General features: G+C 44.7%; 85 protein-coding genes and 4 pseudogenes. 29 read left to right on the top strand and 60 right to left on the bottom strand.

Annotated elements, in window-relative coordinates; genetic code table 11:
- Positions 1 to 229: 229 nt before the first annotated feature.
- The 14 genes and pseudogenes from NBH01_RS17515 to NBH01_RS17455 all read right to left on the bottom strand — a co-directional run bounded on the left by NBH01_RS17515 (position 230) and on the right by NBH01_RS17455 (position 14,853).
- Complete coding sequence (locus NBH01_RS17515; RefSeq protein WP_011107761.1) at positions 230 to 1,516, bottom strand: alginate export family protein; 1,287 nt, start codon at positions 1,514 to 1,516, stop codon at positions 230 to 232.
- Positions 1,517 to 1,523: 7 nt separating this feature from the next.
- On the bottom strand, positions 1,524 to 2,315 hold the full coding sequence (locus NBH01_RS17510) for a cytochrome c biogenesis protein (protein WP_008764877.1): 792 nt from the start codon (positions 2,313 to 2,315) through the stop codon (positions 1,524 to 1,526).
- Positions 2,312 to 3,547 carry a cytochrome c biogenesis ResB family protein gene (locus NBH01_RS17505; protein ID WP_225678881.1) on the bottom strand — a complete coding sequence of 412 codons (1,236 nt, stop codon included), beginning with the start codon at positions 3,545 to 3,547 and terminating at the stop codon, positions 2,312 to 2,314. Before NBH01_RS17505 ends, NBH01_RS17510 begins: the two co-directional genes overlap by 4 nt.
- Positions 3,548 to 3,558: 11 nt before the next feature.
- Entirely contained in the window at positions 3,559 to 5,040 is a 1,482-nt protein-coding gene (nrfA, locus tag NBH01_RS17500; RefSeq protein ID WP_225678882.1) for an ammonia-forming cytochrome c nitrite reductase, read from the bottom strand.
- 43 nt (positions 5,041 to 5,083) lie between these two features.
- Entirely contained in the window at positions 5,084 to 5,680 is a 597-nt protein-coding gene (nrfH, locus tag NBH01_RS17495; RefSeq protein ID WP_008764874.1) for a cytochrome c nitrite reductase small subunit, read from the bottom strand.
- Between the two features lie 157 nt (positions 5,681 to 5,837).
- Positions 5,838 to 6,332: a DUF4625 domain-containing protein gene (locus tag NBH01_RS17490; RefSeq protein WP_008764873.1), complete on the bottom strand. Its 495-nt coding sequence runs from the start codon at positions 6,330 to 6,332 to the stop codon at positions 5,838 to 5,840.
- Positions 6,332 to 8,488: pseudogene (locus NBH01_RS17485) on the bottom strand (TonB-dependent receptor). Before NBH01_RS17485 ends, NBH01_RS17490 begins: the two are co-directional and overlap by 1 nt.
- An 86-nt stretch (positions 8,489 to 8,574) precedes the next feature.
- Positions 8,575 to 8,889 carry a hypothetical protein gene (locus tag NBH01_RS26700; RefSeq protein ID WP_309559782.1) on the bottom strand — a complete coding sequence of 105 codons (315 nt, stop codon included), beginning with the start codon at positions 8,887 to 8,889 and terminating at the stop codon, positions 8,575 to 8,577.
- A gap of 109 nt (positions 8,890 to 8,998) precedes the next feature.
- Entirely contained in the window at positions 8,999 to 9,766 is a 768-nt protein-coding gene (locus tag NBH01_RS17480) for a hypothetical protein (RefSeq protein ID WP_225678884.1), read from the bottom strand.
- 32 nt (positions 9,767 to 9,798) lie between these two features.
- Positions 9,799 to 11,511, bottom strand: coding sequence for a PD-(D/E)XK nuclease domain-containing ATP-binding protein (locus NBH01_RS17475; protein WP_225678885.1), 1,713 nt, complete (start codon positions 11,509 to 11,511; stop codon positions 9,799 to 9,801).
- Between the two features lie 77 nt (positions 11,512 to 11,588).
- Positions 11,589 to 12,206: an HU family DNA-binding protein gene (locus NBH01_RS17470; RefSeq protein WP_022471001.1), complete on the bottom strand. Its 618-nt coding sequence runs from the start codon at positions 12,204 to 12,206 to the stop codon at positions 11,589 to 11,591.
- 335 nt (positions 12,207 to 12,541) lie between these two features.
- Positions 12,542 to 13,240 (bottom strand): SIMPL domain-containing protein, encoded by a 699-nt coding sequence (locus NBH01_RS17465; RefSeq protein ID WP_008764865.1) that lies wholly within the window; start codon positions 13,238 to 13,240, stop codon positions 12,542 to 12,544.
- Positions 13,241 to 13,312: 72 nt separating this feature from the next.
- Positions 13,313 to 13,951: a DUF1062 domain-containing protein gene (locus tag NBH01_RS17460; RefSeq protein ID WP_008764864.1), complete on the bottom strand. Its 639-nt coding sequence runs from the start codon at positions 13,949 to 13,951 to the stop codon at positions 13,313 to 13,315.
- A gap of 62 nt (positions 13,952 to 14,013) precedes the next feature.
- Positions 14,014 to 14,853, bottom strand: coding sequence for an RteC domain-containing protein (locus NBH01_RS17455; protein WP_250700203.1), 840 nt, complete (start codon positions 14,851 to 14,853; stop codon positions 14,014 to 14,016).
- A 395-nt stretch (positions 14,854 to 15,248) separates the two neighbouring features.
- Between NBH01_RS17455 and NBH01_RS17450 the strand changes: the two genes are divergently transcribed.
- A complete protein-coding gene (locus NBH01_RS17450) occupies positions 15,249 to 15,524 on the top strand; it encodes a putative quinol monooxygenase (RefSeq protein ID WP_062695920.1) in 276 nt (91 codons plus the stop codon).
- Positions 15,525 to 15,666: 142 nt separating this feature from the next.
- Here NBH01_RS17450 and NBH01_RS17445 read toward each other — a convergent pair whose 3' ends face one another.
- Together NBH01_RS17445 and NBH01_RS17440 are read right to left on the bottom strand one after the other, a co-directional pair.
- Positions 15,667 to 16,083, bottom strand: coding sequence for a pyridoxamine 5'-phosphate oxidase family protein (locus tag NBH01_RS17445; protein ID WP_011107774.1), 417 nt, complete (start codon positions 16,081 to 16,083; stop codon positions 15,667 to 15,669).
- 90 nt (positions 16,084 to 16,173) lie between these two features.
- Positions 16,174 to 16,992, bottom strand: coding sequence for a DUF6597 domain-containing transcriptional factor (locus tag NBH01_RS17440; protein ID WP_234119314.1), 819 nt, complete (start codon positions 16,990 to 16,992; stop codon positions 16,174 to 16,176).
- A gap of 99 nt (positions 16,993 to 17,091) precedes the next feature.
- Here NBH01_RS17440 and NBH01_RS17435 point away from each other — a divergent pair.
- Positions 17,092 to 17,634, top strand: a pseudogene (locus tag NBH01_RS17435) (3'-5' exonuclease).
- 104 nt (positions 17,635 to 17,738) lie between these two features.
- On the opposite strand, the gene uxuA reads toward NBH01_RS17435, so the two are convergent.
- The 6 genes from uxuA to NBH01_RS17405 form a co-directional block, all read right to left on the bottom strand.
- Complete coding sequence (gene uxuA / locus NBH01_RS17430; RefSeq protein ID WP_055221034.1) at positions 17,739 to 18,908, bottom strand: mannonate dehydratase; 1,170 nt, start codon at positions 18,906 to 18,908, stop codon at positions 17,739 to 17,741.
- 34 nt (positions 18,909 to 18,942) lie between these two features.
- Positions 18,943 to 19,755, bottom strand: a complete 813-nt coding sequence (locus tag NBH01_RS17425; protein ID WP_225678890.1) for an SDR family oxidoreductase — start codon at positions 19,753 to 19,755, stop codon at positions 18,943 to 18,945.
- A 20-nt stretch (positions 19,756 to 19,775) separates the two neighbouring features.
- Positions 19,776 to 20,846 carry a LacI family DNA-binding transcriptional regulator gene (locus NBH01_RS17420; protein WP_008762342.1) on the bottom strand — a complete coding sequence of 357 codons (1,071 nt, stop codon included), beginning with the start codon at positions 20,844 to 20,846 and terminating at the stop codon, positions 19,776 to 19,778.
- A gap of 425 nt (positions 20,847 to 21,271) precedes the next feature.
- Positions 21,272 to 21,559 carry a YtxH domain-containing protein gene (locus NBH01_RS17415; RefSeq protein WP_008762341.1) on the bottom strand — a complete coding sequence of 96 codons (288 nt, stop codon included), beginning with the start codon at positions 21,557 to 21,559 and terminating at the stop codon, positions 21,272 to 21,274.
- A gap of 44 nt (positions 21,560 to 21,603) precedes the next feature.
- On the bottom strand, positions 21,604 to 21,849 hold the full coding sequence (locus tag NBH01_RS17410; protein WP_010538695.1) for a GlsB/YeaQ/YmgE family stress response membrane protein: 246 nt from the start codon (positions 21,847 to 21,849) through the stop codon (positions 21,604 to 21,606).
- A gap of 92 nt (positions 21,850 to 21,941) precedes the next feature.
- Entirely contained in the window at positions 21,942 to 23,075 is a 1,134-nt protein-coding gene (locus NBH01_RS17405; protein WP_225678891.1) for a glycerate kinase, read from the bottom strand.
- 97 nt (positions 23,076 to 23,172) lie between these two features.
- Between NBH01_RS17405 and NBH01_RS17400 the strand changes: the two genes are divergently transcribed.
- Complete coding sequence (locus NBH01_RS17400) at positions 23,173 to 24,381, top strand: MFS transporter (protein WP_225678892.1); 1,209 nt, start codon at positions 23,173 to 23,175, stop codon at positions 24,379 to 24,381.
- An 82-nt stretch (positions 24,382 to 24,463) separates the two neighbouring features.
- On the opposite strand, the gene NBH01_RS17395 is transcribed toward NBH01_RS17400, so the two are convergent.
- Together NBH01_RS17395 and NBH01_RS17390 are read right to left on the bottom strand one after the other, a co-directional pair.
- Positions 24,464 to 25,945: a RagB/SusD family nutrient uptake outer membrane protein gene (locus NBH01_RS17395; protein WP_225678893.1), complete on the bottom strand. Its 1,482-nt coding sequence runs from the start codon at positions 25,943 to 25,945 to the stop codon at positions 24,464 to 24,466.
- A gap of 13 nt (positions 25,946 to 25,958) precedes the next feature.
- Positions 25,959 to 29,087, bottom strand: a complete 3,129-nt coding sequence (locus NBH01_RS17390) for a SusC/RagA family TonB-linked outer membrane protein (RefSeq protein ID WP_008764853.1) — start codon at positions 29,085 to 29,087, stop codon at positions 25,959 to 25,961.
- A gap of 164 nt (positions 29,088 to 29,251) precedes the next feature.
- On the opposite strand from NBH01_RS17390, the gene NBH01_RS17385 reads away from it, so the two are divergent.
- The 6 genes from NBH01_RS17385 to bioD all read left to right on the top strand — a co-directional run bounded on the left by NBH01_RS17385 (position 29,252) and on the right by bioD (position 36,181).
- The gene (locus NBH01_RS17385; RefSeq protein WP_225678894.1) at positions 29,252 to 30,364 is read left to right on the top strand and encodes a DUF4421 domain-containing protein; all 1,113 of its coding nucleotides are present in this window, start codon (positions 29,252 to 29,254) and stop codon (positions 30,362 to 30,364) included.
- 120 nt (positions 30,365 to 30,484) lie between these two features.
- Entirely contained in the window at positions 30,485 to 32,899 is a 2,415-nt protein-coding gene (bioA, locus tag NBH01_RS17380) for an adenosylmethionine--8-amino-7-oxononanoate transaminase (protein ID WP_225678895.1), read from the top strand.
- 31 nt (positions 32,900 to 32,930) lie between these two features.
- A complete protein-coding gene (locus tag NBH01_RS17375) occupies positions 32,931 to 34,085 on the top strand; it encodes an 8-amino-7-oxononanoate synthase (RefSeq protein ID WP_225678896.1) in 1,155 nt (384 codons plus the stop codon).
- Positions 34,082 to 34,741, top strand: a complete 660-nt coding sequence (locus NBH01_RS17370) for a DUF452 family protein (RefSeq protein ID WP_225678897.1) — start codon at positions 34,082 to 34,084, stop codon at positions 34,739 to 34,741. The genes NBH01_RS17375 and NBH01_RS17370 overlap by 4 nt, the downstream gene beginning before the upstream one ends.
- Before the next feature lie 10 nt (positions 34,742 to 34,751).
- Positions 34,752 to 35,537, top strand: a complete 786-nt coding sequence (gene bioC, locus NBH01_RS17365; protein WP_225678898.1) for a malonyl-ACP O-methyltransferase BioC — start codon at positions 34,752 to 34,754, stop codon at positions 35,535 to 35,537.
- Positions 35,534 to 36,181 carry a dethiobiotin synthase gene (gene bioD, locus NBH01_RS17360; protein WP_055221046.1) on the top strand — a complete coding sequence of 216 codons (648 nt, stop codon included), beginning with the start codon at positions 35,534 to 35,536 and terminating at the stop codon, positions 36,179 to 36,181. The genes bioC and bioD overlap by 4 nt, the downstream gene beginning before the upstream one ends.
- Before the next feature lie 24 nt (positions 36,182 to 36,205).
- On the opposite strand, the gene NBH01_RS17355 is transcribed toward bioD, so the two are convergent.
- From NBH01_RS17355 to NBH01_RS17340, 4 genes are all read right to left on the bottom strand, one after another.
- Positions 36,206 to 38,563 carry a hybrid sensor histidine kinase/response regulator gene (locus NBH01_RS17355; RefSeq protein ID WP_225678899.1) on the bottom strand — a complete coding sequence of 786 codons (2,358 nt, stop codon included), beginning with the start codon at positions 38,561 to 38,563 and terminating at the stop codon, positions 36,206 to 36,208.
- A 90-nt stretch (positions 38,564 to 38,653) separates the two neighbouring features.
- Positions 38,654 to 39,178: a biotin/lipoyl-containing protein gene (locus NBH01_RS17350; protein WP_008764845.1), complete on the bottom strand. Its 525-nt coding sequence runs from the start codon at positions 39,176 to 39,178 to the stop codon at positions 38,654 to 38,656.
- 58 nt (positions 39,179 to 39,236) lie between these two features.
- Positions 39,237 to 40,748 (bottom strand): acetyl-CoA carboxylase biotin carboxylase subunit, encoded by a 1,512-nt coding sequence (gene accC / locus NBH01_RS17345; protein ID WP_022470987.1) that lies wholly within the window; start codon positions 40,746 to 40,748, stop codon positions 39,237 to 39,239.
- A gap of 55 nt (positions 40,749 to 40,803) precedes the next feature.
- A complete protein-coding gene (locus tag NBH01_RS17340) occupies positions 40,804 to 42,348 on the bottom strand; it encodes an acyl-CoA carboxylase subunit beta (protein WP_225678900.1) in 1,545 nt (514 codons plus the stop codon).
- A gap of 245 nt (positions 42,349 to 42,593) precedes the next feature.
- Here NBH01_RS17340 and NBH01_RS17335 point away from each other — a divergent pair, with 245 nt between their 5' ends.
- From NBH01_RS17335 to NBH01_RS17320, 4 genes are all read left to right on the top strand, one after another.
- Positions 42,594 to 43,181: a DUF3575 domain-containing protein gene (locus NBH01_RS17335; protein WP_008764843.1), complete on the top strand. Its 588-nt coding sequence runs from the start codon at positions 42,594 to 42,596 to the stop codon at positions 43,179 to 43,181.
- 24 nt (positions 43,182 to 43,205) lie between these two features.
- Positions 43,206 to 44,663 (top strand): DUF3868 domain-containing protein, encoded by a 1,458-nt coding sequence (locus tag NBH01_RS17330; protein WP_072066539.1) that lies wholly within the window; start codon positions 43,206 to 43,208, stop codon positions 44,661 to 44,663.
- A gap of 237 nt (positions 44,664 to 44,900) precedes the next feature.
- Entirely contained in the window at positions 44,901 to 46,400 is a 1,500-nt protein-coding gene (locus NBH01_RS17325) for an L-lactate permease (protein ID WP_195380922.1), read from the top strand.
- A gap of 40 nt (positions 46,401 to 46,440) precedes the next feature.
- The gene (locus tag NBH01_RS17320) at positions 46,441 to 46,959 is read left to right on the top strand and encodes a GNAT family N-acetyltransferase (protein ID WP_225678901.1); all 519 of its coding nucleotides are present in this window, start codon (positions 46,441 to 46,443) and stop codon (positions 46,957 to 46,959) included.
- A gap of 60 nt (positions 46,960 to 47,019) precedes the next feature.
- On the opposite strand, the gene prfH is transcribed toward NBH01_RS17320, so the two are convergent.
- Entirely contained in the window at positions 47,020 to 47,640 is a 621-nt protein-coding gene (prfH, locus tag NBH01_RS17315; protein WP_008764839.1) for a peptide chain release factor H, read from the bottom strand.
- A gap of 4 nt (positions 47,641 to 47,644) precedes the next feature.
- Positions 47,645 to 49,042 (bottom strand): RtcB family protein, encoded by a 1,398-nt coding sequence (locus tag NBH01_RS17310; protein WP_225678902.1) that lies wholly within the window; start codon positions 49,040 to 49,042, stop codon positions 47,645 to 47,647.
- Positions 49,043 to 49,533: 491 nt separating this feature from the next.
- Between NBH01_RS17310 and trxA the strand changes: the two genes are divergently transcribed.
- The gene (gene trxA / locus NBH01_RS17305) at positions 49,534 to 50,028 is read left to right on the top strand and encodes a thioredoxin (RefSeq protein ID WP_008762320.1); all 495 of its coding nucleotides are present in this window, start codon (positions 49,534 to 49,536) and stop codon (positions 50,026 to 50,028) included.
- A gap of 158 nt (positions 50,029 to 50,186) precedes the next feature.
- Here the strand turns inward: trxA and NBH01_RS17300 are convergent, their stop codons facing one another.
- From NBH01_RS17300 to NBH01_RS17285, 4 genes are read right to left on the bottom strand one after another with little or no spacing between them, the layout of a single operon-like run.
- Complete coding sequence (locus NBH01_RS17300; protein WP_008762319.1) at positions 50,187 to 50,906, bottom strand: LytR/AlgR family response regulator transcription factor; 720 nt, start codon at positions 50,904 to 50,906, stop codon at positions 50,187 to 50,189.
- Positions 50,903 to 52,009 carry a sensor histidine kinase gene (locus tag NBH01_RS17295; RefSeq protein ID WP_118337376.1) on the bottom strand — a complete coding sequence of 369 codons (1,107 nt, stop codon included), beginning with the start codon at positions 52,007 to 52,009 and terminating at the stop codon, positions 50,903 to 50,905. Before NBH01_RS17295 ends, NBH01_RS17300 begins: the two co-directional genes overlap by 4 nt.
- Positions 52,009 to 53,085, bottom strand: coding sequence for a sensor histidine kinase (locus NBH01_RS17290; protein ID WP_182426933.1), 1,077 nt, complete (start codon positions 53,083 to 53,085; stop codon positions 52,009 to 52,011). Before NBH01_RS17290 ends, NBH01_RS17295 begins: the two co-directional genes overlap by 1 nt.
- A 57-nt stretch (positions 53,086 to 53,142) precedes the next feature.
- Positions 53,143 to 55,620 (bottom strand): TonB-dependent receptor, encoded by a 2,478-nt coding sequence (locus NBH01_RS17285; protein ID WP_225678903.1) that lies wholly within the window; start codon positions 55,618 to 55,620, stop codon positions 53,143 to 53,145.
- A gap of 874 nt (positions 55,621 to 56,494) precedes the next feature.
- Here NBH01_RS17285 and NBH01_RS17280 point away from each other — a divergent pair.
- Positions 56,495 to 56,938, top strand: a complete 444-nt coding sequence (locus NBH01_RS17280; RefSeq protein ID WP_008764831.1) for a DUF6756 family protein — start codon at positions 56,495 to 56,497, stop codon at positions 56,936 to 56,938.
- 424 nt (positions 56,939 to 57,362) lie between these two features.
- On the opposite strand, the gene NBH01_RS17275 is transcribed toward NBH01_RS17280, so the two are convergent.
- Positions 57,363 to 57,953, bottom strand: a complete 591-nt coding sequence (locus NBH01_RS17275; RefSeq protein WP_196068996.1) for a sugar O-acetyltransferase — start codon at positions 57,951 to 57,953, stop codon at positions 57,363 to 57,365.
- Between the two features lie 138 nt (positions 57,954 to 58,091).
- Between NBH01_RS17275 and NBH01_RS17270 the strand changes: the two genes are divergently transcribed.
- Positions 58,092 to 58,550 carry a GNAT family N-acetyltransferase gene (locus NBH01_RS17270; protein WP_008762311.1) on the top strand — a complete coding sequence of 153 codons (459 nt, stop codon included), beginning with the start codon at positions 58,092 to 58,094 and terminating at the stop codon, positions 58,548 to 58,550.
- Between the two features lie 354 nt (positions 58,551 to 58,904).
- On the opposite strand, the gene NBH01_RS17265 is transcribed toward NBH01_RS17270, so the two are convergent.
- The 4 genes from NBH01_RS17265 to NBH01_RS17250 are packed head-to-tail and all read right to left on the bottom strand — an operon-like array spanning position 58,905 to position 64,666.
- Complete coding sequence (locus NBH01_RS17265; RefSeq protein WP_022470066.1) at positions 58,905 to 61,325, bottom strand: ABC transporter permease; 2,421 nt, start codon at positions 61,323 to 61,325, stop codon at positions 58,905 to 58,907.
- Entirely contained in the window at positions 61,322 to 62,038 is a 717-nt protein-coding gene (locus tag NBH01_RS17260) for an ABC transporter ATP-binding protein (protein WP_008762308.1), read from the bottom strand. The genes NBH01_RS17265 and NBH01_RS17260 overlap by 4 nt, the downstream gene beginning before the upstream one ends.
- 15 nt (positions 62,039 to 62,053) lie before the next feature.
- Positions 62,054 to 63,301 (bottom strand): efflux RND transporter periplasmic adaptor subunit, encoded by a 1,248-nt coding sequence (locus tag NBH01_RS17255; protein ID WP_022470067.1) that lies wholly within the window; start codon positions 63,299 to 63,301, stop codon positions 62,054 to 62,056.
- A gap of 60 nt (positions 63,302 to 63,361) precedes the next feature.
- On the bottom strand, positions 63,362 to 64,666 hold the full coding sequence (locus NBH01_RS17250; RefSeq protein WP_055299374.1) for a TolC family protein: 1,305 nt from the start codon (positions 64,664 to 64,666) through the stop codon (positions 63,362 to 63,364).
- Positions 64,667 to 64,995: 329 nt separating this feature from the next.
- On the opposite strand from NBH01_RS17250, the gene NBH01_RS17245 reads away from it, so the two are divergent.
- The 4 genes from NBH01_RS17245 (at position 64,996) to NBH01_RS17230 (ending at position 69,954) form a co-directional block, all read left to right on the top strand.
- A complete protein-coding gene (locus NBH01_RS17245; protein WP_250700202.1) occupies positions 64,996 to 66,357 on the top strand; it encodes a sigma-54-dependent transcriptional regulator in 1,362 nt (453 codons plus the stop codon).
- Between the two features lie 5 nt (positions 66,358 to 66,362).
- Positions 66,363 to 67,613, top strand: coding sequence for a sensor histidine kinase (locus tag NBH01_RS17240; protein WP_117977797.1), 1,251 nt, complete (start codon positions 66,363 to 66,365; stop codon positions 67,611 to 67,613).
- 86 nt (positions 67,614 to 67,699) lie between these two features.
- The gene (locus NBH01_RS17235; RefSeq protein WP_011107805.1) at positions 67,700 to 68,725 is read left to right on the top strand and encodes an AI-2E family transporter; all 1,026 of its coding nucleotides are present in this window, start codon (positions 67,700 to 67,702) and stop codon (positions 68,723 to 68,725) included.
- Positions 68,726 to 68,781: 56 nt separating this feature from the next.
- Positions 68,782 to 69,954, top strand: coding sequence for a glycosyltransferase (locus tag NBH01_RS17230; RefSeq protein WP_234141038.1), 1,173 nt, complete (start codon positions 68,782 to 68,784; stop codon positions 69,952 to 69,954).
- Between the two features lie 11 nt (positions 69,955 to 69,965).
- Here the strand turns inward: NBH01_RS17230 and rimI are convergent, their stop codons facing one another.
- From rimI to NBH01_RS17210, 4 genes are all read right to left on the bottom strand, one after another.
- Entirely contained in the window at positions 69,966 to 70,418 is a 453-nt protein-coding gene (gene rimI, locus NBH01_RS17225) for a ribosomal protein S18-alanine N-acetyltransferase (RefSeq protein ID WP_225678905.1), read from the bottom strand.
- A gap of 2 nt (positions 70,419 to 70,420) precedes the next feature.
- The gene (locus NBH01_RS17220; protein WP_055221076.1) at positions 70,421 to 71,887 is read right to left on the bottom strand and encodes a RimK family ATP-grasp domain-containing protein; all 1,467 of its coding nucleotides are present in this window, start codon (positions 71,885 to 71,887) and stop codon (positions 70,421 to 70,423) included.
- Positions 71,888 to 72,017: 130 nt separating this feature from the next.
- Entirely contained in the window at positions 72,018 to 73,262 is a 1,245-nt protein-coding gene (locus NBH01_RS17215) for an ABC transporter permease (protein ID WP_234141040.1), read from the bottom strand.
- A gap of 182 nt (positions 73,263 to 73,444) precedes the next feature.
- Positions 73,445 to 74,644 carry a pyridoxal phosphate-dependent aminotransferase gene (locus NBH01_RS17210; protein ID WP_011107809.1) on the bottom strand — a complete coding sequence of 400 codons (1,200 nt, stop codon included), beginning with the start codon at positions 74,642 to 74,644 and terminating at the stop codon, positions 73,445 to 73,447.
- A 180-nt stretch (positions 74,645 to 74,824) separates the two neighbouring features.
- Here NBH01_RS17210 and NBH01_RS17205 point away from each other — a divergent pair, with 180 nt between their 5' ends.
- On the top strand, positions 74,825 to 76,060 hold the full coding sequence (locus NBH01_RS17205) for a fucose isomerase (protein WP_008762299.1): 1,236 nt from the start codon (positions 74,825 to 74,827) through the stop codon (positions 76,058 to 76,060).
- 89 nt (positions 76,061 to 76,149) lie between these two features.
- Here NBH01_RS17205 and NBH01_RS17200 read toward each other — a convergent pair whose 3' ends face one another.
- The 4 genes from NBH01_RS17200 to NBH01_RS17185 all read right to left on the bottom strand — a co-directional run bounded on the left by NBH01_RS17200 (position 76,150) and on the right by NBH01_RS17185 (position 81,012).
- Positions 76,150 to 76,992, bottom strand: coding sequence for a histidinol-phosphatase (locus NBH01_RS17200; RefSeq protein ID WP_074856842.1), 843 nt, complete (start codon positions 76,990 to 76,992; stop codon positions 76,150 to 76,152).
- 71 nt (positions 76,993 to 77,063) lie between these two features.
- On the bottom strand, positions 77,064 to 78,932 hold the full coding sequence (locus NBH01_RS17195) for an ABC-F family ATP-binding cassette domain-containing protein (protein WP_022470075.1): 1,869 nt from the start codon (positions 78,930 to 78,932) through the stop codon (positions 77,064 to 77,066).
- 28 nt (positions 78,933 to 78,960) lie between these two features.
- Positions 78,961 to 79,767, bottom strand: a complete 807-nt coding sequence (locus tag NBH01_RS17190; RefSeq protein ID WP_011107812.1) for a DUF3805 domain-containing protein — start codon at positions 79,765 to 79,767, stop codon at positions 78,961 to 78,963.
- A 51-nt stretch (positions 79,768 to 79,818) separates the two neighbouring features.
- The gene (locus tag NBH01_RS17185) at positions 79,819 to 81,012 is read right to left on the bottom strand and encodes a hypothetical protein (RefSeq protein WP_008762295.1); all 1,194 of its coding nucleotides are present in this window, start codon (positions 81,010 to 81,012) and stop codon (positions 79,819 to 79,821) included.
- A gap of 233 nt (positions 81,013 to 81,245) precedes the next feature.
- Between NBH01_RS17185 and phoB the strand changes: the two genes are divergently transcribed.
- Both phoB and phoR read left to right on the top strand, forming a co-directional pair.
- Positions 81,246 to 81,935: a two-component system response regulator PhoB gene (phoB, locus tag NBH01_RS17180; protein WP_008762294.1), complete on the top strand. Its 690-nt coding sequence runs from the start codon at positions 81,246 to 81,248 to the stop codon at positions 81,933 to 81,935.
- A 9-nt stretch (positions 81,936 to 81,944) separates the two neighbouring features.
- Positions 81,945 to 83,726, top strand: coding sequence for a two-component system sensor histidine kinase PhoR (phoR, locus tag NBH01_RS17175; RefSeq protein ID WP_008762293.1), 1,782 nt, complete (start codon positions 81,945 to 81,947; stop codon positions 83,724 to 83,726).
- Between the two features lie 31 nt (positions 83,727 to 83,757).
- Here the strand turns inward: phoR and NBH01_RS17170 are convergent, their stop codons facing one another.
- A complete protein-coding gene (locus tag NBH01_RS17170; RefSeq protein ID WP_225693960.1) occupies positions 83,758 to 85,329 on the bottom strand; it encodes a PD-(D/E)XK nuclease domain-containing ATP-binding protein in 1,572 nt (523 codons plus the stop codon).
- A gap of 231 nt (positions 85,330 to 85,560) precedes the next feature.
- Here NBH01_RS17170 and NBH01_RS17165 point away from each other — a divergent pair, with 231 nt between their 5' ends.
- The 6 genes from NBH01_RS17165 (at position 85,561) to NBH01_RS17140 (ending at position 89,716) form a co-directional block, all read left to right on the top strand.
- A complete protein-coding gene (locus tag NBH01_RS17165) occupies positions 85,561 to 86,496 on the top strand; it encodes a DUF5106 domain-containing protein (RefSeq protein WP_225678906.1) in 936 nt (311 codons plus the stop codon).
- A 552-nt stretch (positions 86,497 to 87,048) separates the two neighbouring features.
- The gene (locus NBH01_RS17160) at positions 87,049 to 87,369 is read left to right on the top strand and encodes a helix-turn-helix domain-containing protein (RefSeq protein WP_004308054.1); all 321 of its coding nucleotides are present in this window, start codon (positions 87,049 to 87,051) and stop codon (positions 87,367 to 87,369) included.
- 12 nt (positions 87,370 to 87,381) lie between these two features.
- Positions 87,382 to 87,729 (top strand): hypothetical protein, encoded by a 348-nt coding sequence (locus NBH01_RS17155; RefSeq protein WP_004313787.1) that lies wholly within the window; start codon positions 87,382 to 87,384, stop codon positions 87,727 to 87,729.
- A gap of 99 nt (positions 87,730 to 87,828) precedes the next feature.
- Entirely contained in the window at positions 87,829 to 88,581 is a 753-nt protein-coding gene (locus tag NBH01_RS17150) for a DNA cytosine methyltransferase (protein ID WP_004313786.1), read from the top strand.
- Positions 88,469 to 88,894: a hypothetical protein gene (locus tag NBH01_RS17145; protein ID WP_132061476.1), complete on the top strand. Its 426-nt coding sequence runs from the start codon at positions 88,469 to 88,471 to the stop codon at positions 88,892 to 88,894. The genes NBH01_RS17150 and NBH01_RS17145 overlap by 113 nt, the downstream gene beginning before the upstream one ends.
- A gap of 48 nt (positions 88,895 to 88,942) precedes the next feature.
- Positions 88,943 to 89,716, top strand: a complete 774-nt coding sequence (locus NBH01_RS17140) for a phage antirepressor KilAC domain-containing protein (protein WP_004308051.1) — start codon at positions 88,943 to 88,945, stop codon at positions 89,714 to 89,716.
- Between the two features lie 78 nt (positions 89,717 to 89,794).
- On the opposite strand, the gene NBH01_RS17135 is transcribed toward NBH01_RS17140, so the two are convergent.
- From NBH01_RS17135 to NBH01_RS17080, 12 genes and pseudogenes are all read right to left on the bottom strand, one after another.
- A complete protein-coding gene (locus tag NBH01_RS17135; RefSeq protein WP_225678907.1) occupies positions 89,795 to 90,280 on the bottom strand; it encodes a hypothetical protein in 486 nt (161 codons plus the stop codon).
- 11 nt (positions 90,281 to 90,291) lie between these two features.
- Positions 90,292 to 90,756, bottom strand: a complete 465-nt coding sequence (locus NBH01_RS17130) for a TraQ conjugal transfer family protein (RefSeq protein ID WP_004308050.1) — start codon at positions 90,754 to 90,756, stop codon at positions 90,292 to 90,294.
- A 51-nt stretch (positions 90,757 to 90,807) separates the two neighbouring features.
- Complete coding sequence (locus NBH01_RS17125; RefSeq protein ID WP_004308049.1) at positions 90,808 to 91,296, bottom strand: hypothetical protein; 489 nt, start codon at positions 91,294 to 91,296, stop codon at positions 90,808 to 90,810.
- 10 nt (positions 91,297 to 91,306) lie between these two features.
- Complete coding sequence (locus NBH01_RS17120) at positions 91,307 to 91,891, bottom strand: conjugal transfer protein TraO (RefSeq protein WP_250700201.1); 585 nt, start codon at positions 91,889 to 91,891, stop codon at positions 91,307 to 91,309.
- A gap of 2 nt (positions 91,892 to 91,893) precedes the next feature.
- Positions 91,894 to 92,793, bottom strand: a complete 900-nt coding sequence (traN, locus tag NBH01_RS17115) for a conjugative transposon protein TraN (RefSeq protein ID WP_004308047.1) — start codon at positions 92,791 to 92,793, stop codon at positions 91,894 to 91,896.
- Between the two features lie 33 nt (positions 92,794 to 92,826).
- Complete coding sequence (gene traM, locus NBH01_RS17110; protein WP_072067469.1) at positions 92,827 to 93,945, bottom strand: conjugative transposon protein TraM; 1,119 nt, start codon at positions 93,943 to 93,945, stop codon at positions 92,827 to 92,829.
- Positions 93,946 to 94,134, bottom strand: a complete 189-nt coding sequence (locus NBH01_RS17105) for a hypothetical protein (RefSeq protein ID WP_004308045.1) — start codon at positions 94,132 to 94,134, stop codon at positions 93,946 to 93,948.
- Entirely contained in the window at positions 94,134 to 94,394 is a 261-nt protein-coding gene (locus NBH01_RS17100) for a hypothetical protein (protein ID WP_004318726.1), read from the bottom strand. Before NBH01_RS17100 ends, NBH01_RS17105 begins: the two co-directional genes overlap by 1 nt.
- 12 nt (positions 94,395 to 94,406) lie before the next feature.
- A pseudogene (gene traK / locus NBH01_RS17095) lies at positions 94,407 to 95,030 on the bottom strand (conjugative transposon protein TraK).
- A gap of 21 nt (positions 95,031 to 95,051) precedes the next feature.
- Complete coding sequence (traJ, locus tag NBH01_RS17090) at positions 95,052 to 96,071, bottom strand: conjugative transposon protein TraJ (protein WP_004308042.1); 1,020 nt, start codon at positions 96,069 to 96,071, stop codon at positions 95,052 to 95,054.
- A gap of 24 nt (positions 96,072 to 96,095) precedes the next feature.
- Complete coding sequence (locus NBH01_RS17085) at positions 96,096 to 96,728, bottom strand: DUF4141 domain-containing protein (RefSeq protein WP_004318720.1); 633 nt, start codon at positions 96,726 to 96,728, stop codon at positions 96,096 to 96,098.
- A 20-nt stretch (positions 96,729 to 96,748) separates the two neighbouring features.
- Positions 96,749 to 97,195 (bottom strand): annotated as a pseudogene (locus NBH01_RS17080) (TraG/VirB4 family ATPase); the annotation flags it as partial.
- Positions 97,196 to 97,295 lie beyond the last annotated feature (100 nt).

Genomic DNA, 97,295 nt, shown 5'->3' with positions numbered 1-97,295 from the left:
GTCTGATTCAGCCTATAGTCATTTAAGACTAGTGTCAAAGTTAGTTCACTGCAACTCTACTTTTCAAATATACACTTATATTTTGTTGTGATATTTAATACTGCAAATGTAAATGTGTCAAAAGTAACTAAACTCCCCTCATTCCTGAAGGAGGAGAGTTTAGTTACTTTTGACACACCTTCTTATATATTCTATCAACGGTTTAATCTGAATCCTAGCTAGGTTTCAATTACCATTTTGTAAAAAACACTTTCGGGTTGATATTGACAGATACCCATCCCCAGTCTTGCCAACTCTTATGATTTCCGCCTTTCACAGCATCCATCGTCTTCGTTCCAAGCATAAAAGAATAACCGGCAGAGAGTTTCACATCTTTCATTACGGACCAATTGATCTGATAGTCAACTTCCGAACCGAGTGACTTCTTCAAATCTTCTTTAAAATCTACTTCAGTAGCAGTAGCAAAATAATGATAATTGAGTTCCATATCTACCTTGGCAGATGCACGAAAACGAGCCCCAAGACGACCATCTATTAATCCGGGAGCAAATCCTTTGTTGAATGCAGAAGCGTAGAAATAATCCATGCTGCCATAGAATTTATGATGCGTCCCATAAAGAGGGTCAAAAGCCTTAAATTTACTACTACCTTCTTCATTTCCGCTCAAATAATCAAAGCTTACAACCATTCCCCATGTTTTATTGAACGCATAAGCTGCCGTAGCACTTGCCATGAAAGCAGAAACACTCTCGGCATCCTTGTTCTTACCTGTTTGGTAGTAGAAAGCGCCATCCAAGTTCCATCCGCTATTTTTATATGTAAGATAAGTTCCCATCGTTTGCAAGTAGCGGGTATGAGAATCTTGAGTGAGCTGATTCCCTGTCTCTAACCCTAAATTCATAAACAGTAAAGAAGCCCCGAACGGAATCTTATCTGCTTTATAGTGATACCACACAGTCTGCATATTCTTGTAAGGCTGACCAATAGAAGAATTGTAATAAGTACCACCTGCCGTTTTTTCATCATTCTGGTTGAAAGCCAGAATAGCATGTATTTCATTATTCTTATTGGCATATCCCAGTTTCAACGCATCATGATAACGGCCTGCCACATTCCAGTCCAGTCCGCCCAAAATACGTTCATCATCATAAACTAACGTCTGACGACCTAACTGTGCAAAGAAGCCTTTTCCAAAATCCAGCTTTGCCCATGCCTCATTCAAGATAAAGCGACCATTCTTGTCAATCTGCGGATCTTGCCCCCATACTCCGACATGCTGTGCCGACATCTTGATTTCAAGGTCCGAACGCTTGTAGTCCAGTGACAAACGGGCACGGTTATTAATGAATGATGCAGCCTTCTGCCCTTCATTGCGAGGGACTAAAGCACCGTTTCGATACTCCGCACGAGGTCTGATTTGCATAGACATCGAAAATTCATTTTCCTTCTCCGTAGTTTGTGTGTATGCCATGCTTGGCAATAGCATAAGAACGAATGACCAATAAAATGTTTTCATTGATATTTCAATTTAAGTTATAAGTATGTACACTAACTCCTTGTGCCGATGGAAGGTAATTGATTCCATACCAACACATTTGTAATAAGACAAATGATACTAACAGAATGACTAATGCCGGACGACTCTTCAACGGTCTGCCCAGCCTGAAATGGATATATACCAGATAGGAGAACCAAGTAGCTGCCGCCCATGTCTCTTTCGGGTCCCAAGCCCAGTAGTGCCCCCACGCTTCTTTCGCCCAGATAGCTCCCGTCAGCATTCCCAATGTCATAAATGCCAAGCCCACATAAGTCAGGTTATCGCATAAGTCCATCTCTTTCCGTTCAATATCCTTCTTTTTGAACCAAAGCAGATAGACAGCCATGACCACCGCAGCTCCCAACATCGCATAAGCAAACATATACACTATGACATGAGGGGCAAACCACGGACTTTGCAAAGCAGGCATCAGCGTTTTATTGTGAATCTCCGGTTTAAAGATATTGATACAGATAAATACCAGTGAGAGAATGCAACTGAAACTAAGAATCCATTTATATTTCCAACGCACGTACGTTATCAAACCAGCCAATGGAAGGAAGAAAGAATACCACAGACGTGTCTCTCCCATCGTCCGCATCGGAGGACGTTCCAGAGAAATCCACATACCGAGGATAAAACTGAAAAAGATGACCAGCCCCAACAAGGTAAATCCATAGGTCCATACCGGCTTCTTTCCTTTCCAGGCAGCAAACGCGCCCAAGCTCCAGCAAATCAATGCGGCTATCGCAAACCATATAAAATGTTCCCAACTCATTCCTTGTCCTCCTCTTTCCTCTTTTGTGCATTGACAAACAGACAAATTGCTCCGAGCATCATCATGATGATCCCTGCATATACTACAGGCAACCACGGGTCGCGAACCAGCTCAAAGACACTGATATCGCTCCAGCGACCTTTCGACTCATCATAGCTAAGCTGATAAATTTTCCATCCTGCTATCTCCATCGGACGATTTACTTCAATCGTACTTTCCGTTATCGTTCCTTCCTGTGTGTAGACTTTTACTTCCGAAGCAAAACGTTGCGGTTCCCGTTCCGGCATCACCAGACTCGTCAGAGAGTCGAGACGCAATGCCTTATAAGGAAAGAGAAAACTACCACAGCTCACCCAGCCTTCTTTCGTCTGTTGGTTCTTTCGGTTGACGGCCTTCAGATGCACTGCATATGTCGCTCCCATCGAATGGAAATCTGTAAATTTCAGTGTGTCTTCTGTAGCTACGGAGGCAGCCATCGGAATAGACTGCTCGACAAACAAGTCCCAATCCAGCAGACTGCCCTCGGAAACTCCGTCTTCAAGCAGTAAATGCACAGGAGACTTTTCGGGGAGTACTCCCCCCGTTTCATTGTCAATCAGCATCAGTTTCGGAGGATATTCATCAATCGTAAAATCCTTCAGTTCGATAGCCAACGGAAGTTCTATCAATTTTCCTTTATCATCGGTAGCCCTCCATTCCGCGTTTCCCATTCGGGTAGTCATCTTCAAGCGTTGCATATCGGCATTTCCCAAAGTAGCCGTAATCAATGCCACGAACAATCCTACGTGATTGAGAAGAAAGGATAGTCTGCCAATCCTGAATGGAAAGCTGGCACGGAGTATGGTCAATCCCAATGCAGTGACCATCCAAAAGTAAAGCAGGACGAAAGTCCAGGACGAAATCATCTGCGAAAATCCCAGTATATCATTGGAAGCATAACCGGAAGGAGCCTGCCGGATAAGTCCCATGATCACCGTCATGCCGACTACCCATACCAGGGAAGAAACGGCAGCGGAATAATGGCTCAACCATCCAAACAGATACACACGTTTACGAAGAAGGTGCATGACTACCAGCGCTATGATATAAACCACTAACACAATCACATTGACCGGACAGGCAAACAGGCCCCAGTTGATGGCTCCCACTGCCATTTGCAGCAAAATACCTATCACCAATAATCCCGCACCAATCACCAGCCCTTCTTTATAACTCCACGGTTTGCTCCACATATATCCCTATTTTACTTTTGTGCCAGACGTCCGTTTGCCTTTGCCTTCTCCAGCCATGCCGGAACGGTCGTTTTCAGGAATTTCTCCTTAGCAGCTCTTTCAGCATCCATATCAAGACCGATATATTCCTGTGCTTTGGCCTTCGTTGAAATGTCCGGCATCGGAACGTCTTCCGTATACCCATGCTTCGCTAAAACTTTGGATACAGTCAGACGAGCCTGCATAGCACGGTCCAGACCATGAGAAAGAATTCTCTGAATCTCCTGCGGTGCATGGAAAGAACCTCCATGTGATGCCACACCGAAGTCCCAACGCCATTGTGCCTGACGAATCAATGCAAGCACATCTTTCATCTGATCTTCTGTAGCACCCTTATCCCAGGCAAATTTTGCTTCGATATGCGCCTTTGCCAGTTCCTGTTCCAGACGGTTACGGATTTCATTTGCCTTGCGCTGACGCTCGTACACATTGTTACGTAATGTTTCTTCACTCTCACGATGACAAGTCTGACAAGTGCGGTCAATCATTGCCAATGGGCTCTGAATGTGATGGTCACTGAATTTCACTCCCCCTTCGCTCTTATAAGGCATATGACAATCGGCACAAGAAACGCCCCTTTGTCCGTGAATACCCATCTGAGCAATTTCATAGTCGGGATGCTGGGCTTTCAAGATCGGAGTACGGCTTAACTTATGAATGTAATCATAGAAACCTGCCTCATCATAATATGCTTCCATGTCTTCTACAGTGAAACCTTTATCCCACGGGAAAGTCAAATATTTACCGTCACCCTTAAAGTAATATTCTACGTGGCACTGCGCACAGACCAATGAACGCATTTCCTGTGGAGTAGCTTTTGTGATATCTTTTCCCTGACGCTGGAAAGCTTCAATCAATGCCGGACGGCTGATATGAAGATTCATTGTTTCCGGATCGTGGCAGTCGGAACAGCCGATCGGATTCACGATTTCATCACCAAAGGCAGCCCATTTGTTATTATAGAAAGAATCGACTCCCAATGCTTCCATCATGCGGGGAACATCCGGACTCTTACAAGTCCAGCAAGTAGAAGGCTGAGGACCATCGTGCGGACCTGCAGGAGAACCGGTACGAAGTGACGCCGTGATATCCTCGATAGCATGCATATGTCCGCGCGGAGTGGAATAGTCTTTTGAAAATGCATATCCTGCCCACAGAATAACCATTTCCGGACGTTTTTCCAAAGCATCAACAGCGACATTGCCATTAAACTCACTTTCAAAATCAGTCTTTGCCGTTTCCGTCCAAGTCTGATATTCGCGGGGAAAATTATCTTTAAACAGTTCGTTGCGTGCTTCAATACCTTTAATGACAGTTTTGCGGTTATTAAAGATACTGGCGACTTCCGCCCTCCTCTCCATCAACGCAGAAACACATAATCCTAAAACAAAAACAACGACCATTGAACCTCCGAACAACAGCCATCCTTGCCATGATTTTAATTTCTTTTCCATTGTATATCGGTTTTATTATTTTATTACGTAGTTATGCATATGCTTATTCCTTATTATTAACCATCTTCCGAAGCCATTCCGGTACGGGTGATTCGGGAAGAGGGACGATAGCTGCCGGAGTAGCGGACAGCGAATTCTTACCACCATGAGGTACATCCCGATGACAGTCCCAGCAAGCCTTTCCTTCTCCCACCATAGACATCATATAATCTATCTTTCCTGTTTTTACAAACTCCGTATTCAGTTGCGTATGGCAACGGATACAGTTATTCATAATCACCTGCGAACTGGCCTCGTGGGCCTGTATCACCTGTGGCTCGCTTTTGGCGAGAAATGCAGCTACGTGCTTCATACCATCCATTCCTTTGAATGTCCATTTCTTTACAATGTTCTCGTGAGGAACATGGCAATCGTTACAGGTAGCATCCCGTGCATGTGAACTGTGAAACCATGTAGCATAATAAGGAGACATGATGTGACAATTCACACACGCTGCCGGATCATCGCCCAGATACGTATGTGCCCGAAGCATATACATAAATAAAGCTCCTCCGCCTACAATAATACCGCCAATGATAACGGCTACTATCCTTGATCTGTACGAAGGAAAAATTCGGTTTATAAATGGTAACTTCATCATAGTGAAAAAGTATTTTTCACAAAAGTAAAGCTTTGAAAACACAAAAGGTGTAATAACTATTACACCTTTTAAAGAAAATTATACGAACACTGATTAATAAGAGAAAAAAGATACTCCATCCCGCCCCCCGTTTTGCATGGCAGGCAGGCTCTTTCAGTTATTCATCGTGATGATGATCGTCCTCTTCGGCGGTAGTGCTCAGTACAATATTGCGCGCAATGTAGGTTTCGTTTCCTGCGGCATCCGTGCAATAAACCATCAGATGATAATCGCCCGGAGTAGCATTGGCCGGAATTATAATATCGTGATGATGGATGTGCGCCGTTTTCTTTCCGGAGATATCATAAGACCTGTTGAAACTGAAATCGACAGTGGCTTCGTCCGTAGCGGCAGCCCTGCTCTTTCCATGCGAATGGTGGTCGAAATTACTATGTATTTCAATCATATAAGACTTTAACATGACGTCGTCCGACAGATCCATTTCAAAATGTACTCCGTGCTCGTCGCCAATTTTCAGTTCTTGCCCTTCTTCCGGTTCGCTCAGTTCAATCACCGGTTTGGTGGTATCGCTATCCGAATCGTCACAAGAAATAAATGCAAATACAGACATTGCCAGAAGGCTGATGATCGGGAGGTAAAGTTTTGTTTTCATTACAGTAATTTTTTAAATGGAATTTTGATTAATAATTGGAAGTTTCGTCCCGGTTCTGGAATTTCTACTTTCCTGTAAAAACTAAGATGATTGTAATATCTGGTATTGAAGATATTACGGGCGGTCAGGGTTATTTCTATCTCGTTAGTCCTGCCAACCGGAATATTCAGCGAGCCACCCAAATGAAACAGGTTGGCCCCCGGTGTACGGTCCTCATTACGGTCTACACGGTTCTGACGGGCAATAAGTTGCCACTCCGCATAAAGCATACAGTGTTTTCTTTGCCATGTCAACGTATTCCGCATACCGAACGGCGGAGAAAAACTTAACGGAATATGCTCGTCACAGTTGTAGGTGTAAACGTATTCTCCGGAGATACGGTAATTGAAGTGACGCAGAAAGTTAATGTCTATCGTAGCCTCCGTTCCGGCAAACAGTGCTTCGGCTCCCGTGTAGCGGTAAATCTGTCCGGCATGCGGCAGAACCGACCATTCACCCGTGGGACGCAGGAAGATGTAGTTACTGAACCAACTGACAAAAGGAGACACGGAAACGGAAAGTCCGTGATATCGCAGGTTGTAGGAAGCATCCATCTGCCATCCTTGCTCGGATTTCAGAGAAGCATCTCCCTGCTCGTGACGGAAAGTGCCGTGATGTACGCCGTTAGCAGCCAGTTCATTGGCTCCGGAGAGGCGGAAGCTACGTCCGATGTTCACTTTCACCATGTGCTGAACGGAGGGTGTCCATACCAGTCCCAAAGAAAAGGAATAGTCACCGAAATGCTTTCGGACAGCATGACTGTTCCATTTATAGGACTCTACTTGTTCATCATCATATCCTTGCCTCCGAAGGTAATCCGCCAGATAAACGTCCTCATGCGGAGAGATGCCAATATAACCATAATCATATCGCACGCCTCCACTGACAGAGAGAATGTTATTAGGCTTATACGTCGTAAGCCAGAGCAATCCGGTAGTAGAACGATGGTACTCCGGCAACAAGAATGAATAGCCGGAAATGTCGTTCTGCTGATGTTGCCCATCCCACCCCAACGTATGCTCTCATGAAGAAGAGCCAATAAAACGGGCTTTTACCGAAGCACTGTATGTGTTCAGATCGAAAGCCAGTTCTTTGTCCGGGTCCTTCTCCGGCGCAGGCTGGGAGCCGTAATGAGTATGAAAAGCACTCCATTCCTCCCGATGGTTATTCTGAAATCCCAAATCACCGGACAGGATCAGTCTCTCCCAAGCATATTGCTGATGTGTGGTTACTTTCAGATGATTTACCTTACTGTAAGGCAACTCGATATTCCGGCTGTCTCCGTCATCTTCTACGCGCGATGCGTCGGGGACACCGTGTGCGCCCGGAAAGAAGCCCGTCTTCTGATAGACATTACTGATGGAATAGTCTGCTTTATAGCCTTTTCGCTGATATTGGGTGAAAAGGCCGATATTGCGTTCCACTCCTGCCGTATTTTTCAGTTTACGCCCATAGACAGGCATTTTCTGAGTCAGGTAGACAATGGTATCCGTAGGGATGCGGTAATCACCGAAGTGCTGTTCGGAATAACGGATTTGCGCATACCAGGCATTCTTTTTAAGTCCCAGCATCAGCGAACCTGCCAGTGTTTCGTTGACGGATTTACCCAATAGGGTGACATCGCCGAAGAGCATATTCGCAGAAGGTATGGGAGGAGAGGCTATATCAATCACTCCACCCATGGCATCACTGCCGTAAAGCAGTGAGGAAGGACCTTTCAATACATTGACTGCCTCGATATTAAAGGCATCCAGTTCCAGTCCGTGGTCGGCTCCCCATTGCTGGCCTTCCTGCTTGATTCCGTTTTCCAGTACGGCTATCCGGTTGAATCCCATCCCCCGAATCATCGGTTTGGAGAAGCCGGAGCCTATATCCATAGCTTGTACTCCGGGAATGTTCTCCATTGCCTGCATGAAGTTTCCCGTAAAATGTTTGCGCATAAAATCCTGTTCTATCACTTCAACCGTAAGTGCAGACTTCTTGGCTTGACGCTGTTGGTATGACTCGGTCACAACAACATCAGGTAAAAGCATACTCTTGATTGAATCGGACTTCTGTGCGTGGACGGATAAGGTTACAAACACCCCTATTACGCCCGAAATAATTCCGATACGCATCAATTACAATCTTTTATATAATGTGTAAAATGAATGTGGGGACAAGTTACAATGAACCTGTCTTCCTAGAAAATATGAATATGTAATTATGCGGCAGGAGGCGCGCGTAGGTGATGCGAATAAGTTCGTTTGCAGACAACCTTATTCTGATAAATAACCGGCTCGTAAGGAACGAGCGTTAATGTACAATGAAATTCTAAAAATTGAGGTTCTGTAAAGAGAGAAAGGGAGTATTTACATATGGCACAATCCTCGGCATGACTCCGGGAATGTTCGGCATGAGAGCATGACGTTTCATCTTCACTTCCATGATAGTGAAAGGTTTTCACTACAAAGAAGGGAATGAATGTCATGAATAACATCCATGCTATGTATGCTCTTATTTTTCTCTTGTGATACATTCTCCCCTATCGTTTTAACAGAATAGTGAGGCAAAGATACTCGTATGAAACAGACGGCGCAAATTATCTGACTTAATATGTGTTATTAAAAGAATAGTAATAACCGATTCTAATCCAATATATTTTCAGGTATATCGTTTGAGCCTGCCACAAAATACTGAATTATATTTGTTTCTGTATCTACCGCATTCATTGTCACAGGAGATGCTGACTTTGTTGATCTATTAATTAAATCAGCTTTCATATTCCAGTCAATACCTAACAATATTTCTATAAGAGTAAACATACGTTCTGATGTATTAGATATATTGTATTCATAGGTTCTTTTATCGTTCAGCTCCTTATCAAAATTCAATATCATATAACAAGTACTGTTTTTAATAAGAAACTGGTAATTTCCAGTACATTCTTTCTTTTCCATTTTCTCATCGAAAAGATAAAAATCCCTATCTGAATTATTTATAAAAAATAGATTTTCACCTCCGGTGTAGGGTACTTGTGCAGGATGTGCAACTTTCAGGTTCAAATAACTATCGACTATTTTTATTTTTAAATCAACCGTTTCGTTAGTTACATTATCCTTGACAGTAATGGTGGTTTCTCCTTTTTGTTTGGGTTTCACAACTAAATTACCCATATCTATCGGACTTGATAAATCAATATCTATGCTTAAAACATCTGTATTTTGAACGGTTACGGTATAGTCTCTGTTACCACCTCTGACGGGGATATTTTTTGCTCCCAACAAAGGACGCTCATAATATCCTTTCTCAAAGGACAGAGAATATATTTCTTGCTTTTCATCGTCTCCACAACTTACAAGGGTAATTGTGCAAAGGAATAGAAAAAATATTCCTAATAATTTCTTTGTTTTCATATTTGTATTTTTGTGATGTCTGTCCCTAAAATCTATACTTCCCAACACTTCCATCCTTTGTTTGCACAAATATATACCACATAAGTCCGTACATGATAGTTAGGGAATTTTCTTTTTGTATCTTCTCCGTATTTCTTGACCTGCACTATATGTTCCGCAAGCGGTTCAGTAAGTGTCAGCATTTTTTCAGCCTCTTTTGCACGATAATACTTAAACTCAACCACACGGTCGTCTGTGTAATAATCTGTACCGGGAATACCTGTCATTTCAAAATCCGAACGTCCTACCGAATTATTCTGCTCTATAGCAAATGTATAACAGCTGCTTAAGTAACGCGACACCAGTTCATAAAAAGAACAGCGAATAAAATTTTCATTCATCTTATCAAATACCTGTGCAGGGAATTGTCCCAAATATTGTTCAAAGTAGTTTTGTACTAGGGGTTCCAAACGGCGGTCGGCATCATAACGTTCATAAGTAGGCACATAGCGTTGTGCATTTCCTTCAATCCGGTTTAATTGGTTATAATAATCCATATAGACACTACGCATAGTCATATTAGGTAGTACCATACGATAACTATTTTTCAACGTTGTCATTCCCAAATAGAACAAACTAACAGGATAAAAATCTTTATTAAAAAACTTCTTCTTATTGAACTTACTGGAAAGATCAGCTACATTATAAGACAATTCGTCATCAATAACCAATGCATCGAGCATTGCCTTCGCATTATCTAACGAAAGAGTAAGCCGACGAATCCAATTAATATCCGTTCGCAAGTTTTCATCCACCAGTTCATCAGGAATACTACCCGCATTGGCTGCAAATTTCTTGAAAAAATAAGTAAGAATGGTAGCATTGAATAACCGGTCTCCATTAGGGCGGAAACGGTATCCGTCATAATTACTCACAATCAGTTGCCAAATTTCATTATAGCGGTCCTGTCCTGTAGAATACTTATCAAGCACGTAGCGCAAATAAACTTCTGTTTCTTCATACGTAAATCCGAGCATATTCATAAAACCCGGTTCCAAAGTAAGTATCTCTGCTATATTGTATCCGCTAGTCAAGTCATCCATCGTAACAGGTAACACCCCCGTACAAAAACAAGTACGAATGCTGCCTTCACCGATACCAGCCTTTATTACTTTAAAGAAAGTACGCAAGAAACTATCATTGGTTGTCACTTCCTCATAAAGCGGGTCATTATATGCTGTAAGTAATTGGTTGGTAAAGTTATCGTATTCGTCAATCAATATATAAACTTTAGGAAAGCCATGGGAACGGGCATAATTGAGCACCTCTTCCAGCATTTTGGAAGCATCTCCACGAGTGGTAAACTGAAAATCACCGAATAAATCTCTGTTATGTTCGACCATAAGATCTACCGGACCGCAGTTTAAATCATTGAAGTTCTGCGCCAATCCCTCTATACTATTCGCCATCACCATTTTTGAAAAATCATAGCGAATAATCATATATTGATTATGTTCTTTCGTTGGATGACTACCAATCCAAGTACCTCCAAACAGTTCTTCAAACCGATGTGCTTTGGTACGATCATAATAGCAAGCTAAAGTAGAAACCAACAAGCTCTTGCCAAAACGGCGGGGACGAAGAAACACAGGAGCCTTATATTCCTCTAATTTCGAAATATAGTCTGTCTTATCCACATAATAGAACCCACGTTCACGCATTTCTATGAAATCAGCTACTGCATAAGGTATTGTTATTTTTGCCATAATCTCACTATTTTATCTATATACACACAAAGATACAAAATTGTTAGCAAAAAGAAAGATGGTTTTCTGTTATAATATCATTCTTCCTGTTTCCACACATAAAAGACAGTTCGTCCTGCTCCCCTCTTGCGAAGAGTCCCCTCCTTGATGAAAGTATTCAAATCATCAATTGCTTTCAATCGGGGGAGTCCAGTCAGTCTGCTATATTCTATACGCGTGATTCCTCCGTTCTTCTTCAGAAATTCCTGCAACATTTGGAGACGGTCTTCAATGGATATTTTAGTATCGTGAGTTTTTACTTTGGAGTTCTCAACTCGTTCAAGTTCTATCTCCCGCTTTATTTTCTTTTTAAATTCTTTGGAAGTACGTAAATGAACATTGTCAAAACGGATAGACTCGGCACGAATTTCTTTCTTAGTCATCACTTTATGGGTACACTTCAACGAAATGCTGAAATGTCCAAGTTCGCCCAGTTCCACGATGTATCCATCCGCCAAGGCTTCGGCCAGTTCATCAACTACAGCGCCAAGTACTCCTTCAATTATATTGTGCGGGAAAGGTTGGTGACGGGATACGCGTTCTATAAAATCTTTTTTCGAATAAGTTCCACTCGGAACGATGCGGGCATGAAGGGGTTGTTTCTCTCCTGTATTCTGAACATCTGGCGTTTCGTATAAATCATAATATGTACTCATTACTAGCTTTGTTTTATCAGTTTATATATTTATTGCTTGCTTTCCTAATATTTGGCCCTGTATATACTATTCTTTAATGCTTAGCCTGCATATAATTATTCGTCTGACTATAGTTAGACGAAAGAGCAACTACAGTCAGACGCAAGTATCACTATAGTCAGACGAATAGTCTATCGCATACAAAGGTACAGTTTTATGTAATGCGAACTTTAATTCTTAGCAAGAAAAAGATAACCCATACTAAGAACTTAATCTCCCAACAGCAACTTACTAATGGAGCATTCCTACCAGTTTGCGTAGTCAATACCTTTGTACACATTTTCGCCTTATCCATATTACTCAATGGCAAAACGCGCCGTCATCTCATACCGCAATTTAATAACGCGATATTGCTCAGTGGCAGCTGTCCCCATACTGACATTACTCTGTGCCTGATAAAGAGAATAAGGACTTACATAGCTCGAAGCCGGTTCGACAATACGAATGACCTCACCCAGTTTTTGTCCCATAGCTTCCACAAGATAAGATGCCTTTTCACGTGCTGCTTTCAATGCTTCTATCTTACCTTGTTTCCGATAGTTCGGCAAATCCTTGTGCTTCAGCTCCCCGATACGCATGGACTCGATACCTTTCGTATCAATCTTCTTAATAACGGCATTTATCTTTTCGAAGTCAGTAAACCGGATGTCCAGTTGCTTACCTATCAGAAATTCTTTTCCTTTCTGACGCCAATAGTCTCCGATTTCCTGTACACGAATAGCCTCATCCGAAATTCCTGCTCTACTTAGCACCCGACGCAAATCTTTTTCAATCCATTCCAACGGAACTTTCGTTTTATAATCTTCCGGCTTGGACTTCGGCACAAATTCCTCTTTCCAATATTCCTTTATTTGAATCAAAAGATGAATCTCATCCGGAACAACTTCTATTTCAGAAGAACCGGTTACCTCAATATATCTTCCCTCACTCTCCTGAGCATCGGCAACGACACTCCATACACATAAAACAATAGCTAATAAGAACAATTTTCTCATATCTCTGAATTTATAATAGTACTTAGTTTCTGAATTCCCTGTTCCATATCAGACAAATGTAGTAATAAAAAATCAATCAATGCCTGTTTTTACCATAAAGCTATCCACAAAGTCCATCATAACAAGCAAATGTTCTTTATCTATCAACAGGATATCTCCGTCCTTTACTTTGTATTTCTGCGGCTCTTTACCGGAAAGAAGCGAAATCACTCCCTGTTCAAACAGACGCCTTAACTGAGTGCTGGAAAGAAGAAAATTCCTTCTTAATAAAGACGACAATTTCAAATTAAATTCAAACTCGCATTTGATTTGAATCTTTATGATTGCATCGGACATACGGATTATATCTTCTTTCGAGAAGTTATCCATAACCTCATATTCTACACTATCATAATCCGTTTTCAAATGATTCCTGCCGGCAAGTTCGGCAGAAAAAGCATATTTCCAGGCTGCTTTCCGATCGTTCATGGAAAAGCTATGAAACAGGACTTTATCTATCAAATCCGGTTTGGTACGTGACAGCAAAGTAATGTTGCATGTATTATCGCATTTCACACACCGATATATCAGCCAGACATCGATGTTCTTTTTCTGCGCATTCATTCTAAACTTATCACTGCAGTAAAACCGGTCACTATCGCAATGACTGCATTTCTTAATTAATAAAGGAGAATTCTTTGCCTTTATCTCCCATGTAAATGTTGTATCCATAAAGCAAAGTTGGATATAAGCCATTTGTAAAATTCACAAGATGTCACAAGATGGCATGAAATTTATCTGTCGAGTTCATCCATCATCTTCTGTATTTTATCCTTCAACTTATCAAGAAATTGTGTCCTGTTCTTCTTCCTATTCCTGATTTCCAAGAAGATACGATAAAAGTCCCCAATCTCGATATTGAAAAGTACCTCGCAACAAAAAGCGATGTCTTTCAGACTGGTATTTCCATTATTAAAGCATTTGCCCGCATAGATCGCATAGATGAATTCAACCAAGGCAACTTTACTATCTGTCCATTGCAGCAATTTACTGTCTACTATGGAGGTGAATTTAAGATGCAGTTTGTCTGACAGCGAATCGATCTCGCCCGATACATATTCTATCAAATGATTATTCGCCAGAATCATTGCAACACTTGAATCGTGCAAGGTGGTAAAAGAAGGGTCCCTGTCCAGCAAATGACAATGAACATCGGAAAGAATATCATAATTCTCACGGATAAAATATTGGTTATCAAGTTCGGTCTGACCGGCACGATAATAATCATAGAAGCTATTATTTAAAAATGACTTCTGTATATTCTCCAGTTCCATCTTTAAATATTTGCATTGAGCCGACAGGGATTTGCCGACACGGTTCTTTTCAATCTGATATAAACGGATATAAAACATCAGCAAGCCGGAAATCTGCGGTTTCCAGACTTTAAAGAACTGAATTTCTTCTTCAGGGTTCTGAAATTGATATTCGGCAACTGCCCTTTTCAGCAAAGTAAGTGATGTCTGTATGACATCTATTATCTGCTTTATCCGCTCGAGAGGGGCAATCGGCTGTTGCTCAATCCTTTTAATTTCTTTTTCTATGTTCAGCTTACTATTTCTTACGAAATTTTCCATTCATTCTCAATGTACCCACAGCTTTCGAATCATCATAAGGAGTCTGACTAAAAGCCTGAATACCAAATTGCACTCGTCTTAAAAAAACGATGCAGTGAATAATAAAATTGATAAAATGAAAAACCGGTTCAAGTAGAAGTACTCAAACGAAAGAAATTAGCCTGTGGTTTATGAGGCTAATATTAAGCTATAACAAATTTAAGAATGGTGCCCAAAATAGTTGCTTTTAGAATTCAGATGCAAATATAACCGATTTTTTATGATTATATGAAGTTTATATGAAAATTTGAAAACAGCCTGCGGGAAGCTACAGAAAAATACTATCTTTGCCTTCGGTTCTTCACAAACACAGTGATGAAACCATTCTTTTTAATCACATAAATAATAAAAGAACTATGATCAGATTAAATGTTTTTGTTCGTGTAAACGAAACAAACCGCGAAAAAGCGATTAAGGCAGCAAAAGAACTGACTGCCTGCTCTTTGAAAGAAGAAGGATGCATTGCTTATGATACTTTTGAAAGCAGTACCCGCCGTGATGTTTTCATGATTTGCGAAACATGGCAGAATGCTGAAGTATTGGCAGCACACGAGAAAACCGCTCATTTTGCACAATACGTAGGTATCATTCAGGAATTAGCTGAAATGAAACTGGAAAAGTTTGAATTCTAAATGAATGTCAGATAGACGAAAACCACGTCTTCCAGCCTAAACATAAAAGAGAAAAACAGTCCTTACTTTGGGAATGTCTTTCTCTTTTTTCGTACACAAATGTACCGTTACCTGTCAATTTTATAATCGCTCCAGATCAAGATTAGTCAAGCTTTTTATGAATAAAAGTGCCTTCAATCCAGTAGGTTGCGTGATTGGCGGTAAACTTTAGCAATACATAACCCGGATCTGTAGGACCACCGGGAAAGTGTTCGATAAACCAGTCCTGCCAAAGTTCCTGCTTCAGTTTTTCGTCTGTCACGACTTCTACTTCTCCCATCAATGCCACACTGTCCCCCTTTTCCTGAAAACATAATCCTGCTTTCGGATTCGATAAAAAATCAATAGTCTTCAATGAATCCGCTCCGGTGGACATCCAGATAGTGGAAATTCCTTCTGCTGCAATTTTACTCATTGGCACAGGACGGGGATAGCCTTCCTTGTTCACAGAAGCAAGGGTGACAACTTCGCATTTCTGCAATAACTCCACCGCTTTTTCTTTCATAGTTTTTGTTGACATAATCTTATTGTATTAATTTTATTTCGCCACAAAGATAACGGCACAGATGTCCGTTCTATTGTAAAAAATCGACTTTTACTAACTTGGATTCTACGGTTCGATATAGGTCAGCGTTATATCCTCTGGAAGTGTGAGTGAAAGAAATGATGTAGGAGTATTGCCCGACAATGTTTTAATTTCTTTTGAGAAATGTGCCAGATCATAATATCCTGCGTCGATGGCAGTAGTCAGCAGGTTGACAGAGGCCGTGTTTCTCAGTAATTCTACTGCATTCTTGAATTTAACAATGCGGCTATATTCTTTAGGAGTGAATCCGGTGTTATGTTTAAACTTCCGTTCAAAATGACGTTGGCACAGGCATACCTCATCCATCAGACTACGAACAGAACGCTTTCCACCGGACTGATTGATTATATTCACCGCTGCGGCAACTTGGGAATCAACAGGCTGATAGTTATGTGCAAGATACGTCAGGAGATATTCTTCAACGACCTGAATCCGTCCCCGGACATCATTCTGCTCACATACCCTCTCGATAAAGGTACTGTCAAAAACCGCCTGCATTTCATTCGTACTGATTCTGTAATTCGCAAACTCATGCAAAGGCAGCTTTGTAAATCCGGATAACCCACAAGGCAGAAAACGAACGCCAAACTGATGAACGAATTCGGCATAAGTGACAAGCTCCGAATATTTCGTCATCGGACCCACAAAGTAAGAACGATAAGGTTGCATGAGCAGCGTTTCTTCTTTTACCTTACTCACTGCTTCTCCCAACGTAAAAATGAAATCGGTACAACCATCCGGCAAAATATGGATACGCATACCATATTCCGGAGTTCCCTTAAATTCCCAATAATTATCAATATAGGGAGCGAGTAGACGAGAGGGCTGATATTCTGTGTACATCGGTCTATTTTATACGCAAATATAAAGAGAATAAATGCCAATTCATGTATTTTGCAAAAAATATCATGTACATTTGTGTTTCAAAAAACAGCAAAACGCATGAAGGACTTTGCAGCTATCGACTTTGAAACAGCCAACGGAAAGCGCACCAGCGTATGCAGCGTAGGGGTGGTCATCGTAAGGAATGGAAAAATCGTGAAGAAAATCTATCGTCTGATCCGTCCTTGCCCCAACTATTATACGCAATGGACAACAGCAGTTCACGGACTGACTTACGCGGATACGGAAGAAGCGGAAGATTTTCCTGATGTATGGGCAGAAATAAAACCGCTTATAGACGGTCTTCCGCTTGTTGCTCACAACAGTCCTTTTGATGAGGGCTGTCTGAAAGCTGTTCACTAGCTATACGAAATGACTTATCCCAATTATAAGTTTTATTGTACTTGCCGCACTTCACGGAAAGTGTTTGGAAAAGAGTTGCCCAATCATCAGCTACATACGGTGGCAGCCCGATGCGGATATGATTTAACCAATCATCACCATGCTCTCGCCGATGCTGAGGCTTGTGCACAAATAGCCTTGCTCATCATCCCCGAGCCTAAAAAGCCAAAAGTTGATTTGCACACCGGAAGCTTATTTTAATACGAAAGCTCCGTAAATGAGCAATATAAAAGACACTACCACTATTATTACTGTCAATAATAGCCGTAGTGTCTTTAAAATAGATTGCTAATTATGAATTCTGCTTATAGAATAGACTTTGCAATACCCATTTCCAAACCGCGAAGTTCTGCCAATCCACGAAGACGGCCTAAGCAGGAATATCCCGGATTTGTTTTCTTCTTCAGATCATCAATCATCTGATGACCATGGTCCGGACGCATAGCGATAGAACATTTACGACGTTGTTGCAGAAGAATCAGGCTCTTCATTACGTTGTACATATCTACATTTCCCTCCAGGTGGTTAGCTTCATAGAAGTTTCCTTCTTCGTCACGCTGTGTACTACGCAAGTGTACAAAGTTGACACGATCGCCAAAACGCTCCATCATACCTGCAAGGTCATTGTCAGCACGTACACCGAAAGAACCTGTACACAAGCAAAGACCGTTTGATTCGTTAGGAACGGCTTCAATCAGTTTTTTAAAGTCTTCTTCCGTACTTAGAATACGCGGTAAACCTAAAATTGTATAAGGAGGGTCGTCCGGATGAATCACCAGCTTCACTCCTACCTCATCAGCCACAGGCGCAATTTCTTTCAGGAAGAAGATCAAGTTAGAACGAAGTTTCTCAGCATCGATATCATTATAACGATCCAATGCTTCCTGGAACTGTTCTACAGTGAAACTTTCTTCTGATCCCGGAAGTCCAGCAATCATATTACGAACCAACAATTTCTTATCGTCTTCACTCATTTGTTCGAAACGGGCTTTTGCTTTAGCTATTTCTTCCGGAGTATAGTCTTTCTCCGCATTCGGACGTTTCAGAATAAAGAGGTCGAAAGCAAGGAAGGCCGCCCTCTCAAAGCGAAGAGCTTTAGAGCCGTCAGGCATTGTATAAGCAAGGTCCGTACGTGTCCAGTCCAATACAGGCATGAAGTTATAGGTAACTACCATTACACCACATTTGGCCAGATTACGGATGCTTTCCTTATAGTTTTCAATATATTTCAAGAAATCACCGGTCTGCGTTTTGATATGTTCGTGCACAGGTACACTTTCTACAACGGACCAAGTCAGACCCACTTCTTCAATCATTTGCTTACGCTTCATGATTTCTTCTACTGTCCACACTTCGCCGTTCGGAATGTGATGAAGTGCGTTTACTATACCGGTAGCGCCTGCCTGTTTGATATCCCACAAGCTTACTGGGTCATTCGGACCATACCAGCGCCAAGTTTGTTCACATAGATACATAATATGATAAGTATTAAGTAATAAGTAATAGGTATTAAATGGAGAATGCGTCAAAACCTCCGTCGATAACAGCTACTGTACCTGTTACGAAGTTAGAAGCATCACTGATCAGATAATGAATAGTTCCGTAAAGATCTTCCGGTTCACCGAAACGATTGAACGGAGTATGAGCAAGAATTGTCTTGGAACGGTCAGTCAGAGAACCATCAGGATTTGTCAACAGCGCACGGTTCTGGTCAGTCAGGAAGAATCCCGGAGCGATAGCATTGACACGCAGACCGTTACCGAATTTCAAAGCCAGTTCGCCAGCCATATATTTAGTGAAGTTAGCAATAGCAGCTTTTGCAGCTCCGTAACCAACCACACGTGTCAACGGACGAAGAGCCGATTCGGAACAGAAGTTTACGATAGAACCTTTCTTCTGTTCTACCATGATTTCAGCAAATACCATTGTAGGCAATACCGTACCAAACAGATTCAAATCCACCACTTTCTTAAAGGCGTCAATCTGCAAGTCAAAGAAAGTTTTGTCCGGAGCAATTGTTGCGCCCGTCATGTTACCTCCAGCAGCGTTCAGCAATACGTCAATACGGCCATAGGCTTTCATGATCTCCACTTTGTTACCTTCCAGCACTTCTTTGTCCATTACGTCCGTATACAGGAACATAGCTTCATTTCCTTCAGCTTTGATACTTTCTACCAATGCCTTACCTGCTTCTTCGCTTCTATCGAGTACAACAACTTTAGCTCCTTCTTTAGCTAAGTATGCAGCGATACCCTTACCTAAGATTCCGGCTCCACCGGTGATAACAACAACTTTGTCCTTTACGTTAAATAATTCGTTCATGGTTCTTTTATTTATATGGTTTATAACTTATTGTTCAGATAATATTTCAGATTTTCTTTTAGAAGAATATCTATCGGCATCAGGTTCACCTTTTCGGGGTTCTGCTTGAACAGCAAATGATTGCACAATGACTTAATGCCATCATATCCTTGTCGTTCGGGGCGCTGTGCAACTAATGCAGTGATAACACCATCGGAGAGCAGTTGAGTATTCCTTTCAATAAGATCGTAGCCAACCAATTTTACTTTTTGCATTCCTCTTGCTTTTAGGTAGTTTCCCAAGATATAGCAAGTTGAATTAAAGATGATTCCTCCTTCTATAGTTGCATTCGCTTCAAAGATTTCGTCCAGCTTGATAAAATTGTAAACCGAATCATTGATTTTCAATTCTACTTCATGCAAATTTCCGGTAAATCCTGTTTCTTTCAGATAATGACAAAAGCCTTCTCTCCGGTTCTTTCCTTGATTTGAGTCGTTTTTTCCACTATGAATAATTCGTGCCATCAGAATATCCGAAGTCGAAGAAATCTTGTCTGTCAATAATCGCGCAGCAATCACTCCGGCATCATAAGACTCCGTTCCGAAATATGCCAACTGATGTTGCCCTTCAATATTGGAGTCAACATAAACATAGGGAATTTCATTCCTGTCAAGCTCTTGCGAAAGCCGTATAACAGAGTCGGTAAACAGTGTTGCAATCAATACCCCATCTACTTTTTCATCCAACAGGTTGCGGACAATATCATCAAATGTCTTGTTATTGTATTGATCGAAAAAGAGTTTAGTGATCGTTATATTATAAGATTCCATCTCTGAAGCCGCCTTATCGATACCCTCAGAAATAGCTTCCCAATATTCTCCGTGCGTAAAAGAAGGAGTAATTGCCACAAAATGATATTGTTTTTTAGATGCCAACGAACGCGCCATCAGATTCGGCTGATAATGAACCATCTCCAGAATAGTCTGGACTTTCTTCCTGTTCTCTTCAGATACCCGTCCACGATTATGAATCACCCGGTCTACCGTACCGACAGAGACTCCCGCCATCTTGGCGATGTCTACAATACGAATATTTGAGAATTCTTTGTCCATATACTGATAAGTATCTTGTTTTTCGACGACAAATGTAAAATGAATTATTGAATTAAGCAAAAGTGTGTGCGCACACACATTCTACTATATAAATGCTATAAATATGATATTCAGATATTTAACAAAGAAAGACAAGTAATACGTATGTTGTTAAACATAAGAAAAAGAGTGGAAAAAGCCATCAAATATTCGTTTGGGAGGTAATAAACACCATGACAGAAAAGCTTTTTATCTGTGAAAAGAACAAAAAAGAGGGATGTAAAAGGTAAAATGTGTACGGACACACACTGATTATTCTATGCAAAAGCAGATATGAAGGATAGTGACAGTATCCGGTTAAGGTAGATTTTCAAGAAGGAAGCTATAAGTACAAAAGAAAAGTGATAACCAGTTATTTTAAACCTGATTACCACTTTCAAGGATGATTATTTCTCCCATTTTTCTTTTGCTTTTCCAACTGCTTTATCAGCCTCTTCAGCTACTTTATCTGCGACCTTAGCTCCTGTTTCAACAGCTTTTAAGCCAAGATTCATTGCTTTTCTTTCAGCTTCGGCTGCTGCTATTTCAGCATCACGACCGATACGGTGAATAGCGTTATAAATATCACTTTCCAACTGTCTGGCTTTTGCTGTACGTGAAAGACGATAAGCTACTGCACCAAGGATTGAACCAATTCCAAGTCCAATCCAGAAATTTCCATGTCTACATTCCATAATTAAGTTCTGTTTTTAGATTAAAAATAAATTATATAAAATCTTTATTTAGATTTCGAGAATAAAGAAGCAATCCATAATACCAGAATAGCTCCTACGGTAGAAGTTATCAAACTTCCAATCAATCCCGAAGCCGCAAGTCCGAAAAGGGCAAATACCCAACCGCCCAGCACTCCTCCGAGAATACCAAGTAACAAATTTATAATAAGGCCAAAACCTCCGCCACGCATTATCTTACCTGCGAGAAAGCCGGCTACAATACCAATAATAATATACCAAATAAAGCCCATTTTATCCTCCTTTTTTATCTAACAACATCAGGTACCACGAATAGTTCAGTAAGTCAAAAATGAATTAACGACAATTTACACTCCAAACGCCATTATAAATTCACTAAAGAGATAATCTGGGCAACAGTCCGGCAAATGTTTTTCTTAGCGACTTCTGGCTTCATGGCTGTTTCCAAAGACATGGGCGAAGGAATGATAGAAAAGACACCTTGAAAACCTGCCTGATTCAGAATTTCCGTATCCTCTATGCTGCCTGCCACAACAATGACCGGTATCTCTTGTCGTTTCGCCTCTTCTAATATTCCGGAGGGTACTTTTCCCATTAAAGATTGACGGTCTGTTCTCCCCTCACCGGTTATGATCAGATCAGCACCTTTTATTTTCTCACTAAAATTCAATGTTTGGAGCAGTAAATCAATGCCGGGCTTTAGTTCAGCATTCAGAAAAGCAAGAAAGGCACCTCCCAAGCCTCCGGCTGCTCCTGCTCCGGGAACGTGAGTGATTTCTCTTCCGGTAGCTGAATGGATCAATCGGGCAAAAGACTGCATACCTGCATCTAATTTCTCTATCATTGCATCATCCGCCCCCTTCTGCCGGGCAAAAACATACGCAGCGCCTTCCAGGCCACAAAAGGGATTTCGTACATCACAGGCTATCGTGAAACGAGTATCTTTAAGTGCAGGATGAACGGAAGAAAAATCAATAGCGGCAATTCGATGCAGAATTTCGCCTCCTTTTCCCAAGACTGCTCCATCCTTATCGAGAAATCGGGCTCCTAATGCTTGTAACAGACCTACTCCGGCATCATTCGTAGCACTTCCTCCGATACCTATGACAAATTCCCGATATCCCTGTTCAATAGCGTGCAATATCAATTCACCGGTTCCATAAGTAGTGGTCAGCATCGGATTTCGTTCCGTTTCTGATAATAGCGGCAGACCATTCACGGTGGCCATCTCAATAAAAGCAATGCATTTGTCGCCCGAAACTCCATAAGTGGTTTCTATCGGACGCATCAAAGGATCATTCGCTATGATCTTCTGATAAGTGCCTCGTGTTGCTTCTACCAAGACAGTCAATATTCCCTCACCTCCGTCGGCTATCGGAAAACGAATGACTTCACAATCCGGACAAACCAGCTTTATGCCTTCTTCCGCCGCCTTTTCCGCCTCTGATGAGGAAAGACACCCTTTGAAAGAATCCATCGCTAATACTACTTTCTTCATTACTTATAGATTTAATTGTGACAAATATATTGAGAAACGGGAAGTTTACGTACCTTTGCAGTCATTTTTTCAGGAACATTTCAAAAGAATAGGTATTATGGTACAGAATCATGAACAACCCGTAGGAAGAATTACATTTTCTATCCTCATCGCACTAAGCCTTTCGCATTGTCTCAATGATCTTTTGCAGTCCGTTATATCGGCAGCCTATCCATTATTCAAAGACGATTTGGGACTCAACTTTGCACAGATCGGCCTTATCACACTGGTTTATCAACTCTCGGCTTCGGTATTCCAGCCAATCACCGGAATCATCTTCGATAAACATCCCGTTGCCTGGTCACTACCTATCGGAATGAGCTTTACAATGATAGGAATGATCAATCTGGCATTCTCCAACAATCTTTACTGGATGCTGGTCTCTGTTTTTCTGATCGGAATCGGTTCTTCCGTCTTGCATCCGGAGGCATCACGTATCACTTTTCTTGCCTCGGGTGGAAAACGGGGACTGGCACAATCGTTATTTCAGGTAGGAGGCAATTTAGGAGGTTCACTAGGTCCTTTATTGGTGGCTTTGCTGGTGGCTCCTTATGGTAGAGAGCATCTAGCCGTTTTTACACTTTTTGCTTTGGCTGCTATCGGAGTCATGTATCCGATCTGCAAATGGTACAAATCTTATCTCAACCGAATGAAAGAGCAAAAGGCTACAGTGAAAAAGGCTGTACATTTGCCTTTACCGATGGATAAGACTGCTTTATCTATCGGAATCCTACTGATATTAATCTTCTCAAAGTATATCTATATGGCAAGCCTTACCAGTTATTACACATTCTATTTGATTCATAAATTCAATGTAACTGTACAGGAATCTCAATTATACTTATTTATTTTTCTGGTAGCTACTGCTATCGGAACATTGCTCGGTGGTCCTATCGGCGACCGTGTAGGACGTAAATATGTGATTTGGGCTTCTATTTTAGGGGCTGCACCTTTTAGTTTACTGATGCCGCATGCCACTTTAGCATGGACCATCATCTTAAGTTTTTGTGTAGGACTAATGCTTTCGTCTGCTTTTCCGGCTATCCTGCTTTATGCGCAAGAGCTACTCCCTACCAAGCTAGGATTGATTTCCGGTCTTTTCTTTGGTTTTGCCTTCGGAGTAGCAGGTATCGCTTCGGCTGTACTTGGCAATATGGCTGATAAATTTGGAATTGAGTCGGTTTATAACGTTTGCGCTTATATGCCGTTATTGGGATTAGTCACGTTCTTTTTACCCAATTTAAAGAAACAGAAGATACAGGTATAAAAAAACGACCGGTATGCATCGTCACGACGTATACCGGTCTACAAGTTAAGGTCAAAGTCAAAAAATTAAGAGAGCTATTTATTTATAAGTTAGGGTTTGCATTAATCTCTTTTTCAGGGATAGCATACAGATAATAAGAACTGTTTGCTGAGAACGCTTTACCATCCGGGAAATTAAGGAACCAATGTCCTAACGGATTTCTTTTCGCAAAACTGCCGCCTTCCTGCCAGCAATCCACTTCCGTTTTCTGCATATCCTCAGATAGAGCCATACGTTCTACCGCCTTCTGATTACGGAGTATATCCGTTATACCGAATCCTTCTCCCCACAGCTCGCGCCGGCGTTCCATCAGAATTTCGTCAATCACTTGCTCTTTTGTTTTCCCTGTCACATCGTAATTACCTGCGCCACGAGCAGTACGTAATGTATTCAATGGGGCAACAGCCTGATCCAGTGCTACTCCATCCCTGGCCTTAGCTTCCGCTTCTATCAGATACATTTCTGCCGAACGCATCAGTACCAGATCTGCAGTATCATCCGAACGCATATGGAATTTCTTATAACCCAGATATCCTTCACGCATCCATTGGAAAAGAGGCAGACGGATGTCATCTTTAGCAAAAGTATCCATCAAGTGCGGATCGACCATAAAGCTACTGTAAGCTCCGACATATGTTGCATCCAGATAGTAGAAATTATAACTTGCATCCGATTGCGAGAGTGTTTGAGGAGATCCCCAAATCCATTCTTTATTGGAAATATTATTAAAACCTTCGTATTCGGCAGTGGTAGTCATTAATGAATATCCTTTGCGTGCAGCTTCGGCAGCTTTGGCGGCTTCTCCCCATTGTCCTGTCAATAAGTAAGCACGTGCCAGAAGACCGTTGACAACATCCGTATTCGGTTTGAATTTCTGCCCGTCTCCCTTGCGGACGTAATTTATCAGATAATCCTGTGCAAGATTCAAATCATCAAAGATCTGCTGGAAAACTTGTGCCACTGTCGATTTTCCTTTCGGCTCGGTACTACTCGTAGTCGGTTCCGTATATATAGGCACACAAGGAGCATCTTTATCTTTCAAATATGTAAACTGATAATGCTGTACCAAATGCAGATAGCAAAAGGCACGCAAAGCCAATGCCTGTCCCTGTGCCTGCCGAAGTTCCTCGGAGTCACCTTTAATCGAAATGGCAGTGTTGCAGTTATCAATTGTCTTATAGATCAGATACCAGGCAAACGAAGTTCTTCCATCGGAAGGAATCGCCACGTCATTGAACTGATAGGAAGAATTGAACCCATATTTCGGACGGGAAACAACATCGCTCGCCATCATATCATCCTGACATTGAAGTGCCCGATAACCAATATTGGCATACGTCGTTCCGTATTCAAACAGGTTATACCAAGCTCCGTTGAAGAGGCGTTCTGCATTTCCGGCTACTGCTACCTGATCGGAGCTTACCGCATCCGTCGGTTCCGTATCCAGAAAGCTACTGCTACAACTTGTCGCCAGAAACAGTCCGGCAACAGCAGTAAGTATAGATTGAATTTTTATCTTTTTCATATATCGTGTAATTTTAGAAAGATAGATTGATACCTCCGGAAATAGTTCGCATAGCCGGATAACGGTAATAAGTGATACCCGTGATTCCCTGTTCAGGGTCAAGTCCCTGATTCCGGTGAATAGTAAACAGGTTATCTCCCTGCACAAACACCTGGACACTGCTCAATGCCAGTTTGCTGATCCACTGTTTCGGCAGATCGTAAGAGAGCGTCAGGTTTTTCAGTCTCATATATGAGTTGTTCTGCAAGAAACGGGTGGAAGCTGAGTTCCAGTTATTGGAAGTAGTGCTCAAAGCCGGCACGTCTGTATAACGGTTTTCCGGTGTCCATCTCTTCAATATTTCCGTAGACCAGTCACGGCCTTCCAAACTTCCGTTGTGCAAAATCATGGTAATATCACGATTGTAGATATATCCTCCGATACTATAAGCAAAGATGGCGGACAGATCGAACCCTTTCCATGAAAGCGATGTATTAAAACCGCCATAAACTTTCGGGAGGGAAGATTTATTGACGTAATAATAACTTGCCGAAGCATAATCGCTTGTTGTGACACGTTTTCCGGTCAAATTATCATTGGCATCTTTCTCATCCATATACCACAGTGGATTACCGTTGTCAGGGTCTACTCCCGCCCATTCTTTCATATAGAAGTCATAGACTGACCGCCCTACCTGCAATTTATTCACGCCACTTTGCGGCATATCCTTCAGCGGAAGTTCCGTTACCTTATTCTTATAATGTGTCAGGTTCATTCCGAGTTTCCATACCCATCCATTCTGATTGATAATGGTTCCGTTCAGCACCATCTCAATACCTGTATTCTTCAATGCGCCTACATTTTCATCAATAGAACCATATCCTAAGGAAGGAGCGATCGGACGGGAATAAAGCAAATCTTTGGAACGACGCGTAAAGAAGTCGAACGAACCGGAAAAACGGTTGTTAAACAGTGAGAAATCAACGCCGACGTTAAAGTTCAGGTTCGTCTCCCACTTCAGGTTCGGGGTAGCCATACGGTCGGAAACCAAGGCATTCTCTCCGAGATTGGAAACGATGGTATAAAGTCCCTTGCTTGCATAATAAGTACCCAGATTATCATTTCCCTGCGCACCGTAGCTCATCTTTAATGTCAGAGCAGAAAGCCAGTTGGTAGTGGAAGCCATAAAACTTTCACGGTCGATACGCCATGAAGTTCCCAAAGACCAGAAGTTACCCCAGCGAGTCTCCGGTGCAAAACGGGAAGAACCGTCACGACGAAAGGAAGCGGAGAAAAAGTATTTATTCTGATAGTCATAAAGCGCCTGGGTTAGATATCCCACCAAAGCATAATCGATACGATAACCGGAACCGCCTGTCAACTGTGAGCCGACTACCAGTTCGGGCATATCAGGCTGTGCCATCTTCGTACGTGAAGCAGTCAGTTCATCATAGCGGTACGAATAGGCTTCCATTCCGGCAAGCACATTAAAGTGATGATCACCGATGGTTTTATCATACGACGCGATATTGTTCCATGTCCATGAAAAAGTACGTGAGTTCAAGCGGCTGGAACCACCTCCGTTTTCCAGAGCCGGACCGATTTTCGGATTCGTATAATCCAACGTATTATAGTTGATCAGGTCGAAGTTGAAACTTGTCTTGAATTTCAGCCCTTCGATGATCGTAGCTTCGAGATAAGTACGACCGGAAAATTCATCTTTCATCCGTTCCGATTTATCCAAAGGCAAGGTAGCCGGCAAGTTCCAGTTAGCCATAGAACCGGAAGGACGGTATGAACCGAAATCATAGATACGATCCCCATTATCATCCAGCTTGTAGCTGCCGTCCGTATTCATTTCATAAATAGGATAAAATCCGGGCATAGTACGTCCTGCAGTAATCACGTTGCTTGTTTTGGAATCCGAAGAAACCGGATAATTCTGCATGGAATGGGCAAAACTCAGGTTGATGCTTCCTTTCAGCCAGGAAGTCATTTCACTGGTCACGTTCGAACGAAGGTTGAAACGTTGGTAGCCGGATTCGAGTGCAATACCTTTATCGTTCAGGTAGCCGGCAGAAAAGAAGTATTGATTAGCCTTTCCACCACCGGAAACACTCAGATTCAGTTCGGTACGAAGCGCTTGCTGCTCCATCGCGTCACTCCAGTCGGAGTTCCATAACGGACGAGCACCTGCTGCCAGCTTTCCGTCTGTCCCCACAGGTTGCGGATATTGTGTACCGTAAGGATTCGGACCGCCTCCCATCAATTTTGTAACCAAGTCTTTGGAAGCCTGAGCAGCTGCGGTGGCAGGGGTATAATCGGAGCTCTTGGCATACTGGTTGCGAAGCGCTTCCCAGTAAAGTTCGAAATACTGATTGGTATTGACGCGGTCATAATCACGTACCGCACGACTGGAACCACCCAGTGTAGCTTTCACCTTGACAGTAGCTTTCGAGTCCTGCTGTCCCTGCTTTGTGGTAATGATAATCACACCGTTCGCACCACGCGAACCGTACAGAGCTGCAGATGCAGCATCTTTCAGCACAGTCATGGAAGCGATGTCATCAGGATTGATCGAGTTGACGCTGCCATCAAAAGGTACGCCATCTACCACATACAACGGGGCACTGGAAGCATTGATCGAACCGATACCACGAATACGGATTTCGGCATCCGTACCGGGCTGACCGCTGGAAGCACTGGCTTGCACACCGGATACCGTACCTTCAAGTACACGGGATACGCTGGAAGTCTGTAACTTCTCGATCTCTCCCGCCTTCATTGTCGAGGCAGCTCCGGTAAAACTATATTTTTTGGCGGTAGCATAAGCTACAACCATCACTTCTTCCAGTTCTTTGCTCTCCGATTCCATGGTGACATTGATCACATTCCGGTTGTTCACCGCTTGTTCCACTGTCCGCAATCCTACAAAGCGGAAAACGATAGTCCCATTGGCAGGGGCTTCAATTGAATAGTTTCCATCGATATCGGTAATGGTGCCGGAGGAGGCCCCTTTCACTTGTACGGAAACACCGGGTAAAGGCTCTCCTTCAGAAGTCACAGTACCCGTTACGCGTTTCTCTTGTTGTGCTTCTGCATACACTACATTGCCGGCAGAAAGCAATAGAAACGCCACCAATAAACGTAAATAGATTCTCATAATTTTGTGGCTTAGGATTTATTTGCTTGTTCTAACTAACAGAATACATATCTCATTTGTTTAGGAAACGAAACATTTTTTTAGACGATTATTAGTATAAATCAACGAAAGGTAGTACATTCGTGAAACGAACAGCATCAATCATAGCAACGAAAAATCACAGGATGAAGCAAATTGTTCTATCTCTTTTTCTGTTTCTGTCACTCTCCTTACAGGCCCAAGCTGAAAGGAGAGATACCCTTATGAGCGATAGTCTGCAAACTGATTCTGTGATACCGGCCAAACCAAGCGCTTTTAAGAGAGCGATCAGGAAGTTCATGAATTTCAGTGACTTCGACACCCTTTACATCAGTCCCAACCGGTATAATTACGCATTGATGACCACCCATTTCAGCAACTTTGAATATTATTCCGTTACCAGCAATCTGCCCCAACCGCAGAAGCTGAGTTTCTCTCCCAATCCGCATAACAAGATAGGATTGTACTTCGGCTGGCGATGGATCTTCCTGGGATGGTCTGTAGACGTGGACGACATTTACCGGAAGACCAACCGAAGGAACAAGGGAACAGAGTTCGATTTAAGTCTATACAGTTCCAAGCTGGGAGTGGACATCTTCTACCGTCGCACGGGTAACAACTACAAGATTCATAAGATCAACGGTTTTCCGGAAGATGTCCCCGCCAATTACTCCGAAAAGTTCAATGGGATAAAAGTAGATATCAAGGGACTGAACCTATACTATATCTTCAACAACCGCAAATTCTCCTACCCTGCCGCTTTCAGCCAGTCAACCAATCAGCGCAGGAATGCAGGTTCGTTTATCGCAGGCTTTTCCATTTCAAAACATAATCTTGAATTCGACTATGCGGAACTTCCGGATTTCATACTGGAAGCGATGAATCCTGCCATGAAAGTCAACAACATCAAATACACCAATGCCAATATCAGTTTCGGTTATGCCTATAACTGGGTATTTGCCCGCAACTGTCTGGCATGCCTGTCTCTCACTCCCGCCATAGCCTACAAAGCCTCCGATGTAGATGCAGAAACCCATGAAGGGAAGACATGGTACGGCAATTTTAACCTGGATTTTCTGATCCGTGCGGGAGTTGTCTACAATAACGGAAAATATTTCGTCGGCACTTCATTTGTCGGAAAGAACTATAATTACCACCGGAATAATTTTTCACTGGACAACGGGTTCGGAACACTTCAGATATACGTCGGATTCAATTTCAATTTACGCAAGGAATATAGAAGAAAGAATACAAGATAAAGGGTGTGTATAAACGATACAAGGTAAGAGTATATATTTGCAGTATATTATTGTATCGCTTGCTTATCCAAAGAATCTTTGTACATTTGCCCCGTTCTTAACTTCAAAAACAAGAACCTGATGAAGAAACAGCGCCACATACAGACCACCCGTTCCCTTCTTTCCCGCTTCCGCTACTGGGGCAGGAAGAACTATGCCGCTTTTGCGAGTATGGGACGTGAATTTCAGATCGGTCATCTGCATACCAATGTGGTAGATGTGGCTCTTCGCAAGCAGAATGCAAAAGTTACTATCCCATATCATACATTTATGACACTTCAAGAAATCAAAGACCAAGTACTGGCAGGCTTCGACATATCGTCCGCCCAAGCCACTTGGCTGGCCAACATGGCCGACAGCGAGGCGCTTTATGCCGCCGCGCATGAGATTACCGTCACCTGTGCTTCGCACGAGTTCGATATGTGTTCCATCATCAACGCCAAGTCCGGCCGGTGTCCGGAGAACTGCAAATGGTGCGCACAATCCTCTCACTACAAGACTCAAGCCGAGATTTACGATCTCCTGCCCGCTGAAGAATGTCTCCGACAGGCAAAATACAACGAAAGTCAAGACGTCAACCGTTTCTCCCTTGTCACCAGCGGACGAAAACCTTCTCCCAAACAGATCAGTCAACTTTGCGATGCGGCCCGCCTTATGCGGAAACATTCGTCCATCCAACTTTGTGCATCCCTTGGATTACTCAACGAAGAAGAACTCCGCGCCCTGCACACAGCCGGAATCACCCGCTATCACTGCAACCTCGAAACAGCTCCTTCCTATTTCCCCACACTCTGCTCCACACATACACAAGAGCAGAAGCTGGCCACTCTCGACGCCGCCCGCCGGGTAGGAATGGATATCTGTTGCGGTGGCATCATCGGCATGGGAGAAACAATGGAACAACGCATTGAATTTGCTTTCACCTTGGCGGAATTGAATGTACAGTCTATCCCCATCAACCTGCTAAGTCCGATCCCCGGAACTCCACTGGAAAATGAAAAGGCATTGAGCGAAGAAGAAATCCTGCGAACCGTCGCCCTGTTCCGCTTCATCAATCCTACCGCTTTCCTGCGTTTCGCCGGAGGACGTTCGCAGCTCACTCCCGAAGCCATGCGCAAAGCCTTGTTTGTCGGCATCAATTCCGCCATCGTGGGCGATTTGCTGACCACACTAGGTTCCAAGGTTTCCGACGACAAGAAGATGATTCTGGAAGAAGGTTACCACTTCGCCGACTCCCAGTTTGACCGCGAGCATTTGTGGCATCCTTATACTTCTACTACCGATCCATTGCCTGTCTACAAAGTAAAGCGGGCGGACGGAGCAACGATCACACTCGAAGACGGGCGGACTCTCATCGAGGGAATGTCGTCCTGGTGGTGTGCTGTGCACGGATACAATCATCCGGTATTGAATCAGGCGGCAAAAGACCAGTTAGACAAGATGTCCCATGTCATGTTCGGAGGACTGACTCATGATCCAGCCATCGAGTTAGGAAAACTGCTGTTGCCTTTGGTCCCCCCTTCCATGCAGAAGATATTTTATGCGGATTCCGGTTCGGTGGCGGTAGAAGTTGCCTTGAAGATGGCCGTGCAATATTGGTATGCAGCCGGAAAACCCGACAAAAACAATTTCGTAACCATCCGTTCCGGTTATCACGGTGACACTTGGAATGCCATGTCCGTATGCGATCCCGTTACCGGGATGCACAGTCTTTTCGGTTCATCGCTTCCTGTCCGATATTTCGTTCCGGCCCCCTCTTCGCGATTTGACGGAGAATGGAATCCGGACGACATCATCCCCCTGCGGGAAACGATAGAGAAACACTCTAAAGAACTGGCGGCGCTCATCCTCGAACCCATTGTTCAGGGAGCAGGCGGTATGTGGTTTTATCACCCGCAGTATCTGCGTGAAGCGGAAAAACTCTGCAAAGAACACGATATCCTCCTGATCTTTGACGAAATAGCCACAGGATTCGGACGCACCGGCAAACTCTTTGCCTGGGAACACGCCGGAGTGGAACCGGACATCATGTGCATCGGAAAGGCGCTGACCGGAGGATACATGACACTGTCTGCCGTATTGGCAAGCAATCAGATAGCAGATACCATCTCCAATCATGCCCCAAAGGCTTTTATGCACGGTCCTACCTTTATGGGGAATCCGCTCGCGTGTGCGGTGGCGTGTGCTTCTGTCCGGTTGCTGCTCGACTCCGGCTGGGCAGAGAATGTGAAACGAATCGAAGCTCAGTTAAAAGAAGAACTGGCTCCCGCCCGCAAGTTTCCGCAAGTAGCGGATGTACGGATATTAGGAGCCATAGGAGTCATCCAGACAGAACGTTCGGTGAGCATGGCATATATGCAACGCCGCTTCGTAGAAGAAGGTATCTGGGTACGTCCGTTCGGAAAACTGGTCTACCTGATGCCCCCGTTCATCATCTCTCCGGAGCAGTTAAGCAAACTGACTTCTGGAGTACTTAAAATAGTCAGAGAGATGTAACTCAACTATCTTCTCAAAAAATGAATAGATTATGATTTTAGACTCTATCAATCAAGAACTTCTGACTTTAAAAGAGAAGAAGAATTACCGTTCCCTCCCACAGTTGATTCATGACGGAAGAGACGTGACAGTAGACGGACGACGGATGCTGAACTTATCATCCAATGATTATCTGGGGTTAGCCAATGAGGTGTCTTTAAGAGAAGCGTTCTTAAAGACCATCACTCCGGAAACCTTTCTGCCCACTTCCTCTTCCTCCCGCCTGCTGACAGGCAACTTCACTGCCTATCAGGAACTGGAACAGCAACTGGCCACTATGTTCGGAGCAGAAAGCGCCCTTCTGTTCAATAGCGGATACCACGCCAACACAGGGATACTTCCTGCCGTCAGTGATACCCGTACATTGATCCTTGCGGACAAACTCGTACATGCCAGCCTGATAGACGGAATCAGATTATCATCTGCCAAATGTATCCGGTACCGGCACAATGACTTAGCCCAGCTCCGGCGTCTTCTTGAAGAAAACCACGGTATGTATGAGAAGATGATCATCGTTACCGAGAGTATCTTCAGCATGGACGGAGACGAAGCCGACCTGCAAGCGCTGGTACGATTGAAATACGATTACTCCAACCTTCTTCTCTATGTAGACGAAGCCCACGCTTTCGGAGCACGGGGCGAGAAAGGCTTAGGATGTGCCGAAGAACAAAACTGCATCAACGACATCGACTTTCTGGTAGGAACTTTCGGGAAGGCGGCAGCATCCGCTGGCGCATATATCGTCTGCCGGCAGACCATCCGGGAATATCTGATCAATAAGATGCGTACCTTTATCTTCACGACAGCCCTTCCTCCTGTCAATATCCAGTGGACCGCATGGGTACTGAAACACTTCGCCGATTTCCGGAGCAAAAGGGAGCATCTGCTGCAAATCAGCCGGAAACTGAAAGAAGCACTAACCGAGAAGGGATACAACTGTCCTTCCGTCAGCCACATCGTGCCGATGGTGGTCGGAGCAAGCGAAGATACCATCAGGAAGGCCGAAGAATTGCAACGCAAGGGATTCTATGCCCTGCCGGTACGCCCGCCTACAGTACCCGAAGGGACTTCCCGTATCCGCTTCTCATTGACAGCGGACATCACAGAAAAAGAAATCGATACACTTATAGAAATCATTAACGGATGAAACAGACTTTTATTATCAGGAACAATGGAAAGCACCTTCTACTATTCTTCGCAGGATGGGGAATGGACGAAACGCCCTTCCGACATATCCATCCGGTGGAATGTGACTGGATGATTTGTTACGATTATCGTTCGTTGGAGTTCGATACGACTTTGATACAGGCATATTCCAAGATTACGCTGATCGCATGGTCGATGGGAGTCTGGGCGGCTTCGCAGGTAATGAAGCAATATCCCTCCCTGCCTGTTTCCCAAAGTACCGCCATCAACGGAACACTTTATCCGATACACGAAACGGAAGGAATCACGCCATCCGTTTTTGAAGGCACCCTGCAAGGACTGAACGAACAAACCCTACTGAAATTTCAGCGAAGGATGTGTGGTTCCGCTGCTGATTACAAGGTTTTTCAGACAATGGCTCCCAAACGTCCGGTTGAAGAACTGAAAGAAGAGCTTGCCGCCATCCAGCAGCAATACCTGTCATCCCTCCCTTCGGAGTTTGTCTGGCAGACAGCCATCATCGGAGATAACGACCGGATTTTCCTTCCGGACCATCAAGAGCAGGCATGGAGAAATAAGGCAGACTCCCTCCTGCACGTCGAAGCTGCCCATTATCAGCAGGAGCTTTTTAATGAGGTAATCATGAATATTAAATAATCATTAATCAATGAATAAGACAATTATTGCAGAACGTTTCTCAAAAGCCATCTCCACCTATCCCCGTGAGGCAAATGTACAACGGCAGATAGCAGATAAAATGATCCGCCTGCTTCAGAAACATATTCCCTCTCCCTGTCCGAAAGTGATCGAGTTCGGATGCGGGACGGGCATTTACTCCCGAATGTTGCTCCGCACCCTTCGTCCGGAAGAGTTGCTTCTGAATGACTTATGTCCGGAGATGAGGTATTGCTGCGAAGATTTATTAAGAGAGAAACAAGTCTCTTTTCTTCCCGGAGATGCGGAGACGATTCCTTTTCCGGATAAAAGTACGTTGATTACTTCCTGTTCCGCTTTGCAATGGTTCGAGTCGCCGGAGGAGTTCTTCAAAAGGTGTAATACATTGCTTCACAGTCAGGGATACTTTGCTTTCAGTACTTTTGGGAAAAAGAATATGAAGGAGATACGTGAGCTTACCGGAAAGGGACTACCCTATCGTTCAAAGGAAGAGCTTGAAGCAGCCTTGTCGTTCCACTTTGATATACTGTACTCAGAAGAAGAACTGATCCCCCTTTCTTTCGAAGATCCGATGAAAGTGCTGTATCATCTGAAGCAGACGGGGGTGAATGGTTTGTCAGCGCAATCATCCCTCTACCCGAAGCATGAGAAACAGACTTGGAGCCGTCGTGATTTGCAGCATTTTTGCGAACGTTACACACAAGAATTTACACAGGGCACTTCAGTATCCCTGACATATCACCCTATTTATATCATAGCAAAAAAGAAAAAAGTATGAAACAGAATGTGTATTTTGTAAGCGGTATCGATACCGATGCCGGCAAAAGTTACGCGACCGGCTACCTGGCACGCGAATGGAATAAAAACGGCAAAAGAACCATTACGCAGAAGTTTATCCAGACAGGAAATGTGGGGCATTCCGAAGATATAGACCTGCATCGGCGCATTATGGAAATCCCTTTCACCCGGGAAGATCAGGAAGGTCTGACCATGCCGGAGATCTTTTCTTATCCCGCCTCCCCCCATCTGGCTTCTCGACTGGATCATCGTCCCATCGATTTCGACAAGATCAAGCATGCCACCGAAGTATTAAGCGAACGGTATGACTGTGTTCTGCTTGAAGGCGCGGGCGGTCTGATGGTTCCTCTGACTACGGAGCTCCTGACGATTGACTATATCGCACAGGAGAAATATCCGCTTATCTTCGTGACTTCCGGAAAGCTGGGCAGCATCAATCATACTCTCCTGAGTCTTGAAGCCATACAGAAACGGGGCATTGTTCTGGATACAGTACTTTATAATCTCTATCCAACGGTAGAGGATAAAACGATTCAGGATGATACGATGGAGTTTATACGGACATGGCTCGAAAAGTACTTTCCGGAAACAAAGTTCTTATTAGTTCCCGAGATAGGAAAGTGAGTATAATATCATCGTTTGTAGTTACTACCCCGAACACTTCCCCAACGCCTCTTCCAATGCTGCTTTTGAAACCGGCTTCGTGACAAAGTCATTGCAGCCGGCTTCCAAAGCCTGCTCCTTGTCCGCTTCGAAAGCATAGGCGGTCAAGGCAATGACAGGAATCTCCTTCGAATAGGAACGAATGATGCGGGTAGCCTCCAGTCCACCCATACGAGGCATCTTGATATCCATCAGAATCAAATCCGGCTGGAACTGTTTATACATTTCCACCGCCTCAAAGCCATCTTTCGCCCATAGCAGGGTGTAATCTTTGCCGATCATATTCTTGATCAGTACAAAGTTGCTGTCCACATCTTCAGCCACCAGAATCTTCTTGATCTTCTGCATCCTCTTGATGGTGTGGCTGATGTATTTCGTTTCCGAAGCCTCGGAAAATGCAATACGGTCATCCGAGCGTTCTTTATAAGGTATCGTAAAGAAGAAAGTCGATCCTTTGCCTACTTCCGAAGTGGCTCCGATCTCCCCTCCTATCTTCTCTATGATCATCCGGCAGATGGCAAGTCCGAGACCTGTCCCCTGCGCAAACGAGTTCAACTTGACAAAACGGTCGAAAATATGTCCCACCTTGTGGGGAGCTATTCCGATGCCTGTATCCTTCACATAAAAACGGATACATTGATTATCAACTTTAAAGCCAAAGCGGATTTCACCGGAAAGCGTGAATTTTGCAGCATTGGTGAGGAAGTTGGTGATAACCTGCGCAATGCGGTTCCGGTCTTCTTCAATAATCAGGTCATCGTCTTCATTGTCCAAGATAAGGGTCACTCCTTCCTGCACACGATCCTTATGAATCTGATAGATATTCCGGCATACTTCACCCAGGTTCATCGGCTGTCTGACGTATTCCAATGTACCGGCTTCTATCTTTGACAAGTCCAAGATGTCATTAATCAACTGCAACAGAATCTCTGAGTTCTGATTGATAATGCTCGAATAGAGTTTTTCTTCTTCAAGGGTTTCGGCAGAAGGCAACAGATTGGAGAAACCGACAATCGCATTCAGCGGTGTCCGGATTTCATGGCTCATATTGGCAAGGAAGGCGGTTTTTAATCTGTCGGATTGCTCTGCCTTGATGCGTGCCTTAATCAGTTCCTGTTCGATATTCTGAAAGTTAGTGATATCCCAGGAGATGCCGATCAGAAGCGGTTCACGCCCTTCCATCGGGACAAGCGCTTTCAGTGTCTGCACAATACGGGTCTCACCGGTGGCCGCCACGTAGGTCTCCTGCATATCGATCCGTTCATGCGTCCGGATCAATTCCAGATCATCCCTGCGGAACCTTTCGGCATCCGCACGCTCCGGAAAGATCTCAAAGTCCGTGCGGCCGATTGCCCGGGAGGCGGGAATCTTGGAATGTTCGGCAAATGCCTTGTTCCAATACAGATATCTGAAATCGTCTTCGGGATCTTTCACATACAGATAGACGGGGACATTATTCAGAATGCCGTCCAGCAGGAGATTCAATTCACGAAGTTCATCCCGCTTCTTGATCACATCGGTAATGTCCTGCGTAAAAAACCAGATAAGCTCCGTATCATCTTCCTGTGTGAGGTAGGTAGAGACTTGGTGTACTCTGTTTTTCTCCTCGCCTTTGCGCACATACGCTGCACGGTATGAAAAGCTGCCGCCATTATCGCGTATATCTTTCAGTTTGGCTTCCCATAACTCCGGTGTGCGCATAGAGACGGGCAGGTCGTATATTTTCTGGGTACCCATCTGCTGGGTGACACCGTACTCTTCCATAAATTGCTTGTTGGCATATACCAGCGTTCCGTCACTGGAAACGGCAAGAATGCTGTCACTGACTTTGTCGAGTACGCTTTTGAATATCTCCAGCTGTTGCTGGGTGGCCACTCTCTCCGTGATGTCACGACACATGATCAGAACGTATTCTTCATCCAACGGAAAAATCCGGTTCTCGTAGTAATGGTGGGAGCCGTTGAAATCCATGTCGTGATGCGCCGCCGAGACAGTCCGCGTGGCGATCACTTTCTGCATATTGGCGTGGATGTTCTGATAGGCTTCGGGAGGCACCATCTGGCGCATGTGCATTCCTTCAAAATCTTTGTTGGATATCCCGACATGATTAGTTTCTTCATTGGATACGACTTCAATCCCCACTTCGTTGTGGTTGAACACCGTCAGCATGTCCGGTAAGGAATTTAATATTTTAACGGCATACCTTTCCTGAAAGCTGGTGGAGCTTTCTTCAGGTTGTTCATTCTGTTCCAGAGATCGAAGTTGTCGCTTCAGTTGCTCATTTTCTTTTCTAAGCAACTCCAATTCCTCTTTCAGTGCTTCTTTTGTTTGTTCGTTGTTCATAAGACATCCGGATATAAATACGTACTTATCTGCCAAAAGTAAAGAAAACTTTTGAGATAAGTACGTAAAACACCTTTATTTTTTCAAGAATCATTCAATCACCATAATCCGGTCGTTCAAACCGACCTTCATACCGCCTTCGACAAAGACTTCTTTCACCACTCCGTCGGTAACAGAACGAATCTCGTTTTCCATTTTCATGGCCACCAATACGCAAAGCGGGTCTCCACGCTTGACTTCGTCTCCCTTCTTCACGTATATTTTCAGGATCACCCCCGGCATCGGCGCCTGTACCACCTGACGTCCTACGGCTTCCGTACCGGCACGGGCATTATGTATCTTTTCCATCTCTCCCTGTAGCTCTATCTGATAAAGCTCACCCTTATTCATGATGGTATAAGAATTATTGGAAGAAGGGGAAATCTGCACTCCATGCGAGTGATGATCGATGATGATCGAATGAATGGAGTCGCCTCCCATATTGTAATCGACCTCATATATTTTACCGTTGACCGCTATCTTCTTGATCGGTCCGTCTTCCAGAATCTCTACCTTATATTCACTGTCCGGCATATCCAGAAGCTTGGCATAATAAGTCGCTAACGATGTACCCATATCTTTCTAATTTTAATAAATGACCAACTTAACTTTCAATTTTCAACTCTCCACTTATTCAATAATTATTGGCAGTCATCTGCAACTTGCCATAATACTTCCAGAGAGATTCGCCCACTACAGGGAGTGTGGTGGCACGGGATGCAGCTTCTTTTTCCCTCTCGTAATGCCTGACGGCGGCAGCGATCACGGCAACAGTCGGGTCGGTATTCTGCCGACGCTTCAAGTCTTCCTTGTCAAAACGGGTGTCGATGAAAGTCGTATCATATTTTCCTTCGAGGAAAGCGGCATTCTTCAACACACGCTGATGGAAAGGAATCGTCGTCTTGATGCCCAGAATCTTATACTCACGCAAGGCACGTGCCATGTTGGAGATGGCGGATTCGCGGGTACGCCCCCAGCAGCAGAGCTTGGCAATCATCGGGTCATAGTGCAGGGAAACCTCGAATCCGGCATAGGCGGCACTGTCCAGACGGAGATTACGGCCTTCGGGAGCTTCACGAACGGTTATCACTCCGGGAGATGGCATAAAGTTATTCTCCGGATCTTCGGCATAGATACGGCATTCGATGGCAGCTCCGCTGAATTTTATATCTTCCTGCTTATACGGCAACGGATTGCCCGCAGCCACCGTGATCATGTCACGCACCAGATCGACACCGGTACATTCCTCCGTCACCGGATGCTCTACCTGCAAACGGGTATTCATTTCAAGGAAATAGAAGTTCTGGTCTTTATCCATCATGAACTCCAGCGTGCCGGCACTGTAATAACCGATCCGCTTGCAAGCCTCTACGGCTACTTTCAGCATCTTCTTACGGGTTTCGTCTTTCACAAACGGTGACGGAGACTCCTCGATCACCTTCTGATTACGTCGCTGAATGGAACATTCACGCTCGCCCAGATGAACCACATTGCCATATTTATCTCCCATAATCTGCACCTCGATATGGTGCGGATTCTCGATATATTTCTCTATATAGACCGCATCATTACCGAAAGAAGTACCCGCCTCGGACTGAGACAGACGAAGAGCCGTCTCCGCTTCTTCTTCGGAACGGACCAGACGCATCCCCTTTCCGCCTCCTCCGGCAAGCGCTTTTAACATAATAGGATAACCTACTTCCTTAGCAACCTTCTTCACTTCTTCGATCCCCTGCACGGGAGTTTCCGTTCCGGGAACGATGGGCAGCCCCGCTTCACGCATGATTTTGCGTGCCTCAGTCTTGATCCCCATCTTAGCTATAATATCGGCACCGGGACCGATAAAGATCACTCCTTCTTCTTCGCAACGACGGGCAAAGTCGGCATTCTCCGACAAGAACCCATATCCCGGATGAATGGCGGCTCCGGTCTTTTTGGCAATGGCCAGTATCAACTCCGGCTTCAAATAAGAAGTATCCTCCGGCGAACTGGAGATGCAATAAGCCTCCTCCGCATAGCGAACATGCAAAGCTCCCCTGTCTACATGCGTGTAAACAGCCACCGTCGAAATATTCATCACCCGGCAAGTACGGAAGATGCGCATGGCTATCTCTCCACGATTAGCAACTAATATTTTCTTTATCATAATCTGTTTCTTTTAATTGATCACTCTCCATTTTCAACTTTCAACTTTCCATTTATTAAAGTGGAATGTTCGAGTGTTTCTTAGGCGGATTGGACTGACGTTTGTTGGCCAGCATTTCGAAACTGCGTATCAGGCGCAGACGGGTAACGGCCGGATCGATCACTTCATCCACATAGCCCAATTCCGCTGCGCGGTAAGGATTGGCAAACTTTTCACGATAATCGCTCTGAAGTTCCTTTCGCCTTTCTTCGGGAGTCTGTGACTTTTCGATCTCTTTCTTGAACAGGATATTTACTGCCCCGTCCGGTCCCATCACAGCGATTTCGGCAGTGGGGAAAGCCAGATTGACATCGCCACGGATATGCTTGGAACTCATCACATCATAAGCGCCTCCATAAGCCTTACGGGTGATAACGGTCACTTTCGGCACAGTAGCTTCGCAGTAAGCATAAAGCAGCTTCGCGCCGTTACGGATGATTCCGCCATATTCCTGATCTACTCCCGGAAGGAATCCCGGAACATCGACCAAAGTCAGCAGAGGTATATTGAAAGCATCGCAGAAGCGGACGAAGCGGGCAGCCTTTATAGAAGCATTGATGTCCAGTGTTCCTGCCAGCACCAGCGGCTGATTGGCTACCACCCCAATCGTCTTTCCGTTCAGACGGATATATCCGGTGACGATGTTCGCGGCAAATTCTGCCTGAAGTTCAAAGAAGTTATTATCGTCGGCCACCGCTTCTATCATCTCCTTTATATTATAAGGTTGATTCGGATTGGTAGGCACCAAGTCGGACAGTTCGGGTGTCAGGCGGGTCGGCGAGTCGTTGGTGACAACGAAAGGAGGCTCTTCCATATTGTTGCCCGGCAGATAAGAAATAAGTTCGCGGATGTAATTGATACATTCAATATCATTTTCGGCCGACAGATGCGCCACGCCGGACTTTGTCATATGGATGCCCACTCCACCCAGATCTTCTTTGCTTACTTCTTCCTGTGTCACACTCTTGACTACGTCCGGTCCGGTGATAAACATATAGCCGGAGTTCTTGACCATCAGAATAAAATCGGTCAGTGCAGGAGAATAAACGGCACCACCGGCACACGGGCCCATGATGGCACTGATCTGCGGAATGACTCCCGAAGCCATGGAATTGCGAAGGAAAATCTCTGCATATCCTGCCAAAGAACGGACGCCTTCCTGAATGCGCGCACCACCGGAATCGTTGAGTCCGATAATAGGTGCTCCCATCTGCATCGCCATGTCCATCACTTTGCAAATCTTCTTGGCGTGTGTCTCCGAAAGAGCCCCTCCGAATACGGTGAAGTCCTGTGCAAAAACATAGACCAGCCGTTTGCCGATCATTCCGTAACCAGTCACTACCCCGTCACCGGAGAATTTCTGTTTTTCCATACCGAAGTCGGTACATCGGTGGGTCACCAGTTTATCAAGTTCGATAAACGACCCCTTTTCCAGAAGTAAGTCAATGCGTTCACGGGCGGTCAGCTTGCCCACAGAGTGCTGTTTCTCAATACGGGCATCCCCGCCACCTTTTTCTGTTTTCCTGTTCAGTTCTTCCAGATTCTTGATAAGCTCTTTCATAGGCTGTTTGTATTAATGTTATGTGTAAAAATAGTCAGTAATAAATTAATTAGTTGTCATATTGATTACACAAAGGTATTTTTATATAGTAAACGTATCATTTGCCGAATTTGTTAGCATTTATGCCCTTAAACATCTTTATGGCGGATACGGGCAAGGAATCTTTTCTACGGGTTTACACAACAAAGTCACACAATCATGTGTTTATCGCATATCATTTTAATAAAACCTAGACCCTAACAAAAATGAGAACAATTAAACTTTTATTAGCAGCCGGTTTCCTGCTCGTATTGGGTACAAGCGCGTATGCGCAAGTACAACGGAATGAAACCTATCTACCCAAATTCGCCATCAAGACCAATGCCCTCTACTGGGCTACGAGCACTCCCAACCTGGGATTCGAAGTCGGACTGGCAAAGAAAATCACCCTCGATGTATCCGGCAACTACAATCCGTGGAAGTTTGGCGACGACCGCCAAATCAAGCACTGGCTCGTACAACCGGAATTGCGCTACTGGCTCTGCGAACGTTTCAACGGAAGTTTCTTCGGTCTGCACGGACACTACGGAGAAATGAATGTCAGCAACCTGAATATATTCGGAATGGGGCACGACCGCTATGACGGCAGTCTGTACGGAGCCGGCATCTCTTACGGATACCAGTGGATCATCAGCAAACGCTGGAGCATGGAAGCAACCATCGGAGTCGGTTACGCCCGTCTGAAATATGATAAATATGCCCGCGGTGACGGAGGCGAAAAACTCGGGCACAACACCCGCAACTATTTCGGCCCTACCAAAATCGGCCTCAGCTTCATTTATGTCATCAAATAATCGAACTTTCTAAAACTTACAATGATGAAAAGAAAACTTATCTATTTATTTATAGCTCTTGCAGCCACCATACTTCCGGCTCATGCACAGAAATTTCTGAATGATGCGCTCACGCTCTCGAATGTATCCTTATGGCAACAAGGAAACTCGCTTTATATCGGCATGACGGTCGACATGGCAAACCTGACCATCGGCTCGGCACGCAGCCTCAGCCTGATCCCGCTGCTGACGGACGGACAACATAATGTCCCGCTACAGGAGATTATCGTCAACGGCAAAAGACGCGAGAAAGCCTATCTACGCGGACTGGCGATCAGCAAGCAGGAACCCACGGCTATCATCGTACCTTATAACAAAAGAGAAACGTTTAATTATACGCAGGTCATTCCTTATCAGCCGTGGATGGCAAATGCTTCCCTGCAACTTGTAGAGAACCTGTGCGGATGCGGCAACTATCAGGAAATGAACGCGCAGGAACTGATAACGAACGACGTATCTACCGAAGCCAAACGACTGAGTGCCATGTCTCCTATCGTAGCCTACATCCAGCCTACGGTGGAAGTGGTGAAAAACCGAAGTGAGCAATACGAAGCTCATCTGGACTTCCCCGTCAACAAGTCTGTCATCCTTACCGACTTCATGAACAATCACTCCGAACTGGTGAATATTCATTCTATGTTTGATAAAATCCAGAATGACAAGAATCTGACCGTACAAAGCATCAGCATCGAAGGATTCGCTTCTCCCGAAGGACCGCTGGCTTTCAACGAGCAACTCTCTAAAAAACGTGCGGAAGCTCTGAAAGATTATCTGGTCAAGAACGAAAAGGCATCTGCCAAACTGTATAAAGTGACTTTCGGCGGAGAGAACTGGGACGGACTGGTGAAAGCTCTCGAATCCTCTTCGATGAAGGATAAGGAAACCTTCCTGAATATCATCAAAAATACAACGAATGACGTGAAACGTAAACAGGAAATCATGAAAGTCGGCGGCGGCGCTCCTTATCGCACTATGCTGAAAGAGATTTATCCGGGACTGCGTAAAGTGAACTGCAAGATCGACTACACAGTGGTCAACTTCGATGTGGAACAAGGACGTATCATCATCCGTGAGAATCCGAAATATCTGAGTCTGAACGAGATGTATCAGGTAGCCAATAGTTATCCGAAAGGCAGCAAGGACTTTGTAGATGTATTTGATATTGCCGTACGTATGTATCCAACGGATGCTGTAGCCAATCTGAATGCAGCGGCTGTCGCCCTGTCACAGAAGGATATCAATACCGCACTGAAATATATGGAAAAAGCGGATCATACCACTGCCGAATTTCTGAATAATACAGGCGTGTATAACTTCTTAAACGGAGATATTCAACGTGCTACAGCAGCCTTTGAACAAGCTGCCAAATTAGGAAATGAAGCTGCTCAGGCAAACTTGAAACAGTTGCAACAGATCATGAATATGAAAATGAGCAAGAAGTAACAGAAGGGACGGAAGTCACTTAAAACGATTTTTCAGGCACGGATTACACGGATTTCACGGTTTTGGGTTACTTAACTCTTAAAACCGTGTTAATCTGTGAAATCCGTGCCTAAATATATTTTTGACACATTCACCAAAAGAAGTTGGATAAAATTAGAGTCACATATCCATCAAAACTACCTTTTGTTTTGTTATATTAAGTATTCACCAGAAGTTGACTATTTAAAATTTAGAATTATGACACTAATCCTTGCTATTATTCCGGTATTGCTATTAATCGTATTGATGGCGTTCTTCAAGATGTCCGGCGACAAGAGCAGTATTATCTCGTTGATTGTAACCATGCTGATCGCTCTTTTCGGTTTCGCCTTTTCTGTAGACAATCTGTTTTATTCCTTTTTATATGGAGCGCTGAAAGCGGTCTCTCCTATTTTAATCATCATTCTGATGGCTATTTTCAGTTATAACGTATTGCTGAAAACGGAAAAGATGGAGATTATCAAGCAACAGTTCGCTTCCATCTCTACGGATAAAAGCATTCAGGTGTTGCTGCTGACTTGGGGATTCGGAGGATTACTGGAAGCGATGGCAGGATTCGGAACGGCGGTTGCTATTCCGGCGGCTATTCTTATCAGTCTGGGATTCAAGCCGATATTTTCGGCGACTGTCAGTCTGATAGCCAACAGTGTCGCTACGGCTTTCGGTGCTATCGGAACTCCGGTATTGGTATTGGCAAAGGAAACGAACCTGGATGTGCTACAACTCAGTACGAACGTTGTATTGCAATTATCGGTACTCATATTTCTGATTCCGCTGGTTTTGCTTTTCCTCACCAATCCTAAACTGAAAGCACTCCCGAAGAATATATTTCTGGCCCTGCTGGTCGGAGGTGTTTCTTTGGTCGGACAATATCTGGCTGCCAGATATATGGGGGCAGAATCACCTGCCATTATCGGAAGTATCCTTTCTATCATTGTCATCGTTCTCTATGGGAAACTGACCGCATCGAAAGAAGAAAAGGCTCGGAAAAGTACGCTGAAAGCCAAAGATATACTGAATGCGTGGAGCATCTATTTACTGATTTTATTCCTGATCATCCTCACCAGTCCGCTTTTCCCGAGTTTGAGAAGTACATTGGAGAATAACTGGATTACAAGAATCAGTCTGCCGGTCAATGCTTCCACTGTGAACTATACGATCTCGTGGCTGACTCATGCAGGTGTACTACTCTTCCTCGGTACTTTTATCGGTGGGTTGATACAGGGTGCCAAAGTCAAAGAGCTGTTTATCGTTCTTTGGAATACGGTGAAGCAATTAAAGAAAACCTTTATTACCGTGATCTGTCTCGTGGGGTTATCCACCATTATGGATACTTCGGGAATGATTGCTGTCATCGCTACGGCACTGGCTACTGCTACCGGAAGCTTGTATCCGCTGTTTGCTCCGGTTATCGGCTGCCTGGGGACATTTATTACAGGAAGTGATACCTCCTCCAACATCCTTTTCGGAAAGTTACAGGCAAGTGTGGCAGGACAGATTCATGTCAGTCCGGACTGGCTGTCAGCAGCAAATACGGTAGGTGCGACAGGCGGTAAGATTATTTCTCCGCAAAGTATCGCCATTGCGACTTCTGCCGGAAACCAGCAGGGAAAGGAAGGGGAAATACTGAAAGCTGCCATCCCGTATGCACTGGCTTATGTGGTGATTACAGGAATTATCGTTTATATTTTCAGTTAACCATCCGAAAAGTATATCTTTGTCGAAACACTTTTATTCCATGAAGAATTTTAAAATCAGACAAGAAACAAAGGAAGACCTTGACGAGGTATACCAACTTATCAAAACCGCTTTTGAAACAGCAAAAGTGAAGGACGGAGACGAACAGGATTTCGCAGTAAAACTGCGGGAAGGGAAGAATTTCATTCCGGAGCTTTCGCTGGTTGCCGAAACGGACGGAAAGCTGATCGGTCATATAATGATGACCCAAACTCCGGTTTTACAAAGCAATGGCGAACGATATACAGCATTATTAGTAGCTCCATTATCCGTGCTATTAGAGTATAGAGATCTGGGAGTTGGCTCTGCTCTTATGAAAGAAGGGTTGAGACTGGCTGCCGAGATGGGTTATCAAGCTGTTTTCCTTACGGGTGACCCCAATTATTACAGCCGGTTCGGATATCAGTCCAGTAGCAGATTCGGGATTACCTGTCCGGGAATCCCTGACCAGTATGTATTGGCTTATGAATTAGTGCCTCACGCATTAGACAAAGTAGAAGGAACCATCGGCGAATGGTGATAAAACGATGAGGGTGTGTCTTCACTGCAGACACATCCCCATGTTTTTCATCCCTGATACTTAAATCAACGGTTCCCGAATCACCTTCACGGGATTCCCCCGTTGAAGATGATTATGATTGCTCCAGTTTTCCTGTGCCTGAATCATCGCTTGTTCCATCGTCCACGACGAAAGTTTCACCAACAGGCGTTCCGTTGCCAGCTTCTTGTTCTGCCATTGCGAACGTTGGTCGGAAGCTACCACACTCATCCCGGACGGGATGTGAACGGCACGGACCGCGGACTCTGTCTTGTTGACATGCTGCCCGCCCGGACCGGAAGCCCGTAAGGTTTCATAGCGGAAATCTCTTTCCGTGGCCTCCTGACTCTCCGACAACACAAACGAATGCACGCCGACAAACCAGTTTTTCCGCTTGTGATAAATGCGATACGGGCTTTGGGCAATCCATTGCACCGTTCCCTCCCATTCATCCGCCAGTTCTCCGCTCGCTGCGCCTTGAAGAGCAATGGTAGCCGAAAGCAGTGTCCGGTTGACCGGTCCCACTTCACGTTCTATCATTTCCACTTTCAGTCCGCTTGCCTGCGCCTGTCTTACTATTCTTTCGAGTACCAATGCCACTACCCGGCAACATTCCGCAGGTCCCCTGCCGGAAGTTATCTGTAAATAAACTTTCTCCTTCATCGCCTTATTCTTTATTCATTCGTACGATGCGAGGCATAAATCTACCCTGCACTTCCACCAAAGTCTCCTGCGTGTACATCACGCGGTCGATGTCTTTATATGCCAGAGGCATTTCCTCGATACTTCCGCCTATCAATGTCACGTCTGCCTGCGACAGCATCTTTTTCAAAGCCGACTGAGTGAAACTCTCCTTTGCTTTCTGACGGGACATCGCTCTTCCGGCTCCATGAGAAGCAGAGCACAAGGATTCTTCCACCCCTTTGCCACAAACCAGATAACCTGCCGTAGCCATACTTCCGGGAATCAGCCCCGCCTGTCCCTTTTGTGCAGGAGTTGCCCCTTTGCGATGCACAATCGCCATACGTCCCGGAGCTATCTCCTCTTTCCACGCAAAGTTGTGATGGTTGTTGACATTCGCAACAGGTTTCAGTCCCAATGCTTTAGACAGATTCAAGTGAATACGCTCGTGACAGGCACGGGCATAATCTCCTGCCAGATTCATACTCATCCAGTACTCCTGCCCTTCTTCGGAGTCCAGACTCAGCCATGCAAAATGCTGCGCCTCCCGAGGAAGTTTGCAGACTTCACGGGCCAACAGACTGTAATGTTTGGCAATAGCAGCACCCAAGCCACGTGAACCGGAATGAGACAGCAAAGCAACATAACTCCCCTCCGGAAGATTCAGCACATTATCCGCCTGCAAAGCAATTTCACCGAACTCCACAAAGTGATTCCCACCTCCGGAGCTTCCGAGTTGCCGCACGGCCTTTCCCTGCAAATCCTTTAATAAAGGAGTCAACCGAAATTCTTCCCGATCCAGCACTTCATGCTCCTGTTCAAAGCCCAGGCCGCCATCCATTCCGAAATGTGTAAAGTCTTTCAAAGCCTCCTTTATCTGATAAGAATATCGTTTCAGGAAGTCTGCTTTCGCATCAAATACTGTCAGACTCATCCGGCAACCGATATCAACCCCGACAGCATACGGTATCACGGCATTATCAGTAGCCAGTACCCCACCGATAGGCAATCCATAACCGGCGTGCGCATCGGGCATCAACGCTCCGCCGACCGTTACAGGCAGGCGCATAGCCAGATTCATCTGTTGTTTGGCAAGAGTCTCGATGAACTTACCTCCATAGGTTTTATACATCAACGGCTCTTCCCGTAAGTCGTAAGCTACGAACTCTTTCGCAAGTATAGTAGGCGACAGGCGTTCCGCCAGCTTACTCCATATTTCATTGTTTTTATAAGATTCGGGATGTTCGAGTATATTGCTCAAAGTCATTGCAATCTGTTCCTTCGTGTCATGTTTGCAATATTTGCCTACAATGTCTACTACCAGACTACGGGCTACATTATCCCGATATCCCAGTTTACTTAAATCTTTTAATCGTATTCCCATACTTTTTTTCTGTTCGCATACCACACCCCGTCCGCCTCAACAGCGGAAAGTAAGGTTATACACGGTATGCCAATGCTTCGGATACGGATATAAAACATCCATCCACAGCATTGAAGTGAATAATTTGAAAAATAAAAAATGTGATTGCAGGACTAATCAACTATTACCGCCAGCAGCAGAGTTGCGGTAAACGTAAAAAACAAAATGTCGTAAAGCCCCGTCTTCCCGACGAGACAACTTAGTCCTAATTTGAAAATATTATAGCTCCAACATAATTAATACCCTTTCCATCATTTTAAAGGGTGAATACTCATTTTATCGCGACAAAAGTAGTGCATATTTTTATTACTTCCAAAGATAAAAAGACATTTTTTAGCGTTAAAGGAGCAGTGATGGGAAATTTTGCCAAGTGTTCCAGTCAAATCGCTATTTCACGGGAAGCTATTTCGCCTTACCTTTGCAACATAGAAACAAATAAACCGAAAAGATTTATGAAACTGATTAAAAGCATTATGAGCGCTTTCGCTATCGTACTGGCCACCACAGCTTGTGCGGGAAATGGCGGAGAAAATAAAAAGAGTAATGAACCAACAAAGGAGGACAATAAAATGGAAGTAGTATCATTAAATAAAGCAGAGTTTTTAAAGAAGGTATATGATTTTGAAGCCAATCCGAATGATTGGAAATTTGAAGGCAAACGTCCGGCAATCGTCGATTTCTATGCAACATGGTGCGGACCGTGTAAAGCGCTGCATCCTGTTCTGGAAGAACTGAGCAAAGAATACAGCGGTAAGGTAGACATCTATCAGATTGATGTGGACCAGGAAAAGGAACTGGCTGCCGCATTCGGTATCCGCAGTATCCCCACCCTGTTACTGATTCCGATGAAAGAAGAACCGAGAATCACGCAAGGGGCTTTGCCCAAAGACCAGTTGAAGAAAGCAATCGACGAATTTCTTTTGAAACAGAATAACGAAGCTAAATAAACTAATTTCGATTTTTTCTTGATATGCAACTACCCTCTATCAGCATTCTAATGACTGACAGAGGGCAGATTCTTTTATAAACTTTCCTTTATCTACCAATATTGCATCAGATTAAAGACTAACGGATATATATGACATAAAAAACATCGCAAGACCTGTCACCATCTTTGTTGTTTCATCACGAATCCTTCAAAGAAGTCATCCCGATAACTATTCCCGATAGCAATCTCATACGACTTGATAAATATATCATTATTGTCGAACGAATCGATATGGGCTGTATTGACTATATACGATTTATTGACCCGTAAAAAAGAGTCCTTCGGCAACAAGTCAAAGACCGCTTTCAGACTCATACGGGTGATGATGCGTTGTTCGCCCAACTGTAGAATTACATAATCTTTCAAGCCTTCTACAAAAAGGATATCAGAGAAGTTGACCTTGAAGTATCTGCGTTCCGCCTTTACAAAGAAATACTCGGCAGCCACAATCGTCTCAATGGCTTCCTTTTCTTCCTGTAATAATAAAGAATGATAAGACTGCGCCTTCTCAACCGCCTTCTGAAAGCGCTCCGCCTCCACCGGCTTTATCAGATAATCAATTGCGTCCACTTCGTAGCTATCCAGTGCATACTCCGTATAGGCAGTGGTAAAGATTACCAATGTCCGTTTGGAAATGGTACGGGCAAACTCAATTCCCGTAATGCCGGGCATTTGAATATCCAGAAAGACAAGGTCTACTACGTGCTGCTCCATAAAGTCGGAAGCCGTGGCGGCACTGTTAAAACTTCCCACCAGCTGAAGACATTCCGCCTCCTCTATCAGCAATTTCATAGCCTCCCGTGCCAATGGTTCATCGTCTACAATAATACAATTCATAACGTTATACATAAAGTTACCATATACCGATTTTCATTCTCTATCTGCTCCAATTCATAACGGTCGGGATATAACAATCCTAATCTACGCTGAATATTCGCAAGCCCGATTCCTCCTACCTTGTTGCTGACAGCAACCGCCGGCATCGTATTTTCACAACGGAACTCCAACCGATTCTCTTCTACCTTAAAAGAAAAATGTACAGACGAAGGATGCTCGCTATCAAAACTATGCTTTACCGCATTCTCCACAAACGGGATAAACAATAACGGCTGAATCCAGATGGAGTCAATATCCCCTTCCTGCTCCATTGTAAACTGAAAATGATCCCGGCGTATCTTTTCCAGATTCAAATAGTCGTTCAGAAAACGGATATCTGAGGCTAAAGCAACCCTTTCGCGCGAACTGTCATTTATCTGGTACCGCAGCAAATCTTCCAGTTTGAAAAGAACTTTGGAAGCCTCTTCCGGATTCCGCTTTATCAGTACATTGGCGTTGTTCAGCATATTGAACAGAAAGTGCGGATTAATCTGGCTCTTAAGGAACTTCAATTCCGATTGCAAAGTGGTAGATTCCAGCTGATCAATGCGCAGATTATGACGCAGCCAATGAGTGAACAATGAAATAGCCGCCGAACCTGCGGTGACAAAACCCATAGTAAGTATCCCCGAAAAGGTGTTGATGAAAGTGGCAAATCCATCGGGATTCCTGACAGGCAAAATAACTTCAAAAAGCATTCCCTGCGTAACTGAAAGGAAAAGGATGACCACTAAGTTGGTAACTATCGCAGCTAGAACATAACCACCCAAACGGTTCTTTAACAGAAAAGAAGGAACCAGAATATACAGATTAGTATATATCACCGCATTCATAGACAAGAAATAGACCAGACAGCCTCCAAAGCGTTTCAAGAGAGAGACCACCTGCAAAGGCTCGTACCAAAAAACATTGATTGTAATCAGCAGAACAGCCACCTGCAAGAGGATATGTCTGTATATCCTCCAATGAGGACTCAGCAGAAAAGCGGTGACACTGCTGCTGTTCATGGTTCCGTCACCGGGATTCCTGTCGAGCGTATTTTTATCGTTTGTACTTATTCTCATTATTCCCCTCCATTCAGTTCCAGTCTTATACATTCCATGGTAAAAGATAGTCCGTAGCGGTCGCCATACAATAAGTCCAGCCTTTGTCTGATCCGTTCCAGTCCCCTGTTTACGGAGAGATTAAGTTGCGGACACATACAAGTGAATACAATCGTACCCTTCTCCGCTTTCAGATGGATGTCCAAAGAGACAGGAATCGATATCTGCTGTTCGTGCGTCAACTCCACGATATGCTGCACAAAAGGAATGAAGAGCAGAGGAGGAACCAGCTCCCTGTTTACCTCCCCTTCCGAAGTAAACTGATAGCGGAATTGCGGAAGGGAGCTTTGCTCCAATGTCAGATAGTTGGTAAGGAAGACGATTTCACTGCTGAGCAATACTTTTTGCCGGCTGCAATCATATAACTGATAGCGCAGCAACTGGCTCAGCTTCATCAACATCTTCGAAGCCTTTTCCGGCTCGGTCAATGTCAGTTCACCCGAATGATGCAACGTTTTGAAAAGAAGTTCGGGGCTGACCTGCTCTTTGAGCTGTTCCACTTCGGACAGTACATGCGCCTTTTCCATCTGTGAAACACGCTGATTCTCAATCATCCATTCTTTCAGAAGCAAAGTCATCGTTCCTCCTATCATGCAAAGCGTTGACAGCATAAAAGAAGAAATGTAGTCCATCAGCATGGGAACCGAGAAATACGATCCCCGCGCATGAAGCTGCGGCCAATGGGAGTAAGCAAGGTATTCTATGACCATCTGTATCAGCAGCGCAATGACCATTGCCACAGACAGCACCGACAGATAGGTCATATAATGCCTTTTCAACAAATATTTCGGGAATAACCAGAAAAGGTTCAGACAAATAACGCCAACGTATGTGAGCATATATATAAACGTGAACACATAAATCCATACGCCCAGTATATCCCGATAGTCCATAAAAATGATGAAGACCTGATTGAAGGAGATAGTACCCAACACCATGACAAGTATCAGATACCGCATCCATCGGAATGCCGGACTTACGAGCAATCTATATAAAAAGGCCGATTCGTTGCCTGTTGCAGTTGTTTCAGTTGCCATATGCTTCATTGGGTACGAAGATAAAACATTTTCCGTTATGGTCTCTATACCGGATATCTAAAATTCAAGCTTATAACTCACATTAGTCAGAACGGTAGAGCCGTCGGTTGCATCTATCTTTCCGGTTTTCACGTTATACTCATGTCCGTAGTGCTCTTTCGTGCCCATAAAATTCAAGCCCTTCACAGCAAATTCATGAGATACTTTTTTCTTGTTGATGCGGTAGCTGACGGTATAATTGCCGATCAACATGGGCGAATACTGTTTGGAGAATGCCTTCCTTTCATCGTACAGCACTTCCTTGTCCGGATGCTTCATGGTTGCTTCCATGTCAATCGGGGAATAGCGGTCGCCGCCCTGCAAGGTCAGTTTCAGGTTGATGCTAAGAATATTCTGTTTGTTGCGTCCCAACATCCACTCCTTGCCGATCAGTCCGTTGATGACATAGTTGCGGTTGAACTTCGTGTTGTACCATACACCGTCTCCGCCACGGTAACGGGAGTCGAACAACGAACCGGAGATCATGTAATAAAGTCCTTTTTCCAGGAAGCGTTCGAGGGTTATGTCAATCCCGATATTCCGGCCTCTTCCTTTGTTGACAAGCGCATCTTCTACATAAAAGTCGGAGCGGTTGAGTACGGAATAGGAACTGTCCGCCATTACCGGTACATCGTGCAGAAACTGTACATAAGGTTCTATTTTCAGATTCATGCGGTCCGAAATCTTGTAGCCGAAAGACAGCATGATGTGTTGCGCCTTGGTGAAGTCGAGGTTCTTGTTGACGGATTGATTTCCCGTACTCTTCGTTTTCACAAAGTAGACGTCCATTTTCTCCATCCGGCTGTATATGCCGTAAGCTAAAGCAAAGGTCGCTTTTGGGGTAGCCTGCCATTTCAGTCCGGCACGGGGTTCGACAGACCATTTATTATTCAACGTCAGGTATTGTCCGTAGATACCGGCATTGAGAGTCCAACGGTCACTCAGTCCGACAGAAGAACTATTGTAAGCAGAAATCAGACTCGTATTGCCATCTCCCTTCGATACCGTTTCCAGCAGCTGAGCTTCGTATGGAGCTATGGCAAGGTTCATGTCATAAAACATGGCAGTATAAGTGAATCCTGTCTTATTGGTAAAGCGGTTACTGAATTTACGGTTGAAGGTGCTGGTCAGTATCAGGTTGGTATGCCTTGATTCAAGGTCCATATAAGGAGTCGATTCCAACGCATGATTGAACATGGAAGCGCCTCCGTCCAACTGCGAGTAGGTAGCGGCAACGGTTGTTTTCAGCGATGCGTCACTATTGAAAAAGTAACGGTGACTGATACCTCCGGCAGCCATATACTGCTTGTCACGTGATTCGCTGCGGTCGCCCAGATATTCCCATTTCTCAGGGTTCCTCTCCATGTCACTCTTAAATTTGTCAATCAGGCTGGTTCCCCATACCGAGAAAGTCCCGGCCATCTTTGTGGGAAAGTTCAGTTTGAAGTTCAGGTCCTGATAGTCCATCGTTCCACCGTCAAGATTCAGTAATCCTGTGGTAGAATAACGATAATTAAAGATATACGAGGCTTTATGCTTCTTGCTCAAAGGACCTTCGGAAGCAACGTCAATTCCCATGATTCCCACTTGGATCGTGTTTTCGTTCTTTTGATTGTTACCGTTGCGCAGCTTCATGTCGAACACGCCGGACACTGCATTTCCATATTCAGCCGGAAAAGCTCCGGTGAAGAAATCGGAATTTCCAAGTACCTGTGAGCTAAGGGAAGAAAGGATTCCTCCACCCAAGGTGGCAATATCCGCAAAGTGATTCGGATTCGGGATTTCTACATCCTCCAGCCTCCATTGCAACAGATGGGGTGCATTGCCATGAATCGAAATTCCATTCGAAGAGACGCTGGGCGCCACTCCGGCAAAAGCGGAAACCAGACGTGCAGGGTCGTCGAATCCGCCTGCATAACGGCTCGCTTCCTCCACGCTCAGCATACGTGCTCCGGTAGTTGCCATCTTATTCATCGCTTCTTCTTTGTTCGTCCGCGCACGGACCACTACTTCACTTAGTTCGTTGACGCTTTCTTTCAAAGGTATTTCCAAATAGACTTCTTTGGCGGAAGTCACCAGTATTTCTCTGAAAATGCCGGGTTCATATCCCATGAACGCTGCCTCTACCGTATGTCTCCCGACGGGAACCTGCGGAATGGTGAAACGTCCCAAACTGTCGGTTGTCGTCCCCATCCCCTCTTTATCTGACAATCTAACTGTCGCATACGGTATAGGATATTTGGAATCTCCGTCAACAACCATCCCACGAATGGTCTGGACCGGACGCCCTTTCCGATCCGATATTTGCCCGAAAGCAAAGGCTGATATAAACAAACCGATCAACAGCAATATCCATCCTCCATAACGGTACAGTTTCCGTGTGAGTTCTTCGCAAAGGACTCTTTCAAAAGTTTTAAGTACTACTCCGCATTCATCTGCCGGAATCCCCGAACGGTTTGCTACTTCCCCTAACAACATAGTTTTATTCATCTTCATGACTTATTCTGTTTTTTATTTCGACACGAAGATAAGGGATACTACATTGCTGGTTTTTCAAATGAGACGAACACGCCTCATTTGTAGACAAGATGTGGAATTGATAAGATAAATGTCCTTTCAGTCTAAATGTTCCAAATTTAATATTATGCCAATAGGAATTTGCTCAAAAAGTCATGAACGACAGCATATCCTGCATAAATTAGTGCAATAATATGCAGGAATACGAGTTCATCCTGCATAATACTGTATGAAATATGCATCTTTTTTTAGTCATTCAGTACTCTTTGGTTTTAAAGGAACGAGGTGTTCCTTTAAAACCAACGCTCCGTCCCTTACTAATGAACTTGTTTTTCATCAGTGAGGAAGTTATAAAAAGGCTGTTTTTGCTCGTTTTTTCTCTAGTTCATCATAAATACCGATAAAATAGAAAATGACAGAACGGAGAATCTTTCTTAATTAACCCATCTAAATGATAAGTATTAATAGGAAATGATTACCATTTTACTCCAAGAACACTTCCAATTACATAAAGATAGAATTTCGTATTTACAAATGACGGAGATATTCTGTTCTCCTTGATAAGTGATATGTAATTACGGTCTTTAGTGCCTGTGTAAATATCCTCTTTTTAAGAAAAAGTCATTTTTTCAGTGAATGGCTAATATATACATATTATCACGATGTCCGTCATGTAAACAAAATAAAATGGACTCTAGATTGTTTTTCATTAATAGTTTCATAACTTTGTCAGTAGCATATATAGAATTAGAAAATAGAATTCAGTAAACGCACCTTATAGGTATCGGTTACCAGAATTACCACTACTCGTTGAGTGTGGTGATTTATTCATTATCAACAAAAGCAAAATGTTATGTTTGATTATAAAGAAATAGAACGAACAATCAAAGATAATCATCTTCCATTTCAGAAAATAGAAGATGCCGATAAAGAGATTTTGACGCAAAAGCTATATGATACTTTTGTATTTGGTAATCCTCGTGCATTATGGCTAAGCTTTAAATATGTGCCATATAGTATAGATTGTAACATGGAAGACCCTTATTTTCATCTATTAGATATAATTGACAAAAATATCGTTCTCTATTTCTTTATTGATTATTGGAACAAAGATTTCGTCATTTATAAAGCAAGAATGTCTGATATACATAAATTTATCGGCGATTGTGAAGGGCTTGATGAATATTACTTAGTAACAGAGAATTTTATGGAACTGTATAGTATAACAGATCATGATGATTTGCTTTATATTGACGTGAGGAAAAATGAAATGAAGAAGTTGATAACAAACGAATAAACTGCCCTAACGGTCAGTTATTCGCCAGCCCCATTACCGACACTCGAAAAGTAGTGGAGTGACTATGACCTTCATCATTATCCTCCCATTTATCTTGTTCTTTTTTGAATTATGGCTATTCGACAAACTGGAATGGATAGATTGCAAATTATGGTAATCAGCATTAAACAAAAGGAATATAGTTAGGACAAAATCAAGGAAACTTGTGGACGTCTTTGCTAAACTCTAGCATCAAGATTACATAAAAGTATTCGTCTGACTATAGTTGAACTTTCGTCTGACAGTTGTTAGACGAAAAAGAAACAGCTGTCAGACGAAAGTTCAACTATAGTCAGACGAATAATCTTTCGCATATTGCGGGACAAAGAATTGCGTAGCGATCCTTAAATTTCAGTAAGTAGCGAGCTAGTTCATCCGTAGAATACTAAAGTCGAAAACCGGTCTTGTCTTCATCGGTTATTTCCCGAATAACTTTACAGGGAACACCTGCGGCAATTACATTCTCCGGAATGCTCTTTGTCACCACACTGCCCGCACCGATTACTGAATTTCTCCCGACAGTGACACCACCCATTATATGAACGCCGGCACCTACCCATACATTATCTTCAATGACAATCGGATGGGCATAACACCCGCCCATAAGACGTTCCTGCGGATCGAGCGCATGGTTGGCCGTATATAAACCGACACGGGGCCCTAATAATACATTGTCACCTATCGTAATGAGATTTCCGTCCAACATGATGCAATCAAAATTGGCGAAGAAATTATTGCCGATACTGATATTGAATCCAAACTCACACCGGAAATTCGGTTCAAAATGAACACTACTGCCAATACGCCTCAATAGTTTACGTAACAATGCCTCCCGAACTTCTTTAGGCTTTCCATAAGTGGAATTATAATCATTGGTCAGGAAAACAGCCTGTTCTCTTCTTTGAACCAGTTCTACAGACAAGTCATTATACATTTTTCCCGAAAGCATTCTTTCACGCAATTCTTTATTCTCCATATATATTATGATATTATTTAATAAGCAGGACATACTTGCAAATATACAGAATTAGTCAGATAAAACAGGCAACCTATTGGTTTTCAAAAATACTTTTATAACTTTGGCAATATTAAATATAAACAATACAATAAACGTATGAATCTAGTTTCACTCAGAGACTCACCTCAGTATCTGGAAAGAGCTATCGCCTATTTCCAAAGCAAGTGGGGTAACGAGAACACGAAAATGGTGTATGACAATTGTTTCAGACATTCTCTGAATGCCGAAAATCCCATTCCTCAATGGTACCTTTTAATGAATGGTGATGAAATAATAGGATGTGCGGGACTTACCAGCAACGATTTTAACTCTCGTGCGGATTTATATCCTTGGTTGGTTGCCTTATTCATTGAAGAAAAGTATAGGGGAAATCATTACGCCAATCTTTTAATAGAACAAGCCAAGAAGGATACACTGAAATTCGGATTCTCGAAATTATATTTAAGTACCAGTCATACTTCGTATTATGAACGCTTGGGCTTCACATATATCGGAGATTGCTGGCATCCTTGGGGAGAAAGTTCCCGTGTATATGAGATTATTTTAAAATTCTGACTTGTACATTCCCGATAAGTATTTGTTTGGGCAAATGACGATATTGCCGCAACAGAGAGTAACAGAGTTAACAAGATTGTTCTCATAATATTCATTCTGGTTATATGTCCCTCAAATATACGAAAAAAAGGGCATAAAAAAAGGCTATCTATCCCAGACAGCCAATCTTTTTGTTAACCTTAAATCTAATACTATGAAAAACACACCACAAAGATACGGACTTTCCGCATATCTCCAAATTTCCGGAGCAAAGCGGAGCATCTTATAACATGGTTTAATAGAAGTAGCAGTCTCGTTAACATTTAACATAATTCCTCCGGATATTAACGAATACCCGAAGGAGTGATCTAAAAACTATTCATATCTTAACGAACGAGCAGGTTTGCTCATTATTATTTTCATTGTCTGAAAGGCCACCGTCACGAATGAAATGAACAACATCAACAATACGGGCACAATAAAGAACCAAGCTTCTAAATCCGTCCGGAAAGCATAATGACTCAACCAGGCGTTCATACTGAACCAAGCTACCGGAAGAGCAATCACAACCGCTATCAGAATCAGCAGGAAAAATCCTTTGACCAACTGATAGAAAAGATTCCAGCGGGAAGCTCCCAAGACTTTACGTATACCCATCTCTTTCGTACGGGTGGAACAGGAAAACATCACCAATACCCAAAGTCCCAGACAGGATATGAATATCGCTAATCCGGTGAAAGAACCTATCATCACCCCGAATACTTCATCCTGACGATACTGATGGTCGAAGAACTGATCGAGGAAAAAATAATCGAAACTGGAATCAGCAAAGTACCGATTCCATATTTCCTGTACCTGCGATACCAGTTCGCGGGGATTGCCGGAAGTCATTACGATAGAAATATAGCGTTGTGGCAACCAGTCTATCTTATCTTTATGAATCAGCATAATAGGAGTATAATTCTTACTCAACGCCTGCTGATGATAATCTTTGACCACTCCGATAATCTGCATCGGAGCATCGGTACATTCTACTGTTACCAACTCTCCTATCGCCTCATCATTGGAAGCAAAGCCCAGATTGCGTACGGCCGTCTCATTAATCACCAGTTTATCTACATCGTCTCCGTACTCTTCTGAAAAGCCCCGTCCGGCTATCACTTGCAAACCATATGCCTCTATATAATCCGGATCGCAGGCCAGCATCTCATAAAGCCGGTTCTGCTTCAAAGCGTCATTGGTACGGCGATTAGAAAGGAAAGTAGCCACCTCCTCGCCCGGCACAGCACCGGAAGCTGCGACACTATGCACCAGTGGCAACCGCATTATCGCTTTCTTCATCGCTTCCAGTTTCACATTCAGGCCGTCTGTACGTCCGGGAAATTTAATGACTAATGTCTGGTCGGTTTTCACCCCTAATGATTGGCTGCGCATAAAATTCAACTGTGCAAACACGATCAATGTTCCACAAAGCAGTATCATAGAGGCCGTATATTGAATGATAACCAACACCTGACGAGTCCGTTCTCCGGACTTGCTATGCAAAAACTTTCCTTTCAACAGGGTAATCGGTTTACGGTTCAGCAAAGCCAATGCCGGATAATATCCGGAAAGGAATATCCCTGCGATAAAAACAAGGACCAGCAGCACCCACCAATAATCCATCAGCCAAACGGAGAAAGTGACCGTACGTCCCACCAGTTGATTAAAGTACGGAAGAATCAGCTCTATCAGCCCTACCGCCAATATAAAAGCAATCAGATTCATAACCAGCGCTTCGAACAGGAACTGATGAATCAACTGCTTGCGGAAAGCACCCACTACCCGACGCACTCCGACTTCCCTGGCACGCTCCATCGAACGGGCTACTGTCAGATTGATATAGTTTATCCAGGCAATAGCCAGAATGGCAATGGCTGCAAAGACAAGTGCAATCATAGCAGAACGATTTCCTTTTGTCTCCATTTCATAACCCAATTGCGGAGTGAGATGTATATCTGCCAGAGGAACCAAATCGACTCCCCATGTTTTGTTTTTCAACGCTTCCTCCGTCTTGTACTTTTCCGCCATGACGGGAAACTCTCTTTCTATTTCCGCTTCCCTCTCCGGCGAATCGAGCAGAACATACGTATATGCTTCGTGCTTATACCAGTATTCATGTATAAACTTGGGCAAAGATGTATACGAAATCAGGAAGTTATAATGTATGTGGGAATTGGAAGGCATTTCCTCCATGACTCCGGTCACTTCACACGATATCTTATAATAGGGACCGGTAAAGATAAGAATCTTTCCGATAGGGTCTTCCTCTTTGAAATATTTGCGGGCAATGCGCTCGGTGATTACGACTTGTCCCGGCATCGAAAGGCTGGTCTTTTTATCACCTTTCAGAAGCTCGAAATCGAAAAGACGGAAAAAGCCCGGATCGGCATAAGCTATCTGGTTTTCCCGCAGCGTCAACTCACCATACTTCACAATCTGTTCTGGTTGGAGCAGAGAGCCGATTCGGGTATAATCTTCAATTCCCGCAAGATTCTCTTTCATTGCCGAACCGTATCCGAAGGAGCTGCTTGCCCAGTTATCGGTCAGCACCTCCCCTTCGCGGAATGTACTTTGCACACGGTAAATATGGGGATATTTCGTGTGCATCTTGTCAAAACTGAACTCAAAAGTTACATACGTCAGAATCAGTAACGCCGATGCCATGCCGATCGCCAGTCCAAACACATTAATGAAGCTGAACTTCTTCCGCTTCATCAGATTCCGATAGGCACTATTCCAATAATTTCCTATCATACAGCTTCGTTTTTAGAGGACGTACTTTTTTCTAACGGACGGTTGATGTTTTCGGATACAATCTGTCCGTCCAACAACCGGATAATCCGATGCGCATACGTCGCATCCCTTTGAGAGTGGGTGACAATGATAATCGTAGTCCCCTGGCGGTTCAGTTCGCTCAACAGCTCCATCACTTCCACGCCATTCACCGAATCCAGATTTCCGGTCGGTTCGTCAGCCAGCAACAACTTACAGTCCGTCACTACCGCACGGGCGATGGCCACACGTTGCTGTTGTCCGCCCGACAACTGTTGAGGATAATGGTTGGCACGATGTAGCAGATTTACTTTCTCCAGCACTTTGTTCACTTTCTCTTTGCGTTGGGCAGTCTTAATCCCCATATAGACAAGCGGGAGTTCCACATTTTCGTATACCGTCAGTTCGTCAATCAGGTTGAAACTCTGGAAGATAAAGCCCAAATTATTCTTCCGAAGGGCAGTCAGCTGGTTCTCGTTCATTTTATCCACCTGTTTCCCTTCAAAGAAATAAGAGCCGGAAGTGGGAGAATCCAACGTGCCCAAAATATTCAGCAACGTTGACTTGCCGCATCCGGAAGGTCCCATTATAGCGACAAATTCTCCTTGTTCTACGTGTAAGGTGACTTCGTTCAATGCTTTCGTCTGCACCTCTTCCGTAGTGAAAAGCATAGACAGTTTTTCTGTTTTAATCATGGTGATTCTTTTTATTTATTTTAGTATTAGTTTCTCATTGTCTCCGAACAACTCATAACCGGATATGATTACTTTCTCACCCGAAGACAAACCTTCCGTCACCTCATAATACTGTGGATTCTGGCGCCCGATCTTCACAGGACGCCGCGTGGCAAATTTACCACTTTCATCGACAATATACATCCACCGCCCTCCGGTAATTTGAAAGAATCCGCCACGGGGAACAAGGATCGCTTGTGCCGGGTCTCCTAACTGAAGGTTGATATGATAAGTTTGTCCGGCACGTATATTCTCCGGCCGCTCCGAAATGAAAGCCAGGTCAGTACGGAACTGCCCTTCTTTCACTTCCGGATAAGGTTTGGTTACTTCCAGTTTATAGGTTCCTCCGTCACGGGTAAAGTCGGCAGGAAGTCCGGGAAGTACACGCTCCACATAATGCTCGTCTATCTGTGCCTGTACTTTGAGGTCCGGAGTAATAATCTGCCCGATATGTTCTCCTGCGGAAATGGACTGTCCGACCTGCGCGTTCAAGTTTCCTACCTGTCCGTCAATCGGAGCTTTAATCTTCAGGTTTTCCAAGCGCTCACGGACCAACGTAAGACTGCGTTTCATGTTACGTATGTTCTCGTCCAGACTGCTGATCTGGCTTTCACGGAAAATATTGTCCTGACGGATACGTTCGTCAATGACCGCCAGTTGTTCTTTGGCAGCTTCATACTCCTCCTCTGCCTGACGGAAATCCTCGCGGGCAATCAGTTGCTCCTCCACCAAACGTCTGTATTGTTCATAACGGCGTTTTTTCAATGTCAGTTCTTTATTCAAGCCTATGCGTTCCTGTTTCAGTTGCAGACGCTCCTGCTCCATACTGATGCGGGTATTGCGCAATTCATTTTCCTGATAGGCAAGGTCTGCCTCACTCTGCATGATTCCGATATTCAGCAACGGGTTGCTGAGACGCAGAATCACATCGCCCGCTTTCACCATAGCTCCTTCTTCTTTCAGACGTTCTTCCACACGACCGCCTTCTATGGCATCCATATAGATAATCCGGTTGGGCATCACTTGCCCGATCACACGGATATAATCATTGAACTCCGCTTGCTTGACGGTAGCAATCGTGAGACGGTCTTTCTCAACTGTCATGGAGGAAGCCGTATCTCTAAAAATAAAATATAAAATGACAGCGATTCCCAGCGCCACACCACCGATCGTATAAAGGTGTTTGCGATTTATGCCGGGTTTGCGTTCAACAGGTGTATCCATAAAGGTATATTCAAAATAGGGTTGTTATTAAATGATTGATCCGATGGCACAGACTCCGTTTTACAGGAAAGTCCCCTCCCGATAGTATTTCTCCAGTTTCCTCATCATTTCCACTTGCAGGCGTACACGAACCAGTTCTGCCTTGGCGGAGATAAAACGGTTACGGGCTTCCATCAGCTGAAAGACGGAAATGAGCCCTTCCTCCCATTTACGTTCGGACTCTTTCAGTACGAGAGCTTCTGCTTCAAGCTGTTGCAATGCCTGTTGATGTTCACTAAATCCGGCATGTAGGGAAAGAAGTGTTTGCTCTATATCGGTATATAGCTGCTGCTTTTCCAGTTCTTCTTCATTCTTCAAGCGATACAGGTTTAGTTTCTGCTTCCGTTGATGAGTCAGACGTTCCAATCCGCTCAGCAAAGGAAACGAAATACCGATGCCGACATATTTTCCTATATTGTCCCGCAACTGTCTAGCAGAAAAAACTGTATTGTAAAAATTGGAACCAACCGTAAAGCGGGCATAGACAGAAGGAGAAAAAGTTCCGCCAGCCATCGCATACTCTTTACGGGCAGCCTTTCGTTTCAAATCAATCATACGCATGACGGGAAGTATTTCCAGTGATTGGGTATAAAGTGTTTCCGTAGACGGAACAGAAAGCAAGGGCAACTGATTCGCTTCCACAATAGTATCCTGAATAACGAGTGTATCACCGGGTTGGAAATTCATTAGCTGTTCCAGATGCAATAAGGCCAACCGGCAAGTATTCTCACGAGATTTATAACGATAGATATCCCCTTCTCTGCGGGCCTTGACTTCCTGCAAATCGGAAGCTGATTTCAATCCCAACTCAACAAAGGCTTCGGTTTGTTTCAAATACCGCTCACTCAACCGGCTTTGTTCTAAAGCAAGATTCAGCAGTTTTCTCTCCAGAATCAGTTTATAATAAGCATCCGTCACTTGATATGCCAGTTCATTCTGCTTATTTTTCAATGCCCATTCGCTACGCTCCTTATTCATCTTCCGGAAGCGTACCTGATGAATGCGTGAAAAGCCCTCAAAAAGAGAAAGAGTCATATCAAGCCCCACAGTCCCTTCTTCAAAAGTTTCGTTGGTATATCCGTTCGTATCCGGATCGATAGAACGCCCAAAGCGTTTCCCTGTTTCTGCATTAACCGCTGCACGGGGAAGAAAAGCACCGACAGCAGCCATATAATCTGCCCGTGCCTCCTTTATATCTATCACACTGTTCCGCACAGAAGGATTCTGCTTCCATGCCAGACGAATGCACTCATCCAAAGTCATGCCGGACTGGGCCTGCACAAAATGCGGTAATAAGAATAAGGACAAAAAGAAAAGGTTTTTCATTCTTTATAATATGTGCGATTGTGTGTTACGATGATTAGAAGGCAAATAGGATGCCACAATTTTTAAGTAATTGATTATTAGCCAAATGACCAATACGATTGCATTGCATCCGTCCAATTATTACACACCGCAACGTCCAACTTTTGGACGTTATCCATTATTTCATATTCTTCGGGAGCAATTTTCGGGCATTTAAGTAAGCCTTGCAGTAAATATGCCCGAAAACGTCTAATTATTGGACACTCGCTTGCAGAGGAAAGCAAAAACGAATATCTTTACCCCCAAACTTAAAGCATGGTTCAACCTGATAGATACCCCCAATCTTAGATATGGAAAACGGAACTATTTTAATAGTAGATGATAATAAAAGCGTGTTAGCTTCACTGGAGTTACTGCTCGAAAATGAGTTCGGTACACTTCGCACCGCCGCCAATCCCAATCAAATCACCACGTTACTGACTACCACCTCTATCGACGTCGTTATCCTTGACATGAATTTCTCTGCCGGCATAAACAATGGCAATGAAGGACTGTACTGGTTAAAACAAATCCACGAAATCCGCCCATCTTTACCGGTGGTTATGCTGACTGCTTACGGAGACGTTGAATTGGCGGTAAAAGCACTAAAAAACGGGGCTACTGATTTTTTACTCAAACCTTGGGATAATCAGATTCTGATTCGGAAGATAAAGGAGGCTTATAAAAGTAACAACAGCAAAGCCAAAAGCGCTTCAAAGACAACCGGCAAACAGGGGGATACCGAGAAACCGAGCAAACCGGAAATGTTGATCGGCCACTCTCCCGCAATGCTCCAGTTGATTAAAGTGGTCACGAAAGTAGCCAAAACCGACGCCAACATCCTGATCACAGGAGAGAACGGAACAGGAAAAGAGATGTTAGCCAAAGAGATACATCGTTTATCTCCCCGAAATTCCCGTCAAATGCTTGGCATTGATATGGGCGCTATCAGTGAATCACTCTTCGAAAGTGAACTGTTCGGACACGAACGCGGAGCGTTTACCGACGCATACGAAAGTCGTCCGGGAAAATTCGAAGCGGCCAACGGCAGTTCCCTCTTTATGGACGAAATCGGAAACCTTTCCATTGCACTGCAAGCCAAACTATTGACTGTACTACAGAACCGGAATGTCACCCGAATCGGAAGTAACAAAGTGATTCCCGTTGATATCCGGCTGATCTCTGCTACCAATAAAGATATTCCGGAAATGGTAAAGCAAGGACTGTTTCGGGAAGATTTGTTCTACCGTATCAACACCATTCATCTGGAAATCCCTCCTTTAAGGGAACGGGGAGACGATATCCTATTATTCATAGATACTTTCCTCCGTCGTTTTACTTCCAAATATCAACGGCCGGACATACGGATGCACGAGCAAACGATTGAGAAACTACGCTCCTATCACTGGCCGGGCAATATCCGCGAACTGCAACACGCCATCGAAAAAGCGGTGATCTTATGCGAAGGCAACGTGATACGCCCCAAAGATATTCTGGTAAAGCAAAGCTGGAAACCTCAGACGGCAAGCGTCGTCCCCAATCTGGAGGAAGTAGAACGGCAAGCCATCGAAACAGCAATCCTCCAAAACAATGGAAATCTGACAGCCGCCGCCGAACAATTAGGCATCAGCCGACAAACTCTCTATAATAAACTGAAACGATTCAAACCCTGAACAAGATGATATTCAGCCGACATATCTATTGGACCATATTGCTTCGTATCCTGCTCATCCTCGCAACTTCGGGAACAGGGCTGTGGCTCATCATCTCCCAACGTGGCATCATCATCGGTACGTTACTAATCATCTGCTCCTTGTTTCAAATCGGCGGAATAGTCACTTATCTCAATAACATCAACCGGAAACTCCGGCTTTTCTTTGATGCCATCGAGGACAGAGATAATACATTCAGCTACCCCGAGCAAGGAATAAACGAAGAGCAACAACAGCTGAACCGTTCACTGAACCGGATCAACGCCCTATTGGCACAAACCAAAATGGACTACCAGAAACAGGAACATTTCTACCGGTCTCTGCTGGAGAAAGTACCCAACGGAATCATAGCCTGGAACAACTCCAAGAAAATAATCTTCGTCAACAACACAGCGTTGACCTTACTAAACATCGAATCACTGACTCTATATTCCCAACTGGAAAATATCCTGCAGAATGAGAAGAACAGAAAAAGACTCAGCCTCTCCCAAAGTCAGATGAAACTACAAGACGAAACAATCACCTTGCTTTCCATACAAGACATTGACGACCGGCTCAACGAAAACGAAAGTGAATCATGGAGCAAACTCAGTCATGTCCTGACTCATGAGATCATGAACACGATCGCTCCCATTATCTCACTGTCTCAGACACTGGCTTCCTATCCGGAAATCAGCGAGAAAGGAATCCGCGGGCTTCACATTATTCAGGCGCAAAGCGAACGGCTGATGGAATTTACCGAATCTTTCCGGCATCTGTCCTATCTTCCGCAGCCCGAAAAGCGTCTCTTTTCCCTATCCGACTTATTACACAATCTGGAGGAACTGCTTCAAACCAATTTTCAAGAAAACAATATCTCCTTTACACTCCGGTGCTCCCCCGAACCGATGATGACCGAAGGAGACGAAAAGCAACTGTCACAAGTGTTTCTCAATCTGTTGAAAAACGCCATGCAGGCATTGGAGGGGCATCCGCATGGAGAGCTTTCCCTGCAAGCAGAACAAGACGAATATATAGTCATAGACATCACCGACAATGGTCCCGGTATTCCTCCCGAAATTATGGACAAAGTATTCATCCCCTTTTTTACGACTAAATCAGAAGGTACAGGCATCGGACTGAGCCTGTGCAAAGAAATTATCCGCCGCCACGAAGGGCATTTGGCTATCAAAGAAAGCAGAGCCGGAAAAACGGTTTTTCATATTGAGCTCCCTTAAAAACAACATACGTAAACCTCATACCGGACATTCAAACTTTTTCCACTGTTCTTTTGTTTATAAAGCAGAATATCTAAATACATAATATGAGCATCAAAGAACAATACTGGAAATATTCCCTCATCGTCATCATACTATTTATGGGAATCATCATCTTCCGTCAGATCACTCCTTTTTTGGGAGGATTGCTGGGAGCACTCACTATTTATATTTTGGTACGCACACAAATGACGCACCTGACAGAAAAGTGGAAACTGAAACGCAGTGTTGCCGCATTGCTGATTACGGCAGAGACGGTTATGGTATTTTTGGTTCCGCTCGGACTGACAATCTGGCTACTGGTAAACCAACTTCAGGACATCAATCTGGACCCGCAAACATTCATTGCCCCGATGCAGCAGGTGGCAGAGTTTATCAAAGAAAAAACGGGTTATGATGTGCTGGGAAAAGATACCTTGTCATTCATTGTCTCCATCCTACCCCGCATCGGACAAATAATAATGGAAAGCATCAGCAGCCTTGCCATCAATCTGTTTGTCATGGTATTCGTACTATACTTTATGCTGATAGGAGGAAAAAAGATGGAAGCTTATGTGAATGACATTCTCCCGTTCAATGAAGCGAATACACAGGAAGTAATTCACGAAATCAATATGATTGTACGTTCCAATGCCATCGGCATACCTCTGTTAGCCATTATTCAAGGAGGGGTCGCCATGATAGGGTATCTTATCTTCGGAGCACCCAATGTCCTGGTATTGGGATTCCTGACCTGCTTCGCCACCATCATTCCAATGGTAGGAACTGCCTTGATATGGTTTCCCGTAGCTGCCTATCTTGCCGTAACCGGAGACTGGTTCAACGCTATCGGACTCGCCGCATACGGTGGAATAGTCATATCTCAGTCGGATAACCTGATCCGATTCATCCTGCAGAAGAAAATGGCGGATACCCATCCGCTGATTACAATATTCGGAGTCGTTATCGGTTTGCCGTTGTTCGGATTTATGGGAGTCATCTTCGGTCCGTTGCTGCTTTCATTATTCTTTCTATTCGTCGACATGTTCAAGAAAGAATATCTGGATTTACGAAATAACCTTCCTGCGAGATGACGGAGCTACCAAAAAAATGCGTACTTTTGCAGTCGTAAAAACGACACTTATATCCAATGGAAGCATTTACATTCAATACTGTCGAACTGATTCTTTTATCGGCGGCAGGTATTCTTTTTATCATTCAGCTCATTTATTATTTCGGCTTGTACAATCGGATACATACCCGCAATAAGGCTGTACGCAAAGAAGCAGTGCATTTCACACAAGAGATGCCTCCGCTTTCCGTGATTCTTTGTGCACGCAACGAAGCTGATAACCTACGTAAAATCTTACCTGCCATTCTCGAACAGAACTATCCGCAGTTCGAAGTGATTGTTATCAACGATGCTTCTACAGATGAGACAGAGGATGTACTGGGATTTATGGAAGAGAAATATCCTCACCTTTATCACAGCTTCACTCCCGACAGCGCACGTTACATCAGTCATAAGAAACTTGCCCTGACATTGGGCATCAAGGCCAGCAAACACGACTGGCTGGTATTTACAGAAACAAACTGTATGCCTGCAAGCAAGGATTGGCTCAGACTAATGGCACGTAACTTCACTTCACAGACTCAGGTAGTGCTGGGATACAGCGGTTACGACCGGACCAAAGGATGGCTGCACAAACGGGTAGCCTTTGACACGTTATTCCAGTCTCTGCGTTATTTATGCTTTGCACTGGCAGGAAAGCCATACATGGGCATCGGACGTAACATGGCTTACCGGAAAGAATTATTCTTCCAGAGAAAAGGCTACTCCACTTATCTGAACCTGCAACGCGGGGAAGATGATTTATTCATCAACCAGATAGCCACCCCATCCAACACACGCGTAGAAACGGATATCAATGCAACCATGCGGATACAACCGGTATACAGCTACAAAGAATGGAAAGAAGAAAAGATAAGCTATATGGCAACCGCACGCTTTTATCACGGTGCACAGCGCTATTTGTTAGGATTCGAGACTTTCTCCCGTCTGCTGTTTTACGCTGCCTGCATTGCGGGTCTTGTATTCGGCATCCTCAACTTCCATTGGCTGGCTGCCGGAATTGCATTACTGATCTGGCTGTTCCGCTATATCGTACAGGCAATCATCATTAATCGGACAGCCAAAGAAATGGGCGGAGACAGGAAATATTATTTCTCCCTGCCGGTTTTCGATATCCTCCAGCCCATCCAGTCGCTCAAATTTAAACTTTACCGTTCTTTCCGCAGGAAAGGGGACTTTATGAGAAGATAGGCAACCGCTGATTACATGGGTCGCTGCATATAGATCGCATCCGAACCATCATGATAATAGTTTGGCTTTACTCCCACGGGAATAAAGCCATTTTTCATATATAGCTTGATGGCAGGCGTATTCGACTCTTTTACTTCGAGCGTAATCTTTGCCGCCTTACATTCAAGAGCTGTCTCAATCGTCCGCTCCATGAGCAACTGTCCCAGCTTCCTTCCTCTGCAATCCGGATGGACAGCTATCGAATATATCCGCAGATAACGGGTTCCCGCATGAAACAATAATGAGACATAGGCGATCACCCGCTCCTTTTCCACCACCACATAAAAGGTGCCCTTTGAACGGCAGATCAGATAAACAAACTGTTCTCTCGAAAAACTATCTTCCTGAAAACATTCCTGCTCTATCTCCAGAATGGCAGGAATGTCTCCCGCTTTTGCCTGGCGGAGGTGCATCGTCGGTTCCATCACTAATAATGTTTCATTTCCAGCGCCTGCTCAAAGTGATTCAACAGACGGTAATACATTTCGTCACCGATAATCGCATCTTCCAGTTCATGATCAATACTCGGATTATCGTTGATTTCAATCACGTAAGCCTTATCATCGACCATCTTCAAATCCACTCCATACAAGCCTTTTCCGATGAGATTGGCAGCCTTTATCGCCGTATCCAGTACCACACGCGGCACCTGATAGATAGGAATCGTATCCACCAGTCCGCAGCGGCTCCTGCCCGAATCATAATGGCAGTAAATCTGCCAATGACCTTTTGCCATATAATACTTGCAGGCATACAAAGGTACTCCGTTCAGCAGACCGACACGCCAGTCAAACTCCGTAGGCGTAAATGCCTGCGCCAACAAGATAGCCGACTTCTCGAAAAGAAGTTCAAGACTTGTTTTCAGTTCTTCTTCATTGGACACCTTTTTCATGCCAATGGAATAGGAACCGTCCGGTATCTTCAGAATGAAAGGAGCACCAACCTGCTCACTGATCTGTTCGAACGAGTTCTCATTGGACTGAAAAATCAACGTAGACTTCGGTGCCGGAATCTTTTCTTTCTCAAAAAGTTCTTTCAGATAAACCTTATTGGTACACCGGATGATAGACAACGGATCATCAATAACGACCATCCCATTCTGGGCGGCCAACTGTGACAAATGGAATGTATAATGATTCAGCGAGGTCGTTGTCCGGATAAACAGCGCATCAAATTCCAACAGACGCATCGCATCATCCTCTGTAATCATTTCAACGTGGATATTCATCTTCTTGGCCACCTCGGAGAGTTTATGCAAAGCGCCTTTGTTGCTGGGCGGAAATTTCTCTTTCGGATCGATCAGTACCGCCAAGCTATATCTCGGAGCTTTTGCCGACTTAGGCGCACGCCATATTTTCTTATTAAAGTTATCCAGCGTATTGGCAAAGAAGTCCTGTTCCTCATCATCCAACCGGTTCAAAGGCAAGAACTGAATACTTTCAATCTGATTCTTGGGATGAGTGTTCAGAGCGACTCTCAACAACGGGCAGGGATAGTTCTCGAAAATGAAGCGGGCCACTCTTTCCAGCCCTTTCTCACGGCATTTCCCGAAATAGATATTCAGATACCAGATATCACTTTTGATCCCGTTCTTCTGAATCCATTGATAACACAACGCCTGCAGACTTCGGTCCATGCGGATTCCTGTCCCCGTCTCCAGTTTGTTGATGATGTCAACATCGGGAATCACCCGTTGTCCTCTCGTTTGGGCAAGCAACGAACAGTAATACCCTTCGGAGTTATAGCTGTAATCATTGCTAAGATTAATAACTAACTTCCGGTCTTTTTCAACCGGCTTGTTCTTCAGATAGTCGGAAACAGTCAGGATACTTTTCGTCTCACAATACGGCTTCCAGTCATCCGGATTATCCAACAGAATTAACACATTATTCATAATGGTTAAAAATTAAACCTACAAGAGGATATTAAGTAAATCGGGCGCAAATATAGATATATTATTCACTCTACCTCACGCAACGGTCTAAATTATTTTTGCAGCAAAAAAAGAAAAGAAAAAGAGAGGGTTACTCGTACCTCATGGAGCTTGCAGGATTGATCTTCGTTATCAAATAAGAAGGTCCGATCAGCATCAGAACCGATGCCAGCAACGTACCTGCATTGATCAAAAGGAAGAACCAGATATTGAAAGAAACCGATACTGTATCAACATAATAATTCTCCGGATCGAGCTTAAATATTCCGAATTGGGACTGGATAAAACAGAATGCCAGTCCAATCGCATTGCCCCAAAGCATCCCCTTGCCGATGAGAAAGACGGCAAACCAAAGGAAAGTCTTGCGAATCGTAAAATTATCGGCTCCCAGCGCTTTCAGTATTCCGATCATATTGGTGCGTTCTATGATGATAATCAGCAAACCGGAAATCATGGTAAAGCCGGCAACTCCTATCATCAGGAAAAGGATTACCCATACATTCAGATCAAGCAGATTGAGCCATTCAAATATCTGGGGATTCAGTTGCTCGATGTTGCGTACATAATACACGCCTCCAAACTTATCCCGCTGACTATCCGTATCAACGGCTATCTCGTAAGTGATATCTTCCAGTTTATCATAGTCGCGCACCTGCAGTTCCACACCGCTCACCTGCTCCGGCTCCCAGCCATTCAGGCGGTTCACCAAATAAAGGTCCGTCAGCAGAAACAGATTATCATACTCCGAGAAATTGGTCTGATAAATGCCTGCAATCGTCAAGCGCCGGGCACGGATATTATCCTGAATATAATAGGTATATATCTTATCTCCCAGCTTCAGCTTCATTTTGGTAGCCAGCGCCTTGGAGATAAGTACCTGATTACTCGAAGCCGAATCGCTGAACGCAGGAATCTCCCCTTCCACCAGATACTCCTGCATAAAACTCGGATCAAACTCCGGTCCGACACCTTTCAGTACCATTCCCTGAAAAGCATCATCCGTTTTTATCATCCCCGGCTTGGTAGAATAACGTTGCACATGGCTTACTTGGGGATAACCGGAAAGAGCAGTCATCATACTGTCCCCCACCGCAATCGGATGAGTCTCATAAGAATTGACCGCATCCAGATTCGCTATCTGAATGTGCGACCCGAACCCGATGACTTTATTCCTTACCTCACTTTTAAACCCTATGACTACCGCCACCGCAATAATCATAACAGCCAACCCTATGGCAATACCAGCCATAGCAATGAGGACCGCAGGACGTGAAACCTGCTTTCCACCATCGCTCTCGCGATAAATACGACGGGCTATAAAAAGAGATAATGACAATTCTTTTAAGTATTAAGTAATAGGTATTAAGTATTAGCCGTAGCTTATTTAGAGATTAAGTATTAAGTGTTATATTAAGTATTAAGTCATTACCTTATGATATATTATCAATCTTATAATATCTCATACGCCAACCAGCGTCTACGGTTAATACTTAATACCTATTACTTAATACTTATTTCCTATTCCGTTCTTCCCGGATACACCTCCAACGCCTTTTGCAGGATGAAAAGCGCACGGGTCAAATCTTCTTTCTTCAATACGTAGGCGATACGCACTTCATTGATGCCGGAGCCCGGAGTAGTATAGAAACCGGAAGCCGGTGCCATAAATACGGTCTGGCCTTCGTATTCAAAGTCAGAAAGACACCATGCACAGAACTTGTCCGAGTCGTCTACGGGGAGTTTGGCTACGGTATAGAAAGCCCCCATCGGAATCGGAGAATAAACGCCCGGAATACGGTTCAATCCATCAATTAAGCATTTACGCCGTTCTACGTATTCATCATACGTCTCACGTGAATATTCTTCCGGAGCATCCAAAGAAGCCTCAGCGGCAATCTGTCCGATCAAAGGAGGACTCAGACGAGCCTGACAGAATTTCATAACAGCGTCACGTATCTCTTTGTTCTTGGTAATCAATGCACCGATACGGATTCCGCACTCCGAATAACGCTTGGAAACTGAATCGATCAGCACTACATTATTCTCGATACCTTCCAGATGACAGGCAGAGATATAAGGAGAGCCGGTATAAATAAATTCACGATATACTTCGTCAGAGAAGAGGAAGAGGTCGTACTTCTTCACCAGGTCACGGATCTGATTCATTTCCCGACGTGTATACAGATAACCGGTCGGGTTGTTCGGATTACAAATCAGGATAGCCTTGGTACGTTCATTGATCAGTTCTTCGAATTTCTCTACTTTCGGCAGGGAGAAACCTTCTTCAATGGTCGTTGCAATCGTACGGATCTTTGCTCCGGCAGAGATGGCAAATGCCATGTAGTTGGCGTATGCAGGTTCCGGAACAATGATTTCATCTCCCGGATTCAGGCAGGAAAGGAAGGAAAAAAGTACCGCTTCCGAACCTCCCGATGTAATGATTATATCGTCAGCCGTCAGGTTGATGTTGAACTTTGCATAATATCCCACAAGTTTCTCGCGATAGCTTCTGTTTCCGGCACTGGGGCTATATTCCAGCACTTTACGGTCGATGTTGCGTATCGCGTCAATCGCGGCCTGAGGAGTGGGCAGGTCAGGCTGTCCGATGTTCAGGTGAAACACATGGACTCCCCGTTGCTTGGCAGCGTCTGCCAAAGGAGCCAGTTTTCTGATAGGAGATGCAGGCATCTCGTTTCCGCGAATGGATATGGTTGGCATAATTTTAACTACAAATTACTAATTACTATTTACTTTTTTAATTTGGAACTGCAAATGTACGCAATAATTTGAATACAGAGACATAAAAACTTTAAAATCCTTATCAAGGGTAAAAACGTAGTGGAAAAATGAAAAGAAAGCTATACATTTGTAATACGGAAAACTTAAAACAATATCATAATGACCATACACCTTATCTCATTTGCTTCAATACTTCACAAACAAGCCTCGCTGCGCAATTCGCACGAAGCAATTCTGAGTGAACTTGAAAAATATTACACTGTCAAACTCATCGATTATCAAGATATGGATAAGTTGGGCAGTGATGATTTCAAAATCATTTTTATCGCTACCGGAGGTGTGGAAAGACTGGTCATCCAGCACTTCGAACGTCTTCCCCGCCCCGCCATTTTATTGGCCGATGGCATGCAGAACTCACTTGCTGCGGCATTGGAAATATCTACATGGCTCCGTGGAAGGGGAATGAAGAGTGAAATTCTTCATGGAGAATTACCGTCTATTATTCAACGTGTACATATACTATATAATAATTTCCGCGCACAGCGTTCTTTGTTCGGCAAGCGTATCGGAGTCATCGGTACTCCTTCTTCGTGGCTGGTTGCCAGCAATGTGGATTATCTTCTGGCAAAACGCCGTTGGGGAATCGAATATATAGATATTCCGCTGGAAAGGGTTTATGAACATTTTAAACAAATCACAGATGATCAGGTAGGCGCGTCCTGCGCCGCTGTTGCTTCGCAGGCGCTTGCCTGCCGCGAGGGAACTCCCGAGGATTTAATCAAAGCGATGCGATTATACAGGGCCATCAAGAGAATTTGCGAAGAAGAGAAGCTGGAAGCGCTGACATTAAGCTGCTTCAAACTGATCGATCAAATTGATACGACCGGCTGTCTGGCATTGTCATTGCTGAATGATGACGGTATCATGGCAGGCTGTGAAGGAGATCTCCAGTCTATCTTCACTCTTCTGGCAGTTAAGGCGCTGACAGGAAAAGAAGGATTCATGGCAAATCCATCCACCATCAATACGAGAACCAATGAATTAATACTGGCACATTGCACTATAGGACTCAAACAGACGGAAAGATATATTATCCGCAATCATTTTGAGACAGAGAAAGGTATCGCCATTCAAGGACTGCTCCCGACAGGTGACGTGACTATCGTAAAATGCGGAGGCGAATGTCTGGATGAGTATTACCTGTCTACCGGAACTCTAACCGAGAATACGAATTATATCAATATGTGCCGTACGCAGGTGCGTATCCGCATGAATACTCCGGCGGATTATTTCCTGAAAAACCCGCTAGGCAATCATCATATTATGATTCATGGGAATTATGAAGAAGCTTTGAATGAGTTCCTGTTATCGAATGCCTGCAAAAGGACGGAATAGGGGATCGAAACAGAGGCTCTGTTATAGATAAATGCAGGCTCTGTCAGCAGTTGACGGAGCCTGCATTTATTATAAACAGAAGCTCTGTTTTATTGTAACAGAGGCATATCTTTCCACTGTCCGCCGTGCCACTCCACTACTGTGTCAAAGCCGACTTTCTTCAAGGCTGCCAATGCTTCGGCACGACTGTTATTAATCCGTTCCGGATAATGGGCATCACTATTCACCTGTACCCGAATACCCAATTCTTTCAATAAAGGGAAATAGCGTTCGTTCGGATAGAAAGTTCCCAAATCATGATAAGACTTGGTATTAATTTCAACGATATATCCATGACGGGCTATTTCTGCAAAATAATCGCGAACCAACGCATCATACCACGGTTCGTCCAATAATCCCGGACGATAGCAAGAGGCATTATAGTGCATCTTATCTGCATGACCAAGGATATCAAAACCTCCCAGCTCGACCATACGGAGCAGATTCTTATAATAAAGGTGGACAACGTAATCGAGATCACCTTCAAAATGCGCATCTATCAATTGACGGAATATATCGGCAGGGGTATCGATATCCACGACTTTGCCCTGCGGAGAATAGAGCATATGCACAGAACCAATCCGATAATCGAGCGGCAATTCCTGAAAACGAGGGATAGCGGGATGGCTCTCTTCATTCAGATAGTCTATTTCGAGTCCGATGGCAAGCTCTATTTTATCGGCATATTTCTCCTTCAGACGAGAAAATTCGGAAAGGTAATCATCCATCCGGTCCCACTCCATCGTCCATGCTGTAGAAAATGGCAGAGGAGCGTGAGAAGAAATACCATAAGAAGAAAAGCCTTCACTAATGGCAAAACGGATAAAATCTTCCATATTAGCTCGTCCGTCACAATATAAGCAGTGACTATGGTAATTGGTCAGGTTTGTCATATCGGTCTATGTTATTTCGGTTATTATCAGGTTGTTTCAGTTATTACAGTTTCTTTCCGTTCAGATTCATGTCAGCCTTCTATCTCGCTCAGTTCCAGCCAGCGCATGGTCTTTTCGTCAATCAGATCATTCACTTCGGGCAGACGTTTCGACTTTTCAGTCAGTTCGTCTACAGAAAGCGTTCCGCTGCAAAGCAGTTCTTCAATCTGTGCCTTCTCCGCTTCCAGTTCCGCTATTTCTTTTTCCAGTTGTTCGAACTCACGCTTTTCCTTGAAGCTCATTTTCCGCTTATCGTTCAGACGGACACGGGCGGTCTTCTCTTCCTGCGGCTTTTCCGCTTCCTTTTCTTTCTGTGCCTTGGCTTCTTTCCAGTCACGGTAATCGCTATAGTTTCCGGGGAAGTCACGGATATCTCCCTGTCCGTTGAATACCATCAGATGGTCTACTACCTTATCCATAAAGTAGCGGTCGTGGGAAACGACTATGACACAGCCCTTGAAGTTCTGCAGATACTCCTCGAGCACATTCAGAGTGATGATGTCCAGGTCGTTGGTAGGCTCATCGAGCACGAGGAAGTTGGGATTACGCATCAGCACCGTGCACAGGTAAAGGCGGCGGCGCTCTCCCCCACTCAGTTTATAGACATAGCTATGCTGCGTTTCGGGAGTAAACAGGAAATGCTGCAGGAATTGCGAAGCCGTCAGTTTCTTTCCATTCCCCAGTTCGATCACTTCGGCTATATCCTGCACGACATCAATCACCTTCATTTGTTCGTCGAACTGGAGACCGTCCTGCGAGTAATAGCCGAAACGGACAGTTTCGCCCACATCCACCGTTCCGCTGTCGGGTTTGACCTGTCCCATCAATATTTTGATAAAAGTAGATTTACCCGTTCCGTTATTTCCTACAATTCCCATCTTCTCGTAACGGGCAAAGATATAGGAAAAATCATCCAGAATCTTCAGGTCGCCGTAGCTCTTGAACAGATGATCGGCTTCGAATATCTTGCTTCCGATATAAGAGGCCTTTACTTCCAGTTTTACGTTGTCATTGTTGAAACGTTGCTTGGCAACCTTCTCCAGTTCATAGAAGGCATCTTCACGGTATCGGGCTTTGTGTCCGCGTGCCTGCGGCATCCGGCGCATCCAGTCGAGTTCCGTACGATAGAGGTTGTTGGCACGTTCTATTTCCACGCTTTTAGCTTCGATGCGTTCCTGACGTTTCTCCAGATAATAGCTGTAGTTACCTTTATATTGATAAATCTGCTGATTGTCAATTTCGATAATCTCCGAGCAGACACGGTCGAGGAAATAACGGTCGTGCGTCACCATCAGCAGGCTCAGGTTGGTGCGACGCAGGTAGTCTTCCAACCATTCGGTCATGTCCAGGTCCAGATGGTTGGTAGGCTCATCGAGAATCAGCAAATCCGGTTCGGTGATCAGGGCGTTGGCTAAGGCTACACGTTTCAGCTGTCCGCCGGAAAGCTGCTTCACCTGCTGGTCAAAGTTACGGATTTTCAGTTGGGACAGAATTTGCTTGGCTTTCTGCTCATATTCCCATGCTTTCTCCTGGTCCATGCGTGCCAAGAGGTCTTCCAGTCCCGGATGCCCTTCGGTTTCCATACATCGTTCGTACTCTTTAATCAGTTCGACGGTGCTGTTGCCGTGATGGAAACAGGCTTCGAGAACGGTCAGTTCTTCGGGATACTGCGGGTCTTGTTCCAGATAATCCACACGAAGGTCACGGCGGAAGACGATGTTTCCGCTGTCATACCCTTCTTTTCCGGCGATGATATTCAGTAAGGTTGTTTTTCCGCTGCCGTTCTTGGCGATTAATCCGACGCGTTGCCCCTCGGCAATGCCAAAAGATATATTTTCAAAAAGAACCAAGTCGCCGAAGGACTTGGTCAGGTTGTCTACTTGTAAATAAGGTACTGCCACGTAATTTAGTGATTAGCTGGTTCGTGATTTAGTGATGATCGATTGCCGATTGATATGCTTCGGCAATGTTGCAGGGTTGGCCGGCCTTAACTTTGCTCCATGCGATTTTCATCGGGTCGATGGTCCGGCCTTGGTATTCGAGTACGGGGACTTCCCGATTGCCGTCAATCAAGGTTTTCCACTCCATGCCTTCCACTTCGTTAGTCAGAATCGCGCATACCGTTATACCGATGGCGAGCCATTCATCTTTCTTCTTGGGGCTGATCTTACCGCTGTCTATCACTTGCTGAATCTTCTCCAAGTCCTCTTCCACTCCCTGAAAGTCTTTTTTGAGTTCCTGTTTGACGGTAGATACTACCCACTCGTAGCCTTCATTGATCTGATAGATTTCCGATAGGCGGACGGGAATCAGTTCTGCGGGATATTTCTCGCCTTCCTTGCGGGCTTCCAGTGTAGCGATGACCTCTTCCGCTTCCTTGGCGCTTCCGCCTTTGGGTACGGTAAAAGAACATTCAAAAGCGATATTGCCGGTTCCTGTTATCCACAGGTGAGAAGTATAATAAGTGCCCTCTTCCTGAAACATTTCTTTACTGTAGGCACAGTCCCATGTACCGATTTTCACCAATGAAGCCGAATCGTTTTCTTTCAGTTCCTGACGGATGGCATCTTTACCGTATGAGGCGTTGCCTTTAAAAGCTGATATACGAAAGTTGCCCGTCCATACATCGGGGTTATAGAAAAGAAAAGAGCCTTCGCCATCTTCAAACTCGTTCCAGTCCGACGGATAATTCATCGAAAACCACGCTCCGGGGGAGATAAATTTCTTGCCTTGCATCCTTTTTCATTAAATGATTACTTGGGCAAAAATACGAATTAAAAATGAATTTCACTTTCCTATCGGCTGTATTTTCCTCCGTACTTCTTTGGAAATCTCCAGAAACATATAGTTCAGCTTTCCGGAGTGGATGCCTGCTTCATTGTCTTTGTACTTTTTGTTGGCATACTGTTTGGATTTCTCGAAAGTGAGCAGTGACATTTCGTTCTGCGATTTGCCGACCATGGTAGAGTCCAGTTGTTCATCCGGGAAGAAGTCGTCGAGGTCTACATCGCCGATCATCGTTGTTTCGAGGAAGTTCATGTCCTTATGAGAGTTATCGGTGTAATATCCTACGAACATATGCCCCGGTGTACGTACCAGTATCGGTTCGATATTGATAGCCCGAAGAAGCGAAGCGAACAGGACGCTGCCGTCCACACAGTTGATCTGCGACGATTCCAGCGCATCGTCAAAGGTACGGACGCGTTGCGAGAAAACGACATTGCTCGAAAGGCTCGTATTGGATACGGAACTGTAGCGGAACTTGCGTTTCTGCAAGATGTTCCAAAGTGCGTATACCTGCTTGTCTACCGCACCTTTGGCCGTGCTCTGGTAGCCCAAGAAACGATTCACGATGCGGGTATTCAGCGCTTCACGAAGCAGCTGGTCGATCATCGGATTCTCTTCGTTGACGTATGCGGCAAAAAAGATACTGGTATCGTAAAACTTCGTCCCGTTCGCCACATAACCCAACAGGCATTCATTGACGCTACGCACCGAAAACGTACGTACCCGTTGTCCCAAGTCTTTCCCGTTCATCTCCACTTTTACGGCTACGCTCACCGGTTCCGCCTGTGCGTTATTCTTCAGTGCCTCGTAATTCCAGATGATATCGGGATAAATAGTATATTCCGTCCTCGGCTTGTTCAGCACAAATTCCGACACGGAACGGGAAAAGAAAGGGGTCTCGGCAACCTCTATCCGCACCCGGCTATAAGCAGTCCTTGACTTCACCCGAACGGCGATGCACGATTTCGGATTTCCGAGACAGGTAGAATCCGAAGGAGTAATCACCTGCGCGTCCGTAGTGGCTACCGACAGGATGGCCGACGGAAAGATATTTCCTCCCAGATCGTCTACGATCTCAAAGCCGGAATTAAAAGAAGTATATTTAAAGACGGAGATTCCCCCGATGAGAAGAAGCAGTACAATCACCCCTCCTACCACTTCGCGTCTATATCGTTTCAAGTCTATTTTTATCATGATCTGCAAACTGTGTATTTATTATCCTATCGCTACACAAAGATAACAAATAACAGACGGTTTTTCCTCGCATATCCCATAAAAACTTTCAAATATCATCCCGATGCCCGCATTCAGCGGAATGTAATACGATTGTAATATTTGTTTCATCCGCCCGTAACAAAGTCTTCTCATCTTTGTCCCGAAATAAAAAAAAGCTTAACTTTGTCATATCACATTAATACATATATCATATGAACGATTACCGTATTTTAGTTGTCGACGATGAAGAAGACCTCTGTGAGATTCTGAAATTCAATCTTGAAAACGAAGGTTATGAAGTGGATACCGCCAACTCCGCCGAAGAGGCTCTGAAGATGGATATCAGCAGTTACCACCTGATTCTTCTGGACGTGATGATGGGGGAAATCTCCGGTTTCAAGATGGCAAACATGCTGAAGAAAGACAAGAAAACAGCCAGAGTGCCCATCATCTTCATCACAGCCAAAGATACCGAAAACGATACCGTAACAGGCTTCAATCTGGGAGCGGACGATTATATCTCCAAGCCTTTCTCCCTGCGCGAAGTGATCGCCCGTGTGAAAGCCGTACTGAGGCGTACCGCCACGATGGAGACGGAAAAGGCGCCCGAACGCCTGACTTACCAGTCACTCGTGATCGACATCACCAAGAAGAAGGTAAGCATAGACGACGAAGAAGTGCAGTTGACGAAGAAAGAATTTGAAATACTGCTTCTGCTGGTGCAGAACAAAGGACGCGTCTTCTCCCGTGAAGACATTCTGGCACGCATCTGGAGCGACGAAGTATACGTACTCGATCGTACCATTGATGTGAATATCACCCGTTTACGGAAGAAAATTGGCGAATATGGCAAGTGCATCGTTACCCGCCTGGGATACGGATACTGCTTTGAAGCCGAATAATCAAGAAGTATGAATCTACCTGTCAAGCAAAAACATTTCCTCTCTTTCAGCCGGAAGTTATTCCTTTCGGTGATCTCGCTGTTTCTGGTATTTGCCTTTTGTTTCATCGCCTACCAGTATCAACGCGAAAGAGAATATAAAGTCGAGTTACTCAACACGCAGCTCCAGAACTATAACAGCCGCTTGTACGAACGGCTGAACAGTAATCCCGCCATCGAAGAAACGACTGAAAAGTATATCCGTGACCACGCATTGGAGGACTTGCGCGTCACACTGATCGACTTGCAGGGAAATGTGATCTATGACAGTTATCAGACTACCGACCAGCAACTGGAGAACCATCTCAACCGCCCCGAAGTGCAGAAAGCCTTGAAAGACGGAACCGGTTTTGACGTACGCCGCACTTCGGAGACCACCGGGCTACCGTATTTCTATTCGGCAACCCGCTACGGAGATTATATCATTCGCTCGGCACTGCCATATAATGTAAGCCTCATCAATAATCTGCAGGCAGACCCGCATTACTTATGGTTTACGGTCATTGTGTCGCTGTTGCTCATGGTGATCTTCTACAAATTCACCAACAAACTGGGAACTTCTATCAGCCAGCTCCGCGAGTTTGCCATGCGTGCAGACCGTAACGAACCGATAGAGATGGCGATGCAGTCCGCTTTTCCGCATAATGAGCTGGGAGAGATTTCGCAGCACATCATCCAGATATACAAGCGTCTGCACGAAACGAAAGAGGCACTCTACATCGAACGCGAGAAACTGATTACCCATCTTCAGATTTCGCATGAAGGGCTGGGCATATTCACCAAAGACAAAAAAGAGATTCTGGTCAACAACCTCTTTACTCAATACAGTAACCTGATTTCGGACTCTAACCTGGAAACGACAGAGGAAGTATTCGCCATCAGCGAACTGAAAGACATCATTCATTTCATCAACAAGAACCAGCAGCAACGCTCGCGGGGAAAAGACGAAAAGCGTATGTCCGTCACAATCAACAAAAACGGACGCACCTTTATCGTGGAATGTATCATCTTTCAGGACGCCAGCTTCGAGATTTCGATCAATGACGTCACGCAGGAAGAAGAGCAGGTACGTCTGAAGCGCCAATTAACCCAGAACATTGCCCATGAACTGAAAACTCCCGTAAGCAGTATCCAAGGTTATCTGGAAACGATTGTCAATAACGAGAATATCTCACGTGACAAGATAAATACGTTCCTCGAACGGTGCTACGCACAAAGCAATCGCCTCAGCCGGCTGCTACGCGACATATCCGTACTGACCCGCATGGACGAAGCCGCCAACATGATAGACATGGAACGGGTAGACATCAGCGTACTGGTAGGGAACATCATCAATGAAGTTTCTCTGGAACTGGAAGAAAAGCACATTAGCATCGTGGATTCACTAAAGAAGGGTATCCAGATCAAAGGCAATTACTCTCTGCTCTACTCCATCTTCCGTAACCTGATGGACAATGCCATCGCATACGCCGGAACCAATATTCAGATAAACATCAACTGTTTCCGTGAAGATGAGAACTACTATTATTTCAGCTTTGCAGATACGGGCATCGGTGTCTCTCCGGAACATCTGAACCGCCTTTTCGAACGTTTCTACCGGGTGGACAAAGGGCGTTCACGCAAACTCGGCGGAACCGGTTTAGGGCTTGCCATCGTAAAGAATGCTGTCATCATCCACGGAGGAAACATTTCTGCCAAGAACAATCAAGGCGGCGGACTGGAATTTGTTTTCACGCTGGCGAAAGAGAAATAAACAGCTTGGTTTTTCTTTACTCACAGTGCAGTCAAACAATCAGCCACTCTCCCAGATTCCGTTTCGCGGCATCAAAGGACACACCGACTTTCACCAGTCGCCTGCCATCCACGGTGTAGGGCAAAAGGTAACCTTTTTCATCAATCTGCCTCAGAGCTTCTTCAGCGGTGCCGATGAGTTTAAATTCGAATACATAGATGTAGTCCGCAGTCTTTACTACCGCATCGGCACGGCCGATAGCGGTACGGACTTCCGCTTGCGTGAATTGCCCCATGAGTTTGAAGACGAGATAGAATACAACTTGATAATGACGTTCCGTTTTCTCGTTCAGTTCGTAAGGGAAATCGGCGAAGAAACAGGACAGACGAGTGAGGAAAGCTTCCGTTTCGCCCGTTTCCAACTCATGCACAAATTTCCCGATATAAAAGGTAGTATCGGTGGATGCGACAGGGGTATAGAAAGGAGCGGCAAAATTGAGAAAACCATATTTCACCTCTTCGTTAGGAAATCCTAGTGTATATGTACGAAAGCGTTGGTCGAACGACTTTATAGTCAGGTATCCGCTTTGATAAATCATCGGAACGGGATTGGAGATATTCGCCCTGTCATCGCTCAAGGAGGCAGAAGAGACTTCAATGCTGTCCAATTTGCGAAGGTCGAAATTTGTCTTCTTTAGGATCTCTACCAGAAAAGTTGGTGTTCCGCTGGCAAACCAATAGTCACCGAAACGCGACTTGGCAAGGGCGTTGAGTACACTGAAAGGATTGAACATGGGAGTAAATCCTTTCTCAGGAGTGAAGCGGTAACCGTCATACTGGCTGGTGAGTTGCTCTATGGCTTCGTCATAATTGGTTCCAGTCTGGTGCGCTAGTTCTTGCAATTCAGGCACAAAAACGGTTTCGATTTCCGCGCGTGTCATGCCACAAAGAGTGTTGTACTCAAGGTCGAAGCTGATATCATTCAACTGGTTAAGCGTGCTAAAAATGCCCATCTGCGCAAACTTCGTTACTCCGGTGATAAAGACAAACTGAAGATAAGGGTCAGCATCTTTGAGTACAGTATAAAAAGCGGTCAGCGTTTTACGGAAGTCTTCTTGCAAATCAGGTTTATCGAATGTCTGAAGCATGGGTTTGTCATATTCGTCTACGAGTACGACCACACGGCGTCCGGTCTGTTCGTATGCACGTCGGATAATGGTAATGAAGCGTCCGGAGTAGGTCATTGTGCCTTTATCTACTCCATACATCTCTTCCCAACCTTCCAGTTGCAGTTCAAGTATTCTTTCCAATCGTTCCCTACTGTCATATTTCTCAGCATTCAAGCTTAGGTGCAACACCGGGTATTCGAACCAATTCTGTTCCAGTTTCTCGATAGCGAGTCCTTCGAAAAGTTCTTTCTTCCCCTTGAAATAAGCTTCAAGCGTGGAAAGTAACAGGCTCTTCCCGAAACGCCGGGGACGACTGAGGAAATAAGGCTTCCCTTTCGTCACGAGACGATAGACCAGTTCTGTTTTATCGACATAAAGATATCCTTCCGAGCGAAGAAATTCGAAACTTTGTATCCCTATCGGGAGCTTACGGAGCGTATTAACAGGTGCGTTCATATCAGCTTTTATTAAAAAACAACCAATGCTACGGGCAAAGATAACAAATTCGATGCAGATTCCACCCGAAGAGAAGAGATTATTTAGCCCTATTCACACAAAGTCGGCTGTATCGATAAAAAATACAAAGCCGCATATCCAGTTTTCAAAACTTACCGGAATATCGGTATGTTTTTTCACATAGTTTTCATACCTTTGCTTCCGAAAGTAAGTTTAAACCAACCAATTGTCATGAAAACAAACATAAGCCTTATACTCATTCTGTGCCTTCTTCTTGGCGCCTGTAAAAACGGGAATGCTTCAAGTCAAAGCAAAAACGAAACGCCGCAAGATACCATTAAGGCTATTAAGATGCCCGCCATCCCGCAAATGATGACAGCACCGGAACAACGAGCCGACTTTCTGGCCAAGCATTATTGGGACAATGTGAACTTTGCCGACACCAACTATATCCACCATCCGGAAGTAACGGAGCAGGCGTGGGCAGATTATTGCGACTTGCTGAACCACGTACCGCTTGAAACGGCCCAACAAGCCATGCGCAATGTTATCGACCGGACCAATGTGGACAAGAAGGTGTTTACATATATCACCGACCTGGCGGACAAGTATCTGTATGATCCCAACTCCCCCATGCGCAACGAAGAATTTTATATACCGGTACTGGAAGCGATGATAGCCTCCCCCGTATTGGACGAAACAGAGAAGATACGTCCCCAGGCCCGTCTTAAGCTGGCTCAGAAAAACCGTATCGGAACCAAAGCGCTCAACTTCACTTACACCCTGGCCTCCGGAGCACAAGGTTCATTATACCAGTTGAAAGCGGAGTATCTTCTGTTATTCATCAATAACCCCGGCTGTCAGGCATGCACAGAAACCATAGAAGGGCTGAAAAACGCTCCCATCATCAACCAGCTTTTACAGGAAAAGAAGTTGGTACTTCTCTCCATCTACCCCGATGAGGAACTGGACGAGTGGAAAAAGCATCTGAGCGAATTTCCCAATGAATGGATTAACGGATACGACAAGAAGTTCACCATCAAAGAGGAACAGGTCTATGACTTAAAGGCTATCCCGACTCTATATCTGTTGGATAAAGACAAGACTGTATTGCTTAAAGATGCCACCGCACCAGCCATTGAAGCATATCTAATGCAACATCAATAGTCTATTTTCCAAATATTTGTTCCACCCGTTGATACAAAAAGTTTCACGCCTTGGAACTAATAGTTTCATGCCTTGAAACCATTGGTTTCGCTACTTAAAAGAGTGTAGTTCGTTTTAATCTTTTATAAATCAGCGATTAAAAGTGTTTTTATAAAGATGCAGGTAACGATATAGTAGTGGAAGTTCAGCTACACATTGCATTGCTCTGCATAATTTCAAATATCTCTGTAACACAAAGGTAAGCAATGTTTTTGATGCTTCCAAGTTAATCATAGCATATTTATAGAAGGGTTGACAATTAATTGTCAGCCCTTTTTTTATCCGATATCCTCTGTCATTCTATCAGTCTCTTTTTTAAGAAGGAGAATTGCGTGTATTCCCCTTTCTATCCTGATGAAGAAAAAATATTCTGAAAATTCACATTGATACCAAGTGAGTTACAAGGAAAATGTGGGGCTGGCGGTTACCGTCAGCCCTATTTTTTCATGCCTAATTTTGAAAACTTTGCAACCGAAGAAAGAAAAATAACCCATTAGAACAAAGGAATATTGTATGGAAGAGAACAGAAATGATATTGAGATACTCAAAGCAATGATAAAGGACAACTTTGAGGAACAACGAAAACTGATTGCCAAGCTGGAAACGGCTCTGGAAGCAGTAACCAGTTTCAACGGTAAGCAAATGCTGGACAGCCGGGATATGCGCCTGATGCTGAAAGTATGCGACCGGACACTGATCCGCTGGCGTAATTCCGGGAAACTCCCATTTTTCAAACTCAGCGGCAAGATTTACTTCTGGGCTTCTGACGTATATAAATTCCTGAGAGAAGAATGTCTAAACGAAGATTTCATATCCGATTCTATTAACTCATAAATAAAAATTCACATGGAAAATCAAAGTAAAGTAATCGTCATAGAACGAAACAAATTCGCAGCACTCGTCAAATCACACCGCAAATGCCTCCAGATGCTGAACATCCTGACTTACATCTACACAGTTAAGGAAGTAAGCCTTACCCTGACCTTGCAGGAAATCTGTGAAGTCCTGCACATGACTCCCGAAGAAGTGGAGATACAGCGACAGAAAGGATATATCCGCTTCACGACACAGAAAGGGATGACCGTCTATGAAATCACGGACCTGCTCCGATTGGAAAATATGCTGGAGATGGGGAGCATCTATCGTAAGATCGACAAAAAAGTAATGAACCTCGAACCTCTAAATAATGAATAAACAATGAAAGAAGAAGAGCAAGACAAGAAACAGCGGAAGCGTCTGGTACACGCTTCCCTGTTTAGTGGATTCGGCGCCCCAGACCTGGCTGCCGAATGAATGGGATGGCAGAATGCCTTCCATTGCGAGATAGACGATTTTTGTAATACCATTCTAAATTACTGGTTTAAAGATGCGAAAAGTTATACAGATGTCACAACGACAGATTTCAGGGAATGGAGAGGAAAAATCAATGTCCTTACAGGAGGTTTTCCTTGTCAACCATTCTCCGTCGCAGGCCAAAGAAAGGGAGCGGATGATAACCGCTATCTCTGGCCTCACATGCTCAGGGCCATACATAAGATCAGGCCCGATTGGGTCATTGGTGAGAACGTTGCTGGCATCCTCACGATGGTACAGCCCGGTCAGGAGACTGAAGTGGGAAGTCAATCCACTCTATTCGGAGAGAGTGAGCCTGTATTTAAAAGACGACAGCAATATGTTGTTGAAACCATTTGCCGTGATCTTGAACGCGAAGGATATTCCGTCCAGCCGGTACTTATACCGGCTTGTTCCGTCGGTGCACCTCACAGACGGGATAGAGTTTGGTTTATTGCCCACCGTGACGGCACAGGACTACAAGCGCAGGGGGCCGGGCAGCAGGCAGCAGGGACTACCGGAGATAATCCATGGAATGCTTCTGCCAACGCCAGTGGCAACAGAGATACACCATGCCGAAAGAGTCAGGAAATGGAAATCGATGAATTTATCCTCACCCCATGCCCAGATAGCCGGAGAGAAGAATCCCAACGGCCTGACGGATTTTCTGGACTTTTACGGGATACTACCGGAACCGATACCGGACAATACTGAGCTGGAAAACACGGACGGGAACAATCTGGAAGAATCGATCCTACAATGGCTGGCAGAAGGACAAGTGATGCCGACACCGACAGCGCGGGATTGGAAAGGCGCACCTTCACTGGAGAACCTGAAGAAACGGGGAAAGATACCACAGAAGAACAGCCTTCCGGATTTCTTCGCCCGGACTGGAAAGAGTTTCCAACTCAATCCCCTGTTTGTAGCCGAGATGATGGGCTTTCCACCCGATTGGACGGTATCTCCTTTTCTCGGTGAAGACAGGCATCCATTAAAGGATACGGGAACGCTATCGTCCCCCAGGTAGTCTACGAGATATTTAAAGCAATAGAAGAAACCTATAAATTAAACAGTCATGAATAAAGTATCGATATTTGAACATCCCGAGTTCGGACGCATCCGGACACTGGAAATTGACGGGAAAATATGGTTCTGCGCCTCGGATGTTGCCGCCGCACTTGGCTACTCCAATCCGAGAGATGCCGTCGTAAGACATTGTAAACCAATGGGTGTCGTGGTTTACGACACCCCTACACGCAGTGCCGTCCAGAAAATCAAGTACATCAGCGAAGGAAACGTATACCGGCTGATTGCCGGTAGCAAGCTGCCTTCCGCTGAGAAATTCGAAAGCTGGATATTTGATGAACTGGTTCCCGAAACACTAAAGAACGGTGGCTATCTTCTTAAGAAGAATGGCGAAACGGATAATGAACTGCTTGCGCGTGCCATATTGCTCGCACAGAACCGTATAAAAGAGCGAGACAGCCGTATTTCAGCATTGGAGAAGGAGAACAACTATGCTATCCTGAAACTCAAGCTACAGGCCCCAAAAGTTCAGTATTACGACAAAGTCCTGCAATCCCAAAGCACCTACACGACCACACAGATAGCGAAAGAATTGGGAATGACTGCCGGAATGTTGAACAAGCGGCTCCGATGGGCAGGCATCCAGTTCCGTCAATCCGGTCAGTGGCTGCTCAAAGCTCCTTACCAGAATCAAGGCTATACAGCAACCCGGACCCATGTATGGGAAAGCCGCACAGGAGAAACAGGCACGGCCATGTTGACGGTCTGGACGGAAAAGGGCCGGTTATTCATACATTATCTTTTTGAGGCTTATCTGGTATAGCCGGAATATAAGACCGGGATAAATAAAAAAGCTACTGAAACAAAAATTCAGTAGCTTTTTTATTGCTTTCAATTGATACTATCTCAACCGTGGTCCCGTTTTCTTCTTTTCTTTCACAGGCACAATTTCTTGTCGGGGTGCTTCTTGCGGCCTTATTCTTTCACTTACAGTCTCACTCTGAAGAAGCCTGTTTAAATACCAGAGGTCCTTCAGTAACTCCTGTTTGCATTCCATCTCCAGGGAATGGGCCATATTCGACATCGGGTTGGTACTTTTCTTGACAAGCGGACCGTTCAGGAGATCTTCTTCTATATACAGGGTACAACGCTTCAAATAGCCTTCAATGTCCTTCGGCGTTTCAGCGGTATCAATCGCCTCCTGAATGGCCTTATAATTCTTATCCATATAACAGGCCTTATACAAGTCATCGGCATGCCAGTCAAAGAAATGAAGATAGTTTTTTCCCAGTTGCTGGTTATACTCTTTTATATCGCTTTCCACAACCCCTTTCTTCTTGTCAAGATATTGCTGCAATTGTTCGATCCTTAAATCACTTTTATCCATTGTTGTCCGATTTATAGTTCCATGTCCGTTTCAGTTTCGCTCTGAAAGGATATATCCAGTTCTCTTTCCTGATGGAAATTATCCGCTATCACGAATTTAATTTCCGCATTCTTGCTGCTTCGGTTATGATAGAAGAGCGTGAATACCTGGCGGCAGGGATCGCTGTCATCCAACTCCGCTATCGAATCCAACGGTTGCATCTCCCGGTTCACCAGATAGACCTTCTTCTTGTCGTACACCTCGCCGCTACCCTCCATCTGTATATAACCGATTTGATAGCCGGCTTCCTCATAGTTTCCGCTACGATTGAGTGTCAGACGAATCTCCACGGTCTCATCCGGGGAAATGGTCTTCTGGAGATACCAGGACGTTAGCGAGAAATCATAAGCCTGCTGTACTTCCAATTTATCATCACAGCCACCCAGCAGGCAAAGCAATGTGAGCATGATACCACTTATTATTAATTTCATCTTCATGATTTTACGTATTACTAAATGAATAATTTACTTGATTGAGTCCGTTGTCGGCTAACGCCTGATGCCCGTTTTTATCTTTCTTTCAGGCGGCTCTTCTCTCTTCTTTTCTGTTTTATTAGCCGTCTGTTGCAAATTCTCTTCGGGAGGCGTTTGCGCAAGGATATTCGCGAATTCCCGGTAATCCCTAACTAACTGCTGCATACACTCCAACTTCAGGAAATGGGCAACATTCGTTGTCCGGCTGGAACTGTTACAATCCACCTGACCGTTCAACAGTTTGTTCTCACAGTAAGCAATGTTGTCCTCAACAATATTCCAAACCGTATCCATGCCCTTTGCCCCGTCCACCGCCTGCCGGAGTATCTTATAACACCCGGACATAAAATGAGACTTATACAGGCTCTCCGCATTCCATTCGAAAAAGTGTAGGAAATTCTCATTCATCTTCTTGCTTTGTTCACGTATGTTCCGGTCTTCCCGGTTTATTTTCATATCCAGCCAATGAAGCATCTCATCCACGTTCCAATTGCCTTGTTCCATACTGTTGCTGCTAATTGAAAATGTACTTGACACCGACAGCTGCCACCGTGTGGAAATTCCCCACGGATGATCCGAAGAATATCCTCTGGCGGACATTGAAAAGAAAAACCAGCCTGTCGGAAAGGAACGCCTCCATCTCGAAAGCCGGGGCAAAACCATAAATGAAGCATCCGTCATTCTTTAAAGTCGCCCCGTCATAGAGCAGCTTGCAGTTCCAGTTGGTCGTCTCATAACCCGCCAGAGCGGAAAGACCGACAGAGAAGAACACGTTCTTACCACGGTCCGAGATGAACGGCACGAAATAACCTACCTCCCCGGTAAACTGCGCTTTGGGGATCGCAACATCCTTATAGGAATAGTGCTTTTTCACATAATCCGCCCCGAACAGCCAGCGGGAATGGTTCCGGTTATACCGACTCAGAGCCAGTCCGACCTGGAAATTACCATGCAGATGCTTCACATTTGAACCGAAGTCGTCTACACCGCCTAACGTAAGCTGGATACCTTTCTGCCCCGGCAGGTAACGCTGGGCAAAAGATTTGCCTGCCACAAAGGGCAGACAAATGCATAACAAAATAAATAAAACTCTTTTCATGATTACTCACCGATTAATTCATTCACAATACGCGCGTCCACCAGGTCACTGTTCTCAATATAGAACCGCTGGTGACGGCCTCCCCCTTTCTCGTAAATTTCCACTTCCAGCAACTTGTCGTCAGGAATGACAATTTTCGGAAAGGCATACACGATCCGTCCCGTGCTCTTTCCTTCGATGCGTGTCAGGGCATTGAGCGTGCGTACCGGTTCAATATAAGTTTCCTGCTGAGCCGTCCTTTTGGCTATCTTCTTATCCACTATCTTAAATCGCACGAAATCCACATCGAAAGGCACATTGGAATTGTTCGTCAGGGAAACATGGAAGAAGATCAGGTCCTTATGCACATAAATGCCCTTTAAAAGAGCCTGCATCCCGAACTGCCTGCATCCGATATGCTTCACGTCCCTACGGTCCAGCCGGTGGATGGTGTACATCACGCTGGCAATGACCGTCGGATCTTCCTCGCCCAGTTCCGTGACACGGATGGAGCTGCCTCCTTTCTTTTCTCCCTCGTCCGGGTTCATCCACTGGTCCATATTGATATTCAGTGTGGAAGGCTCTTCCTTATAAACGACATTGAAGGAAAAGAAAGAGCCGTCTCCTGTAATCACGGAGAAGTTCGTCTCTCCCGGAAACTCCTTCACCGCCGCTTTGACACGTACCACGTTCTCGACTCCGTCAGCCTTGCCTGCGATGATATTGTTACTGCCCAAATCCACGTAGCGCACTTCCGAAGGGAAGAGGATATGCACCGTCTTCCCAAAAGTGACCTCTATTTTATAAGGGATGATATGCTGGCCCGCCGTCAGAATCCTGACGGGATTTACCGGCCTTTCCTCCTGTGAAAAACCGGATACCGAGGCCAGAACAGCCATCAAGAATGCTATAACTATTTTCATTGTCTTGTCTTTTTTATTAAAGTGAATAATCCGTTATTGTCTCTTTGTGACCAGCAGCACCTTATATCCGGCTTTCAGTGTCACCTTGACCGCGCGAACCCGTCCGGCGATCAACCGCGTGCCGCCCTGCATGACTCCGCGCGTCAGGTCCATGACCACCTGCTGTCCGGCAGAACGTGCAAACGAAACGCTGTTTCCCATGCTCTCGCTGACCGTTCCAGCCGCATCCTTTGCCGCATTGCGGGTTTCCGATCCGGGAACGAAAATACCTTTCTGCCCGTCTATATCGTAAGTCGCCAACTGAACAGGAATGATATTCCCGGCATACTCGATGCTGCTGATCAGGATATCCAGACGCTCTCCCTGTATGACCGCCGCACCTGTTACCAGACTGTTCTCCGGAACGGTAATGTTGCCGGCTTGTAGAGGTTGCAGCAACCGGAGTTTTACCCTGCCTCCCTGTTCAATGATCTGGTTCTCCGAAATGCAGGCGGCGATGGTATTCGTCCCCATTTGGTAGCTGTTCCCGACAGCAGTATTAAAACCGTAATTCCTCTCGACAGTAAGCGAAGCGATATAGGCGGAATCCGTAACAGGTTGTGAAAGGCCGGAGGTCGTCTGATACTCCGCCCGCTGAACCGGAACAGTTTCCGTGGGTTCTTTTCCGACAGCTTTCTCCTGGACCGTATCCTTATCCGGGTTCAGATACTTTGCCGCCATCTTGTAGGACCGCTCCATCAGTTCTTCTCGGGTAGCCGCCTTGTTCTTCTCCTTTTCCGCCTCTTCCAGCTTTTTGTTCAGTTCATCTACTTTTCTTTCCAAATCGCTGTTTGCCGTCTCTTTGGGAGTCTCATAGAAGTCATTCAACTGCCCGGAGATTTGCTCGTAGGTATTAACGGACTGTTGCAACCGGTCTCCGTCCTTTTCTTTTTCACCGGTATCGGATGCCCCCTTTCCTTCGTTCATTAATGTCCCGGCAAGCTGCTCCAACGACTTCATCCGGCTTTCTTCCTCCACTTCCGCCTGTTGCTTCTCATAGGCAGCGGTCTTCTTATCCACCAGTTTGGCAGTGGTAGGTTCGGGTACGTTCACATTGAATCCTGAATTTCCGGGGGCTTCCGTCTCGTTTTCCTTGCCGGAGGGGGCAAATATTCAGTACATGACTCCCAGGAAGACCAGCACAAAGGCCGGAATCACAATGAACTTCCTTCTTTTTTCCATCTCTTCCGGTGTGAGCACCTTCTTCTCTTTTTCAGGTTCTTCCTTCAAGGCTCTGCCGTTTTCCGGCTGTACCGCCGTTTCTTCTGCCGCTTCGGGCTTTTCCAAATCTTTATCTTCCATTACTCGTTGGTTTTAGGGTGATACATTATACTGTCTTTATCCGCCCGGTGGAGGGAGTCCACCGGATGGACAAACGGCAACTCCTTTTGTGTGCCGTGAGAGAGAAAACGCCCGAAAGCGCGTGCTACGGTGATACCACATAGAACGGTACTGGTAACCAGCATGCCCACAAGCACTCCCTTACGCTCTTTTTCGGACAGCTCCTCGCAAACGTTCTTCAGTTTTTCGCTGATCTCTGTCTTTATCTTCCTGCTTTTCATTACCTTAATATATTAGCGTTCAACGGTCCTTATATCCCTGTTTTCCAAAATCTCAAAGCGTTCCGCCATGAAGCCTTGCGGATTATTATCCGACCTGACCGTACTCTGCAGGAAGCAACGGGTGACCAGGGAACGCTCGGTGATATTGCTGTTTCGGATAATCATCTGCCGGGCAAAGGTGGTGATCCGGTACGGATAGTTATCGAAATCACACTGCATGCTGTCTACCAGGACAGTCTGGTTAATATTACCGCTGATCAGACGATTATAATAGCCTTTCTCGTTCCAATCCCGGTAATAACTATAAAGACTCTTGTCCGCCAGATACATGGCCCGGTTGATATTGGATTCGATAGCGGCCTTATCGGGAGCCAGCGTAAAGAACAGTTCATGCATGCGGCGCACATGCTCGCGGGCCTCCACCGGACGGTTCAATGCCGCATCTTGGGATAACGCCACTATGAGTGACTTGCCCTGATCCAATACATATACTTTCTCCCGTTGCTGGTTAGCAAAGAGGTAGGACTTTCAGATGGCATACGTAGTCAGTGAGGCACAAATACCCAGAAAGACCAACGTGAACAGGCGGATCTGCCTGAACGAGGATTCGATGTTTTTAAAACTTTTAAATTCCATAATTTTATGTTTTTTCAATTTCTACTTTTTCAATAATACGGCACCGACATTTCCCGTCGAAGCACCCGCCGCAGCACCGGCTACATTGGTCACCTTGGATGTCGTATTGTTGACATTCCGGTTATAGGCACTCATACCTCCCGCTTGGACAATCCAGTTCGAAACAGTGGGCACACAAAAATATCCGATAATGCCGATGACCATGAATATCAGATAGATGGCCGAGGAACCGTCCACGTCAATGACACTCATCGGATCGGCCATCAGGTTCATCTCTTCCTGCAGGATTAGCGTCTGTATCTTGGCAAGCATCGCCCCGAAGAGATCAGCCACCGGTAGCCAGAGATAGACACTGATATAGCGTGCCAGCCATTGGACAAGCGTGTTCTGCAGTCCGTCAAAAACACTCAGGGCAAAGGCTATCGGTCCCAAAATGCTTAGGACTATCAGGAAAAAGGTACGGATCGTGTCGATGACCAGCGAAGCGGACTGGAAGAGAATCTCCAGCAATTTGCGCATGACCATCTGGACAATACCTTGCAGGGAGAAGGCATACGAAACCTCATACATGGTCTGCAAGGCCGTATGCTCCTCCTCACTCCAGCCCATGTTATCCAGTTCCGCATCCAGCTCCTCATTGGAAGCAAAGACACGTCCGGTCATCATCGTCTTAGCCATCATGTCCGCACGGAGCTTGTCCTTCTCCTGCTGGTACTTCTGCAAGTCGAAGGTCTGGTCACGGAGCAGCATTCCGGTTCCCTGAACGATGGGGCTAAAGATACCGTTGAGAGTTCCCAGCACCATCACGTCAAAGAAAAGGATACACATGCCCAGGACAAAAGGCCGTAACATCGAAAAGACATCGATGGGCTCCGCACGGGAGAGCGACTGCCAGACACGGTAAGCGATATAGAACAAAGCTCCTAATGCAGCGAGTGCCATCGCCATGTCCATCATCGGGTGGCAGAGTTTGGTCATCGTATCATAGAGATTCCGAAGAATCTGGTGCATATTTTCAAATGAAATGGATAATAATACCATAATTGATTCTTTTAAAATTGTAGACTACCAATAACGCTCATCCTTGCCGTACAGGTCAAATACCTGTTGCTGCTCGTTCTTCTCCTTGGCACGCAGGTAGGATACATGCAGGTTCTTGCGGGTGTAGTAGTTGGCCAATTCCTTGTAATGTGTCATTTCCCTGTATACCCGGTTCACCAGGTCAATGCGTTCCTTGTCGTTCATGGACATGCCGGTGGGATTGATGATATTCTTCAGCTCGGTAATGCTGCGGCTGCTCTTCTTCATGATGGTGTTATAACCGGCAGCTATCGCATTCAGCTCCCGCTGGCTGAAATTCTTGTCGGTTAGCATCTTGCCGAAATTGTTCACGTAAATCTCGGAGATATCACCGAGCATCAGGACGGACTCCTTGACTTTCTCGCTGCCGCTGATCAGGTCGTTCACTTTGCGCAGCTTGTCGTAATACTCACGCCCCTGCTCGAAAATCTTTGAGGTCTCCTTCCATGTGGAGAGGGCATTCTGCGCCGTTTCCGAGGTCTCCACTATTTCGTTGACACTGTTCACGATACCCTGGACGAGGTTGCCCGGATCGGACACCACCCACTGTGCCTGTACGCTTGCCGGTACTATAAAGGCCGACAGGACAAACAACATGCTTATAATTCTCTTTCTCATTGCTTCTTTATTTTAATCGTTTATTTTTTCTTTTTCTTCTCACTTGCCAACATTCGGATAGCCTGCTCCATATTGCCGCCCAGCTTCTCTGTCATTTGTGTGACTTCCAGTTTTTCGGTTTCTTCCGTGGTATAGGTGAGATACTCCTCGACAGAGGTTTCTGTGGCATAGACAGCGGACCGGACACCTCCCAAGCCTATTCAAACCTCCTTATACTTCCGTGCCGGATCGTTGGACTGATTGATAGACAATATCTGCCCTTTCTCTTTGTCGGTCAATCCGAGCAGGGACTGTACGGAGTCAAACTTGTTAATATACTTTCGCTGATCCAGCAGAATCTTACAATCGGCATTGTTGATAATGGTGTCTTTGATAATGGGACTTGATACAATATCGTCCAGTTCTTGAGTGACGACAACGGCCTCACCAAAATACTTTCTAACCGTTTTGTGTAGGCTAAGCACCCAGCGCCTTATCATATTTCTATGGTAGGTTTCCAAATGCTCGCCCCCGAACCGGACTTACACCTCTCAGCGTATCCGGCTCTCCACTAATTTCAGTCTATCT

Origin of the sequence: Bacteroides sp. B1-V-101 (assembly GCF_023656585.1) — a bacterium.
GTDB lineage: Bacteria > Bacteroidota > Bacteroidia > Bacteroidales > Bacteroidaceae > Bacteroides > Bacteroides thetaiotaomicron.
Note: the sequence above shows the minus strand (reverse complement) of the source record. Positions and strands in the feature narration are given on the sequence as shown.

Bases quoted from the DNA above. Each gene is read 5' to 3' on its own strand.
- NBH01_RS17125 (WP_004308049.1), bottom strand. From the start codon at position 91,296: ATGGAACAAGGCAATTGGAACGTGGATGAGATGCTTCATTGGCTGGAT.
- NBH01_RS17440 (WP_234119314.1), bottom strand. From the start codon at position 16,992: ATGTACACAGAATATCAGCCCTCTCGTCTACTCGCTCCCTATATTGAT.
- rimI (WP_225678905.1), bottom strand. From the start codon at position 70,418: ATGGAACCGACGATGCACCTCCGCCAGGCAAAAGCGGGAGACATTCCT.
- NBH01_RS17415 (WP_008762341.1), bottom strand. From the start codon at position 21,559: ATGGAATGTAGACATGGAAATTTCTGGATTGGACTTGGAATTGGTTCA.
- NBH01_RS26700 (WP_309559782.1), bottom strand. From the start codon at position 8,889: ATGTATCACAAGAGAAAAATAAGAGCATACATAGCATGGATGTTATTC.
- NBH01_RS17465 (WP_008764865.1), bottom strand. From the start codon at position 13,240: ATGAGAAAATTGTTCTTATTAGCTATTGTTTTATGTGTATGGAGTGTC.
- phoR (WP_008762293.1), top strand. From the start codon at position 81,945: ATGAATCTACCTGTCAAGCAAAAACATTTCCTCTCTTTCAGCCGGAAG.
- accC (WP_022470987.1), bottom strand. From the start codon at position 40,748: ATGATAAAGAAAATATTAGTTGCTAATCGTGGAGAGATAGCCATGCGC.
- NBH01_RS17150 (WP_004313786.1), top strand. From the start codon at position 87,829: ATGGGATGGCAGAATGCCTTCCATTGCGAGATAGACGATTTTTGTAAT.
- NBH01_RS17330 (WP_072066539.1), top strand. From the start codon at position 43,206: ATGAAAAGAAAACTTATCTATTTATTTATAGCTCTTGCAGCCACCATA.
- NBH01_RS17460 (WP_008764864.1), bottom strand. From the start codon at position 13,951: ATGGATACAACATTTACATGGGAGATAAAGGCAAAGAATTCTCCTTTA.
- NBH01_RS17510 (WP_008764877.1), bottom strand. From the start codon at position 2,315: ATGAGTTGGGAACATTTTATATGGTTTGCGATAGCCGCATTGATTTGC.
- NBH01_RS17160 (WP_004308054.1), top strand. From the start codon at position 87,049: ATGGAAGAGAACAGAAATGATATTGAGATACTCAAAGCAATGATAAAG.
- NBH01_RS17390 (WP_008764853.1), bottom strand. From the start codon at position 29,087: ATGAGAATCTATTTACGTTTATTGGTGGCGTTTCTATTGCTTTCTGCC.
- NBH01_RS17475 (WP_225678885.1), bottom strand. From the start codon at position 11,511: ATGGCAAAAATAACAATACCTTATGCAGTAGCTGATTTCATAGAAATG.
- NBH01_RS17515 (WP_011107761.1), bottom strand. From the start codon at position 1,516: ATGAAAACATTTTATTGGTCATTCGTTCTTATGCTATTGCCAAGCATG.
- NBH01_RS17200 (WP_074856842.1), bottom strand. From the start codon at position 76,992: ATGACAAACCTGACCAATTACCATAGTCACTGCTTATATTGTGACGGA.
- NBH01_RS17250 (WP_055299374.1), bottom strand. From the start codon at position 64,666: ATGAAAAACCTTTTCTTTTTGTCCTTATTCTTATTACCGCATTTTGTG.
- NBH01_RS17405 (WP_225678891.1), bottom strand. From the start codon at position 23,075: ATGAAGAAAGTAGTATTAGCGATGGATTCTTTCAAAGGGTGTCTTTCC.
- NBH01_RS17265 (WP_022470066.1), bottom strand. From the start codon at position 61,325: ATGATAGGAAATTATTGGAATAGTGCCTATCGGAATCTGATGAAGCGG.
- NBH01_RS17105 (WP_004308045.1), bottom strand. From the start codon at position 94,134: ATGGAAGATAAAGATTTGGAAAAGCCCGAAGCGGCAGAAGAAACGGCG.
- NBH01_RS17450 (WP_062695920.1), top strand. From the start codon at position 15,249: ATGATCAGATTAAATGTTTTTGTTCGTGTAAACGAAACAAACCGCGAA.
- NBH01_RS17260 (WP_008762308.1), bottom strand. From the start codon at position 62,038: ATGATTAAAACAGAAAAACTGTCTATGCTTTTCACTACGGAAGAGGTG.
- traN (WP_004308047.1), bottom strand. From the start codon at position 92,793: ATGAAAATAGTTATAGCATTCTTGATGGCTGTTCTGGCCTCGGTATCC.
- NBH01_RS17130 (WP_004308050.1), bottom strand. From the start codon at position 90,756: ATGAAGATGAAATTAATAATAAGTGGTATCATGCTCACATTGCTTTGC.
- NBH01_RS17410 (WP_010538695.1), bottom strand. From the start codon at position 21,849: ATGGGCTTTATTTGGTATATTATTATTGGTATTGTAGCCGGCTTTCTC.
- NBH01_RS17335 (WP_008764843.1), top strand. From the start codon at position 42,594: ATGAGAACAATTAAACTTTTATTAGCAGCCGGTTTCCTGCTCGTATTG.
- NBH01_RS17425 (WP_225678890.1), bottom strand. From the start codon at position 19,755: ATGAACGAATTATTTAACGTAAAGGACAAAGTTGTTGTTATCACCGGT.
- bioA (WP_225678895.1), top strand. From the start codon at position 30,485: ATGAAGAAACAGCGCCACATACAGACCACCCGTTCCCTTCTTTCCCGC.
- NBH01_RS17455 (WP_250700203.1), bottom strand. From the start codon at position 14,853: ATGGAAAATTTCGTAAGAAATAGTAAGCTGAACATAGAAAAAGAAATT.
- NBH01_RS17140 (WP_004308051.1), top strand. From the start codon at position 88,943: ATGAATAAAGTATCGATATTTGAACATCCCGAGTTCGGACGCATCCGG.
- NBH01_RS17145 (WP_132061476.1), top strand. From the start codon at position 88,469: ATGAATTTATCCTCACCCCATGCCCAGATAGCCGGAGAGAAGAATCCC.
- NBH01_RS17120 (WP_250700201.1), bottom strand. From the start codon at position 91,891: ATGAAAAGAGTTTTATTTATTTTGTTATGCATTTGTCTGCCCTTTGTG.
- bioC (WP_225678898.1), top strand. From the start codon at position 34,752: ATGAATAAGACAATTATTGCAGAACGTTTCTCAAAAGCCATCTCCACC.
- NBH01_RS17295 (WP_118337376.1), bottom strand. From the start codon at position 52,009: ATGAGAATAAGTACAAACGATAAAAATACGCTCGACAGGAATCCCGGT.
- prfH (WP_008764839.1), bottom strand. From the start codon at position 47,640: ATGAAGGAGAAAGTTTATTTACAGATAACTTCCGGCAGGGGACCTGCG.
- NBH01_RS17245 (WP_250700202.1), top strand. From the start codon at position 64,996: ATGGAAAACGGAACTATTTTAATAGTAGATGATAATAAAAGCGTGTTA.
- NBH01_RS17235 (WP_011107805.1), top strand. From the start codon at position 67,700: ATGAGCATCAAAGAACAATACTGGAAATATTCCCTCATCGTCATCATA.
- NBH01_RS17420 (WP_008762342.1), bottom strand. From the start codon at position 20,846: ATGGACAAAGAATTCTCAAATATTCGTATTGTAGACATCGCCAAGATG.
- NBH01_RS17340 (WP_225678900.1), bottom strand. From the start codon at position 42,348: ATGAAAGAGCTTATCAAGAATCTGGAAGAACTGAACAGGAAAACAGAA.
- NBH01_RS17290 (WP_182426933.1), bottom strand. From the start codon at position 53,085: ATGGCAACTGAAACAACTGCAACAGGCAACGAATCGGCCTTTTTATAT.
- NBH01_RS17355 (WP_225678899.1), bottom strand. From the start codon at position 38,563: ATGAACAACGAACAAACAAAAGAAGCACTGAAAGAGGAATTGGAGTTG.
- NBH01_RS17185 (WP_008762295.1), bottom strand. From the start codon at position 81,012: ATGATAAAAATAGACTTGAAACGATATAGACGCGAAGTGGTAGGAGGG.
- NBH01_RS17470 (WP_022471001.1), bottom strand. From the start codon at position 12,206: ATGAGTACATATTATGATTTATACGAAACGCCAGATGTTCAGAATACA.
- NBH01_RS17370 (WP_225678897.1), top strand. From the start codon at position 34,082: ATGAAACAGACTTTTATTATCAGGAACAATGGAAAGCACCTTCTACTA.
- uxuA (WP_055221034.1), bottom strand. From the start codon at position 18,908: ATGTATCTATGTGAACAAACTTGGCGCTGGTATGGTCCGAATGACCCA.
- NBH01_RS17135 (WP_225678907.1), bottom strand. From the start codon at position 90,280: ATGGATAAAAGTGATTTAAGGATCGAACAATTGCAGCAATATCTTGAC.
- NBH01_RS17275 (WP_196068996.1), bottom strand. From the start codon at position 57,953: ATGGAGAATAAAGAATTGCGTGAAAGAATGCTTTCGGGAAAAATGTAT.
- NBH01_RS17190 (WP_011107812.1), bottom strand. From the start codon at position 79,767: ATGCAAGGCAAGAAATTTATCTCCCCCGGAGCGTGGTTTTCGATGAAT.
- NBH01_RS17385 (WP_225678894.1), top strand. From the start codon at position 29,252: ATGAAGCAAATTGTTCTATCTCTTTTTCTGTTTCTGTCACTCTCCTTA.
- NBH01_RS17325 (WP_195380922.1), top strand. From the start codon at position 44,901: ATGACACTAATCCTTGCTATTATTCCGGTATTGCTATTAATCGTATTG.
- NBH01_RS17350 (WP_008764845.1), bottom strand. From the start codon at position 39,178: ATGGGTACATCGTTAGCGACTTATTATGCCAAGCTTCTGGATATGCCG.
- traJ (WP_004308042.1), bottom strand. From the start codon at position 96,071: ATGGTATTATTATCCATTTCATTTGAAAATATGCACCAGATTCTTCGG.
- NBH01_RS17445 (WP_011107774.1), bottom strand. From the start codon at position 16,083: ATGTCAACAAAAACTATGAAAGAAAAAGCGGTGGAGTTATTGCAGAAA.
- nrfH (WP_008764874.1), bottom strand. From the start codon at position 5,680: ATGATGAAGTTACCATTTATAAACCGAATTTTTCCTTCGTACAGATCA.
- NBH01_RS17210 (WP_011107809.1), bottom strand. From the start codon at position 74,644: ATGCCAACCATATCCATTCGCGGAAACGAGATGCCTGCATCTCCTATC.
- NBH01_RS17400 (WP_225678892.1), top strand. From the start codon at position 23,173: ATGGTACAGAATCATGAACAACCCGTAGGAAGAATTACATTTTCTATC.
- NBH01_RS17220 (WP_055221076.1), bottom strand. From the start codon at position 71,887: ATGAATAATGTGTTAATTCTGTTGGATAATCCGGATGACTGGAAGCCG.
- NBH01_RS17480 (WP_225678884.1), bottom strand. From the start codon at position 9,766: ATGAAAACAAAGAAATTATTAGGAATATTTTTTCTATTCCTTTGCACA.
- NBH01_RS17280 (WP_008764831.1), top strand. From the start codon at position 56,495: ATGTTTGATTATAAAGAAATAGAACGAACAATCAAAGATAATCATCTT.
- NBH01_RS17395 (WP_225678893.1), bottom strand. From the start codon at position 25,945: ATGAAAAAGATAAAAATTCAATCTATACTTACTGCTGTTGCCGGACTG.
- NBH01_RS17170 (WP_225693960.1), bottom strand. From the start codon at position 85,329: ATGAACGCACCTGTTAATACGCTCCGTAAGCTCCCGATAGGGATACAA.
- NBH01_RS17205 (WP_008762299.1), top strand. From the start codon at position 74,825: ATGACCATACACCTTATCTCATTTGCTTCAATACTTCACAAACAAGCC.
- NBH01_RS17285 (WP_225678903.1), bottom strand. From the start codon at position 55,620: ATGAAGATGAATAAAACTATGTTGTTAGGGGAAGTAGCAAACCGTTCG.
- trxA (WP_008762320.1), top strand. From the start codon at position 49,534: ATGAAACTGATTAAAAGCATTATGAGCGCTTTCGCTATCGTACTGGCC.
- NBH01_RS17320 (WP_225678901.1), top strand. From the start codon at position 46,441: ATGAAGAATTTTAAAATCAGACAAGAAACAAAGGAAGACCTTGACGAG.
- NBH01_RS17505 (WP_225678881.1), bottom strand. From the start codon at position 3,547: ATGTGGAGCAAACCGTGGAGTTATAAAGAAGGGCTGGTGATTGGTGCG.
- NBH01_RS17240 (WP_117977797.1), top strand. From the start codon at position 66,363: ATGATATTCAGCCGACATATCTATTGGACCATATTGCTTCGTATCCTG.
- NBH01_RS17375 (WP_225678896.1), top strand. From the start codon at position 32,931: ATGATTTTAGACTCTATCAATCAAGAACTTCTGACTTTAAAAGAGAAG.
- NBH01_RS17270 (WP_008762311.1), top strand. From the start codon at position 58,092: ATGAATCTAGTTTCACTCAGAGACTCACCTCAGTATCTGGAAAGAGCT.
- nrfA (WP_225678882.1), bottom strand. From the start codon at position 5,040: ATGGAAAAGAAATTAAAATCATGGCAAGGATGGCTGTTGTTCGGAGGT.
- NBH01_RS17100 (WP_004318726.1), bottom strand. From the start codon at position 94,394: ATGAAAAGCAGGAAGATAAAGACAGAGATCAGCGAAAAACTGAAGAAC.
- NBH01_RS17085 (WP_004318720.1), bottom strand. From the start codon at position 96,728: ATGAGAAAGAGAATTATAAGCATGTTGTTTGTCCTGTCGGCCTTTATA.
- phoB (WP_008762294.1), top strand. From the start codon at position 81,246: ATGAACGATTACCGTATTTTAGTTGTCGACGATGAAGAAGACCTCTGT.
- NBH01_RS17255 (WP_022470067.1), bottom strand. From the start codon at position 63,301: ATGGATACACCTGTTGAACGCAAACCCGGCATAAATCGCAAACACCTT.
- bioD (WP_055221046.1), top strand. From the start codon at position 35,534: ATGAAACAGAATGTGTATTTTGTAAGCGGTATCGATACCGATGCCGGC.
- NBH01_RS17490 (WP_008764873.1), bottom strand. From the start codon at position 6,332: ATGAAAACAAAACTTTACCTCCCGATCATCAGCCTTCTGGCAATGTCT.
- NBH01_RS17165 (WP_225678906.1), top strand. From the start codon at position 85,561: ATGAAAACAAACATAAGCCTTATACTCATTCTGTGCCTTCTTCTTGGC.
- NBH01_RS17155 (WP_004313787.1), top strand. From the start codon at position 87,382: ATGGAAAATCAAAGTAAAGTAATCGTCATAGAACGAAACAAATTCGCA.
- NBH01_RS17310 (WP_225678902.1), bottom strand. From the start codon at position 49,042: ATGGGAATACGATTAAAAGATTTAAGTAAACTGGGATATCGGGATAAT.
- NBH01_RS17300 (WP_008762319.1), bottom strand. From the start codon at position 50,906: ATGAATTGTATTATTGTAGACGATGAACCATTGGCACGGGAGGCTATG.
- NBH01_RS17230 (WP_234141038.1), top strand. From the start codon at position 68,782: ATGGAAGCATTTACATTCAATACTGTCGAACTGATTCTTTTATCGGCG.